At 67.8% G+C, this 113,196-nt stretch carries 96 protein-coding genes and 2 tRNA genes (2 of these 98 cut by a window edge); 45 read left to right on the top strand and 53 right to left on the bottom strand.

Annotation, left to right across the window (positions count from 1 at the left end; translation table 11 throughout):
• Window positions 1–768 carry the 5' portion of an NAD(P)/FAD-dependent oxidoreductase gene (locus ACVCL3_RS05400; RefSeq protein WP_447100648.1) on the bottom strand. Its footprint begins 120 nt before the window's first position, so 768 of the gene's 888 nt are visible here — the first part of the coding sequence; its start codon is at window positions 766–768; its stop codon lies beyond the left edge, outside the window.
• A complete protein-coding gene (locus ACVCL3_RS05395; protein WP_447100647.1) occupies window positions 758–1,210 on the bottom strand; it encodes an Rrf2 family transcriptional regulator in 453 nt (150 codons plus the stop codon). Before ACVCL3_RS05395 ends, ACVCL3_RS05400 begins: the two co-directional genes overlap by 11 nt.
• A 51-nt stretch (window positions 1,211–1,261) precedes the next feature.
• Here ACVCL3_RS05395 and ACVCL3_RS05390 point away from each other — a divergent pair, with 51 nt between their 5' ends.
• Window positions 1,262–1,939 carry a class I SAM-dependent methyltransferase gene (locus tag ACVCL3_RS05390; protein WP_447100646.1) on the top strand — a complete coding sequence of 226 codons (678 nt, stop codon included), beginning with the start codon at window positions 1,262–1,264 and terminating at the stop codon, window positions 1,937–1,939.
• Window positions 1,940–2,083: 144 nt separating this feature from the next.
• Here the strand turns inward: ACVCL3_RS05390 and ACVCL3_RS05385 are convergent, their stop codons facing one another.
• The 3 genes from ACVCL3_RS05385 to ACVCL3_RS05375 all read right to left on the bottom strand — a co-directional run bounded on the left by ACVCL3_RS05385 (window position 2,084) and on the right by ACVCL3_RS05375 (window position 4,461).
• A complete protein-coding gene (locus ACVCL3_RS05385; RefSeq protein WP_447100645.1) occupies window positions 2,084–2,839 on the bottom strand; it encodes an oxidoreductase in 756 nt (251 codons plus the stop codon).
• Between the two features lie 198 nt (window positions 2,840–3,037).
• On the bottom strand, window positions 3,038–3,772 hold the full coding sequence (locus ACVCL3_RS05380) for an SDR family NAD(P)-dependent oxidoreductase (RefSeq protein ID WP_447099295.1): 735 nt from the start codon (window positions 3,770–3,772) through the stop codon (window positions 3,038–3,040).
• 89 nt (window positions 3,773–3,861) lie between these two features.
• Window positions 3,862–4,461: an NADPH-dependent F420 reductase gene (locus ACVCL3_RS05375; RefSeq protein WP_447099294.1), complete on the bottom strand. Its 600-nt coding sequence runs from the start codon at window positions 4,459–4,461 to the stop codon at window positions 3,862–3,864.
• Window positions 4,462–4,589: 128 nt separating this feature from the next.
• Here ACVCL3_RS05375 and ACVCL3_RS05370 point away from each other — a divergent pair, with 128 nt between their 5' ends.
• Window positions 4,590–5,495: a LysR family transcriptional regulator gene (locus ACVCL3_RS05370; protein ID WP_447099293.1), complete on the top strand. Its 906-nt coding sequence runs from the start codon at window positions 4,590–4,592 to the stop codon at window positions 5,493–5,495.
• 474 nt (window positions 5,496–5,969) lie between these two features.
• Here the strand turns inward: ACVCL3_RS05370 and ACVCL3_RS05365 are convergent, their stop codons facing one another.
• Entirely contained in the window at window positions 5,970–6,875 is a 906-nt protein-coding gene (locus ACVCL3_RS05365; protein ID WP_447099292.1) for an AraC family transcriptional regulator, read from the bottom strand.
• Window positions 6,876–7,010: 135 nt separating this feature from the next.
• Here ACVCL3_RS05365 and ACVCL3_RS05360 point away from each other — a divergent pair, with 135 nt between their 5' ends.
• Both ACVCL3_RS05360 and ACVCL3_RS05355 read left to right on the top strand, forming a co-directional pair.
• A complete protein-coding gene (locus tag ACVCL3_RS05360) occupies window positions 7,011–7,799 on the top strand; it encodes a hypothetical protein (protein ID WP_447100644.1) in 789 nt (262 codons plus the stop codon).
• Between the two features lie 227 nt (window positions 7,800–8,026).
• Complete coding sequence (locus ACVCL3_RS05355; RefSeq protein WP_447100643.1) at window positions 8,027–8,533, top strand: methylated-DNA--[protein]-cysteine S-methyltransferase; 507 nt, start codon at window positions 8,027–8,029, stop codon at window positions 8,531–8,533.
• Window positions 8,534–8,691: 158 nt separating this feature from the next.
• Here ACVCL3_RS05355 and ACVCL3_RS05350 read toward each other — a convergent pair whose 3' ends face one another.
• Both ACVCL3_RS05350 and ACVCL3_RS05345 read right to left on the bottom strand, forming a co-directional pair.
• Window positions 8,692–9,282, bottom strand: coding sequence for a hypothetical protein (locus tag ACVCL3_RS05350; protein WP_447100642.1), 591 nt, complete (start codon window positions 9,280–9,282; stop codon window positions 8,692–8,694).
• Window positions 9,283–9,516: 234 nt separating this feature from the next.
• Entirely contained in the window at window positions 9,517–9,948 is a 432-nt protein-coding gene (locus ACVCL3_RS05345) for a hypothetical protein (protein ID WP_447100641.1), read from the bottom strand.
• A 23-nt stretch (window positions 9,949–9,971) separates the two neighbouring features.
• Between ACVCL3_RS05345 and ACVCL3_RS05340 the strand changes: the two genes are divergently transcribed.
• From ACVCL3_RS05340 to ACVCL3_RS05325, 4 genes are all read left to right on the top strand, one after another.
• Window positions 9,972–10,175: a hypothetical protein gene (locus ACVCL3_RS05340; protein WP_447099288.1), complete on the top strand. Its 204-nt coding sequence runs from the start codon at window positions 9,972–9,974 to the stop codon at window positions 10,173–10,175.
• 129 nt (window positions 10,176–10,304) lie between these two features.
• Complete coding sequence (locus tag ACVCL3_RS05335; protein ID WP_395117404.1) at window positions 10,305–10,856, top strand: LemA family protein; 552 nt, start codon at window positions 10,305–10,307, stop codon at window positions 10,854–10,856.
• A gap of 38 nt (window positions 10,857–10,894) precedes the next feature.
• Window positions 10,895–12,601 (top strand): hypothetical protein, encoded by a 1,707-nt coding sequence (locus ACVCL3_RS05330; RefSeq protein WP_447100640.1) that lies wholly within the window; start codon window positions 10,895–10,897, stop codon window positions 12,599–12,601.
• Window positions 12,602–12,869: 268 nt separating this feature from the next.
• The gene (locus ACVCL3_RS05325; protein WP_447100639.1) at window positions 12,870–13,439 is read left to right on the top strand and encodes a peroxiredoxin family protein; all 570 of its coding nucleotides are present in this window, start codon (window positions 12,870–12,872) and stop codon (window positions 13,437–13,439) included.
• Window positions 13,440–13,479: 40 nt separating this feature from the next.
• On the opposite strand, the gene ACVCL3_RS05320 is transcribed toward ACVCL3_RS05325, so the two are convergent.
• Together ACVCL3_RS05320 and ACVCL3_RS05315 are read right to left on the bottom strand one after the other, a co-directional pair.
• Window positions 13,480–14,709: an MFS transporter gene (locus ACVCL3_RS05320; protein WP_447100638.1), complete on the bottom strand. Its 1,230-nt coding sequence runs from the start codon at window positions 14,707–14,709 to the stop codon at window positions 13,480–13,482.
• Between the two features lie 315 nt (window positions 14,710–15,024).
• Complete coding sequence (locus ACVCL3_RS05315) at window positions 15,025–16,695, bottom strand: tetratricopeptide repeat protein (protein WP_447100637.1); 1,671 nt, start codon at window positions 16,693–16,695, stop codon at window positions 15,025–15,027.
• A gap of 452 nt (window positions 16,696–17,147) precedes the next feature.
• Between ACVCL3_RS05315 and ACVCL3_RS05310 the strand changes: the two genes are divergently transcribed.
• Together ACVCL3_RS05310 and ACVCL3_RS05305 are read left to right on the top strand one after the other, a co-directional pair.
• Window positions 17,148–17,951, top strand: coding sequence for a hypothetical protein (locus ACVCL3_RS05310; RefSeq protein WP_447100636.1), 804 nt, complete (start codon window positions 17,148–17,150; stop codon window positions 17,949–17,951).
• A 112-nt stretch (window positions 17,952–18,063) separates the two neighbouring features.
• Window positions 18,064–18,705, top strand: a complete 642-nt coding sequence (locus ACVCL3_RS05305; RefSeq protein ID WP_447099282.1) for an NAD-dependent dehydratase — start codon at window positions 18,064–18,066, stop codon at window positions 18,703–18,705.
• A gap of 16 nt (window positions 18,706–18,721) precedes the next feature.
• Here ACVCL3_RS05305 and ACVCL3_RS05300 read toward each other — a convergent pair whose 3' ends face one another.
• Both ACVCL3_RS05300 and ACVCL3_RS05295 read right to left on the bottom strand, forming a co-directional pair.
• On the bottom strand, window positions 18,722–19,477 hold the full coding sequence (locus ACVCL3_RS05300; protein ID WP_395117418.1) for a M90 family metallopeptidase: 756 nt from the start codon (window positions 19,475–19,477) through the stop codon (window positions 18,722–18,724).
• 94 nt (window positions 19,478–19,571) lie between these two features.
• Complete coding sequence (locus ACVCL3_RS05295; RefSeq protein WP_447100635.1) at window positions 19,572–22,799, bottom strand: EAL domain-containing protein; 3,228 nt, start codon at window positions 22,797–22,799, stop codon at window positions 19,572–19,574.
• A 308-nt stretch (window positions 22,800–23,107) separates the two neighbouring features.
• Here ACVCL3_RS05295 and ACVCL3_RS05290 point away from each other — a divergent pair, with 308 nt between their 5' ends.
• Window positions 23,108–23,326, top strand: coding sequence for a DUF4865 family protein (locus ACVCL3_RS05290; protein ID WP_447100634.1), 219 nt, complete (start codon window positions 23,108–23,110; stop codon window positions 23,324–23,326).
• Window positions 23,323–23,817 (top strand): cupin domain-containing protein, encoded by a 495-nt coding sequence (locus ACVCL3_RS05285; RefSeq protein ID WP_447099280.1) that lies wholly within the window; start codon window positions 23,323–23,325, stop codon window positions 23,815–23,817. Before ACVCL3_RS05290 ends, ACVCL3_RS05285 begins: the two co-directional genes overlap by 4 nt.
• A 19-nt stretch (window positions 23,818–23,836) precedes the next feature.
• Here ACVCL3_RS05285 and ACVCL3_RS05280 read toward each other — a convergent pair whose 3' ends face one another.
• Both ACVCL3_RS05280 and ACVCL3_RS05275 read right to left on the bottom strand, forming a co-directional pair.
• Entirely contained in the window at window positions 23,837–24,385 is a 549-nt protein-coding gene (locus ACVCL3_RS05280) for a hypothetical protein (protein WP_447100633.1), read from the bottom strand.
• An 18-nt stretch (window positions 24,386–24,403) separates the two neighbouring features.
• Entirely contained in the window at window positions 24,404–25,471 is a 1,068-nt protein-coding gene (locus ACVCL3_RS05275) for a DUF5694 domain-containing protein (RefSeq protein ID WP_447100632.1), read from the bottom strand.
• Window positions 25,472–25,943: 472 nt separating this feature from the next.
• Between ACVCL3_RS05275 and ACVCL3_RS05270 the strand changes: the two genes are divergently transcribed.
• From ACVCL3_RS05270 to ACVCL3_RS05255, 4 genes are all read left to right on the top strand, one after another.
• Entirely contained in the window at window positions 25,944–26,276 is a 333-nt protein-coding gene (locus ACVCL3_RS05270) for a hypothetical protein (protein ID WP_447100631.1), read from the top strand.
• 69 nt (window positions 26,277–26,345) lie between these two features.
• Entirely contained in the window at window positions 26,346–27,404 is a 1,059-nt protein-coding gene (locus tag ACVCL3_RS05265) for a radical SAM protein (RefSeq protein ID WP_447100630.1), read from the top strand.
• Between the two features lie 20 nt (window positions 27,405–27,424).
• Window positions 27,425–28,855 carry a hypothetical protein gene (locus ACVCL3_RS05260; protein ID WP_447100629.1) on the top strand — a complete coding sequence of 477 codons (1,431 nt, stop codon included), beginning with the start codon at window positions 27,425–27,427 and terminating at the stop codon, window positions 28,853–28,855.
• A gap of 92 nt (window positions 28,856–28,947) precedes the next feature.
• A complete protein-coding gene (locus ACVCL3_RS05255; RefSeq protein ID WP_447100628.1) occupies window positions 28,948–29,577 on the top strand; it encodes a glutathione S-transferase N-terminal domain-containing protein in 630 nt (209 codons plus the stop codon).
• Window positions 29,578–29,619: 42 nt separating this feature from the next.
• Here ACVCL3_RS05255 and ACVCL3_RS05250 read toward each other — a convergent pair whose 3' ends face one another.
• From ACVCL3_RS05250 to ACVCL3_RS05235, 4 genes are all read right to left on the bottom strand, one after another.
• Complete coding sequence (locus tag ACVCL3_RS05250) at window positions 29,620–30,369, bottom strand: class I SAM-dependent methyltransferase (RefSeq protein WP_447100627.1); 750 nt, start codon at window positions 30,367–30,369, stop codon at window positions 29,620–29,622.
• Between the two features lie 40 nt (window positions 30,370–30,409).
• Window positions 30,410–31,093, bottom strand: coding sequence for an SDR family NAD(P)-dependent oxidoreductase (locus tag ACVCL3_RS05245; protein ID WP_447099273.1), 684 nt, complete (start codon window positions 31,091–31,093; stop codon window positions 30,410–30,412).
• Window positions 31,094–31,165: 72 nt separating this feature from the next.
• Window positions 31,166–32,458, bottom strand: a complete 1,293-nt coding sequence (locus ACVCL3_RS05240; protein WP_447099272.1) for a M24 family metallopeptidase — start codon at window positions 32,456–32,458, stop codon at window positions 31,166–31,168.
• A 48-nt stretch (window positions 32,459–32,506) separates the two neighbouring features.
• Entirely contained in the window at window positions 32,507–33,760 is a 1,254-nt protein-coding gene (locus ACVCL3_RS05235) for an MFS transporter (RefSeq protein ID WP_447100626.1), read from the bottom strand.
• Window positions 33,761–34,139: 379 nt separating this feature from the next.
• Here ACVCL3_RS05235 and ACVCL3_RS05230 point away from each other — a divergent pair, with 379 nt between their 5' ends.
• The 3 genes from ACVCL3_RS05230 (at window position 34,140) to ACVCL3_RS05220 (ending at window position 38,585) form a co-directional block, all read left to right on the top strand.
• Entirely contained in the window at window positions 34,140–36,056 is a 1,917-nt protein-coding gene (locus ACVCL3_RS05230) for a M61 family metallopeptidase (protein ID WP_447101567.1), read from the top strand.
• Between the two features lie 131 nt (window positions 36,057–36,187).
• Window positions 36,188–37,045, top strand: coding sequence for an endonuclease/exonuclease/phosphatase family protein (locus ACVCL3_RS05225; protein ID WP_447100625.1), 858 nt, complete (start codon window positions 36,188–36,190; stop codon window positions 37,043–37,045).
• A 325-nt stretch (window positions 37,046–37,370) separates the two neighbouring features.
• Window positions 37,371–38,585, top strand: coding sequence for a serine hydrolase domain-containing protein (locus tag ACVCL3_RS05220; protein ID WP_447100624.1), 1,215 nt, complete (start codon window positions 37,371–37,373; stop codon window positions 38,583–38,585).
• A 206-nt stretch (window positions 38,586–38,791) separates the two neighbouring features.
• Here ACVCL3_RS05220 and ACVCL3_RS05215 read toward each other — a convergent pair whose 3' ends face one another.
• Entirely contained in the window at window positions 38,792–39,628 is an 837-nt protein-coding gene (locus tag ACVCL3_RS05215; RefSeq protein WP_447100623.1) for a class I SAM-dependent methyltransferase, read from the bottom strand.
• A 166-nt stretch (window positions 39,629–39,794) separates the two neighbouring features.
• Here ACVCL3_RS05215 and ACVCL3_RS05210 point away from each other — a divergent pair, with 166 nt between their 5' ends.
• Together ACVCL3_RS05210 and ACVCL3_RS05205 are read left to right on the top strand one after the other, a co-directional pair.
• Window positions 39,795–40,655: a TrmB family transcriptional regulator gene (locus ACVCL3_RS05210; RefSeq protein WP_447100622.1), complete on the top strand. Its 861-nt coding sequence runs from the start codon at window positions 39,795–39,797 to the stop codon at window positions 40,653–40,655.
• A gap of 29 nt (window positions 40,656–40,684) precedes the next feature.
• Window positions 40,685–41,332, top strand: coding sequence for a hypothetical protein (locus tag ACVCL3_RS05205; protein WP_447100621.1), 648 nt, complete (start codon window positions 40,685–40,687; stop codon window positions 41,330–41,332).
• Between the two features lie 79 nt (window positions 41,333–41,411).
• On the opposite strand, the gene ACVCL3_RS05200 is transcribed toward ACVCL3_RS05205, so the two are convergent.
• The 4 genes from ACVCL3_RS05200 to ACVCL3_RS05185 form a co-directional block, all read right to left on the bottom strand.
• Entirely contained in the window at window positions 41,412–41,690 is a 279-nt protein-coding gene (locus ACVCL3_RS05200; protein ID WP_447100620.1) for a hypothetical protein, read from the bottom strand.
• A gap of 153 nt (window positions 41,691–41,843) precedes the next feature.
• Window positions 41,844–41,972, bottom strand: coding sequence for a hypothetical protein (locus ACVCL3_RS05195; protein WP_447100619.1), 129 nt, complete (start codon window positions 41,970–41,972; stop codon window positions 41,844–41,846).
• A gap of 22 nt (window positions 41,973–41,994) precedes the next feature.
• On the bottom strand, window positions 41,995–42,165 hold the full coding sequence (locus tag ACVCL3_RS05190) for a hypothetical protein (RefSeq protein ID WP_447100618.1): 171 nt from the start codon (window positions 42,163–42,165) through the stop codon (window positions 41,995–41,997).
• A gap of 73 nt (window positions 42,166–42,238) precedes the next feature.
• The gene (locus tag ACVCL3_RS05185) at window positions 42,239–42,706 is read right to left on the bottom strand and encodes a hypothetical protein (protein ID WP_447100617.1); all 468 of its coding nucleotides are present in this window, start codon (window positions 42,704–42,706) and stop codon (window positions 42,239–42,241) included.
• Between the two features lie 466 nt (window positions 42,707–43,172).
• Here ACVCL3_RS05185 and ACVCL3_RS05180 point away from each other — a divergent pair, with 466 nt between their 5' ends.
• A complete protein-coding gene (locus ACVCL3_RS05180; RefSeq protein WP_447099265.1) occupies window positions 43,173–45,116 on the top strand; it encodes a CocE/NonD family hydrolase in 1,944 nt (647 codons plus the stop codon).
• Window positions 45,117–45,161: 45 nt separating this feature from the next.
• On the opposite strand, the gene ACVCL3_RS05175 is transcribed toward ACVCL3_RS05180, so the two are convergent.
• The 12 genes from ACVCL3_RS05175 to ACVCL3_RS05120 all read right to left on the bottom strand — a co-directional run bounded on the left by ACVCL3_RS05175 (window position 45,162) and on the right by ACVCL3_RS05120 (window position 57,894).
• Window positions 45,162–45,638, bottom strand: coding sequence for a GNAT family N-acetyltransferase (locus ACVCL3_RS05175; protein WP_447100616.1), 477 nt, complete (start codon window positions 45,636–45,638; stop codon window positions 45,162–45,164).
• 796 nt (window positions 45,639–46,434) lie between these two features.
• Entirely contained in the window at window positions 46,435–46,734 is a 300-nt protein-coding gene (locus tag ACVCL3_RS05170; protein ID WP_447099262.1) for a hypothetical protein, read from the bottom strand.
• 395 nt (window positions 46,735–47,129) lie between these two features.
• Window positions 47,130–47,438 carry a hypothetical protein gene (locus tag ACVCL3_RS05165; protein ID WP_447100615.1) on the bottom strand — a complete coding sequence of 103 codons (309 nt, stop codon included), beginning with the start codon at window positions 47,436–47,438 and terminating at the stop codon, window positions 47,130–47,132.
• A gap of 70 nt (window positions 47,439–47,508) precedes the next feature.
• Window positions 47,509–47,943 carry a hypothetical protein gene (locus ACVCL3_RS05160; RefSeq protein WP_447099256.1) on the bottom strand — a complete coding sequence of 145 codons (435 nt, stop codon included), beginning with the start codon at window positions 47,941–47,943 and terminating at the stop codon, window positions 47,509–47,511.
• Between the two features lie 546 nt (window positions 47,944–48,489).
• Window positions 48,490–48,837 (bottom strand): hypothetical protein, encoded by a 348-nt coding sequence (locus ACVCL3_RS05155; protein ID WP_447100614.1) that lies wholly within the window; start codon window positions 48,835–48,837, stop codon window positions 48,490–48,492.
• Between the two features lie 499 nt (window positions 48,838–49,336).
• Window positions 49,337–49,717: a hypothetical protein gene (locus ACVCL3_RS05150; RefSeq protein WP_447100613.1), complete on the bottom strand. Its 381-nt coding sequence runs from the start codon at window positions 49,715–49,717 to the stop codon at window positions 49,337–49,339.
• A gap of 1,462 nt (window positions 49,718–51,179) precedes the next feature.
• On the bottom strand, window positions 51,180–52,457 hold the full coding sequence (kynU, locus tag ACVCL3_RS05145; protein ID WP_447100612.1) for a kynureninase: 1,278 nt from the start codon (window positions 52,455–52,457) through the stop codon (window positions 51,180–51,182).
• Window positions 52,458–52,552: 95 nt separating this feature from the next.
• Window positions 52,553–53,068 carry a hypothetical protein gene (locus ACVCL3_RS05140; RefSeq protein ID WP_395117465.1) on the bottom strand — a complete coding sequence of 172 codons (516 nt, stop codon included), beginning with the start codon at window positions 53,066–53,068 and terminating at the stop codon, window positions 52,553–52,555.
• Window positions 53,065–54,099 (bottom strand): amidohydrolase family protein, encoded by a 1,035-nt coding sequence (locus tag ACVCL3_RS05135; protein ID WP_395117467.1) that lies wholly within the window; start codon window positions 54,097–54,099, stop codon window positions 53,065–53,067. Before ACVCL3_RS05135 ends, ACVCL3_RS05140 begins: the two co-directional genes overlap by 4 nt.
• A gap of 113 nt (window positions 54,100–54,212) precedes the next feature.
• Window positions 54,213–56,273 carry an FUSC family protein gene (locus ACVCL3_RS05130; protein WP_447100611.1) on the bottom strand — a complete coding sequence of 687 codons (2,061 nt, stop codon included), beginning with the start codon at window positions 56,271–56,273 and terminating at the stop codon, window positions 54,213–54,215.
• A gap of 162 nt (window positions 56,274–56,435) precedes the next feature.
• Window positions 56,436–56,999, bottom strand: a complete 564-nt coding sequence (gene efpL, locus ACVCL3_RS05125) for an elongation factor P-like protein EfpL (RefSeq protein WP_395117471.1) — start codon at window positions 56,997–56,999, stop codon at window positions 56,436–56,438.
• Window positions 57,000–57,126: 127 nt separating this feature from the next.
• Window positions 57,127–57,894 carry an SDR family NAD(P)-dependent oxidoreductase gene (locus ACVCL3_RS05120; RefSeq protein WP_447100610.1) on the bottom strand — a complete coding sequence of 256 codons (768 nt, stop codon included), beginning with the start codon at window positions 57,892–57,894 and terminating at the stop codon, window positions 57,127–57,129.
• 207 nt (window positions 57,895–58,101) lie between these two features.
• Between ACVCL3_RS05120 and ACVCL3_RS05115 the strand changes: the two genes are divergently transcribed.
• Window positions 58,102–58,536 (top strand): RcnB family protein, encoded by a 435-nt coding sequence (locus tag ACVCL3_RS05115; RefSeq protein WP_395117475.1) that lies wholly within the window; start codon window positions 58,102–58,104, stop codon window positions 58,534–58,536.
• Between the two features lie 100 nt (window positions 58,537–58,636).
• Here the strand turns inward: ACVCL3_RS05115 and ACVCL3_RS05110 are convergent, their stop codons facing one another.
• From ACVCL3_RS05110 to ACVCL3_RS05080, 7 genes are all read right to left on the bottom strand, one after another.
• Window positions 58,637–59,218, bottom strand: coding sequence for an N-acetyltransferase family protein (locus ACVCL3_RS05110; protein ID WP_447100609.1), 582 nt, complete (start codon window positions 59,216–59,218; stop codon window positions 58,637–58,639).
• Between the two features lie 4 nt (window positions 59,219–59,222).
• Window positions 59,223–59,711 (bottom strand): GNAT family N-acetyltransferase, encoded by a 489-nt coding sequence (locus ACVCL3_RS05105; RefSeq protein WP_447100608.1) that lies wholly within the window; start codon window positions 59,709–59,711, stop codon window positions 59,223–59,225.
• Window positions 59,708–61,027 (bottom strand): amidohydrolase family protein, encoded by a 1,320-nt coding sequence (locus ACVCL3_RS05100; RefSeq protein ID WP_447100607.1) that lies wholly within the window; start codon window positions 61,025–61,027, stop codon window positions 59,708–59,710. Before ACVCL3_RS05100 ends, ACVCL3_RS05105 begins: the two co-directional genes overlap by 4 nt.
• A gap of 61 nt (window positions 61,028–61,088) precedes the next feature.
• Complete coding sequence (locus ACVCL3_RS05095; protein ID WP_447100606.1) at window positions 61,089–61,991, bottom strand: hydroxymethylglutaryl-CoA lyase; 903 nt, start codon at window positions 61,989–61,991, stop codon at window positions 61,089–61,091.
• Between the two features lie 186 nt (window positions 61,992–62,177).
• The gene (locus ACVCL3_RS05090; RefSeq protein ID WP_447100605.1) at window positions 62,178–64,166 is read right to left on the bottom strand and encodes an acetyl/propionyl/methylcrotonyl-CoA carboxylase subunit alpha; all 1,989 of its coding nucleotides are present in this window, start codon (window positions 64,164–64,166) and stop codon (window positions 62,178–62,180) included.
• An 88-nt stretch (window positions 64,167–64,254) separates the two neighbouring features.
• Window positions 64,255–64,767, bottom strand: coding sequence for a cupin domain-containing protein (locus ACVCL3_RS05085; protein ID WP_447099247.1), 513 nt, complete (start codon window positions 64,765–64,767; stop codon window positions 64,255–64,257).
• Window positions 64,768–64,783: 16 nt separating this feature from the next.
• Window positions 64,784–65,575, bottom strand: coding sequence for an enoyl-CoA hydratase-related protein (locus ACVCL3_RS05080; protein ID WP_447100604.1), 792 nt, complete (start codon window positions 65,573–65,575; stop codon window positions 64,784–64,786).
• 114 nt (window positions 65,576–65,689) lie between these two features.
• Between ACVCL3_RS05080 and ACVCL3_RS05075 the strand changes: the two genes are divergently transcribed.
• Genes ACVCL3_RS05075 through ACVCL3_RS05065 form a run of 3 tightly spaced genes read left to right on the top strand, consistent with a single transcriptional unit; the run spans window position 65,690 to window position 68,080 of the window.
• Window positions 65,690–65,935 carry a FeoA family protein gene (locus tag ACVCL3_RS05075; protein WP_395117501.1) on the top strand — a complete coding sequence of 82 codons (246 nt, stop codon included), beginning with the start codon at window positions 65,690–65,692 and terminating at the stop codon, window positions 65,933–65,935.
• Window positions 65,932–67,767 carry a ferrous iron transporter B gene (gene feoB / locus ACVCL3_RS05070; RefSeq protein ID WP_447100603.1) on the top strand — a complete coding sequence of 612 codons (1,836 nt, stop codon included), beginning with the start codon at window positions 65,932–65,934 and terminating at the stop codon, window positions 67,765–67,767. The genes ACVCL3_RS05075 and feoB overlap by 4 nt, the downstream gene beginning before the upstream one ends.
• A gap of 10 nt (window positions 67,768–67,777) precedes the next feature.
• Window positions 67,778–68,080, top strand: a complete 303-nt coding sequence (locus ACVCL3_RS05065; protein ID WP_447100602.1) for a DUF6587 family protein — start codon at window positions 67,778–67,780, stop codon at window positions 68,078–68,080.
• 126 nt (window positions 68,081–68,206) lie between these two features.
• On the opposite strand, the gene rpsT is transcribed toward ACVCL3_RS05065, so the two are convergent.
• Complete coding sequence (gene rpsT, locus ACVCL3_RS05060) at window positions 68,207–68,470, bottom strand: 30S ribosomal protein S20 (protein WP_072760571.1); 264 nt, start codon at window positions 68,468–68,470, stop codon at window positions 68,207–68,209.
• A gap of 219 nt (window positions 68,471–68,689) precedes the next feature.
• Between rpsT and murJ the strand changes: the two genes are divergently transcribed.
• From murJ to ACVCL3_RS05030, 6 genes are all read left to right on the top strand, one after another.
• Window positions 68,690–70,300 (top strand): murein biosynthesis integral membrane protein MurJ, encoded by a 1,611-nt coding sequence (gene murJ / locus ACVCL3_RS05055; RefSeq protein WP_447100601.1) that lies wholly within the window; start codon window positions 68,690–68,692, stop codon window positions 70,298–70,300.
• A 34-nt stretch (window positions 70,301–70,334) separates the two neighbouring features.
• Window positions 70,335–71,288, top strand: a complete 954-nt coding sequence (locus ACVCL3_RS05050) for a bifunctional riboflavin kinase/FAD synthetase (RefSeq protein WP_447100600.1) — start codon at window positions 70,335–70,337, stop codon at window positions 71,286–71,288.
• A 100-nt stretch (window positions 71,289–71,388) separates the two neighbouring features.
• A complete protein-coding gene (locus ACVCL3_RS05045) occupies window positions 71,389–74,352 on the top strand; it encodes an isoleucine--tRNA ligase (RefSeq protein ID WP_447100599.1) in 2,964 nt (987 codons plus the stop codon).
• Window positions 74,353–74,534: 182 nt separating this feature from the next.
• Entirely contained in the window at window positions 74,535–75,035 is a 501-nt protein-coding gene (gene lspA, locus ACVCL3_RS05040; RefSeq protein ID WP_447100598.1) for a signal peptidase II, read from the top strand.
• 99 nt (window positions 75,036–75,134) lie between these two features.
• Window positions 75,135–76,097: a 4-hydroxy-3-methylbut-2-enyl diphosphate reductase gene (ispH, locus tag ACVCL3_RS05035; protein ID WP_447100597.1), complete on the top strand. Its 963-nt coding sequence runs from the start codon at window positions 75,135–75,137 to the stop codon at window positions 76,095–76,097.
• Between the two features lie 149 nt (window positions 76,098–76,246).
• A tRNA-Thr gene (locus tag ACVCL3_RS05030) sits at window positions 76,247–76,322 on the top strand.
• A 121-nt stretch (window positions 76,323–76,443) separates the two neighbouring features.
• Here the strand turns inward: ACVCL3_RS05030 and pyrC are convergent.
• Window positions 76,444–77,487 carry a dihydroorotase gene (gene pyrC / locus ACVCL3_RS05025; RefSeq protein ID WP_447100596.1) on the bottom strand — a complete coding sequence of 348 codons (1,044 nt, stop codon included), beginning with the start codon at window positions 77,485–77,487 and terminating at the stop codon, window positions 76,444–76,446.
• Window positions 77,488–77,951: 464 nt separating this feature from the next.
• Between pyrC and pilV the strand changes: the two genes are divergently transcribed.
• The 6 genes from pilV to ACVCL3_RS04995 all read left to right on the top strand — a co-directional run bounded on the left by pilV (window position 77,952) and on the right by ACVCL3_RS04995 (window position 85,432).
• Entirely contained in the window at window positions 77,952–78,500 is a 549-nt protein-coding gene (pilV, locus tag ACVCL3_RS05020; RefSeq protein ID WP_447100595.1) for a type IV pilus modification protein PilV, read from the top strand.
• Complete coding sequence (locus tag ACVCL3_RS05015; protein WP_447100594.1) at window positions 78,497–79,882, top strand: PilW family protein; 1,386 nt, start codon at window positions 78,497–78,499, stop codon at window positions 79,880–79,882. The genes pilV and ACVCL3_RS05015 overlap by 4 nt, the downstream gene beginning before the upstream one ends.
• 82 nt (window positions 79,883–79,964) lie before the next feature.
• Window positions 79,965–80,573: a pilus assembly PilX family protein gene (locus ACVCL3_RS05010; RefSeq protein ID WP_447100593.1), complete on the top strand. Its 609-nt coding sequence runs from the start codon at window positions 79,965–79,967 to the stop codon at window positions 80,571–80,573.
• A gap of 17 nt (window positions 80,574–80,590) precedes the next feature.
• Window positions 80,591–84,409 (top strand): pilus assembly protein, encoded by a 3,819-nt coding sequence (locus ACVCL3_RS05005; protein WP_447100592.1) that lies wholly within the window; start codon window positions 80,591–80,593, stop codon window positions 84,407–84,409.
• Between the two features lie 22 nt (window positions 84,410–84,431).
• Window positions 84,432–84,845 (top strand): type IV pilin protein, encoded by a 414-nt coding sequence (locus ACVCL3_RS05000; RefSeq protein ID WP_395117527.1) that lies wholly within the window; start codon window positions 84,432–84,434, stop codon window positions 84,843–84,845.
• A gap of 5 nt (window positions 84,846–84,850) precedes the next feature.
• Window positions 84,851–85,432, top strand: a complete 582-nt coding sequence (locus ACVCL3_RS04995; RefSeq protein WP_447099233.1) for a GspH/FimT family pseudopilin — start codon at window positions 84,851–84,853, stop codon at window positions 85,430–85,432.
• Window positions 85,433–85,772: 340 nt separating this feature from the next.
• Here ACVCL3_RS04995 and ACVCL3_RS04990 read toward each other — a convergent pair whose 3' ends face one another.
• The 5 genes from ACVCL3_RS04990 to recC form a co-directional block, all read right to left on the bottom strand.
• Window positions 85,773–86,063: a HigA family addiction module antitoxin gene (locus tag ACVCL3_RS04990; protein ID WP_447099232.1), complete on the bottom strand. Its 291-nt coding sequence runs from the start codon at window positions 86,061–86,063 to the stop codon at window positions 85,773–85,775.
• 8 nt (window positions 86,064–86,071) lie between these two features.
• Window positions 86,072–86,350: a type II toxin-antitoxin system RelE/ParE family toxin gene (locus ACVCL3_RS04985; RefSeq protein WP_447099231.1), complete on the bottom strand. Its 279-nt coding sequence runs from the start codon at window positions 86,348–86,350 to the stop codon at window positions 86,072–86,074.
• A gap of 217 nt (window positions 86,351–86,567) precedes the next feature.
• The gene (recD, locus tag ACVCL3_RS04980) at window positions 86,568–88,541 is read right to left on the bottom strand and encodes an exodeoxyribonuclease V subunit alpha (RefSeq protein ID WP_447100591.1); all 1,974 of its coding nucleotides are present in this window, start codon (window positions 88,539–88,541) and stop codon (window positions 86,568–86,570) included.
• Complete coding sequence (gene recB / locus ACVCL3_RS04975; protein WP_447100590.1) at window positions 88,531–92,187, bottom strand: exodeoxyribonuclease V subunit beta; 3,657 nt, start codon at window positions 92,185–92,187, stop codon at window positions 88,531–88,533. Before recB ends, recD begins: the two co-directional genes overlap by 11 nt.
• Window positions 92,184–95,726, bottom strand: a complete 3,543-nt coding sequence (gene recC / locus ACVCL3_RS04970; protein ID WP_447100589.1) for an exodeoxyribonuclease V subunit gamma — start codon at window positions 95,724–95,726, stop codon at window positions 92,184–92,186. The genes recB and recC overlap by 4 nt, the downstream gene beginning before the upstream one ends.
• A 174-nt stretch (window positions 95,727–95,900) precedes the next feature.
• Between recC and ACVCL3_RS04965 the strand changes: the two genes are divergently transcribed.
• The 6 genes from ACVCL3_RS04965 (at window position 95,901) to ACVCL3_RS04940 (ending at window position 106,297) form a co-directional block, all read left to right on the top strand.
• Window positions 95,901–96,323: a YciI family protein gene (locus tag ACVCL3_RS04965; RefSeq protein WP_447100588.1), complete on the top strand. Its 423-nt coding sequence runs from the start codon at window positions 95,901–95,903 to the stop codon at window positions 96,321–96,323.
• An 87-nt stretch (window positions 96,324–96,410) separates the two neighbouring features.
• Entirely contained in the window at window positions 96,411–97,670 is a 1,260-nt protein-coding gene (locus ACVCL3_RS04960; RefSeq protein ID WP_447100587.1) for an RNA polymerase sigma factor, read from the top strand.
• Between the two features lie 254 nt (window positions 97,671–97,924).
• The gene (locus ACVCL3_RS04955; protein ID WP_447101566.1) at window positions 97,925–101,680 is read left to right on the top strand and encodes a diguanylate cyclase domain-containing protein; all 3,756 of its coding nucleotides are present in this window, start codon (window positions 97,925–97,927) and stop codon (window positions 101,678–101,680) included.
• 178 nt (window positions 101,681–101,858) lie between these two features.
• On the top strand, window positions 101,859–105,578 hold the full coding sequence (locus tag ACVCL3_RS04950; protein WP_447100586.1) for an EAL domain-containing protein: 3,720 nt from the start codon (window positions 101,859–101,861) through the stop codon (window positions 105,576–105,578).
• 147 nt (window positions 105,579–105,725) lie between these two features.
• A tRNA-Val gene (locus ACVCL3_RS04945) sits at window positions 105,726–105,800 on the top strand.
• A 155-nt stretch (window positions 105,801–105,955) separates the two neighbouring features.
• Window positions 105,956–106,297, top strand: coding sequence for a lipid-A-disaccharide synthase N-terminal domain-containing protein (locus ACVCL3_RS04940; protein ID WP_447100585.1), 342 nt, complete (start codon window positions 105,956–105,958; stop codon window positions 106,295–106,297).
• Between the two features lie 56 nt (window positions 106,298–106,353).
• Here ACVCL3_RS04940 and metH read toward each other — a convergent pair whose 3' ends face one another.
• The 3 genes from metH to ACVCL3_RS04925 are packed head-to-tail and all read right to left on the bottom strand — an operon-like array spanning window position 106,354 to window position 111,105.
• Window positions 106,354–109,053, bottom strand: a complete 2,700-nt coding sequence (metH, locus tag ACVCL3_RS04935) for a methionine synthase (protein ID WP_447100584.1) — start codon at window positions 109,051–109,053, stop codon at window positions 106,354–106,356.
• Entirely contained in the window at window positions 109,050–110,150 is a 1,101-nt protein-coding gene (locus ACVCL3_RS04930; RefSeq protein WP_447100583.1) for a homocysteine S-methyltransferase family protein, read from the bottom strand. Before ACVCL3_RS04930 ends, metH begins: the two co-directional genes overlap by 4 nt.
• Window positions 110,151–110,175: 25 nt before the next feature.
• A complete protein-coding gene (locus tag ACVCL3_RS04925) occupies window positions 110,176–111,105 on the bottom strand; it encodes an ArsR/SmtB family transcription factor (RefSeq protein ID WP_447099221.1) in 930 nt (309 codons plus the stop codon).
• A gap of 131 nt (window positions 111,106–111,236) precedes the next feature.
• Here ACVCL3_RS04925 and ACVCL3_RS04920 point away from each other — a divergent pair, with 131 nt between their 5' ends.
• The gene (locus ACVCL3_RS04920; RefSeq protein ID WP_447100582.1) at window positions 111,237–112,397 is read left to right on the top strand and encodes an acyl-CoA dehydrogenase family protein; all 1,161 of its coding nucleotides are present in this window, start codon (window positions 111,237–111,239) and stop codon (window positions 112,395–112,397) included.
• 192 nt (window positions 112,398–112,589) lie between these two features.
• On the opposite strand, the gene ACVCL3_RS04915 is transcribed toward ACVCL3_RS04920, so the two are convergent.
• Window positions 112,590–113,196: the 3' portion of a multidrug efflux RND transporter permease subunit gene (locus ACVCL3_RS04915; protein WP_447100581.1), read on the bottom strand. 2,561 nt of this gene lie beyond the right edge of the window; 607 of the gene's 3,168 nt are visible here — the last part of the coding sequence; its start codon lies beyond the right edge, outside the window; it ends in the stop codon at window positions 112,590–112,592.

Here is a 113,196-nt window from a genome sequence, read left to right as displayed (position 1 = left end):
CACGGTGGTCTCCTTGGTTTCTCCGGTCGATATCTGCAGGCCCATCGGCGTCTCGACCAGTTCGCAACCGAGCTGTGCCGCGATCGGCGTCGAGGGTTCGTTCCGCGGCGCGGTGAACAGGCCGGCGAAGCTCATGCGTCGTCCGTCGGTGAGCACGACGTCGGCGTCTGCGTCGATCCGCACGATTCGCGTCGCTTCGACCGTCACGCCGCGGCGCGCCAGTTCCCGCGCGGCAGCCTCGTCGAGTTCGAACGTACCGTTGGGGAAGAACGTGGTGTTTCCCCACTCCGGCAGCAGTTGCGCCTGATGGATCGACATCGGCCCTGTCGCGATGACGCCGATGCGGCCCTGATCCAGTTCATAGCCGTGGCAATACGGGCAGTGGAAGATGCTCCTGCCCCAGCGCTCGGCCAGGCCGGGGATTTCGGGCAGCCGATCCGACACGCCGATCGCCAGCAGCAAACGCCGGGCTGAATGCGGGGTGCCGCCACAGGCCACCTGGAAGTCGTCCCTCGTGCCGGTTGCTTGCTCGACCTCGCCATCCAGCCAGGTCAGCGTGGGATACGCGTGCAGTTGCTCGCGGGCAACGCGGGCCAGTGCGGCGGGATCGACGCCGTCCTGGCCCAGGAATCCGTGGGAATGGCTGGCAGTGCGATTGCGTCGCTTGCCGCCGTCGATGATGAGCACGCTGCGGCGCGCCCGCAGCAGCTGCAGGGCCGCGGCCATGCCCGAGTAGCTGCCGCCGATGATGATCACGTCATGCTTCATGCCGGTGCCTCGACCGACGGGCGCCATGGCGGCGCGCGAAATCCGCGGCCAGCGCGGCCAGGGTGACCGACTCGAACCGCTGCAGCAGCAGTGCCTCGGCGTCGGCGAAGGCGGTATCCAGCGCCGCATTGATCGCCTGCTCGACGAGGCATTCGGGATGTTCATTCCGGTTGCCCACGGCGAACAGTGCAGGCTCGCCCAGCGCTTCGTGCAACTGGCGCAGCGTGACCTTGGAGAGATCCGCCGAAATGCGCCAGCCGCCGGCGTGTCCGCGATCCGCCGTGACCAGGCCGGCCTCGCGCAGCAGGCCCATGGTGCGGCGGACCACCACCGGATGCGTGCCAAGGCACTGCGCCAGCGCATCGGACGTCATCGGCGCATCGCACTCGGCCATGTGCAGCAAGGCATGGAGTACGGCGGAAAGTCGGCTGTCTCGTCTCATGTAACAAACGATGTTACGTTAGTGCCTCCATGTCAAGCGGGCGAGGGCAGCATGTCTTCTTTCAACGATCCCCAGGCGGTGGCGCGATACACGGACGGGCCGCTGCGGCAGGTGCCGGGATTGCATGCGCTCCACCAGATGACCGGCCTGCTCCTGCACGAGCACGTGCCCTCCGATGGGCGCGTGCTGGTGCTCGGCGCCGGTGGAGGTCTTGAGCTCAAGGCCTTCGCCGAGACCTACCCGCACTGGCGTCTGCTCGGCGTCGACCCGTCGGCGCCGATGCTGGAATTGGCCGTCCAGACGCTGGGGTCGCTGGCGCCGCGGGTGGAGTTGCTGGAGGGCACCATCGATGCGGCTCCGGCCATCGAATTCGACGGCGCGGTTTGCCTGCTGACCATGCACTTCCTGTCCATCGAGGAACGCCTGCACACGCTGCGTGAGCTGAGGCGCCGATTGAAGCCCGGCGCCCCGCTGGTGATGGCCCATCACAGCGTTCCCGAGGCACCGGACGAAAAGCTGCGCTGGCTGGGCAGGCACGTGGCTTTCATGACTTCAAACGGCATGCCGGTGGCAAACCCGGCCGCCACGATCGAAGCGATGGCCCGCCGCCTCCCGCTGCTTCCCCCCGAAGCCGAGGTCGGCTTGCTGGAGCAGGCCGGCTTCGAGCGGCATGAGCTGTTCTATGCGGCTTTCACGTTCAAGGGATGGGTGGCGTATGCGGCTTCGTGAAAATCCTCCAACCTCACGCCTCGATCGGCAAAGGCTTGTGCGACAGACAGACCGCGTGGATGCCGGGCGTCATCGTCTTGCCGGCCGGCAGCCATTCGATCGGGTCGCCGCGGGCGCACCGAATCCGGCGGGAAGCCACATGCTTCAGCGCGCGGTCATTCCGCCATCCACGCGGTAATTCGCGCCGGTCAGGAACTTGCCGCGATCCGACACGAGCAGCGCAACGACTTCGGCGATGTCCTCGGTGGCGCCGATGCGGCCAAGCGGCAGAAGCTGCAGCCACGCGTCCGTGGAAAATCCCGGCGTCGTCCTGGCGAATTCATCGGAACCCGGTGTCGCGATGACGCCGGGGGACACGACGTTCACGCGGATTGCCGGCGCGAGCTCCAGTGCGAGCGTGCGCGAGTAGTACTCGAGCGCGGCCTTGGCGGCGCCGTAATGCACGAAGGGGGCGAACGGCATCGCTGCCGCCGCGGAGGAAATGTTCACGACCGCTGCAGCTTTCGACTCCCGCAGCGCCGGGAGCAGGGCGTTGGCAAGGCGGATCGCCGCCTGGAGGTTGAGCGCGAAGCTGTCGGCCCATGCCTCGTCGGGGATTGTCCATGAGCCTTCCAGGAAGGCGTGCGCGCCGCCCGCGTTGTTCACCAGGATGTCGAGGCCGCCGAGTGCTGCGAGGGCCTGCGTCGCGACGGCCGCCACGCCTTCGCTCGTGGCGACGTCGCCGGACACGAACGTGGCGCCCGCGGGCATGTCCTTGTCGGCTTTACGTGCGACGACAACGACCTTGGCGCCGGCATCGAGAAGGCGCTGCGCGATCGCCGCGCCGATGCCGCGTGTGCCTCCGGTGACCAGGGCACGGCGGCCGGCAAGTTCTTTCGGGAAATCGGATGGGTTGGACATGGGATGTTCCTTGGTAGAGGTCGATGTTCATCGCGCCGTGATCCGGCCCGCGGGGTGGTCACGATCGTGTCGTGATCACCCGGCATCGCTCACGGCTCCTTCTTGAATTTCGAATAGGTCGTGGAAAATCAGTGGGGCGGATGACTCGCGTCAGCGCTTCTGAAAAGCTCGTGGTGAATGCCGGCCGGGCCTGGCGCGTCAGATCTGCGCCAGCCCGCCATCGACGGCGAGCTCGCTGGCGGTCATGAAGCCGCTGTCCGACGACGCGAGAAAGGCCGCCGCTGCCCCGATCTCCGCCGGTTCGGCCATGCGCTGCAGCGGGTTCATCGAGGCGAACACCTTCATGCCTTCCTCGCCCACCGCGGCCTTGGCCAGTTCGGTCGCCGTCGGCCCGGGCGACAGCACGTTGACCCGGATGCCGGTGCCCTTCAGGTCCTGCGCGAAGGTCTTGGCGAGGTTGCGCACGGCGGCCTTGCTCGCGCTGTAGACGCCGAACGCCGGGGCGCCGGTGGTGCCGGCGCTCGATCCGGTCAGGATGATCGAGCCGCCCGGGCCCATCAGCGGCAGTGCCTTCTGCACCGTGAAAATCGTGCCCTTCACATTGGTGTCGAAGGTTTCGTCGATGTGTTCGGCGGTGATCTCGCCCAGCGGAAGCAGGCTGCCCGTCCCGGCGTTGGCGAACACGATGTCGAGCGTTCCGCGCTCGGCCTTCACCGTTGCGTAAAGCCGGTCGAGATCGGTCGGGTCCGAGACCGAACCCTGCACTGCGCGGGCGTTGGGGCCGAGTTCGGCCACCGCGGCGTCGAGCGCTTCCTGCCGACGGCCGTAGATGAAGACGAAGGCGCCGTCCTCGATGAAGCGCTTTGCCGCCGCGCGGCCGATGCCGGTGGCGCCGCCGGTGATCACCGCGGTCTTTCCATGCAACTTGCTCATGTCATGAATCCTGGATGGGGTTGCAACTGCCGAAGCAGTGATGGGGATGGCGCGCCGATCGCGATCCTTGTCGCGATGGCCGTACGCGCTCAGGGCTGCTGCTTGAACAGGTCCTGGAAAATCAGCGGGCCCCAGACGCGGCCGCGTGCCTGCACCAGGGTGCCGCCTTCGTCGAACCTGCCGAGGTTGACGGGGGCGAAGCCGAGTCGCTTGGCAAGGTCCGCCACTTGCGCGGTGGCCGCTTCGTCGTCGCCCGACAGGAACACCACCCGGTGGCCGCCCTGGACGTTCGGGTCGGTGGTCAGCGTGCGCGCCAGCAGGTGATTGAAGCCCTTGACGAACCTGGCGCCGGGGAACGACCTGGCGGCGAAGGCAGAGGAGGGGAGGCCGTCGAGCGTTTCGACGGGGGCATTCGTGTTCATCGCGTCGATGATCGTCTTGCCCTTCCAGTCCGGAAGCGCCTTGCCGACGTCCTGGTGCGCCTCGAACAGCACCGCCAGGATGATCACGTCCGCCTTGACCGCTTCCTGCAATGTCCGGGGGATGACCTTGGGGCCGATCGCCTGCGCTTGGGGCAACAGGGCTTCGGGCGGCCGCCGACTGGCGACCGTGACCTCGATGTCGTTGCGAGCGAACGCGCGGGCTAGGGCCTGGCCTATGGAACCGAAACCGATGATGGCGTAGCTCATGGGGATGATCCTTCTTGAGTGGAGTGATCCGGCCTGTTCGAGCCGGTTGCCCCACCTATCTGGGTCGCTTGACGCATCAATCCAATTGACGAAATATCGCTTGATACGATCTATTTTCTGGATAACCGATGCTCGACAACGTCACCATCAACCAGCTGCGTGCGTTCGTTGCGGTGTGCGACCAGGGCAGCTTCTCGGGTGCCGCGCGCAAGCTCGCGCGGGCGCAGTCGGCCATCAGCCACGCGATCAAGGCGCTGGAGAGTGCGTTCGACGTCGAGCTGTTCGAGCGCAACACGCGCAAGGCCCAGCTCACCGCGGCGGGGCGCAGCCTTCTGCCGGACGCCCGGGCGGTGATCTCGCGTACGGAGGAAATGAAGAACCGCGCCGGCGCGATCGCCAAGGCCGGCGTGCCGCAGGTATCGGTGGCGGTCGACGCCTACTTCCCGCGCGCCCACCTGGTCGACGGCTTGCGCACGCTGCAGGAAGAGTTTCCGACCGCCGCGATCAACCTGCGCATCACCACCATGCAGGGCGGCGAAAAGCTGGTGCTCGAAAAAGTGTGCGCGCTGGCCGTCACCATCAACGACGTGCCGGAAGTGAACCCGCAAGCCATCGAACGCCACTGGCTGCGCGAGGAGGAGATGGTGACGGTATGCGCGCCGTCCTATCCGCTCGCTTCGACACCCAAACCCATCCCGGTGGACGAGTTTGGCCGATACATACAGGTCATCGTCACGGACAACCAGCCCGGCGCCGAAGAGAGCCAGCAGGGTGTAGCCGGCAAGCGCCAGTGGCTGGTCAACGACCTGGGCGCCAAACGCGACCTGCTCAAGGCCGGCCTCGGCTGGGGACACTTGCCACGGCACCTGGTCAGCGAGGATCTGGCAAGCGGAGCGCTCGTCGAGCTTGAGCGTCGCGCCTGGCACATGGGCCCGCTGACGTTCGTGATCTCGCAGCGCCGGGGGCACGATTTCTCGCCGTGCGAGTTGCGGCTGATCGAGTTGCTCGGGAAACCTCGGCGTTCGCTCGTTTGAAGAAGTGGGAGAAAAGTGTCGGGGGCAATGCGCGACGGATGATGAGGGGCGGAATGGCAGGTTGAGGCCAATCAAAGGAGACCTGGTGAGCTGGCCCGGGTTTGACTGACCCTCTCGGACCGCACGCAGGGTGCCGAGCGAGAATTGCACGTCGAAGTCATGCATTTTCCTGAAGCCCGCGGAGCTCCCGCTTTCCGCGGCCGATCCCGGTGCCGAGTCGGTGCTGCCAGTTGATGCCGAGGAGGTTTCCGTCTGCCTGGAACAGGCACTGCCTGCCTTGACCTGGTCATCCGCTACGGATGCATCCGGGGAAGTGGGCGAGGGCCGGGTGGAATTTTCCCGACCCGGTGAGCATGCGACCCGGTCACTGGCGCCGCACTGCTCGCGTCGCTCGGACTGCACCCCGCTGGTACGGCGGCTGTGCGATCAGTTCGGTTGGGTCGCCTTTGACGAGTCGCCCCTGCTGTTCAAGCCTCACCGTCCACCCCCGGCACCGGGTTGAGGGAGACGTGGCTCATTGCCTTTTTCAGCTCCCCCATTCCGCAACCACGCGCGCGGCGACATGCCCACAGACTGGGTGAAAACCCGCGACAGTGACGACGCGTTGCGATAGCCGAGCTGCAGGCTCGCCGTTTTCAGCGAAGCGCCTTGGCGAAGCAGGGCCTGCGCGACGGCAACGCGCCATTGCGTGAGGTACTCGACCGGCGTGTGGCCGACGTGCTGCTTGAAGGCGGCGGCAAATGCACTGCGCGACATGCCGGCGGTCTCGGCCATGGCGGCCAGCGACCAGTCTGCGCCGGGCTGCTCGTGGATCGCGGTCAGTGTGCGCGCCAGCTTCGGGTCCGACAGGCCGGTCAGCATGCCCGGCGGCAGTTTCGCCTCTGCGGGATGGTCGAGCAGCCAGCGCAGCAGTTGCAGCACCAACACGTCGAACAGGCGGTCGGCCAGCAGGCGCTGGCCGCAGCGTACCCGCTCGGCTTCCGCGAACAGCAGCGCCAGCGTCTGCTCCAGGCCGTCCACCGCCCGCAGCGGCAGCACCAGCAGCGGCGGCAGGGCGCGCGCCAGCGGATGCCGCGCGCCGCCATCGAAATCAAGCGTGGCGCAGACGAAATCCGAACCCTCGGCCGGCGGGTTGTGGAAGCTGTGCGCCAGCGGGCGCGGGTAGAACAACAGGCTCGGTTCGGCCACCTCGATGCGGCGCGGCACACCGCTGCGCGGGCGATGCGTCACCACCAGTTCGCCCCGTCGCAACACGTGCAGGAAACCCCGTCCCGGCCGGGCGTCGAATTGTGCCAACCCGCACAGCGCCCCGGCATGAAACAGGTGCGCCCGCACGTGGAAGCGCTCCATCAGTGACGACAAGCGGTCGAGGGTAGCCATGGTTTGCTTCCGCATCCTGGACGATCAGTGGTATTTCATGGACAAAATAACACCTGTGGAGAGCGCTCCGGGGCGACGCTGGCCCCACGTCGCCAAGCATCCGCCAAGGCGGCACATCCCCGATGAGGAGTCGCCATGTCCACACACTCGCCGTTGCATCCACGTCAGCCGCTCGGCACCCGCGCGCGTCTTGCCATCGCCGTGGCACTGCTGCTGGGCGGTTCGGCCAGCTTCGCCCATGACGGCACCACGCACGCTGGTGGCATCGCCAGCGCACCGGCCAAAGCCGTGCAGGCACCGTTCGACATCGTGCATACCAGGGTCAGCACCGAGGGAAACATCGCCACGTTTCACATCGCCGTATCCGGCAAGGCCGGCGACAGCAAGCCGGTGAAGACCGGCAAGCTCGCCGGCAGCAGCGTGTTCTCCTACGTGTGGCCGACCACGCTCGATCCCTACCTGGTCGGCTTCGAGCATGGCAGCGGCATTCTCGCGTTCGCGGTCACTGCGCATCCCGACTTCGACGACACCCCGCTGTTCGACGAGAACGGCGATGGCGACCCCGGCAATGATGGCAACCTGTGGCACTCGCACTGGGTGGTGCTGCAGCCCGACGACGCCTGCGGCAAGGGCGCGCTGAAGGTGGTCGACATCGCCGAGGGCAGCAAGCCGCGACTGCCCAGGACCTGGCCAGGCCTGCCGATCCTGATCGACAGCCCCGGCTGGAGCCCCGTCTTCGACGACCACTCGCTGGAGGTGCGGGTGCCGTTCGACGACATCGTCGCCGTCGACGCCGCCGGTTTCGACGGTGTCACCGCCGCCTTGCGCGTCAACGCCAGCGTGCACGATCCGCTGCTGTGCGTTGTCGACGTGTTCAAGGTGGCCTCGGGCGACTTGTCACGACCGGGCAGGGTCAATCGCTGATCGGGGAGGGGCGGCGGCTGGCTGTTCTGTCGTGCGCGGTGCGCCTCGTCTCGCGCATCGGCCAGCCGCCCTGGCCCTCCGCCGACGTATTCCGCCAAGCAGGTGATTCGCGCGACTGCGTGGTGTGGCGGTGAGGGGGTGAGACGGACGCGCTTCGCCTCGACGGCCGCGGGGAGTACCGTGCATCGCATCGGCTGCGTCGCCAGCCATCTGCTTTCCCCTGCTTCATGCCCGACGATCTGGCCTACTTTCCCATCGATACGCCGCTCGGCGTTTTCCTCGTCGCCGAGCGCGACGGAGCCCTGAAAGGCGGCTGGTTCGAGGGGCAGAAGTACTTTCCGGCCATCTCGCCGGAAGCCGGGTGGCGGAAGGCCGCGACGCCCTTGTTGCACGAGGCCGGGCGGCAGCTGGACGCCTATTTCGCCGGCGAGCTGACGCACCTGGAGATGCCGCTGGCGCCGGAAGGCACCGCGTTCCAGCAGCAGGTGTGGCGCGCGCTGTGCGCGGTGCCGTACGGGGAGACGACGACGTACGCGGCGTTGGCGCGGGCGATTGGCCGGCCCGAGGCGTTCCATCCGGTGGGCGCGGCGGTGGGGCGCAACCCGATTTCGCTGTTCGTGCCTTGCCACCGCGCGCTGGGCAGCAACGGCTCGCTGACCGGCTACGCGGGCGGGCTGGCCCGCAAGCGCTGGCTGCTCGATCACGAAGGACGCGAGCGCCGCTTGTTCGATTGAGCCGGGAATGACGGCCCCGACCAGGATGCCTTGTCGGGCGGCTTTGGCATCCAGGTGCAGATCACGGCGGCGCGCGGCCGCCGCTTGAACCCGGCGCCCTCCGCCCCTTTGCTGCCGTTGATTGGCCGGGTCGCGAGGCTCGCGAGCGGTCTCGGGCCTTAGCCCTGCACTGGCTGCGGCTCGCCCATCCCGCCCTGCAGCGCCTGTCGATCGATCTCCGCCCGCAGCAACGCCGTCGCGATATGGATCTCCCTGCTGCCGGCCTGGTTCAGCGTCTGGATGAATCGTTCCAGGCTGCCTGGTGCGACACCTTCACGCAACGCAGGCAGCATGACGAGCCAGTCGCCCTTGATGCCCCGCTGCTCCAGGTAGATGTCCATCAATTTCTCCGCCTCGAACCAGAACGGGGATGTTCCGACCTTGACGGGTATGTCGATGGTATTCACGCTCCAGGCACCCCACTCCGCGACGTGCGTGTCGGCTTTGGGCGCTCCGGCCCTCGCGAGCCCTCCGCACAGCAGCGACAGGGCTGCCTCCCGCGCCTGCGCGCTGATCCCTGCCTGCAGCAGCGCGGTAACCGCGGCGGCTCGTTGAAGGGCCACCGCCATCCACAGGGCGTGCTCGCGCTCCTCGTGCGAGGTGCACCGCGCCACGACTCCGGCGGCGGCCTGGGGCGTGTCGTCGTTCCACAGCAATTCGATGATCGCCTGCTTGAACTCGAACTGCCTGCTCTGTGCTTCCGTTGTCATGGGCGTTCCTGGGGTGCTCGTGATTTCGTGGTACGACGGCGGCAACCGGCAGCGTCCGCGTGGACAGTCGGCGCGAACGTCTGACGGTAGTCGGCAGGTTCAACCGCGTCTTCCGCGCTGGTGGCTGTGGTTGCCGATACCGGCAGGTGCCGCAGTGAAGAAGGACTTTCGCTGGCGCCGCGTGCCGCTGCCAGCTTGCGGGGGCGGCCCGCGCCTGGCCTATTGCTTGGTGCGTCAGCGAGAGGAAGCGATGAAGCTGTTGGGTGCGTAAAGCACCCAGTCGGCTTCCTCGCCGTTCACCGCCACGTGAGCATTGAACGCGACGCAGCTGTGATCCGGGCAGGGACTGGCGTACGCCATGTTGCCCGGGGCGGGAGCGAGCAGCGCATAGTCATGCCTGGCATTGATCTCGCGGCAGAACTCGGGTGCGCCGCCGATGATCTTGATCACCACCGGGTTTGCATAATATCTGTGGTCCAGCACCTGCAGCTTGAATTCTTCGGAGGTACAAGCCCAGGCGCCAGACTTGAAGCTGACCGAAGTGGCCTGGGCGGGCGGCGCAGGCAGCGCTTCCTGCGCGAGGGTCGGCATCAGGCCGTTCCTCCCGAAATGCCAGAGAAGAATGCCGCCAAACACCACCAGCCCCACCAATGCCCGCTTCAACATCTTTGTCTCCCCCTCGATCCTCCATGGATCGTCGTGACGCAGAATTGCACCGCATTTCAGGGGCGTCAAACCAGGCAAGCGAAACCGGGGCGGAGAAAGTCAGTGCCCTCTGCTCGATGTCCGCGTGCTTCGGCGGCCTCGGACGGCGCAAGCTCACCAGGTGGCCGATGGTCTTTTCCTCCATGGCCTCGATTGACTTCCTTCATTCCGCTTTCGGCGGCAGTTGAACCCGGCGCGTGCTGTCGCCAGAATGGCCCGGCGGCGCAGGTGGCGGTCGCACAGGGTATGGGGAATGTACCGGTCGGCTGTGCCGTCGGATTGCAGCGCCCGCGAATCGGGCGCGAGGGGACGCTCATTTGATTTTCTACGCAACGGGCCTGCTGCTCGTCGTCGGCGCGGTCTGGCTGTTCAATCGACTGGTGCGGCTGCGCAATCAGGTTCGCAACGCGTGGAGCGATGTCGACGTGCAGTTGCAGCGTCGCCACGATCTGGTGCCCATGCTGGTCGAAGCGGTCAAGGGTTACGCCAGCCATGAGCGGCAGTTGCTGGAACGTGTCGCCGCCGAGCGCAGCGCGGCGATGCGCGGCGGAACCCCGGCGCAGCGGATCGCGCCCGAGATTGCGTTGGGCCAGCAACTGGTGCGCCTGGTCGCGCTGGGCGAGGTTTACCCGGAGCTCAAGGCCAGCGGGAACTTCAGCCAGCTTTCGGACGAGCTGGTGGAGGTGGAGAACACCTTGCAGCACGCCCGGCGCTTCTACAACGGCTCGGTGCGCGAGTACAACACGGCGCGCGAAACGTTTCCCACCTTGCTGATCGCCGCGCCGCTCGCCTTCAGGCCCGCGGAGTTCTTCGCCGCCGACGCCGATGCCAGGGCCAATGTCCAGGTCAGGCTCGGGGAGCCTGCATGAGGCTTGCCGGCGGTCTCGTGCGGCATCGGATCTCGCGCATGTTGTGCCTCGTTGCCGTGACGCTTGCCGCCGGCAGTGCGATGGCGCAGGACGCCGGTCAGTCCGGTGTCGAACCCACCACGATGACGCGCGATACGTCGATCTGGGTCAACCACGACTACTCGATCGAGGTCAGCGAGACTACGGAGGTCAACGCGGCGACCCCGTGGGAGTTCCATCGCGACCTGGTTCTTCCGGGCCGCAAGCTCGCACTTCGCGACGTGTTCCTGATGGGGGCTGCCGAGAACGGCGACGGGGTGACGACCGAGGTTGCGCCGCTGGGCGATGGCGTGCGTATCACCGTGCATCCGACACGTCGCGTGGGGATGCAGTTGTTCGAACTCGATTACCGCGTCCTGTACAAGGCGGTCGACGATGGCAAGCTCGTTTGGCCGCTCACCTCGGCCACCGATCGACTGTCGCTGCAGCGTGCGAAATTGGTGGTGAAGCTGCCGCAGGAAACGCCTTCCAGTCAGATCCATGCGCAGTTCCAGCTCGACGGTGCGCCTGTCGCGGCAGGGGATCGCCGAGTCACCGGAACCAAGGTCGACCTGGGTTGGCACGATGCCGTCGCGCCGGGGCAGGTGTTGGGCGCGGTGCTCACGTTTCCCGAGGTGGCCGAGGCATCGACCCCCCTTTTGTCGGCGGGGCCGGCCTGGATGTTCAACGGCACCGTGTGGCTGGCCGTGCTGGCGTTGTACTACCTCCTGGCGAAAATTTTCTTCACCGGCGGCGGCGACGGCAAACCCGTGATCGTGGAGTACGAGCCGCCGACCGGCTGGTCCGCCGGCGCCGTGCGGTTGCTGTGGCACGGTGCCTGGGATGAAAAATGCTTTGCCACCGGCGTGCTCGGCATCGCCGCCAAGGGTGGGCTCACGCTGGCCCGGCAGGACGATGGCACATGGGTGGCAACGCGAACCGGCGGTGACCTTGCCCCGGCCTTGACGATGGACGAACACCGGTTGCGTTCGGCGTTGTTCGCGTTTGGCCCCACGGCGGAGTTCTCCGAGGCCCATGCCGACAGCACCGGCCTTGCCGAGCTTGCTTTCCGGCGTGCGCTGGAGAATCGCTGCGCGGGCGAACGTCCAGGCGATCCCGCCTGGCTGTTGATCCCCGGCTGGCTGACCGCGCTGACCGGCGCCACGCTGTTGTTCTTCGGCATCGACAGTCGTTTCGTGATCCTGGGCGAGATTGCGGCTCCCAGCCTCGTTGGTGCGCTCGTCGTGGCGATGCTGATGGACGTGGTCCCGCTTGCGCTCCTGCGCGCCACTCGCGCGCAGGTGTACGTCGTGGCCGCGATCGCCGCGATCGGCCTGCTGGGCGGCGGCGATCGGCTGGACTGGCTGGCGGGCGCCGCGCTGCTCGCCGGCCAGGTCGCCGCGGGCTGGTGGTTGCTGCGCCAACCGCCGCGGGAGACGCCGTTGCGGCGCAAGCTGCACGGCTTCCGCTGGTACCTCGGCACCGCCGAACAGCAGGACATGGATGCGCGCTACAAGCCGTCGCTCCATCCCGAACTCCAGGCGAGCCTGCTGCCGTACGCGATGGCGCTGGATGTGGCGGTGACGTGGAACGCCCGCTTCGCGCATTCGCTCGAAGAGGCGGGAGGGCAAGAGGATTTCATTGCCAGCCTGAATCCCGACCATGACGACGCCGCGCTGGAACTGCTGGCTTTTGCACAGGCGATGGCGCGTCGCATCCCGAAATAAAGGGCGCATGCGATGGAAACGCGGCGGCCGGTCGCTGGACAGGCCCGGGAGGCTAGGGCGAAAGCTTGCGGCAAGTCACGGGCCAGCCTGCGTCCCGTAGCCATCCCGCCGGAAACACGACAGCGCGCCGATTCGCCGATGGCCGTACCCCGGACGACTGTCGAGTCCGGTGCGCCGCCAGTGAAGCAGGGAAGATGTACGCTGCGTGGTTGAAGTGATGCCCGCGGCAGCTGGCGCCGCGGGTCGTGCAGCAGGGATGGAGATTGCGATGACGTCCGCAGCAGCCCCCGAGTGGCGCACCAGCGCCTGGTTGAACACGCCCGAGCCATTGACCCTCGGCCATTTTCGCGGGCGGGTGGTGCTGCTGCACGCGTTCCAGATGCTTTGTCCGGGCTGCGTGGCGCACGGCATTCCGCAGGCGCAGCGTGTGGCCAAGCTGTTCGAGGGCGCGCCGCTGGCGGTGGTCGGCTTGCACACGGTGTTCGAGCACCACGCGGCGATGGGGCCGGAGTCGTTGCGCGCGTTCCTGTACGAATACCGCATCGCGTTTCCGGTCGGCATCGACGCGCCCGGCCCGGCCGGCGATCCGATTCCGTGCACCATGCGCGCGTATGCCATGCAGGGCACGCCGACCACGATCCTGATCGACGCGCAGGGGCGGCTGCGTCGCCAAGTGTTCGGCCAGCACGATGACCTGCTGCTCGGCGCGGAAATCGGCACGTTGCTGGCGGAGCTGGAGCAGTCGCGCCCGCAGGTGGCGGACGCGGCGCCTTCGGCGGAACCTTGCAGCGAAGATCGCTGCGGGATCGCCGCGGGGGCGCGGCCGCCGCCGTCGTAGCGACGCCTCGCACGGCTGAAGGATGATGAGGAAGCGCGGCCTAGGCTGATCGCTCCGGCACATCGGGATGCATGTCCATCGCGCCCGGCGTGGTGTGCACCAGCGGCACGAAGTTGTCGTCCGGCGTCACTTCGCGCTTGCGGCGCATGAAGCGGTACAGCGCGTAGCCGGCCAGCAGGCCGTCGAGCACCGCGAACCAGCCGAACAGGAGCGTCGGCCGCGTCAGGCTCATCAGCGTGCCCGCCAGCAGCGGCCCCACCGCCGAGCCGATGCCGTTGACCAGCAGCACCGTGCTCGATCCGGACAGCAGCTCGTCGCGGCGCAGATAGTCCACCAGGTGCGCCACCGCGATCGGGTACACCGCGAAGCTCATGCCGCCGAAGGCGAACACCAGCAGCATGGCGATGGTGTGGCCGGCGTTCGGCAACACCAGGTTGGCCAGCGCCGCCAATGCCGCGGTGGCGCTGATCAACGCCAGCGCCAGGCGCCGGTCGATGCGGTCGGACAACCGTCCCAGCGGCAGTTGCAGCACCACGCCACCGGCGATCGCCACGCTCATGTAGGTGCCGACTTCGGCCGCGCCGAGACCGCGCGCGGCCGCATACAACGGCAGCAGGCCCCAGAACGCGCCCAGCACCATGCCCGAGATCAGTGCGCTGACCAGCGCGGTCGGCACCAGCCGGAACATGCGCCCGACCTGGACGCGCGGCGCGGCATGGATGGACGGCTGCGGCTGCGGGGTCATCACCACCGGCAGGTTCGCCGCGCAGACCAGGATCGCCACCACGCAGAACAACACGAAGCCCTCGCCGCCGATGTGCAGGAACTGCTGCGCGATCGCGCTGGCACCGAGGTTCAGCATCATGTAGACGGCGAACACCGAACTGCGATGCTTCGGATCGGCGGCGGTGTTCAGCCAGCTCTCGATGATCGCGTACAGGCCCACCAGCAGCAGCCCCTGCAACACGCGCAGCACCAGCCATGCCGCGTAGGCCGAGGTCAGTGCCTGCACCAGCACCACCACCGCCAGCAGCGAGGTGCAGAAGGCGAAGGTGCGGATATGGCCGAAGCGATGCGTCAGCCGGGGCACGGTGTAGGTGCCGACCAGGAAACCGGTGTAATAGGCCGAGGTCAGCACGCCGATCATCGCCACGGAGAAGCCCAGCACCTCGCCCTGCAACGCGATATGCGTGTGCAGCAGGCCGACGCCCATCAACAGGAACACGGTGCTCGACAACAGCGGTGCGGTGGTGCGGATGCTGCTCAACATGCGAAAGACCCGGGGATGGCACGCGCCGCGCGACCGGCGAAGCCGGTGCGGCTTCGGCAGGGTAACCGGACGGGAAAGCGTTTGTCGCCGCCCGGCAGTGTGCGGGCCATGGCGTACGCACGGCGAAGCGTGGCCCGGAACAACCGACACGACGGCGTTGAACGCGTTGCGCCGCCCCGGTCCCGTCGACTTCCCAACCCCAGGAGCGGGCTCCTGCGAGGGCGTGGAATTCCGGGGGCCGTGGCGTCGACGACGACGGCCGCGCACCTTGGCCGGAATGACGGCACGACGAGACGGCGAGGGGTCTCTTCGCTATCAGTATCGTGCCGTCGTCAGCGGCGCATCGGCCCATTGCCATGCGGTCGCCTGCAGCTTCGAGGTTTCGCGCGCGGCGTCGACCTGACCGAGCTTTTGCTGGGCCTGCGCCAGGCCGAACAGCGACCAGCCGTTGAGCGGGTAGGTTTTCAGGTCCTGGTTGAATGCTTCCGCCGCGCCCGCGGCATCGCCGGTTTCGAGCAGCGCGGCGCCGAGGTAGGGGCGGACCGGGAGCGGCCAGTCGGCCGGTTCGTTGTAGGCCAGCGCATCCTCGGCGGCTGCCGCTTCGTGCAGCGCGGCGATGGCCTGCGCGTACTTGCCTTGTGCGCGCAGCAGTTCCCCGCGCAGCAGGGCGTCGGCCACGCGCAGCACGCCATCGGCGTGGTTGATGTCGAAGAAGCTTACTTTCGCCATTGCCGGATCGACGGCGATCGCATGCAGGGCGTCGGCTTCGCGAGCGGCTTCGATCAGGGTGCCCTTGCGCGTGTGTGCCATGCCGCGGGCGAAGTGACGGATCGCCGCGGGGTATGGCAGTTCCGGTGACGCGGCGGTGTCGGCAAGAATCGCGTCCCAGTCGCCGAAGCGGACTTGCGTGAGCAGAGGCGTGACCACGAATTGCTGCATGAACTCCATTGGCGCCGCGCCCATTGCGGCACGGTCGGCGCGCCGGGCAGTCTGCTCGGCCGCCTGCAGCGCCAGGGTGCGCGAGCCGGTCAGGCCTGTCGTCATCGTGGCGAAGTGCCAGTTGTGCGGCACGTAGCCCAGCGGATAGACGCCGTTGCTGCCGCGGCACATCGCCAGGAAATCCTTGTCGGCGGTGGTGGCGGCGAGGTTGGTCAGGGTCGCGTCGTGGTAGCGGCCGACGCGGATGTAGGTGTGCGCGGGCATGTGCACCAGGTGGCCCGAACCGGGCGCCAGCGCGGCCAGCGCGTCGGCGTGGGGTTCGGCGCGCTGTGGCTCGGGCGAGGATTCGGTGGCGTGGATGTAGTAGTGCATCGCACCGATGTGGCGCGGGTTGCGCGCCAGCACGCGTTCCAGTTCGCCGAGCAGGCGCGGGGTGAACCGGGCCGGGGTGCCGTCCTTTTCCCAGTACGCCCAGGGCGAGAGATCCATCAACGCCTCCGCGTACAGGGTGGCGGCATCGTCGTCCTCGGGGAATTGCGCGACCACGCGCGCCATCGCTTCGGCATAGGCGCGGTCCAGCGGTGCGCGATCTTCCGGCGCCGGGTCGGCATAACGCAGTTGCAGTGCCTGGATCAGCGCGCGATCGACCGGACGTGCGGTGGCGGCCAGGCTGGCCGCGCGCGCGGCGAGGGCGGTGGCGTCCTTCGCGTGGTCCGGGTCCATCGGCAGGTTGATGTTCGGCCCCAGCACCAGCGCCTGGCCCCAGACGCACATCGCGCATTGCGGGTCCAGTCGCGCCGCCTCGGCGAAGTTGCGCCCGGCCGCCTCGTGGTTGAAGCCATACGCCATGCGCAGGCCCTGGTCGAAATGGCGTTGCGCCAAGGGCACCGGGGTGGCCACGTCGTGGTGCAGGTCGCCGAAGGTATCGAACAGCGGCGGCGCAGCGGTTTCGCGCGCGGATGCGGCGTCGCCGGCCGCCCTCGGCGCGGGATTGCAGCCCGCCAGCAGGACTGCCAGCAGCGGCAGGAACAAGCATCGACGGATCATCGTGATTCTCCCATGGTCGGTTCGGAAACAGGGGGGAAGCAGCGGACAGAGTAGCCGAGGTTTGCGGAAATGGATGCCCGATTTTCTCAGGCCACGCACAGGCCGGTTCACCGCCCCTGCGGCCGATTGGACGTCCATCCATACCTTCCACGTTCGCATTGTCCCTGGCAGCTTTTGGCTCTCCGGCCGGCTGTTGCGGTCCCATCCGGGAAAGCTCACCATGCGCGACGTGCGCGAGTGCCTTGTCGTACTCGACCGCATGAGTGTGCGATGGGGTAGTGAGGGGAAGTACCAGTTTTGGGGCAGGCACGAACGCCGCCGTTTGCCTGGATGTCCGGCTGGGACACCGGCGCCTGTGCCATTGGACTCACCTGTGCTCTCGGCACCGCGACCCACTCGGTGACCGAGCCCGGTTGAGCCATCCGTTGTGGAAAGAACCAATCGGGGATGCCATGACCACGAATCACGCGCAGGCGCTTGACCTACCCACCAGTCCGAACCTCATGGCGGCCGTCGACCGCTGGATCTGGGTCTTCATGGCGGCGTTCTTCATCGCCATCACGCTGACCGGATTCGTGCCGGACTCGCTGCAGAAAGTCGCCATGGTCCGGGCCGGGGCAAGGCCGCCGTTCCCGCCGGTACTGCATGTGCATGCCGTGTTGATGGGCTCGTTTCTGGTCTTGCTGCTCGTCCAGTCCTGGCTGATGGCGACCGGCCGGCGCCAGCGGCACATGCTGCTGGGGCGCCTGGCTTTCGTGCTGGTCCCGGCCATCATCGTCACCGGTTTCCTCCTGGTCCCGACGATTTACCGACAGGTCTGGAACGGGGCGCACGTCGCGCCGTCGCCGGTGCGTGAACAGCTCCAGCAGACGCTCCTTTTCCTCGACAACATCGCCTTGCTGCAGCTGCAGGCCGGCATCCTGTTTGCCGTTTTCATCTGGCTCGCCTTGCGTGCGCGACGCACCGATCCGGACTTCCACAAGCGGATGATGTTCCTGGCCATAGCCTTGCCGCTGCAGGCGGCGATCGATCGCATCGGCTGGTTGCCGTCGATCCATCCCGGTCCGTTCTCGACCGACCTCTACACGCTGCTTGCGGTGTCGCCGCTGTTCCTGTGGGACGTGGTCAGGCAGCGCCCGGTGCAGCGGGTCTATCTGATCTGGCTGGGCCTGTTCCTGCCGGTGGCTGTTGCCGTCAACCTGTTGTGGGACATGCCGGGCTGGCACGCGCTGGCGCCGAAGGTGCTGGCGCCCTGACGGAGGCCGGCGCGGTCGCGACGCATCGCGCGGGTAACATCTGAAGCGCGGGACGCTCGACGCGTGGTCCGCCGAGTCGTCCATTGCGTTTTCCTGTCCTCCGGAGGCATGCATGTCGCGAGTGTTGCTGTGCGGTGCCACCGGCTTGGTCGGGCGCGAGGTGCTGCGGATGGCGCTGGATGATGCCGCCGTCACCCGGGTGGTGGCGCCGACGCGGCGGCCGCTGCCGGCGCATCCCAAACTGGTGAACCCCGTGGTCGACTTCGAGCAGCTGCCGGCCGATGCCGCGTGGTGGCAGGCCGATGCGGCGATCTGCACGTTGGGTACCACGCTGCGCGATGCCGGCTCGCCCGCGGCGTTCCGGCGGGTGGATTTCGATTACGTGCTGACGTTTGCGCGACTGGCGCGGGCCGGTGGCGCGCAGGCCTTCGCACTGACCTCGTCATGGGGTGCCGACGTGGCATCGCGCTACTTCTACCTGCGCATCAAGGGCGAGGTGGAGCAGGCGGTGCAGGCACTGGGTTATCCCTCGCTGACCGTGCTGCGGCCCTCGCTGATCGGCGGCGAGCGCGAGCGGCGGCGGCTGCGCGAGCAGCTCGGCATGCGTGTGCTGCAGGCGCTGGCGCCGATCGTGCCGCGACACTGGCGCATCGTCCCGGCGCCGCGAATCGCGCAGGCATTGCTGCAGTCGGCGCTGGCGATGACCCCCGGCTGCGCGGTGATTTCCCCGGAGCAGTTGCTGTCGCCGGCATGAAGCGGCGGGCGCCGGCCTACAGCGGATGCTGGCGATAGAACAGCTCGAGTTGCCGGTAGACCTCCGGCAAGTGCTCGCGCAGGTTGGCCGGAGCCTCGAAAAACTGCTCGCTGCACACGGCGAAGAACTCGGCCGGGTTTTCCAGCGCGTACGCGTCGATCGGCAGCTCGTCGCCGTTGTTGCGTGCCTGCTTGAGGCGATGCCATGCGTCGGAGAACACCTGCGACCACCGCCTGGCATCCATGCGCCGGTGCAGTGGCGGGAAGCCGTTCGCCTCGCCGTTGAGCATGTCGAGCTTGTGCGCCATCTCGTGGATGACCACGTTGTGGCCGGGCTTCTTTCCGCTGTCCAGCACTTCCGCCCACGACAGGATGACCGGACCGCGGCCCCACGCCTCGCCGGCCAGCAGGCTGTGGCCCTGGTGGACCACGCCGGCGGCGTCCACGTGCTGGCGCTGCGGCATGAATGCATCCGGGTAGACGATGATGCTGTGCCAGCCGTCGTACCAGTCCATGCCCAGTTTCAGGATGGGCATGCAGGCATGCGCCGCCAGCAACACGCGGTCGACGTCGCCCAGCGGCAAGCCTTCCACCGGCTCCAGCGATTTGCGTTCGAGGAACAGCGTGGCCAGCACGCGCAGCGCAGCCTGGTCCGACGCGCCCAGCCGGCGCGCGGCGGTGCAGCGTTGCAGCGCCTCGCGCCAGAGCGCTTCGGCGATCGGGCGCCGGGTGACGGTGCGCCGTGCGCGCCAGTTGCGGAAGATGTCGAACATGGCCACATGCTGGAGGGGGAGCTCCGGAACATCTGGGCCGTCGCGCCGTTACTCAAGCGGGCGGGCGATGCATAAGCACGGGCGGTGCGGCGATTCAGACCGGCGCGGGGTGCGCTTCCAGCGTGGCCTCGAACTCCGCCGGCGGCAGCGGGTGGCCGATCAGGTAACCCTGGAACACGTCGCAGCCCTGGGTCAGCAGGAACTGCCGTTGCGCGATGGTTTCCACGCCTTCGGCGATCACTTCCAGGCCCAGGCCGCGGCCCATGCCGATGATGGTCTGCGCCACCATCGCGCCGTTGGCGTCCTCCGGCAGGCAGGCAACGAAGGACTGGTCGATCTTCAGCTGGTCCAGCGGCAGGCGCGAGAGATAGGTCAGCGAGGAATAGCCGGTGCCGAAGTCGTCCAGCGAGATGCGGATGCCTTGCGCACGCAGCGCGGTGAGCTTGACCGCCGCCTCGGCGAGGTCGTCCATGATCGTGGTTTCGGTGATTTCCAGTTTCAGCCGCGACGGATCGGCACCGGTGGCCGCCAGCGCCTGGCACACGCCGTCCACGAAGTGCGGCTGGGCGAACTGCCGCGCGCTGACGTTGATCGCCAGGGTCAGCGACTGCGTGGCCGGCCGGCTCGACCAGGCCACCAGCAACTCGCAGGCGCGCTGCAGCACCCAGTCGCCCAGCGGCAGGATCAGCCCGCTCTCCTCGGCCACCGGGATGAACACGGTGGGCGATATCGCCACGCCGCGGCGCGTCCAGCGCAGCAGCGCTTCGGCGCCGAGCACGCGGCCGTAGCGGTCGACCTGCGCCTGGAGGTTCAGTGCCATCGCGCCTTGGGCGATCGCGTCGCGCAGGTCGTGCACGAGGCCGTCGCGCTGCGCCAGTTCGGCCAGCATCTCCGGCTCGAAGCGGCATACCTGGTCGCGGCCGGCCGCCTTGGCGCTGTACATCGCCAGCTCCGCCTCGCGCAGCGCCGATTCGGGCGTGTCGTGGCCGGCCGCCAACTCGGACCAGCCGATGCTGGCGGTGATCGTCACCGGCGCGTCGCTGGCCAGCCGGAACGGCTCGTGCAGCGCCTCGCGCACGCACTCGGCGCACTCGCGGGCGCGCTGCGCGCGTTCGCTGCGGTTGCTCCGCTCGCACGGCAGGGCGAGCGCGAACGTGCCGCCGCCCAATCGCGCCAGTACGCAGCCGTCTTCCAGCAGCCGGCGCAGGCGCTGCGCGATCAGGGTCAGCAGGTGATCGCCGGCGGCGTGGCCGCGCAGATCGTTGACGCGCTTGAAGTGGTCCAGGTCGACCAGCAGCAGCAGCGCGCGAAAACCTTCGGCCTGACCCAGCAGGTGCTTGAGGTGGTTGCGCAGGAAATGCCGGTTCGGCAGATCGGTGAGCGGGTCGAAGAAGGTCATGTGGTCGACGCTGGCGTGGGCCTCGCGCTCGCTGGTCAGGTCGACCATGGTGCAGACGCGGTGGGTGACCTGGCCTTGCGCGTCGGCGACTGCCGAAGTGGCCGCGCGCACCACCCGCGGCTGGCCGTGCTTGACCTGGATCCAGCGCTCCTCCTGCCAGAAGCCGTCGGGGCCGAGCTGCTCGTGGTGCTCGTGCGCCGGCGCCTTGTCGTCGCGGCGCGCCCAGACCTGCGACGAGGGCTGCCCCCGCACCTCGTCCATGCGATAGCCGGTGAGCCGGGTGAACGCCTGGTTGACGCGCTGGATGGTGCCGTGGGCGTCGGTCACCATCAGCGCCTCCTGGGCCTGGAAGGCCACCGCGGCCAGGCGCAGTTCGCTGTCGGCGCGTTTGCGCTCGGTGATGTCCTGCGCGTAGAGGATCGCGTAGAGCGCCGCGCCGTCCTCGTCGTGGATCACCGAGCAGTCCAGTTTCGCGGGAAAGCGACGCCCGTCGCGGGTGATCTGTTCGGTTTCCCAGACCAGGTGCGCGAGGCGGTCGGCCTGCGCCCATTGTTCGTGCTGGCGGGCAAGGACGTCGGGCGGGAACAGTGCGTCGACAGGCGTGCCGACCATTTCCTCGGGCGCGTAGCCGCGCTCGCTGGCGAACACCGGGTTGACCGCGGTCAGCAACCGCGTGCGCGAGTCGCAGATGGCCACGCCGAAGGCGGCGTTCTGGAACGCGTGCGCCCACAATCGCAGTTGCGCCTCGCTGTGCAGGCGCCGGGTGACGTCGCGCGCCACGGTGAGCACGCCGTGGATCGCGCCGGTGGGATCGTGCAGCGGCACCTTGCTCAGTTCCAGTTGCCGGCTGTCGCCGTCCGGTGCCTCGTACGGCACGATCGCATTGCTCGGCTGTCCGTTCGACAGCACGCCCTGGCTCATCGAGCGCGATGCGGCGGCGAAGCGCGTGTTGCGCTCGTCGAAGGCGTCGAACGTCGTGCGGCCGAGCAGCGATTCGCTCGTGCGCCCGAACAGGCCGCAGGCGCGGTCGTTGCAATCGGTGAGCACGCCCTTGCCGTCGCTGACCCACATCGCGTCCGGGCTGGCGTCGAACAGGGCGCGCAGGTTGCGCTTCTGCGCGCGCAGCTCGCGGGTACGCACGGCCACCGTGCGGCGCAGCGACCATACCCACAAGGCCAGCAACACGGCCAGCGCCAGTCCCACGATCAGCGCGATGCGCGCCGTCCGCGCGAAAGGTTGCGACATGGCGGGACGATCCAGCCAGCGCTCACGCAGGGCGGCGCGTTCGGCCGGCGTGATCATCGCCATGCCGCGCTCCACCGTCTGCAGCATCGCGCCGTTGCCCGCGCGCACGGCGCGGCGGGGCTGGCCGGTATAGAGGATGTAGGCGAGGTAGAACTTGTCCAGCGCGGCGTAGCGGTAGAGGTAGTAGTTGGCCGGGTTGGTGTCCATGCAGAACACGCCGATGTTGCCGCCGACCGCAGCCTGGATGATCTCCTTGTAATTGGTGTATTCGTGCAGGTCGGTGATGCCTTGCCTTCGCATGTGTTCGGCGCAGGCGTCGCCGCGCTCCACCGCCACGGGAAAGCCGCGCAGGCCGGTGCTGTCGGCGATGCCGCGGATGCTGCGCGCCACGTAGATGCCCACGGCCTGCTTCGCGTACGGTGCGGAGAACTCGTACAGGGGCACGCGCTCCGGCGTGAGGTAGATCATGTCGATCACGTCGGCCTTGCCGGCCAGCAACTCCTTCTGCGCCTCGCTCCAGGCCATCGGCTCCAGCTCCACCTGGATGCCGGTGCGCTGCTGGAACAGCCGCCACATGTCGACTTCGTAGCCCTGCGGCTTGCCATTGCCGTCGAGGAACAGGAAGGGCGGGTAGTTGTTGTCGGTGACCACGCGGATGCGCGCGGGGGTGGGCGACATGGCGGCGGACGTCGAGGCGCTCGGCGGCGGCGACGCGGCCACTGCCGCAAATGCCGCTGCCAGGCCACAGAACGCTCCTCCGATGCATGCCGTGCGCCATCGCTTCATGCAGATGCCTCTTGCGGTCGCGGCCCCCCTTGCGAAGTTCAACCATACCCCAATCGGCGCGGTCCGGCGCAGGCCGGCCCGGTTCGCCGCGGGGCATCTCTGCCTTGTAGCGGCGTCGCCGGGAATCTCTTGAACATGGCGCGCATGCCGTGCGCGTGAGTCGGCGGCTGTTCCGGCCTGGCGCCGAGGCCAGCTAGCCGGTGCCGAACCCGGCGGTGCGCCGCCTGGCCGCGGTCATCCGCCGCCGCATCGCCGGCAAGGGCCATCTGCTCGACGTCTCCCCGCAGCTTTGTTTCAAGGCGTACCTGCATGCCGAGAGTGCGGCGACGGTGCCACGCCACGAAACGCTGTCGCAATTTGCGGCGCGACGGTGTTCTTCCGTGAGGACAGCTTCTGTCGAACGGAGGATGCACCCATGAACACGACATGCGCGATCGCCTTGCTGGCGCTTTCACTGGAACTGGCCCCGACCCCCGCCGCGGCCGCGCCGCCTGCTGTTGCTGCCGTGCAGCTCGCGCCCGGCGACCTGAAATGGATGCCGGCGCCGCCGGTGCTGCCCAAGGGTGTGCAACTGGCGGTGCTGAGCGGCAATCCGTTCGCGGAAGGGTTCACCACCTTGCGCCTGAAGATCCCGCCGCACACCGTACTCGCGCCGCACTGGCACCCGACCGCGGAGGGTTTCACCGTGCTGCAGGGAACCTTCCACATCGGCATGGGCGACCAGGTGGACAAGGCCGCGGCCAAGGCGCTGCCGGCGATGAGCTACGCGTCGCTGCCGGCGATGCACCACCACTACGCCTATACCGCGGACGAGGGCGTGGTCATCGACCTGAGTTTCTACGGGCCGTTCCAGATCCACTACGTGCATCCGGCCGACGATCCGTCGCGGGTGGCCGCGACGAAGCCCTGACGGCGGATCGCGCGGCGTCCTAGATGCCTGCGTGGTACGGTCGGCCGGCCACGCAGTTGTCTACTTCCCGCTGGCTGATGTGCGCGTAGGGCCGCAGGTTCACCACCGCTTGCACCATCCGGTCCTGGCGCTGCACCACGTCAGCCAACGCAGCGCAGAATTCGGGCGAGTGGGACAGAGCGAGGCCTTGCTGCTCCAGTTTGTTCTCCATCTTGTCCAGGCGGCCGGTCATCATCGCGAACACGGTCCTGGCCATGACGTGCCGGGTCATGTGCGCGGCCTTGTCCAGCGAGAGATCCACCAGCGCGATCACCGCCTCGCGGTAGCGCAGCGCCTCGGCCTTCTGCGCAGCGGAGAGCGCCAGCGGATCGTTGCCGATCTTCACCGCGCCGGAGGCGTCGATGCTGGCGTCGGGATGGCCCTTGGCGTTCATGCCCAGCGGCTCGCGATGCACCTCGGCACGCGCCGATTCGATCTCGCGCGTGGCCACGCCCGAGCAGCCCGTGCCAAGCATGGCCACGAGGATGAGGAGGGCGCCAGCCAGGCGCGGTCGATTTGCCTGAAACATGCGGGATTCCCGGGGCGGTTACTGCAGCACTTTTTCCGCGTCGACGATGGCCACGCCCTGCATCTGGCCCAGCAGGCTGTCGAACCACGGCTTGTGGGTGGCGCCGACGATGCACAGCACGCGGGCACCGGGACGTTCGCGAAATGCCGCGCGCACGTTGGCCACCATGCGCAGGTTGCGCGTCTCCCAGCCGGCGACGTAGATGCGCGCCAGGTGGCCGGGCGACTCATCGCGCATCGCCGCGCCCATGTCGGCGTCGATCTGCCTGCGCAGGACCTCGGGCCGGTTGATGAAGCGGTACAGCGCGAGCATGTCGCCGCGACCGGTGAGCGTTTCCTGTTGTCTGCGATCGGCCGCCACTTCGCCCGCGCTGGCGGCCCAGGCATGGCGGATCGCGTTGGCGTAGGCGGGGACGTCAGGCACGTCCACGTTGTCGCCGGAGTGGTCGTCGACCGGGTACACGCGTTGCAGGCCCAGCCGTGCGGCGAGGCGCGCGGCGATCTGCAGGTCCTCGCCGTTTCGCGTCTGCAGTTCGCGCAGGCGGGTGGCCAGCGCATCGTCCAGGCCATCGCCGGCGTGTCGTTCGGCCTGTGGCAACTGCAGCCACTGGGTCAGCGCCGAGGCATCGTCGCCGCTGGCGAGAAACAGCGCGGCCAGGTGCCGGCGCTGCGCCGCGTGCGGCCGTGCCGGCCAGTGTGCGAGCGACTCCTTCACCGCGGCCACCGCAGCGGGAACGTCCAGGCCGGTGGCTTTCTTCGCCGCCGTGGTGTCGCTGCAGTAAGTCGCGACGTCTTGCGCCGCGTAGAGCGCCGGGTTGCGCTTCATCATCGCGCAGCTTTCGCCGGGGATCGCCTCGACGGTGATGATGTCGGGCCTGAACTTGGCCAGCTTCGCCAGCACCGGCTGCAAGGTATCGGCCTTGAACCCGTCGGGCATCTGCGACAGGTGCACGCTGCCCAGCACCAGCACCTGCGACGACGGACCGGCCATGCCCTGGTCCAGCCCGGACAGGTCGACCTGCGCCAGCGCCGTGCCCGACCACAGCAGCGCCGCCAGCAGGCCACAGCTCGTCCATCGATTGGTCATGCGTCGCTCCGTGGCAGCAGGTGTGGGGAAGTATTGGCGCCGGGCCCGACCTCGCCGGCCATTGCATCGGCGCGACCGCGCGCCGCCGTCACGCCATGGTGCGGGCATGCACCGACACGGGCACGTGCGAAAAGTCACGAGGGATGTCGGGAGCGCCGCAGGAAAAAAAAGCGAGGTGCGCGGCGTGGGTTCATTCCGCACGGCAGTGTGCAAATAGGAATGACGCCTGGTGGGTATCACCTGACCCGGGGGAACGCGGTAGCGGGTCATTCGCGCCCCGGTTCGCGGCGCGTGGACGTGCGGCGGCCGCGCTGCGGCGCGGTCGCGGTGCCGTTGCGTGCTGGCATGTCGCTTGCTGGACATGGCGTCGGGGGCGGGCGATCGGACTCCGGCGGCGGGCAGGCCGCCGGGTTCCAGTTGTCGCAGCCGCCTTCGCCCGGGCAACCGGCAATCCAGCGCAGGAGGCTTCTTCATGGCCACGACTCGCAAGATCACAAGCAACGCCAACAGGGGCTCGGCCAAACTGTTCGCCCTCAAACCGCACGATCACGCCGGCATCGCCAAGGCGCTCGGCGTGGCACGCGGCGATTACGAAGTGAAGTGGTGGTGGAAATACGGACAGCCGGCGATCGACCTGATCCAGGCACAACTGGAGGTCAACGCCAAGCAACTCGGCCCGGTGGTCAGCCAGCTGATGCGGCTGAACGGTCCGACGCTGCAGGTCAGCGCATCGTGCTTCCCCTACGGCATCCCGGTGCCGGAGTGGTTCCGGCTCGAAGTGAATATCCGCAACGCCGGTCGCTAGAGGCCGACTGATGCATCCAAGCGGCCGGGAGCCATCGCCCGGCCGCCGTTGCCTTGCCGCGAGAACGTCATGGGCCCGACCGGCGACGTCGTCAACGTCATCCAGATCCACCCCACGCTGCGCTGCAACCTGCGTTGCCGGCATTGCTACTCGACCTCCGGTCCGGAGCAGCGCGGCGAGCTGGACGTGGAGCTGCTCGAGCGATTCCTCGCCGACGCAGCGGGGGAGGGTTACAACGCGATCGGCATGTCCGGCGGCGAACCGCTGACCTGGAAGCCGCTGCCGCGCCTGCTGGCCTGCGCGCGGTCGCTGGGTTTCGCCACCTCGGTCACCAGCAACGGTTTGCTGCTCGATGCGCGGCGGCTGGCGCAATTGGCGCCGCATCTCGGGCTGCTGGCGATCAGCCTCGATGGCGTGCCGGAGAGCCACAACCGCATGCGCAACCGCGCGCATGCGTTCGAGCAGATGCGCGCCAAACTCGACCTGCTGCGCGCGGCCGGCGTGCCGTTCGGTTTCATCTTCACGCTGACCATGGACAACCTGCCCGAGCTGGATTGGGTCGCCGGCCTTGCCGCGACCGAGGGTGCGCGGTTGCTGCAGATCCATCCGCTGGAAAAGGTCGGCCGCGCCCGCGAGTACGAGCTGCGTCCGCCGGACGACCTGGAGCTCGCGTACGGGTTTCTCGAAGTGGCGCGGCTGCAGCGGCAGTACCACGGGCAGCTGACCTTGCAGTACGACGTGGCCGATCGCCAGCTGATCGCGCGCGAACCTTGCCGTGCCTTTGCCGGCCCGGCGGTGACCGCGGACGTTGCCGTCGATGCGCGGCTGGCCGCGCTGGTCTCGCCGCTGGTGGTGCAGGAGGATGGCTGGGTGGTGCCGATCCAGCACGGCTTCGCCACCACCCATGCGATCGCGCGACTCGATCGCGGCCCGTTCCGCACGCAGGCTGCGCGCTGGAAGCGCGAACGCTATCCGCGCTTCCGCCATCTCGCCGAGCAGGTCTGGGCCGGCATGCGCGACGCGCCGGAGCACCTGCCGTTCACCAACTGGTATGCCGCGATCACCACGGCCAGCGCGCATCGACCGGCGCGGCGGCCGCTGACGACGCCGGTGCGGTTGACGGCCTAGGCGAACCTTCGGGGGACGACATGCGCAGATGCATCACCATGGGGTTGATCGCGGGCCTTGCCTGCCTCGGCAGTGTCGATGCACTGGCGCAGCCGCCAGCGCAATCGCTGCAGCAGTTGCACAAGCACGAGGCATTGGTGCCGGTGGCGAAGGCGGCGAGCAGCGTCACGCATGTGTCTGCCCCGAGTGCGGAGCAACACGTGGCGTTGAGTGATGCGATGCTGCACGTAGTGGCGGGGCAGCCGCCGCTGCCGGCGTCGGCAACCACCACCAGGCCGGCCGCCGTACTCAGCCCGGCTGCCGCACGGGCGGCGCAGAAGTTCCGTCTCGACCCGCTGGCCCTGAGCAGCGGCGAGGTGAAGGCGGTGTCCGGCAGCCATGTCGAAGTGGTCAATCCCGATACGGTTGCCGAACAGGCACGGCCGGGTTCGGTCTTCGTCACCCGCACCGGTACCGGCGCGACCCGGGTGGCGCTGTCGGCGCCGCTGCGCGCGGCGCTGCCGGCCGGGGCGCAGACATCCGCCGTGCGGCTGGGTTATGTGGTGAGCGCCACCACCGGGGCGGAGGCCAGCCCGGTGCGGCTGGCTGCGCTCATCGCCGACAACACCGGGCTGGTGCTGGACGCTGCGCATTCCGCCTGGCGCGGCGGCTTCTCGGTGGCGCTGTCCAATCTCGACGATCCCGCCGATCGGCGCCCGCTGAACACGCCGGTAACCGTGGCGATCACCGCGGCCGGTGCCTCCGACGTGACGCCCGCGCCGCTCAGCATCGCCGACGTCGGGCGCTGGCATGCGGTGCGCGTGACCGTGCCGGATTTCCCCGGCGATCGCTACCACGTGTCGGTCAGCGCCGACCCGCAGGATCGCGGCAACGCGATCGACCTGCCGGTGGTGAAACCCACCATCGAGGTGATCGCCGCCAACCCGCAGATCGCCGGCTGGGGCATCGGCCAGACCGCGATCACGCTGCGCGCCCGCGGCCTGGTCACGCCCGACGGCTATCCGGTGACGCTGCGCAACGAGCACGGCTCGCTCGACCCCACCTACGTGAAGCTCGACGCGCAGGGCGTGGCCACCGCGCGGCTGCGCTCTGATTCGGCCAGCTCCACCAGCGTGAGTGTCGCCGACGCCGGCGTGGTTTCCCAACCGGCCACCGTGGTGTTCACCGCGCCGTGGCTGTTCCTGGCCGCGGCTGTTGCCGGCGGTCTCCTCGGTGCGTTCATCCGCGGCAAGGGGCGCCGCCGAGCCTGGTACGCGTTGGCGATCGGCGTGGCGTCGGCGATCCTGATGACGCTGGCCTACGCAGTCGGCATCGACTGGGTCAGCCGCGCGCTGCCGTCGGCGCACCTGGCCACCTCCGGCGAGGCGGTGATCTTCGTGCTGGGCGCGATCGCCGCGCTGCTCGGCGTGGGCGTGCTGCTGCCGGCGGGTGGGGGAGGGAAGGACGCTTGATCGGGGGGCGCAGACGGCGGCGATAATGACGGGACTCTCCTGTGCGAGGCGCCGCGATGTCCGTTCGATCCGACGAGGCCGCTGCGAGCCCGTTGCCGCGCATCACCGGGCGCAGCAGCTCCCACTACACCCGTCTGGCGCGCATGTTCGCGCTCGAGCTGGACGTGGCCTGCGAGTTTGCGCCGGTGTACGACCTGGCCTCGCTGGACGAGCGCAGCTACACGGGCAACCCCGCCCTCAAGTTGCCGGTGCTCAGTCATGGCGGGACAGTGGTTTTCGGGACCGAGAACATCTGCCGCACGCTGGCGGAGCTCGCCCCGCGCTCCGCCGTGATTCTCTGGCCCGAGAATCTGCGTGACGCGCCGGCGCGCAACGCGCAGGAGCTGGTCTGGCACGCGATGCAGGCCCAGGTGCAGCTCGGTTTCGGCACGCAGATCGCGGGGCTTCCGCCGGACAGCATCTACTTCGTCAAGGCGGCCACGGGCCTGCGCAACGCACTGGCGTGGCTCGACGAGCGGGCGCCCTCGATCATTGCCACCCTGCCGCCGCACGATCTGGGCATGCTGGAAGTGTCGCTGTTCTGCCTGCTCGAACACCTGGCCTTCCGCACCACCGTGCCACTCGCGCCGTATGTGCGACTCGGCGATTTCGCCCGCGTCTTCGGGCAGCGGGCTTCGGCGCGAAGCACGGCTTATCGGTTTGACACGCCCGCTCGGGATTGAAGCGGTCGGCCCCGGCGAAGCGCTGCACCGAGCCTGGCGACGTCAGCTCGCCTCCGCGCGCACCAGCCACACCTCGCCGCGGCGTGCGCGCGGCAGGCCGTTGAACAAGGCGAACCATGGTGCGAGCAGGCGCACGGTCCAGCCCAGCCGGCGGATGCGGCGGAACGGGCTGGAGACGGCGCGTTCGGCGCGGATGGTGAAGCCGGCTTCCTGCAGCGCCTTTTCCAGCACCCACGGGCTGAGCGGGGTGATGTGGCCCTGTTCGCGGTAGTCGATGTCGCGAAACCACTGGAACTGGCCCGTGCGCAGGAACAGCGCCTGCGAGACCGGGTTGGCGATGTTCGGCGTGGACAGCACCAGTTGCCCGCCGACCGGCAGCAGGGCGCGGATCTGCCGCAGCACCTCGCGGGGGTTTTCCAGGTGCTCGACGATTTCCAGCGCCATCACCGCGTCGAAGCCCTGCGGCCATTGCGCGGCGAATGCGCCGTTGAGGTCGGCCGCGACGAAGGGCACGTCGGTCGGCTTGAAGCTTTCGGGAAACAGGTCGCTGGCGGTGACCTGGAAACCCAGGTCGGTCAGCCGCAACGACATCGCGCCGCTGCCGGCCCCGAACTCCAGCACGCGCGCGCCCGCGCTCGCCGCGCCGACCAGCAGTTCGGTGGCCGCCTCATGCAATCCGGGGGCGGCGTAGATCGGCAGGCCCTTGTACTCGCGCATCGGCTGGCCCGCGAAGCCGGTGCGGAAGTTCTCGGCGCGCGCGCTGGCCTGGTCGGCCACGGAGGGATTGGGCATGGGCGTCGTGGTGGGCGGCTGGAGGGTTGAGGGGCGGCGGTCACACGCGCCCGGTCACCGGGATCAGGGCGCCGGTGATGGCGGCGGACTGTTTCGACAGCAGGAACACGATCACGTCGGCCAGTTGCTCCGGTTTGACCCAGCGCGTGAAGTCGGCCTTCGGCATGTCGGCGCGGTTGGGCGGCGTGTCGAGGATGCTGGGCAGCAGCGCGTTGACGGTGATGTCGCGCTCCTTGAGCTCCTCGGCGAGCGATTCGGTGAAGCGCATCACGCCGGACTTGGAGGCGGTATAGGCCGCCACGCCGGCGCCGGCCTTGAGCGCGGACGCGGCGCCGATGTTGATGATGCGTCCGCCGGCATGCAGGTGTTTCAGCGCGGCCTGGCTCGCCGCGACGGCGGTGCGCAGGTTGACCCGGTAGAGCAGGTCCCAGGTGTCCGCGTTGCCGTCGGCCACGCTCTCGTAGCGAAACATGCCGGCGATGTTGACCAGCGCGTCGAGCCCGCCCATGGCCTCGGCGGCAGTGTCCAGCGCGTTCGCCGCGGCGGCGGGATCGGCCAGGTCGACGCCGCCGATGCAGCTGGCCGCGCCGATGCCTGCGCTCGGTGCGGGGGCACGATCGATGGCGGCGACGCGGGCGCCGGCGGCCAGCGCCGCCTGCACCGTGGCGAGGCCCAGGGTGCCGAAACCGCCGGTGACGGCGACGCGCAGGTGGTCCAATTGCATGGTGTTCTCCCGAGGCTGTCCGCCGGACAGGATAGCCTGCCGCGCAGGCCGTACAAAGAAAACGCCAGCCGATCAGCCGAACGGCAGTTCGATCGATGGGCTCTGCGGGGTGAACCAGCGTGCGCCGTCGTCGGTGATGTGCATGTCGTCCTCCAGCCGCACGCCGAACTCGCCGGGGAGGTAGATGCCCGGCTCGTCGCTGAAGGTCATGCCCGTTTCGAGCGCGCGCTTGTTGCCCTGCACGAGGTAGTACCACTCGTGCATGTCCATGCCGATGCCATGGCCGAGGCGGTGGCTGAAGTACTTGTAGCCGGGGCCGTAGCCGGCGTCGACGATGACCTTGCGCGCGGCGGCGTCCACCGATTCCATGGTGGCGCCGGGGTGAGCGGCCTTCAGCGCCGCCTGCTGCGCGCGGTGCACGATGTCGAACACGCGCTTCATCTTGTCGCTGGCCTTGCCCAGCACGAAGGTACGGGTGAGATCGCTCTGGTAGCCGCCGACCTTGCAGCCGTCGTCGAGCATGATCACGGTGCCCTCGCTGATGTGCTGCGGCAGCGGCGAGCCGTGCGGCGAGGCGGTGAACGCGCCGACGTTGACGCTGGCGTCGCCGCGCAGGCCCTGGCGTGCGTAGGCCGCATCCACCAGGGCGGAAATCTGCTGCTGGGTCATGCCCGGCTGCAACGCCTTCCACACCGCGTGGTACACCGCCAGGGTGGCGTCGTTGGCCAGTTGCATCAGCGCCAGCTCGGCCGGGCTCTTGATCGCGCGGCAACCGGCGGTGACCGGCGTGGCGCTGACCAGCTTCACGTGCGGCGCCGCGGCGGCGATGCCGAACTGCGTGGCCGAGCGCAGTTGCTCCTCGATGCCCAGCGTGCCGGTGGCCATGCGCCATTCGGCGAGCACGCCGGCGATCAGCGCGTACGGGCTCTCGAACTCCTGCCAGGTGCGCACGTCCTTCCTGCCGAAGGCGATCTGCTCCAGCGTGCGTTCGCGCTCGAACGCCGGCGTGATGTAGACCGGGTCCCCCGATTTCGGCAGCAGCATGCCGGTGGTGCGTTCGCTGACCCACCAGTGCATGCCGGTGAAGTATTCGAGCGAACTGCCGCCGCCCATGAACACCGCGTCCATCCCGTGCTCGGCCATCAGCCGCTGTGCCTTGCGCAGGCGTCCTTCGCGCTCGGCATCGGTGATCGGCACGGCGCGCGGCGCCACCGGTTCCAGCGCCAGGATCGAGGGCGGCAGTGCACTGCCCGTGTCGCCCGCACTGGCGGTACCGGCGCCCAGCAGCGGCAGCGCAGCGGCGCCCAGCGCGGAGTGTTTCAGGAAGCGGCGTCGCGATGGCTGGAGGGTTTCATCGTGGCTCATGGGTGTTCGCCTGGCATGGAGAATGAAAGGTTCGCACACCCGGCGCGGTCACGCGCGCGCAGGCGGTCGCACGTCGGGCAGGAACACCGCCAGCAATCCCAGTAGCGGCAGGAACGCGCAGACCTGGTACACGAACACGATGCCGTAGTGGTCCGCCACCACGCCGAGCACGGCCGCGCCGATGCCGCCGAGGCCGAACGAAAGCCCGTAGAACATGCCTGACACCATGCCGACGCGGTGGGGCATCATGTCCTGCGCGTAGACGATGATCGCCGGGAAGGCCGATGCCAGCACCACGCCGATCACCACGCTCAAGCCCACCGTCCATGCCAGCCCCACGTGCGGCAGCAGCAGGGTGAACGGCGCGATGCCGAGTATCGACACCCAGATCACCTGCTTGCGCCCGATGCGGTCGCCGAGCGGGCCGCCGAACAGGGTGCCGGCGGCCACGGCCATCAGGAACACCGCCAGCAGATGCGTGGCGGTGGTCATCGACAGGCCGAAATGGTGGATCAGGTAGAACTCGTAGTAGCTGCTGATGCTGGCCAGGTAGAAGAACTTGGAGAACATCAGCACCATCAGCACGCCCAGCGTGCGGCGCACCACCGGCGCGGGGAACGGCGGCTGGTCCGAGGCCAGGCGCTTGCGCACGCGCTCCTCGATGTGTCGGCTGTACCAGCGGCTGACCTGCAGCAGCACCACGATGCCCAGCAGCGCCGCCAGCCCGAACCAGCCCACGTGCGCGCGGCCCAGCGTGAGCACCACGCCCGCCGCCATCAGCGGCCCCAGCGCCTGGCCCAGGTTGCCGCCGATCTGGAACACCGACTGCGCCAGGCCATAGCGCCCGCCCGAGGCCATCCGCGCCACCCGCGAGGATTCCGGATGGAACGCCGAAGAGCCGCAGCCGATCAGCGCCACCGCCAGCAACAGCACCGGGTAGCTCGGCGCCACCGACATCAGCAACAGGCCGGCCAGGGTGAAGCACATGCCGACCGGCAGGGTGTACGGCAGTGGATGCCGGTCGGTGACCATGCCCACCACCGGCTGCAGCAGCGAGGCGGTCAGCTGGAAGGTCAGCGTGATCGCGCCGATCTGGAAAAAGCTCAGCGCAAACTCGCCCTTGAGCAGCGGGTAGATCGCCAGGATCACCGACTGCATCATGTCGTTGAGCACGTGCACGAAACTCACCGCGCCCAGCACGCTGTAGCGCGTGGTCGACAGCGGCGTGGTGGTCGCCGCCGCGATCACCGGCGGCGCGCCGCCCGCTTCGCTGGCGGTGGCGAGGGGGGAAGTGTTCGACACGGTGTCTTTCATGCGGGGAAGCATCACGGGTGGAGGGGTGCCTGCCGTGCCCACGCCGCACGCCGGATCGGGCCGCCGGCCGCACCGGGCAGCGCAGTCACGCGGTCGGCCATCAGCGCCGCTCAGGATACGCCGCGGGTCGCCGTCGTCCAAGCAAATGCCTGCGTCGTGCGCATTCGCATTCCGGCAACCCGTGCCGCGTCACGCGGAAGCCTTGTCGTGGAAAGCAGGTCGCGTGCTACCTGCCGGTACATGGCCGCAGGTTCCTGCGGGCAGGGGTACGCTGCCATGCGCCAGGGCAGTGGTGCTAGTTTGATGCACTTCCCGCCGCATCACGGAGTCGCCCATGCCCGCTCGTCCTTCCGCCCGCTCGTCGGCCATGCGCCGGCTGGCCTGCACTTGCATGCTGGCGACTTCGCTGGCGCTGTTTGCCGGCACCGCACTGGCGCAGCAACAGCGCAGCCTGCAGGTGCCGGACCCGCAGGACACGCCGTACGCCGGCACGATCGCGCTGCATGTCGATGCCAGCGACACGGCGCAGGGCATCTTCCGCGTGCAGGAGACGATTCCGGTCACGGCCGGTGCGCTGACCCTGCTGTATCCGCAGTGGATTCCCGGCGACCACTCGCCCACCGGCCCGATCGACATGCTGGCCGGACTGAAGCTCAGCGCCGACGGCAAGCCGGTGGCGTGGAAGCGCGACAAGTACAACGTCTACGCGTTCCACCTCGACGTGCCCGCAGGCGTGTCCAGCCTGGACGTGCAGTTCCAGTACCTGTCGCCGCGCCGCGGCGGCTTCGAGATCACCGACCGCATGATGGACATGGCGTGGAGCAAGGTCGCGCTGTATCCGGCCGGGCACTACACCCGCGGCATCACGGTCGCGCCCAGCCTCACGCTGGCGCCGGGCTGGCAGTTCGGCACCGCGCTGGAAACCTCGGCGCGCAAGGGCGACACCGTCACGTTCAAGCCGGTGACCTTCAACACGCTGGTGGATTCGCCGGTCTACGCGGGGCGTTATTTCAAGCGCGTGGACCTTGCCCCGGACGGCAAGGTGCCGGTGCACCTGGACATCGTCGCGGATGCGCCGAAGTACCTGGAGATCACCCCGCAGCAGCTGAAGGCGCACCGCGCGCTGGTGACCCAGGCGGTGAAGCTGTTCGGCTCGCAGCACTACGACCACTACGACTTCCTGTTCTCGCTGTCGGACGTGCTGGCCGGCAACGGCACCGAGCACCACCAGTCCAGCGAGAACGGCCTGGACGCGGACTACTTCACCGCCTGGTCCGACACCGCGCCCAACCGCGACCTGCTGGCGCACGAGTACACCCATTCGTGGAACGGCAAGTTCCGCCGTCCGGCGGATCTGTGGACACCGAACTTCAACGTGCCGATGGGCGATTCGCTGCTGTGGGTGTACGAGGGCCAGACCCAGTACTGGGGCTTCGTGCTGACCGCGCGCTCCGGCCTGTGGACGGCGCAGCAGTTCCGCGATGCGCTGGCGATGGTCGCGGCCAATTACGACCGCAACCGGGTCGGCTTCGGCTGGCGCACGCTGGAGGACACTACCAACGATCCCACCGCTGCGCTGCGCGCGGCGCTGCCGTACCGCAGCTGGCAGATGAGCGAGGAGTACTACAGCGGCGGCCAGATGATGTGGCTGGCGGTGGATGCAAAAATTCGCAGCCTCACGCACGGGCGCAAATCGCTGGATGATTTCGCCCGTGCTTTCTTCGGCGTCGACGACGGCAGCTTCGTCACCAGGACCTATACCTTCGACGACGTGGTGGCGGCACTGAACGGCGTGGCGAAGAACGACTGGGCGAGCTTCCTGCACGCGCGCGTGGACACGCTGGATCCCCCGCTGGCCAGCGGCCTGGCAGCTACCGGCTGGAAGCTGGTCTACACCGAGCAGCCCAGCGCCTATGAAAAGCAGTACGAGAGCCGCCCGGAATCGCCGCGGCACATCTTCAACTTCGCCTGGTCGATCGGGTTGACGCTCACCAAGGGCGGCGAGATCAACGACGTGCGCTGGGACGGCCCGGCGTTCAGGGCCGGCGTGAGCACCGGCGCCACCGTGGTCGCGGTGAACGGGCAGGCGTACGGCACCGACGTGCTCAAGGACGCGATCACCGCGGCCAAGGGCAACCAGGCGCCGATCAAGCTGCTGCTGAAATACCAGGGCAGCCTCCGCACCGTGGCGGTGGACTACCACGGCGGGCTGCAGTATCCGCACCTGCAGCGCATCGAGGGCACGCCGGATTACCTCGGCGACATCATCGCGGCACGGAAGTAGAGCCGCGAGCGCGGGTGTAAAGCCCCTCTCCCTCTGGGAGATGGGTTGGGGTGAGGGTTCGGCTGGAGCGAGGAATCCAACCCCAATCGAACCTCATCCGATTTGCTTCAAGAGATCTGGAGGACAGAACCATGAGCCCACGTCACTGGATTGCGATGTTCGCCTGCGCGCTGGCAGTGGGGGTGTCGGTCACGGCATCGGCAGGCACCACACCGCTGCGCGTGATGACCTTCAACGTGCGCGTGCCGGTGGACCAGGGTGCCAACGCGTGGGAGAACCGGCGCGAGCTGATGGTGCAGGTGATCCGCGCGCAGCACCCGGACGTGCTCGGCACGCAGGAGCTGACCGAGGAGCAGGGCGAATACCTCGCCGCGCATCTGCCCGGCTACGCCTGGTTCGGCCAGGGTCGCGAGGGTGGCAGCAAGGGCGAGCACATGGGCGTGTTCTACCGCACCGATCGGCTGGAGGTGCTGCGCTCCGGCGATTTCTGGCTGTCCGACACGCCGGACGTACCCGGCAGCATCACCTGGGGCCAGCCGTATCCGCGCATGGTCACCTGGGCGCGGTTCCGCCTGCGCGATGGCGGCGGCACGTTCGACTACCTCAACACGCACTTCCCCTACCGCGACCAGGACGTGCGCCCGCGCATGCTCAGCGCCGCCGAAATCCTGCGCTGGATCGACCAGCTGCCGGCCGATGCGCGGGTCATCCTCACCGGCGATTTCAACTGTGCGCCGGACACGCCGGTGCACGCGAAGCTGACCGCCGGCTTGCATGACGCCTGGATCGAAGCCGCCACGCGCTCGGGCCCGGCAAGGACGTTCCACAACTTCACCGGCACGCCCGACCGGCGCATCGACTGGATTCTCAGCCGCGGCTTCAAGGCGCGCACGGTGAGCACGGTGACCACGCATGAAGGTGCGCGCTATCCCTCCGATCACTTTCCGGTAGTGGCCGAGCTGGTGGCGACGCCGGCCGCGGTCCAATGAGCGACGCCCGGCCTGCACGAGCCTGCTGGCGGGTGATGCTGTTGGGGCGGGGGTCAGGGATTCGGGATTCGGGATTCGCAAGGTGAAGAGCATCGCCCGCGAGCGGGCTCCCGCGGGGCCCCGGCGGGTTTGAGTCGTCCTGCATTCGACCTGGCGGTGCATTCTTCACGACCGCCATGCCAGCGACGCGAGTCATGTCGCTGACCTGAGGCATGACGACCCGTGAGGCTGACGACTAGAATCGAGCGGCTGTCGCACCGGCGAATGCAGCCTTTGCCCATTCTCCGGCTGACGCAATCGCGTTCGCCCCACCATCGGAACCATCATGCGTTCGACCCTCGGCTTGCGTCTGCTTTCCCTCGTGCTGTGCCTGGCTGTGCCGCTGCCGCTGTTGGCCAAAGATGCGCCCAGCGTGGGCCAGCAACGCGAGGACGTGCTGTTCTGGACGCAGGCGCAGCGCACGGCGCAGTTTCCGCGCATGTACGAGCTGTTTCCCGCTGACCGCGTGGCGCACGGCAGCCACGTGCACGCCTTGCCCGAGGGTGAGCCGCTGGTTCCGCGCTGGGACGCCGCCGGCGTCACGCTGGCCGGCTACATGAGCGAGCACCACCTGGCTGGCGTGATGGTGCTGCAGCATGGCCGCATCCGTATTCAGCGCTACGCACCCGGCTTCGGACCCGCGCAGCGCTGGACGTCGTTCTCGGTGGCCAAGTCGGTCACCTCGACCCTGCTCGGCATCGCGCTGCGTCGCGGCGACATCCACGGCATGGACGACACGCTGGAGACCTACATCCCGCAATTGCGCGGCACCGCCTACGCCAAGGTCACCGTGCAGCAGTTGCTGACGATGACCTCCGGCGTGCGCTGGAACGAGGATTACGACGACCCGCGTTCCGACGTGGCGCAGATGTACCGCAGCGCCTGCGAGAACGGCCAGCCGCACGTGATCTCGTACCTGGCCAAGCTGCCGCGAGCCTGGCCCGCCGGCACGCACTGGAACTACAACACCGCCGAAACCGACCTGCTCGGCATCCTGGTCCAGCGCGCCACCGGCCAGTCGCTGGCGGGCTATCTGTCGCAGACGATCTGGAAGCCGTACGGCATGGCCTCGGACGCGTACTGGCTGAAGGACGAATGCGACGGCAGCGACACCGGCGGCAGCGGGCTCTCCGCCACCCTGGCCGACTACGCGCGCATCGGCCAGTTCATGCTCGACGGCGGCCGCATCGACGGCCAGCCGGTGATCGCCGACGCGTGGCTGCACGGTGCCATGCGCAAGCAGCAGGAGGTGGCCAGCCCCGGCCACGGCTACGGCTACCTGTGGTGGACCGATGCCGACGGCAGCTACGCCGCGATCGGCATCTTCGGCCAGATGGTCTACGTCGATCCGGCGCGGCAACTCGTGATCGTGCAGGTGGGTGCGTGGCCGCAGGCGACCTCGAAGGCGCTGGTAGCCTCGCGTCGTGCCTTCATCAAGGCGGTGCAGCGCGGCGCGGATGCATCCTCCGACGCGCCCCCGTCCCTCAACCGTTCCCGCTGAGGGCAGCCCGTGCAGCGGGCGCCGTCGAAACGCCGCCGCATCCTCATCGCGCATCGCGAGCAACGCGTAGGGCGGGCACCGCCCGCCGGCCTTTCGTGGCACGACCACGGCGGGCGGTGCCCGCCCTACCGCCCGCTTCACCCCTCCACCGTTCGCGCTGAGCGTAGCCCGTGCAGCGGGCGGAGTCGAAGCGCCGCCGTACCCGCTCACCGCCGTATGGCAAGCACCCCGTCCAGCGCCAGCTCCGCCCGGAACCCCGCCTGCTCCAGCCGGCGCGCCACCTCGCGCGGCACGTCGCGTCCGCTGGTCAGCTTGTTCGGGCTGCCGGTGTAGTGGAACAGCCGCCCGCCGCGACGCAACACCCGCGCCAGCTCCCCGTAGAACACCTGCGAGTACAGCTCGCCGGCGATGCCGAAGCGCGGCGGATCATGCAGCAGCGCATCGAACGAGGCATCGGCGAGTTGCCCGATGGCCTGCGACACGTCGGCGTGCTCCATCTGCAGACGACCGTCGCTGGCGGCCGGGTCAGGCGACCACGGGTTGAGCGTGCGCAGCCACAGCACGTCGGCGTTCTTCTCGAACGACTGGACGCGCGCCACGCCGGACTCCAGGCAGCACGCCGCGAAATAGCCAAGGCCGCCGCAGGTATCGAGCACCGCCTTGCCGCGCGGTTCGACCAGCGCCACCTTGCGCTGCGCATCGGCGAGCGGCGAGGCCTTGGCCGTGGGCAGCATCTTGATGCCGTCGATTTCGAACGTGGGCACGCCCCACTCGGTGGGCACCAGCTTGATCAGCGAACCGGCGAAGCGCGCCACCGGCGCGAAGTCATCGCCATCGAAAAAGTAGACCGTGCGCTCCTTCAGCTTGCCGGGGTAGGGATGGAGCGTGTCGCGCCAGCGCCAGCCGTCGGCCAGCAACGCAATCGTGTCGTGGCTGAGGCCCAGGTCGAGCGAACCGGTCCAGGTGGCGGCGCCGGCATCGCGCGCGGCGAGCAGGTCGTCGGCGATCGGGCGGGTCAGCAGCGGACCGTGATAACGGGACAAATGGCGATTCCTGCGCCGGCAAATCGGGCCGGCTGGCCGGGCGGGCAGGTCATCCCGTCACGGTGATGGTACAGGCCCGCGCCGGTTGCCTTGCGGCAGGCAGACGGCCCGGCGGAGGCCGGAAAGGCTTGATCCTTGCCGGCCGCGGCGTATAGTAGCTATACACATGACTACTAATAAGCCAGGCAGCGACATCCTGCACGCGCTGCAGCAGCTCGGCTTCACCGAGTACGAGGCGCGCGCCTATGCAGCGCTGGTCGCCGGCGGCGAGCTCAACGGCTATGCGCTGGCCAAGGCCAGCGGCATTCCACGCGCCAACGTCTACGCGGTGGCGGGCAAGCTGGTCGCGCGCGGCGCGGCCGTGCGGGTCGAACGCACGGCCGGCGCGGCCTATGTCGCCACGGCGCCGAAACAGCTCCTGCGCGATATCGATGCCGAGCGGCGCAAGGCGGTGGGCGATGCCCGCGAGGCGCTGTCGCGGCTGTCGCGCGAGCGTCATCCGCCGATGGCACTGAACCTGCGCGACGACGAAGTGCTGGAGCGCGCCGGACAGCTGATCGAAGCCAGCGCGACCAGCCTGCGCATCGCGCTGCAGCCCACCGAGGCCGCGCACCTGGCCGCGCCGTTGCGTGCCGCACGAGAGCGCGGCGTGGCCATCACCACCTTGTGCCTGGAAGGTTGCGAGGTGGAATGCGGCGGCTGCGTAGGTGACGTCCATCGCTGCGCCATGGTTTCCGGCGGCGCGCGCTGGCTGCTGGTGGTCAGCGACGATCACGCGGCACTGCTGGGCTATTTCACCGGCAGCGGCATCACGGCGATATTCACCGAGCAACCGCTGGTGGTTTCGCTAACGGCGGCCTACATCCAGCAAAGCGCCACGCTGGCGATCCTGGGCAGCGAGCTGGCCGGACGGTTCGAGGGCCTGCTGTCGGCCGAGAGTCGCCGCCTGCTCGACGGCCTGTACCCGGCCGGAGATTTCCTCGCGCACATGCGCGAACTGAGTGACGCCACGCCACGAACGGCGTGACGCGTTTCCATGCAAGAGGAGTGATGACCATGAACATGCGCAAAAACGTATTGGCAGCAGCGTTGGCCCTGGGCGGCATCGCCTTTGCCAGCGTGGCGATTTCCGCCGAAGCCCCGGCCGCGGCACCGCAGGCGCAGATGAACGCGTCGGCGATGAACTGGTTCGGCGGCGAGACTTACCTCGGCGCTCCGGCACTTGATGTAACCGCCGCGCTGGTCAAGGCCGGTGGCGGCGCCGACAACTTCAGCTTCTCCACGGCACTGGTCTCGATGCTGGGCGAAAAGACCGTCAACGCGGAGGTGGCCAAGCTCACCAAGCAGTACGGCCATGAGAACGTGACCAACTTCATCAACGGCATGACCTTCGCCGTCAACGACGGCCTCAAGCGCGCCACCGAAGCCGGCGTGACGTTGCCTGCGGCGCCGGCCGACCTCAAGGGCGCCAAGCTCGCCGGCACCCTGGTCAGCGCCGGCACGGCTGCCGACGGCAGCTGGTGGTCCGGCCTGCTGTTCGACAAGGCACTCTCGCACGACATCCACGTCAAGGTGATGCAGGACATCGACGCCAAGTACGGCCACGGGGCCGACGAGAACACCCACAAGATCCTCAACCAGGCGATGTACGACGTTGCCCAGGCGCTGAAGGCGAAGAACGTGAAGCTGGCCTCATTGCACTGAAGGCTTTCCACGGAATCGATGCAGAAACGGAGGCACAGGCCTCCGTTTCCCTTTTCAACCCGGCGCGTCGCCGGTGGCTTCAGCGCTCACCGGAACCGGCAGCCGCAGCCGGGTCGCTGCCGCGAAACGGAATCGGCGCAGCGGCATCCACCGGCAGCGTCGGGTGCGTGCGGCCCAGCGTGATGTTCTTGCTGGCGCGGACCTGGTGGTTCGCGTAAGTCCAGATCTCGCCAGTCTGGGTAATGAACACCGTCCAGTAGAGATCGGATTCCGGGCCGTAATCGATCAGCACATGGGCAAAACCATCGCCCTTGGGCGTGGTCATGGGGATCGGCGGATCGAGTTGCAGCATGGCCATGGGCACGGGTTTCGCGAGTCGTGGGTGGAGCGGCGCGCTGCCGGACCGGGGAGGTCGGGGCAGGCGGCTGGACCGGCGCCACAGGCATGTACCGCTGCAGCGGTCGTCGACACCATGCGCGCGCCATCGTCGACACGCCGTGAGCGGCGGCGTTCAGCCTTCCAGATGCTCCCGTTTGCCGAGGTCGGCGAGCAGGCCTCGGGCGAAGTCGAATGCGCGCGCCGCCAGGCTGCCGGCGGCCTCCCGATACACCGCATCGCCCACGCCGATGCGCAACACCATCAGGTTCGGATCGTCGCGCCGGTCAGGAAAAGCACCTTCTGCGAGAGCTTCCACGGCTCGTCGATGGTGCCCGCATCCCGATCCATGCGCGCGCTCGCGCACCGGCGCGCGTGGTGCGCATGGCGACCTCGATGCCGCCGATCAGCTCGCCCAGCTCATGCAGGTCGGGGGCGCGTGGCGCGACGTTCTTCATGGGAAGCTCGGCACCGGGAAAACCGCAGCATCGCGCCGCGGCCTTCAAGGGTGCACGGTGCCTCGGCATGGGGTCACTCCGCGGCCGACATCACCGCCTTGAGCTTGTCCTGGTCCATGTACTGTTCGAGGTCGGCCATGCCCTTGGCAACCTCAGGGTTCGAGAACAACTCCCTGCCGGCCACCTGTCCGAGCATGTTGAAGGCCGCGCCCACGGCGCCGCTCCCCTCGTACTTGACGGCGGCCTGCATCTCCTTCTTGCAAGTCACCGTCAGCAGCGTCTCGAACAGCTGCGCCATGTCGATGTTGAACTGCTTGCGTTGCGCCGCGGGGATGGACACGTAGCGCGAGACCGCCGGGTTGAGTGACATGGCGGAGAACATCCAGTTGACCAGCACGGCCTTCTGCTCGGACGTCGTGCGCGATACCAGGCACTTCGAAAGATCGTCGGTGTACACGCCGGCCGAGGCCGGTCGAGGTGCAACGGCCATGAGCGTGAACAGCGCCGGCGCCAGCAGGGTGGCAGTACGTCGATCCCTCATCCTTGTGATCTCGCTTGAAGTCGGTAATGGGTCGGTGGCGCGAGGCCTCGCACGCAACCGTCGGAAAGGAGAGCGCAGCCCTGCCGCGACGCCGCCGGCCGTGCGCCCGCGGCGCGCTGGAGAGCAACAGGGGAGGTCCCCGCGAGCACTATAGCCGCGGGCACGGGCCAGGCGAAGCACACGTACTTGACCCGATAGCCCGTACCATTCGTGGGGGGCGAGGTGCCGGCGAAAACACGAACGTGATCCGTCAGTGCTTGCCCAAAGGCTGCAACCGGGCCACCTTCGACGACGCCTTCATCCAGCACATCGAAGACAAACCCGGCAACCGCCCGCGGAAGCGGCTAGGCTTTCGCACGCCGCAAGAAGTGTTCGAGCGGTCGTTCAAGCGCGCTGCACTTCGGAGTTGAATCCGCCGTCCGCGGCAGATTTTCGGACACGACCATCATCACGGGGGACCCTGGACATGAAGAAGACCACGCTGGGCGCGGCACTCGTTTCGCTTGTCTGCCTCTTGTCAGCCGCCGCGTTCGCGATGCCTCCGGCGGGCCAGGCTTCGGCGAAGGTCACGCCCGACATGATCCAGACCGGGTCCGACATCCCGCCCGACTGGAAGCAGCCGCACGGCAACTTCGACTACATCAAGCGCGACATGATGATCCCGATGCGCGACGGCGTGAGGCTGCACACCGTGATCCTGATCCCGAAGGGCGCGCACGACCTGCCGATCCTGCTTGAGCGCACGCCGTACAACACCGACAGCTTCGTGACCGGCAACAGCCCGCACATGGCCGACGCGGTGTGGTCGGGCGACAAGGACTGGGCCGACGGCAGCACCATCCTGGTCTGGCAGGACGTGCGCGGCAAGTACGGATCGGAAGGCAACTATGTCATGACGCGCCCGCCGATGGGGCCGCTGAACCCGACCACCACCGACGACACCACCGATGCCTGGGACACGATCGACTGGCTGGTGAAGAACACGAAGGAATCGAACGGCAAGGTCGGCATGATCGGCTCGTCCTACGACGGCTGGACGGTCGCGATGGCGCTGCTCCACCCGCATCCCGCGCTGAAGGTCGCGGCGCCGGAAAGCCCGATGATCGATGGCTGGATGGGTGACGACTGGTACCACTACGGCGCCCTGCGCCAGGTGAACCTCGACTACTTCAGCGGCCAGATGAGCAAGCGGGGCGAGGGGAAAAACATCCCGCGAGAAAGCTACGACGACTACACCAATTTCCTCGATGCGGGCTCGGCCGGTGCCTACGCCGAGGCCAACGGCTTCAGGCAATTGCCCTGGTGGAATCGCTTCTCCGCCCACCCGGCCTATGACGCCTTCTGGCAGTTGCAGGCACTCGACAGGCTGCTCGTCGCGCATCCTTCCAGCGTGCCCACGATGTGGCTGCAGGGCCTGTGGGACCAGGAGGACATCTACGGCGCCGTGCATGCCTGGGAGGCGCTCAAGAGGGCCGGGCACGGCGCCAACAACCACCTTGTCATTGGGCCGTGGTGGCACAGCCAGATCAACCGCGCCGGCTGGAACATGGGGCCGCTCAAATGGCCGGGCGACACCACCGCGCAGTTCCGCCAGAACGTGATGATCCCCTGGTTCAACCACTACCTGCGTGGCACCCCGCTGCCCAAGCCGCTGCCAGAAGCCATGATCTACAACGCGGTCGGGCAACACTGGGACAGTTTCGCGAACTGGAAGCCGGCCAGCGAGCAGTCGCTCACCCCGCTCTATCTGCAGGCAGACATGGGCCTCGGCTTCCAGCAGCCGACCGGCGGCAGCGACAGCTACGTCTCCGACCCGGCCAAGCCCGTGCCTTACCTGCCGCGCCCGATCCCGCAGAAAAACGACCGCTGGCGCACCTGGCTGGTCCACGACCAGCGCTTCGCCGAAACCCGGCCCGACGTGCTCACCTACGTCACGCCGGTGCTGACCCGCACCGTGAAGGTCCAGGGCGCGCCGGTCGCCGACATCTTCGCCAGCACCACCGGCACCGACGGCGACTTCGTGGTCAAGCTGATCGACGTCTACCCCGGCACCGATCCGACCGATCCCGCGATGGGCGGCTACGAGCTGCCGGTCTCGCTGGACATCTTCCGCGGCCGCTATCGCAGGAGCTTTGCCGACCCGTCGCCGATCCCGCCGAACCAGGTGCAGGAATACAAGTTCCGCCTGCCGACCGTGAACTACGAGTTCAAGCCCGGCCACCGGATCATGGTGCAGATCCAGTCCAGCCTGTTCCCGCTCTACGACCGCAACCCGCAGAGCTACGTGCCCAACATCCTCTTCGCCAAGCCATCCGACTACCGCAAGGCCACGGTGACGATCGAGCACGGGGGCGATGGGCGCAGCGCCGTGCTGTTGCCGGTGATAGCGGGGGTGGCCAACGGCGATTGACCCGAACCTCGATCCGCTCTCGGCGCATCTGCCTGACGAGGAAACTTACGCGGCGTCGATCGGCTTGAACATGGTGATGTCCGTTTCCACGAAGCCGAGCTTGACATACAGCGAATGGGCCGCCTGGTTATGGCCGAAGACGTGAAGGGCGATTCCCTCCAGGCCAAGATGGGCGACTTTCTGCTCGAGCGCGGCGAATGCACGTGCCGCGTGGCCTTGGCGACGATATTGCGGAGCGATGACGACATCGTAGATGTAGGCTACCCGACGTCCGCCTCGCTCCTTCACCGCGAACCAGAGGGTCCCCACCGGCTCGTCGACGGGTCCGGTTATGGTGAAAAGGCAGTTGTCGCGCGTCGCCGCTCCCTGGGGCAAAAGCTCGTCAAGCTGCGTGCGCGCGCGGTCAACCGCGTTCTCCGGAGGCCAGTCGCCCGACCTCACTTTCTCTTGCGCATAGCCAGGAATCGCGGCGTCACGCCAGGCTGCGAACTCGGCTTCGGTGATTGGACGCAAAACCGGCATGTCGCCCCCCTTGCGCGGCGGATTCTACCTCACGGACAGTGGGATCAACGCCAGGAATTTCCGCTCCCGCGCCTCGGTGAACTGTCCGTCTGACGAGGTGGCGCTTCTTCCGCTTGGACGAATTGTTAGGCATTACGCCAATGGCGATATTACGATCCTGCGCTGTTCACGCGTCGCTTCAACACCAATTGAACGGTAACGTTCGAAAAAATAGTCTTAATCTTTTCAGACATTTCTGGATAGTCAGACGTACTTATTGGTGTGCCACGAAGATTAAGCTCCGTATAGGCATCAATCTCAGAAGTGCAGCTCCCGACAGCTGCGTGCCGAACTGTCTCAGCACTAGATACCCCGTCGTCAAATTGTGGAATAGCTGCTTTGATGCAGTTCATAGCATTCGAGAGCGCGTAATCAATGTCTTGGCTGCTCGGCTTGTTGATCGCTTGCTTTGGCTCAGTTGCGCACGAGGCCAGAATAAGCACCACGCTCGTTACGAAGACTACGCGGCAAGTGGCCGAGATGAACGTGCTTATAAATTTATGATTCATGGAATCCCGCCCTGAATTGGTGCCTAACGAGGTTGTAGAAAAAGTCCTTGGTCAAGAAATTTGCCGATTTCCGGGGGTACTTCGACCCCTCCCAAGGTGCTGCGCGTCGATTCTAGCGCCTCCTGTGAGGGCGATTTTCGGCACCGCCGCGATCAACTTGGCAAACCGACTTTTTCTACAACCTCAACGCTTGAGTTAAGCGGCGGCGAAGCCGTCCGCCTTGAACGAACTGTTAGGCAGCCTGTAGCTCACCTGAGCTGCCCTGTGATTGCTGCAAGCAGCAGCGTACCGCCAACGCACACTACGAAGATGCCCAGTGATATAAAACATTTGCGACGATACCGCAGCCCCTCCTCAGTGAGCATGTCGGAGCTAAGTAGTACGTTGGCAGGATTCCATAGCGTGTCGCGACCCCAGAGCTTGATGCCCGGACGAGCGCAGCGAACGGTCTTGATGGCGTAGACGACACACGCGAGCAAGGTGATGAGAGCTGTGAGCCAAACGGCGACAAAAACTGCAAGCGCCGCACCCACAAAAATCTGGGACATTCCTGTCTCCCTGCCTAACGCTGGAGTTAAGCGGCGGCGAAGCCGTCCGCCTTGAACGATTGGTTAGGCCGGGTGTTGCAACTGGAAGTACAAAACGTAGGCCCACAGGAACAGTACTGGAACAGCAAGCCAGCGAACAACCGAAACAGCTTTGAGAATTGAAGGATCATCGATGAGGCTCGGCCGGGCTTTGCAAATAAATTTGAGCAACGCCCATGATGAAGTCCAATCAGTAACTGGTTGAAGCCGGCTATGAAGGGCAGGCAGCAGGCCAGAAAAGCGTGAATCCACTTTTTGGTAGAGCGCGACTGCCAGCCATAGCCATAGTAGCCAAAGGGCTACGAGAGCAATTGACGCAAGTACGAATCTATCGTGCATGAGGCCTAACGCTTGAGTTAAGCGGCGCGCGACTTTTCGCGCGTCCGCTTGGACGATGGGTTAGACGCCTTGCGGGAAAGCCTGGTCAGCGCGTACGAAATAGCTGATGGCAGGAGGCCGAACGCGACTACGATGCCAACTGTAACCCAGAAGAAAGTGCCGATGGCGTGGAACGTGTTTGCCAACGCGTCGTGCGGCGCACCCGCAATGCGCGGACCGTACTCGGAGTAGAACGCGAAGCTTCCGAGAGCGCAGAGAACGCCAAAGAACGCACCAACTACCATGGTGCCGATCAGTGTTTGGCGAAGCTGCGTCGAAATGCGCATTCCTGTCCTTGGCGTCTAACGCTGGAGTTAAGCGGCGCGCGGCTTTTCGCGCGTCCGCTTGGACGCATAGTTAGGTTGCGCCACCCACGCTTTGCAAAAGAAGTTGCTCTACATCCGGCATTCTGTAAAGACGAGAAAGCTCAAGAGCACTCTGATCTGGGCCGCCGAACTTGGGATTTGCGCCTGAGCGTCGAAGCAAGCCTATTGCGTCGTGAAGTTGCCGCTGGCGTTCAATGCTTGGGTTCTCGCCAAGCTCGTGAACGGCATATGAGAGTGCTGTGCCGCCAAGGACCGTAGGCGCGTCTGGATTGAGTGTGCGCTGTAGAAGTGCTGGGAGAAATACTGTGTTGTACAGAACCGAAGCGTGCAATGCGCTCCAGCCGGAAGACTTGTCGATACGATCGGGTGGAACACCGAGTGTAAGTAGCTGATGCACGCGCTCCTCCTCGCCATCCTTGATAGCGAGCACAAGGTCCATGAGCAATGATTGATCGAGTGGATCCATTCGACGCCTAGCAGTGTTGGACAAGCAACCTAACGCCTGAGTTAAGCGGCGGCCCGAATGGGCCGTCCGCTTGGACGAATAGTTAGACACCAACCCAAGTGACATGGCCAGTACGGTCCACGAGGACAGTGACCCAGTTATTCCCTGTGCCCACGGGCGCTTTCTGGTCGGAGACTTCCAAAAGCACAGTGGTCCTTTCACCGTCGCAGCCACCACGCGCTTGACTGATGCTCTTGCCCTGCAGCGCCGCTACCACCCTCTGTTGTGACTGAATGTATTGACCGTTGACCCACATGGTGAGACCAGAATGTCCCGCATGGCCGGAGTCTTCAGCGTAGCTAACCTGACCGCTAGCGCCAGATGGGCAGGTAAAGGAGTAGCTGTGTTGCGCGTGGCTGGGCGGCTGCGGGCCTGAGGCTTGCGCGGTGGCACTTGCGGCGATGATTGCGGCGAAGACAGTTCTATTCAACAAGTTCATTGCAACTCCCCCTTGGTGGCTAACGCTTGAGTTAAGCGGCGGCGAAGCCGTCCGCCTTGAACGAGTAGTTAGGGCGTATCGCCGATGACCCTGAGTGCAAGAGCGGATGAGTAGACGTTGCTAGAGAGCTCGCTGAAGCTATCCATGCCTGCGATGATGCCGAAGGTGCCATCAGCATTTGCGAGGATTGGAGCGTAGTCGTTGAAGCTGCCAGCACCGCCGTAGACGTGGTTAACCGAGCCAGAGAGCACGTTTAGCTCGCTTTGAGTGAAGTCGCGGCTGAGTAGCGATGCAGCTTGCTGCTGGCATGCGACGAAATGTTTACGCCATTGGCAGAGCGGATCTTGCGCGAGCACTGCTACTAGCTCACTGAGGCGAGCATGCAATATTTCCAGTTGTTCGCGACGACTGTTCATGCGGCCTAACGCTTGAGTTGAGCGGCGGCGAAGCCGTCCGCCTCGAACGAGTGGTTAGGCGCGCCCCTCACTGCAGCCAGCCCGAGTCGTAGACATGGCCGGCGAGTGAAGTGACAACAGCCCGTGTGTGCAAAGAATACCCATCTTTGTCCCACGGTGCCGGCGTGGCGCGCAAGACGATGGACGCTACGTCAGTGTCGGAGAAGCCGTGCTTGAGCAGAATGGACTTGCTCTTTGCCTGGAGGGTGAGGAGTGCCAAACGTAGCGGCTTGAGCTCAGCAGCTTCGGGCGGGTACGGAGAAAAAGCCAGCAAGTCGATGTCGGTTGTACTTGCGCCGACGGCCCTGAGAGCCTCGGCAAGATGGGGCGAAATGCAACTAAGTCCGCTACCCGCGTGGTGAGCGATGCTGTGAGCTACTCCTGCGAGTTTTGCCGTTTTTCTCATGAAGCCTAACGCTGGAATTGAGCGGCGGCGAAGCCGTCCGCCTCGAATGAAATGTTAGATGGCTGCTGCACGACGCAGCACGCGCTTGGCAAGAGCCTGACCAACCAACGCGCCGATTGCTACCGCCAGTGCGGACAACACAATGCTGAGCAAGTTGACCTGAGCAATAGCCAAGAAGGACGCCTGACCCGTCGGTGCAGCGATGAAGTAGAGGAGACAGCCGACGAGAAGCCAACCCACGAACCACAGGCCGAGCGCGGGAAAGACAAAACCCCGGCGCGCTATGAGGGCGCCGATTGTGGTTGCGAGGAAACCCAGAGCAACCGATTGCAGCACGGGGTTAGAGGTGAAGTTAGCCAGCGATATCAGCTCCCCAGCTACGAGGCCGAATGCAGCAGCCGCGGCGAGGCCAAGAAGGATTCTTTTCGTGTCCATTACGAGCTCTCCTTTTCGATCTAACGCCTGAGTTAAGCGGCGGCGTAGCCGTCCGCCTTGAACGACTGGTTAGGTGTGATGGCGAGTGACTGAATACGCCAGACAAACCACCAGCCCGATGAGTACAGCTGCCAAGAGTACGGCAATTTTGTTACCTGCTGGACTCCCCTCTACGTATGACTCCGGGCTCTGATATAGCTGCTTCCACTTTGCGTAGAGCTCGATGCCGACAGCGATGAGCAAGGGCAGTGAAGCCAAGACAAGCAAAACTTTGGATGCACGAGAATCTGGATCTGGGGCCAGCCACAAGGCAATAGGCCACGTAACCAGGGTAAGCGACGCTACTTTCCATTTCAGCGCAACATTCACGTGACACCTAACGCTTGAGTTAAGCGGCGGCGAAGCCGTCCGCCTTGAACGAGATGTTAGGCCCCGGCCCGGTTTGCACCATGCCATGGAACCTCTTGGAATATGCCGCTGCCAACAAGCAACGCGCCGAGCTCAGAAATTAGTTGCCTGTTGCGAACGGCATTGCTTGACCATTGGTCGGCTTCGCCGAAGGTACACCAAGAATCGCTATCGACATGGACAGCACCCAGCGAACTCTCTGGGTCTGGATGGGAGGCCCACACACCGTGCTCCGTGATAGTGATCGAGAAGCCCGCGGGCGTCAGAGCCACGCGAAGCGCTTCTTGAAATCCACGATCCGAGGGCTCCGGATAAAACTCGATTAGCAATTTGTCACTGCCGTATGCCTGTCTAATCGCAAAGGTGTACATGCGGGGCCTAACGCTGGAATTAAGCGGCGGCGGAGCCGTCCGCTTGGATGACTGGTTAGGCGGGGCTACTGGCCCGAACCAGAACCGGGTGGCTCACCTTTGAGCCAACATATTGCTATAAGCGCGATGGTGCATACGCCGACACCAGCGAGCCACAAGGCGTGCTCGCTCGCCAGCGACAAGAAATGGTGGAGCAGTAACAAGGATGCGGCATACGCAGCAAAAACCGCCCAACCCTGCCAACAAGTTGGAAAACTCCACCCCCAGCCGAATTTCTTAGCGGGAAACCAGTATTTTTTCTGAGCGTCCATCGCGATCCCTATGACGACTTTGCGCTAAGCCTAACGCTAAGTAGACCCCAAAAATGGGGTGTTGCTCGGAGTATGCGGCTCCACTTCCCATCGTTCAAGCGGGGGATTTCTGCGACGGATCATCCGGTTGCGCCGCGGTGTGGGGGCGGGTACGGGGTTTGCGGCTCGGTGTTATCAGGCACTTTTGAGGGTGTATGAGTTACACCCTCGGGAGTGGGGGTGTAACGGGGACGAAAGTGCCGGGTTTTCGTGTGGTGGGGCGCCGGATTTTCGGGCGCGGTCTGGCCAGCGGGCCAATGGGGGCTTGCGGTGCGACATGCGCCTGGGTCGCCGGATCGCGTCGGGACCGGCAATCATCCGGTAGCGGTCGGGTCAGCCGCCGCGACTCCACTCGCGTGCCGCCTCCGCAAACGCCACGCAATCCGCGAAGCGGTTGTACAGCGGCGCGGGCGAGATGCGGATCACGTCGGGTTCGCGCCAGTCGCCGATGACGCCGTGGGCCATCAGATAATCGAACAGTGCGCGGCCGCGTTCGCGGCCTTCGATCACGCGGATGGAGAGCTGGGCGCCGCGGCGTTCGGGGTCGGCGGGGGTGACGACCTGCAGTACGTCGGCCAGTTGCGTCTGCACCAGCCATTCGAGGTAGCCGGTGAGCGCCAACGATTTTTGGCGCAGGACATCCATGCCGGCGCGGCGGAAAATTTCCAGCGACACGCGCAGGGGGGCCAGCGCGAGGATCGGCGGGTTGGAAAGCTGCCAGCCGTCGGCGCCGGGCGTGGGCACGAACCGGGGGCCCATCTGGAAGCGCGTGGTCTTGTCGTGGCCCCACCAGCCGGCGAAACGCGGCAACACGGCCTTGGCGTGGCGCTCGTGCACGAAGGCGCCGCCGACGGCACCGGGTCCGCTGTTCAGGTATTTGTAGCTGCACCAGATCGCGAAGTCGGCGCCGCTGTCGTGCAGTTGCAGCGGCAGGTTGCCGACGGCGTGGGCGAGGTCGAAGCCCACGGTGCAGCCGTGCCGATGCGCCAGCGCGGTGATGGCCTTGAGGTCGAACGCCTGGCCGGTGCGGTACTGCACGCCGGGCAGCATCACCAGGGCGATGCGCGAGCCGTGTTCGGCCAGCACGCGCTCGATGGCGGCGATGGAAACAATGCCGTTCGGCTCGTCGGCTTCCAGTTCGATCAATGCCGTGGAGGGATCAAAACCGTGGAAGCGGATCTGCGATTCCACCGCGTAGCGGTCGGTGGGGAAGGCGCCGGCCTCGATCAGGATCGCCGGGCGCTCGGCGGTGGGGCGGTAGAAGCTCACCATCATCAGGTGCAGGTTCACGCCCAGGGTATTCATGGCCACTACTTCGGTGGGCAGCGCACCGACCACGGCGGCGAGGTCGTCGCGCACGAACTCGTGGTAGTCCATCCACGGCAGGCGACCCTTGAAGTGGCCTTCCACGGCCAGCTCGCCCCAGTAGTCCAGCTCCGCGTTGACCGCCTCGCGCACGGCGCGCGGCTGCAGGCCGAGCGAGTTGCCGCAGAAATAGGCGCTGTCGCGGCCTTCGTGCGGCGGGATCAGGAACTCGTCTCGGAACGCGCGCAGCGGATCGGCGGCATCGCGGGCGGCGGCCCACGCAGCGGTGGGCTGGTAGTCGGGCATGGTGGTGTCCTGTTTCGGTGGGAGCGGCTGGCGCGCTTTTCGTCGGCGTGACGGAGAGCATCGCGCGCGAGCGCGCTCCTGCAGGGGTTGCGGATCTATTTCAGTTGGACGGCCAGCGCATCGCAGCCCTTGTCGAAATCGGCCTGCCATGCGCTGCCGGCCTGGGTGCGGGTCGGGCGCACGCAGCGCAGCTGGATCGCGTAGCCGTGCTTGAACCAGTAGTGCTCGGTGTAGCTGAAGGCGGTGCCGTTTTCCTGCGCGGTGTAGAGGTTGCTGTTCGGTACCGGCGGCACCTTGTCCTGCTGGTAGCCGGGCAGGGCCAGCGCCTTGGCCGTGGCCTGGGCCATGAACTGGTGGAAGCTGCTGATGTCCGGCACCCGGGTCACGGTGACGGTGACGCGGGCCAGGCTGCTCTTGCCGGTGGGCGAGGGGTCGGGTACCTGGAACACCTGCGCCTCGGGGTCGCCTTCGGTCTGCATGATCGGGAGCCAGTTGGCGGGCGTGTCGAAGGTGATGTTGCCGCCGGCCATGCTGACTTCCGCGGCGTGCGCCGTGCCGGCCAGCAGCAGGGTGGCGACGAGCGCCAGTGTGGTCGTGCGAAGCAGGTTCATGCGGACTCCGGTCGAGAAGGGTCGGGGGCAAAACGATGCCTGGGCAGGCCCAGCCACTCCAGCGCGGTGCCATGGAACAGTCGCTCGCGCCCGGCCTCGTCCAGGCCGAGCGCCTCGATGCCGCTGCCCGGCACCTGTTCGCCCAGCGGGAAAGGATAGTCGGTGCCGAGCATGACCTGTTCGACGCCGGTCACATCCAGCAGGTAACGCAGGGCATCGTCGTCGTGCACGCAGGAGTCGAAATAGAAGCGCTTGAGGTATTCGCGCGGGTTGCGCGGGTTGTCGGTGGCCACCAGATCCGGGCGCATGCGAAAACCGTGCTCGATGCGGCCGATGGTGTACGGAAAACTGCCGCCGCCGTGGGCCAGCATCACGCGCAGCTTCGGCAGCCGCTCCAGCACCCCGCCGAAGGCGAGGCAGCAGGCGGCGCGGGACTGCTCCGCGGGCATGCCGACCAGCCACGGCATCCAATACTTGGGCATGCTGGCCATGCCCATCATGTCCCATGGATGCACCAGGATCGCGGCGCCGAGATCGGCGGCCGCCTCGAAGAACGGGAACAGCTCAGGCGCATCCAGGTTCCAGTCGCCGCAGTGCGAGCCGATCTGCACGCCTTGCAGGCCCAGCTCGTCGATGCAGCGCTCGAGTTCGCGCACCGCCAGCTCCGGCGCCTGCAGCGGCACCGTGCCGATGCCCGCGTAGTGGCGCGGGTAGTCGCGGCAGATGCCGGCCATGTGATCGTTCAAGTGGCGATGCAGTTCCAGCGCCTGGTATCCCGGTGCCCAGTAGGAGAACAACACCGGCACGGTGGAAATCACCTGCACGTCGACGCCGAAGCGCGCGTAGTCGTCGATGCGCGTCTGCGGATCGAACGCCGAATCCCACACTTCGCGGAAAAACCTGCTGTCCTTGTAGATGCGGTGGCGGCCGTCGGTATGGGTCATCACCGGGAAGCGGTCGTCGCCGTACTTGGCTGCCAGGTTCGGCCAGTCGCGGGGCAGGATGTGCGCGTGGGTGTCGATCTTGAGCATCCGTGCAGTGTAAAACCTCCGGGCGCCGCCGTCGCCTCACCGTTTTTGCGGGAGCGCACCTTGTGCGCGAGCTCTTTCGCCACGGGAGGATCCAGCGCGCGCAGGGTGCGCTTCTACCGGTCGGGCAGGGCCGGCTCGGGCCGGTGGCGGTTGATGACGTGGGCAAGCGTATCGATGTTGTCCACCAGGCGATCGCTGATGCGGCCCAGCAGGTCGACACTGGCAGCGTCCGCGCCCGCAGTGCGGCGAACCAGCGCGCGTTGCGCGGCACGCAGGTCGGGCAGCCCGGTGAGCGGTGCCTGCTGGCGCAACGCGCCGGAGATGGCATGCAGTGCGCGGATGCATTCCCCGATAAAGTCGGCCAGCCCGGTCGACGGCGGCAACCTGGCGAGGTCGCCCAGCATCGCTTCCAGCGTCATCGCGGTGCGCGCCAGCCGGTTGCCGTTGGCTAGCAGCTGGCGTGCCAGCGCCAGCAACGCAGGAGGCGTCGCCGGCTCACTGCGCATGCGCTCGATCGACGCCTGCGCATTGATCCGGGCCGTGCGTGCGGCGGAGCGAATTTCGCCGCGCACCACGCCGCCGCATCCGGCCAGGTGGCTCAGGTAATCAGCATAGGCGTCGAGCATGCTGGCCAGGGCCTCGCGCGCGCGACTGCGCTCCCAGGTCGGCCACGCCACGTAGGCGAACAGCGCAATGCCGCAGCCCAGCGCGGTGTCGATCACGCGATCGAGCACCGCGGCATCGGGCGCCACGCCCTCGAACGAAAGCAGGATCACCACGGTGCCGGTCAGTGCGGCCACCGCGATGCCGTAATGCGCGCCGGCCAGGTAGCGGAACGCCATGCACAGCACGGCCATCAGGGCGAGATGCGCCCATGGCTGGTCGGGCGTGATCGACAGCAACATCGTGGTAAGCACCAGGCCGAGCACGGTGCCGAGCACGCGCAACAGGCCGAAGTTGAAGGTGGCGGCGAAATCCGCGCGCAGCACGATCGCCGCCGTCATCGGCACCCAGTAGCCGTGCGGGAGATCCAGCCAGCGCGACAGCGCCAGCGTTGCGGTGAGGCACACTGCCATGCGTACGGCGTGGCGGAACGCCACCGAGCGCGGCGTGAGGCTGGCGCGCAGGGTGGCCCGGATCGCCGTGCTGCGCAGGGTCGCCGGCAGGCGCGTTTCCGCTGCGCTGGCGCGCAGCTCGCCGCGGCTGCCGGCCCAGTCGGCGTTGCGCACGGCTGCCGCAAGCTGACCGATCAGCGCATCCCGATGCGGCGCCAACCCGTCACCCTCGTCGTGCCGCGCGCGCAAGGCCTGCAGCAGCGTGTCGGCGCGTGCGGGCGAATCGCCGTGCTCCAGCGCGTCGGCAATCGCCGCGAGCACCTCGGCCGCGCCATCCCGGAAGCCGGCCTGCAAGGCAGGGCCGGCATGCAGCTCGGCGATGGCGGTGAGTTCCAGGCGGATTCGCTCGGCCAGTTCCAGCAACACGCCAAAGGCTTCCATCGCGCGGCCGTGGGCGCGGTGGCGCCCCAGCAGGGTCTGCTGAAGGGTGGTCATCGCCTCGGTCAGCGCCGGCACGTCGGTGGCGTCGTGGCGTGTTTCGCGCGCCAGCGTGGCCAGCCCGCGGTACACCTCGACCAGCGCATGGCGCTCGGGCCAGTAGCGCTGCAGCGGCCACGCCGCCAGCGAGAACGCGGCCAGCAGCAGGCCGCCGGCGAAGATCAGCGCCGCGCCGCCCAGTGCGCCGGGCAGCGGCTGCGGGGTGGCGGCGGTGATCACCAGCAGGATCATGCTGGTCATGCCGGCGCGTGCCGTGTCCGGGCCGAACACCACCAGCAGGCCGCCGAAGAAACCGAGCGCCGCCGTAATCGCCAGCAGTGGCAGCAACTGGTCGCCGAGCAGGAAACCCGCCAGCGAGGCCAGGCCCGCGGCCAGCGCGTTCAGCAGCAACTGCCGCAGGCGCTGGCGATACGGCCCGGGCTGGTCGGAGAACATCGCATTCAACGCGCCGCTGGCCACCGCCAGGCCGATCGTCTGGTGGCCCGTCGCCATGCCGGCAGCCAGCGGCAGCACCACGGCAGCGGTGTTGCGCACGACCACCCGCCACGGCACGTTCGGCCGCTTGACCTGGGTCAGGCTTTCGATCGCGTGGGCGCGCAGCGAATAGCTGTTGGAAGACATGGAGAGGGCGCCGCGGGGAGCGGAAAACGAGTATCGCAAAAAGCCGTGCTGCCCGTGCCCGCGAATCGCCGGGGTAGGGCGGACACTGTCCGCCGGCTCTTCGTCCCGCCACGCACGGTGGCGGGAGCGGCGGGCGGTGCCCGCCCTACGGTTTGAGGTTGCTCAAGCCCGGCCGGCGAACTCGCCGGTGAGCGTGTTAACCCACACCTTTTCGTCGACGCTGATGTACTCGGGCACCTGCACTTCGATGCCGGTGTTGAGCTTGGCAGGCTTGTTGCGCTTGGTGGCGCTGGAGCCTTTCATTTCCGGCGCGGTATCGACCACGGTCAGCACCACGCTGGTCGGCACCTGCAGGCCGACCGGGGCGTCGTCGATCAACTGCACGTAATAGCCTTCCAGATCCTCGACGATGTAGCCGGCGTTGTCGCCGACCAGTTCCGGCGAAAGCAGGTACTGGGTGTAATCCTCCGCGTCCATGAACACGAACGCGTCGCCGTCCATGTAGGAGAAGTTCGCCGCGCGGCGGACCAGGTCCATTTCCTTCAGGTCGTCGTCGGCGCGCAGGCTGAGGTCGTACTTGCGCGCACCGGGAATCGAATACATGGTGAAGCGGAAGGTGACGTTGCCGCCCCGCGCGGTGGGCGCGCTGCGCTCGATGTCGCGCACCTGGTAGACGGTGCCGTCGTGCTCGACCACGTTGCCTTTCTTTACGTCGGAAGCTTTCATGGGTTTGGGGCCGGGAATAGGGAATGGGGAATAGGGAATGGCAAGAGCGGTACTGGGCGACAGTGGGGCAGGGTGGCGGGAACCGGCTTTTCCTATTCCCTATTCTCCATTCCCTATTCCCTGGCGGCTACTTCGCCGCCAGCCGCACCGCGCCGTCCAGCCGGATCGTCTCGCCGTTGATGTAGCGATTGCCCAGGATGAAAGCGACGGTGCTGGCGTATTCGTCCGGCCGGCCCAGTCGCGAGGGGAAGGGGATCGAGGCGGACAGCGATTGCTGCACGGCCTCGGGCATGCCGTCGACCATCGGGGTCCAGAAGATGCCCGGCGCGATGGTGGCCACGCGAATGCCGAAACGCGCCAGCTCGCGCGCCATCGGCAGGGTCATGCCGACCACGCCGCCCTTCGATGCCGAATAGGCGGCCTGGCCGATCTGGCCTTCGTAGGCGGCGACGCTGGCGGTGTTGATGATCACGCCGCGCTCGCCGTCCTCGCCGGCTTGGTTGTTCTGCATCAGCGCCGCGCCGGCCTTGGCCACGTTGAAGCTGCCGACCAGGTTCACCATCACGGTGCCGGAGAAGTTGGCCAACGGCATCGGGCCTTCCTTGCCCAGCACGCGGCCCGCGCCGAGGATGCCGGCGCAGTTGATGACCACGTTGAGTCCGCCCAGCGCGTGATGTGCAGCGGCCACGTTGGTGGCCACGCCCTCTTCGGAGGTGACGTCGGTGCGGAAGAAGCGGGCGGCGTCGCCCAGTTCCTTCGCGGCGGCGTGGCCCTTGTCATCGTTGACGTCGAACAGCGCGACCTTGCCACCGTGGGCGACGAAATGCTGCGCCACCGCGTGGCCGAGACCGGAGGCGCCGCCGGTGATGATGGCCTTGACCTGATCGAGCTGCATGGGTGATCCCCCGAAACGGATGCGGAAAGCCGCCAATGGTAGCCGAGCCGCCGCGTATGCTGCAGGCTGAACGCAAAACACGCCCGGCTGGCCGATTCATGCCCGGTTGGGGGTGTCGCCACCAGCGTGTCGTCTGACCGCACAGCATCGTCAGGCAGTTGTCGGTACGATGCACGCGGTTCCTGGCCCACCAAGTGGAGATCCATCATGAAAAAGTTGCTTGCTCTGTCTGTTGCATGCGGCACGATGCTGATGCTGGCCGGCAGCCCCGTATTGGCGCAGGAACACGGTCGGGGCCACGACCGCGATCGCCACGGGCAGAACGACCGTGACCGCAGCTACGACCATGATGGCGACCGTTACGTGCGCTACGATCGCGACAACGACCAGGGGCGTGGCCACGGTCGCGGCCATGGCCGCTACAAGAACTGGCACGACCGCGGTCGCCACGAGGGCTGGTACAAGCGCGGCGGCTACCTGCCGGTGGAATACCGCAGCACCCGCTACGTGGTGTACGACTGGCGCGACGCCCGCCTGCGGGAACCGCCGCGTGGCTACCACTGGGTGCGCAGCGACAACGGCGACTTCCTGCTGGTGGCGATCGCCACCGGCGTGATCGTCGACCTGCTGCTCAACCAGTAAGCCGGCTTGACCGTGAAGGCGTGCCCGCATCCGCGGGCACGCTTTTTTTTCAGGCAAACCGGTGCAGATATGCAGGAGCGCAAGGCGGGCAGTGCCCGCTCTACGCGTTCGGGTGGTCTTCCAGCAACTCTTGCAGCGTGGCCTGTGGCAACTGCGGGAAAGGGGTGACGGGCGCGGGCGGATTCGCCGCCGCCTGCAGCTCCTTCTGCCATACGCCCACGTCCCACCACCGGCCGAGCTTGTAACCGCACTGTCGCCACACGCCGGTCGACGTGAAGCCCATCGCCTCGTGCATCGCCACGCTGGCCACCCCGGGCAGGGTGATCACGCCGACGGCCTGGGTGATGCCCTGCAGCCGCATCACGTCCAGCAGCACGCCATACAGCTGGCGCGCGATGCCGCGGCGCTGTGCGTCGGCGCGCACGTAGATCGAGGTCTCGGCGATCCAGTCATAGGCGGCGCGTTCGCGGAAGCGGCCGGCGTAGGCGTAGGCCAGCACCTCGCCGGCTTCTTCCCACACCAGCCACGGGTAGTGTTCGAGGCGCGCGCGCAGGCGTTCGCGCATGGCTTCCACGCCGGGCAGTCCGGTTTCGAAGGTGGCCACGCCGTCGCTGACCGATGGTGCGTAGATCGCGTGAATGGCGGCGGCGTCTTCGTCGCGGGCAGTGCGAATGGGTGTCATGGGCTCACAGCTCGCGGATGAAGAAGCGGTCGCAGCTGAAATGCCCGGTGCCGCCCATCGGCGCGCACAGCGCGGTGAAGCCGCTGCGCTTGTACAGCGCCTGCGCCGCGTCCATGCCGGTCAGCGTCTCCAGGTAGCAGCGCCGGAAGCCGTGCGCGCGGGCCGCGTCGAGGCAGCGCTGCATCATCGCCGTGCCGGCACCGATGCCGCGCGCGGCGGGCAGGAAATACATCTTGCGCAACTCGCACACGTCCGGCTCCGCGTTTTGCAAGGGCGCGACGCCGCCACCGCCGATCACCGTGCCGTCGCGCTCGAGCACGAAATAGCTGCTGCGCGGTTGTGCGTAGGACTCGTACATCGTGTCGACTTCGGCGTCATGGATCGCGAAGCCGGGGCCGTCGGCGCCGAACTCGGGCATCACGGCGCGGATGATCGCGGCCATCGCCGCGTTGTCGCCCGGTGCGATCGGGCGGATCAGGAAGTTTTCGCTCATGGGGTGTGGTGGGGAGTGAGATAGGGGAGGCCGGCCTTCATCACGAAGACCGGATGCTGGAGTGCGTCGATCTGTGTGCTCGGATCGCCGCTGAACGCGGCGAGGTCGGCCGCCAGGCCGGGTGCGATGCGGCCGAAGCGCTGCGACTGGCGCAGGATTCTTGCCGCCACGTCGGTGGCCGCGTGCAATGCCTGCGCGGGCGTCATGCCGCCGGCCACCATTGCTGCCGGCTCGCGCCAGTTCTCGCCGTGCGCGAACACGCCGACGTCGCTGCCGTTGCCGATCGTGACGCCCAGTTTCAGCGCGGTGCGGAAGGCGTGGTCGGCTTCGCGCATGCGCTCGGTCGGTTCGCTCTTGCCGGGCACGTAATGCTGGAAATATTCCGCGGTGGCCTCGACCGCGGTGAGCGTGGGCTCGTAGGCGATGCCGTGCTGCTTCATCAGCCTGAAAGTGGCCTCGCTGGCGCCGTAGCCGTGTTCCACGCTGTCCACGCCGGCCTCCACCGCCATGCGCACGCCGGCGTCGCTGGCGGCGTGCACGGCCACCGGGCGACCGATCTGGTGCGCGGTGTCGACCAGCGCCTTCAGTTCGGCGGCGGTGAAGGTGGGCGCGGTAGCGCCGTCCGGGCCGACCCGGTAGTCGCCGTAGATCTTGATCCAGTCGGCACCGCGCGCGGCCTGTTCGCGTACCGCGGCCATCGCTGCATCGACGCCGCTGACTTCCTGCGCGCCGCCGGGCAGGGTGATGTCCGGACGGAAGCCGCGCGGGCCGGGGCCGTAACTGGCGGTGGCGACGATCGCGCGGGTGGCCACGAACAGCCGCGGGCCGGGGATCAGGCCTTCGTCGATGGCGCGCTTGACCGACACGTCGGCGTAGCCGGCGCCTTCGGTACCGAGATCGCGCAGCGTGGTGAAGCCGGCAAGCAAGGTGTCGCGCGCATGCTTCGCCGCCAGCAGCGTGCGGTAATCCTGCGGCTCGGTCAGCACCTGGTCGTTCCACAGCGTCTCGTTGTACGGATGCAGGAACAGGTGCGAGTGCAGGTCGATCAGGCCCGGCGTGAGCGTGGCGCCGGGCAAGGTGACGCGGGGTGCGTCCGCAGGCGCGTCGATCGAGCCGGCCGGGCCGACCGCCGAGATCATGCCGTCGCGCACCAGCACGGCCCAGCCTGCATGTGCGACGTCACCGTCGGCGGTCCACACGCGATCGGGCAGCAGCAACCAATCACCCTTCGGCGTGGCGGCGCTGGCGGACAGGCTGCAGAGCAGGATCAGCAGTGCCGCTGCCGCCCGCCACCAGGTCATCAGGCTCGTGCGCATCGCTTCGTCTCGTCAACCGAAAGCCGATGATAGTGATCGCCGTCGGGATTTCGCGAGTGGCTCAGGCCGCGGCGGTGCGTGCCCGGGTGACCCGGCTGGCGGTTTCCTTGTGCAGTTGCGCGGCCAGCCAGGCGCCGGTGGCGATCAGCAGGTCGAGGTCGATGCCGGTCTCGATGCCCATGCCGTGCAGCATGTAGACCACGTCCTCGCTGGCCACGTTGCCGGTGGCGCCCTTCGCGTAGGGGCAGCCGCCGGTGCCCGAGACCGCGCTGTCGATCACGCGCACGCCTTCCTCCAGGCAGGCCAGGATGTTCGCCAGCGCCTGGCCATAGGTATCGTGGAAGTGCACGGCCAGCGCGGCGATCGGCACTTCCTGCGCCACCGCGTGCAGCATCGCGCGCGCCTTCGCCGGCGTGCCGACGCCGATGGTGTCGCCCAGCGAGATTTCGTGGCAGCCCAGCTCGTGCATGCGTTGCGCCACGCGCACCACGTCGCTTGCCGGCACCTCGCCCTGGTACGGGCAGCCGAGCACGGTGGAGACGTAGCCGCGCACTTGCACGCCGTCGGCCCGGGCCTGTTCCATCACCGGGATGAAGCGCTCGATGGATTCGTCGATCGAGGCGTTGATGTTCTTGCGGTTGAACGCTTCGGATGCCGCAGTGAACACGGCGATTTCGGTGGCGCCGACTGCGCGCGCGCGCTGGTAGCCCTGCAGGTTCGGCACCAGCACCGGGTAGCTCACGCCCGGCACCTTGCGGATGCCGGTGAACACCTCGGCGGCGTCGGCCAGTTGCGGCACCCACTTGGGGCTGACGAAGCTGGTCGCCTCGATGGTCTTGAGGCCGGTGGCGGAGAGCCGGTCGATCAGTGCGATCTTCACCTCGGCCGGCAGCAACGTCTTCTCGTTTTGCAGGCCGTCGCGGGCGCCGACTTCGACGATGCGGACGTGGTTGGACGGGGACATCAGATGCTCCGGTAATGGCGTGTAGAAGCGCACCCTGTGCGCGAAGCTTTTGCGTGATGTGAAGAAGAGCATCGCGCACAGGGTGCGCTCCTACAAATGCGGTCCGGTAGGGCGGGCACTGCCCGCCGGCTCTTGTGCGTGATAGGCGGGCGGCGGGCAGTGCCCGCCCTACAAGGGTCGGGTGATTTATTCGGCGAAGCGGACCAGCACCGCGTCGGCCTCGACAAACTCGCCCTGCGCGGCATTCACGCTCTCGATGGTGCCGGCGCGCGGCGCCTTCAAGGCCAGTTCCATCTTCATCGCTTCCATCACCAGCAGTTCCTGGCCCTGCTCGACTGCGTCGCCGGCTTGCGCCTTCACCAGCACGATGCGGCCAGGCATCGGCGCGATCACCTGGTTGCCGCCGGCAGTGTCCTTGGCTTCCCACGCGAACGCGGCCGCGCGACCGAGGCTGTAGCGCTGGCCGTGGGCGTCGTGCAGCAGCACGTGCGCGGCGTCGACGTGCAACGGCACGCGGCGCGCTTCGCCATCGAAGCGGGCGCCGAGGTTGTCGTCCGACAGGCGCGCGCCTTGCACCTCGCAGTTCGTTTCGGCGCGGCGCAATTGATAATTGCCGGCGTGCCCGCGCGCCTCGATCTCGAAGCGCTGGTCGCGCCAGGCCAGCGCCACGATGCGCTTGCCGGCGTGGCCGACGCGCCAGGCGTCGGCGCGGGCCCAGGGCGAATGCGGGTCGGTCGCGTTGCCGGCCACGTGCGATTCGTCGTGCAGCAGCACGGCGGTCGCGGCGGCAAACAGCGTACCCTCGGCAGGAGCCGTGTCGCCGACCAGGAATTCGTCCAGGTGGCGATCCAGGTAACCGGTGTCGATGCGGGCCTCGACCACGGCCGGATGGCGCACCAGTCGTTCGAGAAAGGCGATGTTGGATTTCGGGCCGATGATCTCGCATGCCGCGAGTGCCTCGCGCATGCGCTGCAGCGCCTTCGGGCGATCCCCGTCCCACACGATCAGCTTGGCGATCATCGGGTCGTAGAAGATCGTCACCGTGTCGCCTTCGACCACGCCACCGTCGAGGCGCACGTGTTGCGAGGGAGTCGGCAAGCGCAGCGACTGCAGCTTGCCGGAGCCGGGCAGGAAGTTCTGGTCGGGGTCTTCGGCGTACAGGCGTACCTCGATCGCGTGGCCGTGCGAGACCACGTCCTGCTGGGCCAGCGGCAGCGGTTCGCCATCGGCGATGCGCAGCTGCCATTCCACCAGGTCCACGCCGTGGGTCAGCTCGGTGACCGGATGCTCGACCTGCAGGCGGGTGTTCATTTCCATGAAGTGGAAGTCGCCCGCGGGACCGACGATGAACTCCACCGTGCCGGCGCCCACGTAGTTCACGGCGCGCGCGGCGGCCACGGCGGCGGCGCCCATGGCGGCACGCTTTTCCGGGGTGAGGAAGGGCGAGGGGGTTTCCTCCAGCACCTTCTGGTAACGGCGCTGCGCGGAGCACTCGCGCTCGCCCAGGTGGATGATGTTGCCGTGGCGGTCGCCGAAGATCTGGAACTCGATGTGGCGCGGGTGCTCCACGTAGCGTTCCAGCAGCATCGAAGCGTCGCCGAAGGCGGCCTGCGCCACGCGCTGCGCGGTGGCCAGCGCCTCGGGGAACTCGGCGTCCGAGCGCACGATCTGCATGCCCTTGCCGCCGCCACCGGCCGAGGGCTTGATGATCAGCGGATAGCCGATGGCATGCGCCTGTTCGGCGAGGCAGGCGTTGTCCTGCTCGTCGCCGTCGTAGCCGGGCACCAGCGGCACGGCGTGCTTGGCCATCAGCTGCTTGGCGGCGGCCTTGGAGCCCATCGCCTCGATGCTCTCCGGATCGGGGCCGATGAACACGATGCCGGCGTCCTTGCAGGCGCGCGAAAAGGCCGTGTTCTCGGAGAGGAAGCCGTAGCCGGGATGGATCGCCTGCGCGCCGCTCTTTTTCGCAGCGTCGAGGATGGCGTCGATGCGCAGATAGGACTCGGCCGGCAGCGGGCCGCCAATCGGCAAGGCCTCGTCGGCCTGCCGCACGTGCTGTGCGTCGCGGTCGGCTTCCGAGTACACCGCGATGGTGCGGATACCGAGGCGACGGCAGGTGCGGATCACGCGGCAGGCGATTTCACCGCGGTTGGCGATCAGTACACGTTCGAACATGCGATTTCCCTGGCCAGACGGTCGGTGCAAAGCCTTCAAAAGTTAGCAGATGCGCGATGTTTCTCCGCTGCGCGGCGCAGCAAAGGCGTTATTCGCCTTCCCAGTAATCGCGCGCATCCGCGAGGCGTCCGAGGTGGCGGAAGCGGCCCGGCGTGCCGTCGGCGAAGGCGCCGAACTTGGCCGAGTCGGGGTATTCACATACTTCGGCCGGCGACTGCGTGCTGATCGCGAGATAGCGCATCTCCGCCGCGCCGGTGTTGATGATCTGGTGCGCGGTTTCCGGACCGCCGGTGGGGCAGGCGATGATGTCGCCGGCGCGGACCGGGTGGCGCTCGGCGCCATAGCGCAACTCGCCGCTGCCTTCGAGGATGATGAACATCTCCTCTTCGGCGCGGTGACTGTGGAACGGGCAGGCGCGCTTGCCCGGCGCCACCACGGTGAGGTTGCAGCCCAGCTGGCGCGCGCCGATACGGCTGGCGACCTCACCCCAGCGCAGGTCGTAGCGTTCGGCGGTGGCGCCTTGTGGCAGGCCGGCGGGGATCGGCGTGTCGGCGGCGGATTGCACCACCACGTCGGCAAGGTTGAGGATCGGTCTGGTCATGCTCGTGGCTCCGTGGTCAACCGGTGACCCATGACGGCGCGCGCTTGTCGAGGAACGCGCCCAGGCCGTGCTGGCCTTCCGGCGAGACGCGCAGGCGGGCGATCAGCTCGGCGTTTTGGGTGTCGATGCGCTCGGCCGTGGCCGGATCGGCACCGGCAATGCGCAGCGCCAGCTGCTTGGCTTCGCGCTGGGCCAGCGGACCGGCCTTGGCGAGGAAATGCAGCTGGCGCTCGATCGCCTCATCCAGTTCCGCGCCCGCCACCACGGCGTGCAGCAGGCCGATGCGCTGCGCCTCCGCGGCGTCGAACACCTCGCCGCTGACGAACCACCGGCGCGCCTCGCGCAGGCCGATTGCCGCGACCACGTAGGGCGAGATCACCGCCGGCACCAGGCCCAGCTTCACCTCCGACAGGGCGAACTTGGCGCCGTCCACGCCGATCGCGATGTCGCAGCAGGCGACCAGGCCCACGCCGCCGCCATAGGCCGCGCCGTTGACGCGCGCGATGGTCGGCTTGGAGAGGAATTGCAGGTTGCGCATCAGCCGCGCCAGGCGCAGCGAGTCCTCGCGATTCTCCTGCTCGCTGGCGGCGGCCATGCCGCGCATCCAGTGGAGGTCCGCGCCGGCGGAAAACGTGCTGCCGCTGCCGCTGAGCACGACGCAGCGGACCGCCGGATCGGCGTCGGCCCGGGCCAGCGCCTCGGTGAGCGCGGCGATCAGGTTGTCGTCGAACGCGTTGTGTACCTGAGGCCGGTTCAGGGTGAGCCAGGCCACGGCGCCGCGGCGCTCGTTGAGGATGGAGTCGGTCATCGGTCGTCCCGGCAAATAACCCGATGATAAACGCAGCGCGCCGCGACCACCGGCGTGATGCAGGCGCAGGGGCAAAGGAATACAATGCGAACCATTCTTGTTTGGATTCCGCCCGTGCGTCTGTCCGAATTGCCCAAGGGTGCCCTTGCCGTGGTCGAACGCGTGCTCGATGTGCATGCGGCCGATCCGATCGCCCAGCGCCTGCGCGACCTCGGCTTTGTCGACGGCGAACCGGTGCGGGTGGTGGCGGTCGGCCCGATGGGCGGCGACCCGGTGCTGATCCAGATCGGCTTCACGCGCTTTGCGCTGCGGCTTGCCGAGGCGGCGCGGGTCAGCGTGCGCACTGGGGTGGCTGCGTGAGCGCATCGACCCTGCGCATTGCCCTGGTCGGCAATCCGAATTGCGGCAAGACGGCGCTGTTCAACCTGCTTACCGGCGGGCGCCAGAAAGTGGCCAATTACGCCGGCGTCACGGTGGAACGCAAGGAAGGGCGGTTCATGGCGCCGTCCGGCCGACTGCTGCAGATCCTCGACCTGCCGGGCACCTACAGCCTGGAGGCGAACAGCCCGGACGAGCAGATCACCCGCGACATCTGCGCCGGCACCTATCCGGGCGAGGCGGTGCCCGACCTGATCGTCTGCGTGGCCGATGCCACCAACCTGCGCCTGCACCTTCGTTTCGTGCTGGAGGTCCAGCGCCTCGGCCGGCCGGTGGTGCTGGCGCTGAACATGATGGACACGGCGCGCTCGCGCGGCATCGTCATCGACGTGTCGGAACTGCAGCGCCGGCTGGGCCTGCCGGTGGTGGAAACCGTGGCAGTGAAGCGCGGCGGCGCGCAGGCGCTGATCGAACAGGTCGACGGCGAAGTTCCCGCCGCCGCACCGCGGCGACCCAGCGATGCCGCCAGCCGCGCCGACCTGCATGCCCAGGTACGCGAACTGCTGGCGGCCACGGTGACGATGCCGCGCGTCACCGCCGAGATCGACGACGCACTGGACCGCTGGACCCTGCACCCGGTGTTCGGTCTGGCGATCCTGGCGGTGGTGATGTTCCTGGTGTTCCAGGCGGTGTATTCGCTGGGCAAGCCGATGACCGACGCGATCGGCGACGGCTTCGGCTGGCTGGGCGGGCATGTCGCCGCGTGGATGCCGGCCGGGCCGCTGCAAAGCCTGGTCAACGACGGGCTGTTCGGTGGCCTGGGCACGGTGCTTGGCTTCCTGCCGGAAATCCTGGTGCTGTTCCTTTTCATCATCGTGCTGGAGGAATCGGGCTACCTGCCGCGCGCGGCGTTCCTGCTGGATCGGCTGATGCTGTCGGTGGGGCTGACCGGGCGCTCGTTCATCCCGCTGCTGTCGAGCTTCGCCTGCGCCATCCCCGGCATCATGGGCACGCGCAGCATCACCGACCCGCGCGACCGGCTCGCCACCATCCTGATCGCGCCATTGATGACGTGCTCGGCGCGGCTGCCGGTGTACGCGCTGCTGATCGGCGCGTTCATCCCGACCCATTACGTGTTCGGCGTGTTCAACCTGCAGGGCATCGTGCTGTTCGCGCTGTACCTGGCGGGCATCCTCGGCGCGATGCTGGTGGGCTGGGTGATGAAGCACATCCGCCGCGACAAGAGCGAGCATGCGCTGATGATGGAGCTGCCGTCGTATCGCGTGCCCAAGCTGCGCGACGTGGCGATCGGCCTGTACGAGCGCGGCATGATCTTCCTCCGGCGGCTGACCGGCGTGATCCTCGGCCTGACCGTGCTGATGTGGTTCCTCTCCACCTTCCCCGGCGCGCCCGAGGGCGCGACGCTGCCGGCGATCGACTACAGCTTCGCCGGCTACATCGGGCGCGGCCTGCAGTACGTGTTCGCGCCGATCGGCTTCAACTGGGAGATCAGCCTGGCGCTGATCCCGGCGTTTGCCGCACGCGAGACCGCGGTGGCGGCGCTGGCCACGGTCTACCTGGTGGGCGGCGAATCCGGCGGGCTCGGCCAGGCGCTGGCCGGGCAGATCCCGCTGGCCAGCGCGCTGTCGCTGCTGGTGTGGTTCGCCTATGCGCCGCAGTGCATGTCCACGCTGGCGATCATCAAGCGCGAGACCGACTCCTGGCGCAACGTGGCGATCTCGTTCGGCTACATGTTCGTGATGGCCTACACCGCGTCGTTCATCGTCTACCAGGTGACGAGGGCGCTGACGTGAGGAGCCGCCCATGAGTGCCGGCCTGTTGCTGCAGTACGTGGTGATCGCGCTGGCCGTGCTGGCCAGCGTGTGGATCGTGCTGCGCAAGCTGGCCCGGAAAACGACCAACCGCTGGCTGGCCGCCGGCTCCATCCATTTCAACCAGCCCGGCCGCGGCGCCCTGGCGCGGGCGTTGGGCCGGCGCCTGCAGCCGATCGAAGCCACCGGCGACTGCAGCGACGGCTGCAGCACCTGCGGCGCCTGCGGTCCGAAACCGCCGGCCGCCGCACACCCCGGTGAGCCCATGCCGCTCGAATTCCGCCCGCGGCAGTAGGGCGGGCAATGCCCGCCGGCTCTTGTGGCGTGTGGGCGAAGCGGCGGGCGGTGCCCGCCCTACGTGCAGACACGAAAAAGCCGGCTTGCGCCGGCTGTTTCATGCAACCCGAATCGCGTGGCCGGCTTACGCCAGTTCGCGGATCTTCGCGTTGAGGCGGCTCTTGTGGCGGGCGGCCTTGTTCTTGTGGATCAGGCCGCGTGCGGCGTAGCGATCCATCACCGGCTGGGCGACGGTGAATGCGGCAATGGCACCGGCCTTGTCCTTGGCCTCGATGGCCTTGACGACCTTCTTCAGGGCGGTGCGGACCATGGAACGTGCGCTGATGTTGCGCAGGCGGCGCTGTTCGGACTGGCGCGCGCGCTTCTTCGCGGACTTGATGTTGGCCAAGGTAGAACTCCGGGATGCAGTGTGTTGGGTGGAAAAAGACGCCAATTATGCGGTCGATTCATCGACGCGTCAATCACTTGGCCGGCTTTATCCGCAGCCGGCGTGGCGCGCGGCTGCAGGGGTGCCGGCATTTTGCCATAACCGGGCCGTGATCCTGCCGGCGCGGGCTGTCAAACTGTGCGCCCCGTGCGAACGACGCCGAAGGTAGAACTGCCGCCCATGAAGTCTCCCAGCATGCTCCGCGGGCTGCTCTCCTTCAGCAGCATGACGATGATTTCGCGGGTGCTCGGCCTGGTGCGCGACATGTCGATCAACGCCGCGTTCGGCGCCAACGGCGCCACCGACGCGTTCTGGGTGGCGTTCCGCATCCCCAACTTCATGCGCCGGCTGTTTGCCGAGGGCTCGTTCTCCACCGCCTTCGTGCCGGTATTCACCGAAGTGAAGGAGAAGGGCACGCATGCGCAGCTGAGGGAGCTGATGGCGCGGGTGTCGGGCACGCTGGGCGGGGTGCTGCTGCTGATCACGGCGCTGGGCATCATCTTCGCGCCGCAGGTGACCGTGCTGTTCTCGCCCGGCGCGATCGACGAGCCGCGCAAGTTCGAGCTGACCGTCGAGCTGTTGCGGCTGACTTTCCCGTTCCTGCTGTTTGTGTCGCTGACCGCGCTCTCCGGCGGGGCGCTGAACAGTTTCCACCGCTTCGGGCTGCCGGCGCTGACGCCGGTAATCCTCAACCTGTGCATGATCGCCGGCGCGCTGTGGCTGTCGAAGAAGCTGCAGACGCCGATCCTGGCGATGGGCTGGGCGATCCTGGCCGCGGGCATCCTGCAGTTGCTGTTCCAGTTGCCGGCGCTGCGGCAGCTCAACCTGCTGACCCTGCCACGCTGGGGCTGGCGCCACCCGGAAGTGCGGAAGATCATGCGGCTGATGGTGCCGACCCTGTTCGGCTCCTCCGTGGCGCAGATCAACCTGCTGTTCGACACGGTGATCGCCTCGCTGCTGGTGGTCGGCTCGCAGAGCTGGCTGTCGCAGGCGGATCGTTTCCTGGAACTGCCGCTGGGCGTGTTCGGCGTGGCGCTGGGCACGGTGATCCTGCCGTCACTGGCGCGCCATCACGTCACCACCGACACCGCCGGCTTCTCGCGGGCGCTGGACTGGGGGCTGCGGATCACCCTGCTGATCGCGGTGCCGGCGATGTTCGCGCTGATGCTGCTTGCCGGGCCGCTGGTGGCCACGCTGTTCCAGCATGGCCACTGGACCGCGCACGACACGCACATGGCGACCTTGTCGATCACCGCGCTGAGCTTCGGCCTGCCCGCTTTCGCGCTGGTGAAGGTGCTGCTGCCGGCGTTCTATGCGCGCCAGGACACGCGCACGCCGGTGCGCGCGGCGGTGGCTTCGCTGCTGACCAACATGCTGTTGAACGTGGTCTTCCTGGCGCTGCTGTTCGAACTGTGGGCGCCGGCCGGCTTGAAGCAGCTGTCGTGGCTGGATGGCATCGCCCGCGTGCCCGGCCTGCACATGGCGCTGGGCTTGGCCAGCGCGGTAGCCGCCTACGTCAACCTGTGGCTGCTGTGGCACTGGCTGAAAAGGACGGGCGTGTACCAGCGCCAGCCGGGCTGGTCGCGCCACTTGCTGCGGCTGGCCGCGGCCTGCGCGGTGATGGTGGCGGTGCTGTTGCTGGGCCGCTGGCTGTGGCCGGACTGGGTCCACGGGGTGCCGGTGCTGACCCGGCTGTGGCATCTGGCCGTGCTGGTGCTGGCCGGCGGGGCCAGTTATGTCGCCGTCCTGTTTGCCGGCGGCTTCCGCCTGCGCGATCTGCGCGCGGCGTGAGGCCGCGACACCGACCGTTCTATATACTCGCGCGATGATGAGACTCTCCAGGGATGTCGCCGGCCCTTGCCTGGCGCCCGGTGGCAGTGTGGTCGCGGTGGGTGCGTTCGACGGCTTGCATCGCGGCCACCAGGCGCTGCTGGCGCAGGTGGCCGCGCGCGCGCGCGAGCTGGATGGCAGCCCGCTGGTAGTGAGCTTCGAGCCGCTGCCGCGCGCGTTCTTCTCGCCGCGGCCGGTGCCGCGGATTTCCAGCGTGCGCGACAAGTTGCGCGGCTTCGCCGCTGCCGGCATGCAGCAGGCCCTGCTGCTGCGCTTCAACCGGGCGCTCACCGCGATGTCGGCCGAGGATTTCGTCCGCCGCGTGCTGGTCGAGCGGCTGGCTGCGCGCGAGGTCTGGGTGGGCGCGGATTTCCGCTTCGGCCACAAGCGCGCCGGCGACGTGGCGCTGCTGCAGGCGATGGGCCCCGAATGCGGCTTTCTCGCCTGCACGATGCCGGAAGTGCAGTGGCACGATGCGCGGGTGTCGGCCAGTCGCGTGCGCGAATTGCTCGCGGCGGGCGAGTTCGCCGCGGCCGAGCCGCTGCTTGGCCGCCCTTTCGTGATCGACGGCAAGGTGCAGCGCGGCAACCAGCTCGGCCGCACCCTGGGTTATCCCACCGCCAACATCCATCTGCGCGATCGGGTCAGCCCGGTGCTGGGCATCTTCGCGGTGCGCGTGGGCCTGGGCGAGGGCGAATGCAGCTGGCCCGGCGTGGCCAGCCTGGGCGTGCGCCCTACCGTGAACCAGGTCAGCGAGCCGCTGCTGGAAGTCCACCTGTTCGATTTCGAGGGCGACCTGTATGGCCAGCGCATGGCGGTGGAGTTCGTCGGCAAGCTGCGCGACGAGCAGAAGTTCGACGGGCTGGAGCCGCTCAAGGCGCAGATGGCGCTCGACGCGCGCCGGGCACGAGAGCTGCTGGGCATGAATCCGCGGCTGGTCGGGGCGTGAACGCAGTCCCGGGTATTTCCCGTGTGCCCGCGCATCCATTAACTTAGAAGCCTTTGCCCGCCCATGGGCGGGCCGCAACACCTTCAACGGCACCTACGCGATGACCCACGATTACAAGAGCACCATCAACCTGCCGCATACGGATTTCCCGATGCGCGGCGATTTGCCGAAACGCGAGCCGGGCTGGCTGGCGCAGTGGGAGCAGGTGGGCCGCTATGCGCAGATCCAGCAGAAGACTGCCCATCGCGAGCGCGCGTTCGTGCTGCACGACGGCCCGCCGTATGCCAACGGTGCGATCCACATCGGCCATGCGGTCAACAAGATCCTCAAGGACATGGTGGTCAAGTCCAAGCTGCTGGCCGGTTACCGCGCGCCGTACGTGCCGGGCTGGGATTGCCACGGCCTGCCGATCGAGATCGCGGTGGAGAAGAAGTTCGGCAAGCCGGGCGACAAGCTCGACGCCGCCGCGTTCCGGCAGAAGTGCCGCGAGTACGCCACCGAGCAGGTCGACACGCAGCGCGCCGGCTTCAAGCGGCTTGGCGTGCTCGGCGACTGGGAGCACCCCTATCGCACCATGGATTTCAAGTACGAGGCCGACATGCTGCGCGCGCTGGCGCGCATCGTGGCGAACGGCCACGTGCTGCGCGGCGCCAAGCCGGTGTACTGGTGCTTCGATTGCGCCTCCGCGCTGGCCGAGGCGGAGATCGAGTACGGCGACAAGGTTTCGCCTGCGGTCGACGTGGCCTACGACGCGGTCGATGCGAAGGCGCTGGCCGCGAAATTCGGCGTCGACGCAGGCGATGCCATCGTCGCCATCCCGATCTGGACCACCACGCCGTGGACGCTGCCGGAAAGCCAGGCGGTGTCGCTGGGCGCGGATCTCGAATATGCGTTGATCGAAGGGCCGGCGCGCGACGGCAGGCGCGTGCTGCTGGCGGTCGCCAGCGCGCTGGTCGACAAGGTGCGCGCCCGCTATTCCCTTCTCCCCTTGGGAGAAGGTGCCCGAAGGGCGGATGAGGGTACGGTCGGAGCGCAGTCTCCCCGCACGCCCGAACCCTCACCCCCAACCCCTCTCCCGAAGGGAGAGGGGAGCCAAGTGTTGGGCCACGTCGACGGCAAGGCGCTCGAACGACAGATGCTGCGCCATCCGTTCTACCCGCGCGAAGTGCCGGTGATCCTCGGCGACCACGTCAGTGCCGAGGACGGCACCGGCGCGGTGCATACCTCGCCCGATCACGGCGTGGAGGATTTCGTGGTGGCGCGCGAGTACGGCATCGGCCTGCTCAACTATGTCGGTTCGCGCGGCGCGTATCACGCCGACACGCCGGCCGCCGACGGCGTCGAGCTGGCCAACATGCACATCTGGAAGGCCAACGACGCCATCATCGACGTGCTGCGCCAACGCGGCGTGCTGCTGGCCTTCGCCAGGATCGAGCACAGCTACCCGAACTGCTGGCGGCACAAGACGCCGGTGATCTACCGCACCACGCCGCAGTGGTTCATCTCGATGGAGCAGGCCGGGCTGCGCAAGACCGCGCTGGCCTCGATCAAGGACGTGCGCTGGGTGCCGGGCTGGGGCGAGGAGCGCATCGCCGGCATGGTGGCCGGACGTCCCGACTGGTGCATCTCGCGCCAGCGCACCTGGGGCGTGCCGATCGCGCTGTTCGTGCACAAGGTCACCCAGGAGCCGCACCCCGATTCCGTCGCGCTGCTCGAACAGGTGGCCAGGATCGTGGAGCAGGGCGGTGTCGATGCGTGGTTCGCGCTCGATCCGGCCACGCTGCTGGGCGATCAGGCGGGGGACTACGAGAAGGTCACCGACGTGCTCGACGTGTGGTTCGATTCCGGCGTCACGCATTTCGCCGTGATCGGCCAGCGAGCGGAACTGCAGCGCGGCAGCGCGGACGAGTACAAGGTGATGTATCTGGAAGGCTCCGACCAGCACCGCGGCTGGTTCCAGTCGTCGCTGCTGACCTCCTCGGCGATCCACGGCCGCGCGCCGTATGACGAGGTGCTCACCCACGGCTTCACGGTGGACGCCAACGGCCGCAAGATGTCCAAGTCGCTGGGCAACGTGGTGGCGCCGCAGAAGGTGATGGATACGCTGGGCGCCGACGTGCTGCGCCTGTGGGTGGCCTCCGCCGACTATCGCAACGAGATGTCGGTTTCCGACGAGATCCTCAAGCGCGTCTCCGACAGCTACCGGCGCATCCGCAACACCGCGCGCTTCCTGCTCGGCAATCTGGACGGCTTCGATCCGGCGCAGCATCTGCTGAAGGTGGAAGACAGCCTGCTGCTCGACCAGTGGGCCGTGCAGCAGGCGTTCGACGTGCAGCAGGCCGTGGTGGCGGCCTACGAGCGTTACGACTTCCCGGAGGTGGTGGCGCGCGTCCAGAACTTCTGCACCAACGAGCTGGGCGCGCTGTACCTGGACATCACCAAGGACCGGCTCTACACCATGCCGACCGACAGCCGCGGCCGGCGCAGCGCGCAGAGCGCGATGTACCGCATCGCCGAGGCAATGGTGCGCTGGCTGGCGCCGATCCTGGGCTTCACCGCCGAGGAAATCTGGCAGCAGTTGCCGGGCGAGCGCGGCGACAGCGTGCTGTTCGAAACCTGGTACGACGGACTGGCGGCGACCCAGGCCTCGCCGGAGCAGCGCCGCTACTGGGCCGACCTGCTGGCGATCCGCGACGGCGCCTCGCGCGTGCTCGAGGGCATGCGCAAGGCCGAGCAGATCGGCGCGGCGCTGGAGGCAAGGCTCGTCGTGCATGTCGACGCTGCACTCGCGGTGCGCTACGCCGAGGTGGCCGACGAGCTGCGCTTCTTCTTCATCACCTCCGACTTCACCCTGGCACCCCTGGCGCCACGGACGGGCGAGGCGATGAAGGTGGAGCTGGAAGGCGCCGAGGCCCGGGTTTCCGCGTTGGTCAGCGATGCCGCCAAATGCATTCGTTGCTGGCACCGTCGTGACGACGTCGGTAGCCACGCCGGGCATCCGGAGCTGTGCGGCCGCTGCGTCGGCAACGTCGAAGGTCCGGGCGAGGATCGCCGCTGGTTCTAGGCTTCGAAAAAATACCCGTTCGCCCTGAGCGTAGGCCCGCAGGGCCGAAGTCGAAGGGGCTGCCACGCGCAAGGCCCTTCGACTTCCTCGCTCATCAACCCGCGACCGGCCATGGTCGCTCCCCGCGTACGCTGCGCTACGCTCAGGGTGAACGATCCGGATATTGCGCTCAGGATAGCCCCATGCCCCCCAAACCCAACGCACTCTCCTGGCTGTGGCTCTCCGTCGCCGTCATCGCGCTCGATCAGCTGGCCAAATGGTGGGCGATCCATGCGCTGCAGCCGATGGGCGTGCCGCATCCGGTCATCCCCGGCTTCCTGAACTGGACGCTGGCGTTCAACACGGGTGCCGCCTTCAGTTTCCTTGCCGATGGCGCAGGCTGGCAGCGCTGGTTTTTCGTGGTGCTGGCGGTGGCGATCAGCGTGGTGCTGGTGGTCTGGCTGGCGCGCACGCCGCGCCGCGACTGGCGCACCGCCTTGCCGCTGGCCTTCATCATCGGCGGCGCGATCGGCAACCTGGTCGACCGCCTGCACGCGTCGCAAGTCACCGACTTCATCCACGTGTACTTTCGCCAGTGGAACTATCCGGTGTTCAACCTGGCCGACTGCGCCATCACGGTCGGCGCGGTGATGCTGGTGGTATTCGGTCTGTTCGCCGACAAGCCCGCAGACAGCGTGCGATAATCCAGACCCGTGCGCAGGAGCCCGCTTGCGGGCGATGCCCTTCGAGTGGAAAGCATCGTCCGCAAGCGGGCTCCTGCGGAATTCCATATCGAGGTCGTCTTGGACATCCTGCTCGCCAACCCCCGCGGCTTCTGTGCCGGCGTGGATCGCGCCATCGCCATCGTCGAACGCGCACTGGAATCCTACGGCGCGCCGATCTACGTGCGGCACGAAGTGGTGCACAACCGTTACGTGGTCGACAAGCTGCGCGCCGACGGTGCGGTGTTCGTGGAGGAGCTGCACGAGGTGCCTGACGGCGCCACCGTGATCTTCAGCGCGCATGGCGTGTCGCAGGCGGTGCGCGAGGAGGCTGCACAGCGGCAGCTGAAGGTGTTCGACGCCACCTGTCCGCTGGTGACCAAGGTGCACATGGAGGTGGCGCGACTGGGCCGGATCGGCCGCAGCGTGGTGCTGATCGGCCATGCCGGCCACCCGGAGGTCGAGGGCACGATGGGGCAGTGGAACCCGGCCAACCACGGGCAGATCCTGCTGGTGGAGTCGCTGGAGGATGTCGCCACGCTGGTGCCGAAATTCCCGCACGCGCTGTCCTACGTCACCCAGACCACACTGTCGGTGGACGACACCAAGGCGATCATCGAGGCCCTGCGCGCGAAATTCCCGAGCATCGAGGGGCCGCGCAAGGACGACATCTGCTACGCCACGCAGAACCGCCAGGACGCCGTGCGCAGGCTCGCCGACTCGGTGGACCTGATGCTGGTGGTCGGCTCGGTCAACAGCTCCAACTCCAACCGCCTGCGCGAGCTGGCCGCGAAGCAGGGTGTGCCCTCCTACCTGATCGACGGCGCCGAACACATCGAGCGCCACTGGCTCGACGGCGTGCAGCGCATCGGCCTGACCGCCGGCGCCTCCGCGCCGGAAAAACTGGTACGCGACGTGATCGCCCGCCTGCAGTCGTGGGGTGCGGGTGCGGTGCGCGAACTGGACGGTGAGCCGGAGAGCATCACCTTCGCCCTGCCCAAGGAGCTGCGCGTGGTCGGCACCAGCGGCTCGGCCAGCTTCTGACGACCTTGTTACGGTGAGCTCGCAGGGCGGCACCGCCCGCCAGCTCCCGCATCGTCGCGAGAAGCGGCGGTACCGTTCGTCGACGCCGGCATCGCCGACCCTGCGCGGTTGCGCGGGGACGGCGGGCACCGTAAAATCCACGGCTCTTTGCCGGAATAGCTCAGTTGGTAGAGCGGCGCATTCGTAATGCGTAGGTCGTAGGTTCGATTCCTATTTCCGGCACCAGACACGGCACACGCAAGCGGCTCGATCTCCGGATCGGGCCGCTTGCTTTTGCGGCCGTGAAACCCGGCGCAGGCACGGTCGCGGATGTCCGTCCGTGGGGCGGCGCCGGGCCCCTCGACGGTCAACTCTCGACCAGCGACCACGCCACCGTGCTCCCCGCGCGCATCGGCACGCAGGTGGCGTCGCCCAGAGCGAGCTCGGCCGGTACGGTCCAGGGTTTGCGTTCCAGCAGCAGGCGCTCCTGGTTGCGCGGGAGGCGATAGAAATCCGGGCCGTGGAAGCTGGCGAAGGCTTCCAGTCGGTCGAGTTTGCCGGCCTGGTCGAAGGCTTCGGCGTACAGCTCGATCGCGGCGTGCGCGCTGTACACGCCGGCGCAGCCGCAGCCTGATTCCTTGGCGTGGCGCGGGTGCGGCGCGCTGTCGGTGCCGAGGAAGAATCGTGGATCGCCGCTGGTCGCCGCCTTCACCAGGGCGGCGCGGTGGGTTTCGCGTTTCAGGATCGGCAGGCAATAGTGGTGCGGGTTGAGGCCGCCGGCGAACAGCGCGTTGCGGTTGAGCAGCAGGTGGTGCGCGGTGATCGTGGCCGCCAGGTTGGCCGGGGCGGCGGCGACGTACTCGGCCGCGTCGCGCGTGGTGATGTGTTCCAGCACCATGCGCAGGGCAGGGAAGCGTGCGCGCAGCGGCATCAGGTGGCGTTCGATGAACACGCGCTCGCGGTCGAAGATGTCGATCGCGGGGTCGGTCACCTCGCCATGCAGCAACAGCGGAAGCTCGTGGCGCTCCATCGCCTCCAGCACGTGGGCGACGCGCTCCAGGTCGCGCACCCCGTCCTGTGAATTGGTGGTGGCTCCGGCGGGGTAGTACTTCACCGCGAACACCGTGCCGCTGGCCTTGGCCCGCTCGATCTCCTGCGCCGGCGTGGCCTCGGTGAGGTACAGCGTCATCAACGGCTGGAAGTTGGTGCCGGGCGCCAGGCTGGCGAGGATGCGGCGTCGGTAGTCCTCCGCCTGCGCCACCGTGGTCACCGGCGGCTTCAGGTTGGGCATCACGATGGCGCGGCCGAACCGGCGTGCCGTATCGTCGACCACCGAGGCCATCGCGGCGCCGTCGCGCAGATGCACGTGCCAGTCGTCGGGGCGGCAGATGTCGAGGCGGTCAGCGGTCATTGGCAGGAATCCGTGTCGCGGCGTGCGGGCGGAGTGGCGGGGCGGGTGTGGCGAAGAGGCATGCGGATTGTCCAGAAGATTTGCGGCAGTGAGTTGAACCGCTGGCTATTATCGCCCGCCAGCGCATTGAAGCCTCCCCCTTTGGTCGCTGGCGAGAGAAGGCGAGGAAAGCCCCTCTCCCTGCGGGAGAGGGGTTGGGGTGAGGGTTCGGGGCCGAGGCGTGGCTGCAGGTTTCTCCCCGCACCCTCATCCGGCCCTTCGGGCCACCTTCTCACCCGCAAGGGGACTCCCTGCGGTCGCCGGAGGGAGAAGGGCTTTAAAGGCTTCCCCGCCGCGTGATCGGGTTCACCCTTTCCGACAACGACCGCGCCGCTCATCGGCCAATTCCTACCGCCGGTCGGCTGGGGGCTGGCCGCGCGCGGCGCGATGGCTACAGTGGATGCAGGGGTATCAGGGAGAATTCCATGCAAGTCCTGTCGCGTCAGCGAGGCATCTCGTTGATCGAGGTGATGATGGCCGTGCTGATCTTCAGCATCGGCCTGATCGGCCTGGCCAGCCTGATGGTGATGGCCACGCGCTCCAACCATGCCGCTTACGTGCGCACCCAGGTGGTGTTCCTGGCCAACAGCATGGCCGCGCGGATGAGCGCCAACCCGATCGGCGTGTGGAACGGCAACTACAACAGCACCAGCTATCCGGTCTCGTCCAGCTCGATCGGTTGCGGCTCCGGCGCGGCCTGCGACTCGGCCGAGCTGGCCACCCACGACCAGCGCCTGTGGAGCAGCCAGTTGAAGACCTTCCTGCCCAATCCCACGGCCAAGATCACTTGCGGCGGCGTGGGCACCGCCGGCTATGACCCCACGTCGCAACTGGCCATGCGTCCACCTTACGGTGGCACTTGCGCGATGGAGATCTCGTGGAACGAGCAGGGTGCCGGCGACAACAAGGGGACTGGCAACGACGCGAGCAAGGCCAACGCGACACAGAGCTTTACCTGGGAGTTCCAGCCGTGATCGCCTTCTGCATGCTTCCGCGTGGTTCGCGCGGCTTCACCCTGATCGAACTGATGGTGGCGATGGTGCTGGGCCTGCTGGTGGCCGCAGGCATCGTCACCGTGTTCGCCTCTACTTCCAGCAGCAACAAGGCGCAGAACCAGCTGGCGCAACTGCAGGAAGCCGGACGTTTCGCGGTGACCCGCATGGGCACCGACCTGCGCATGGCCAACGGGCAGTACTGCACGAACACCGGCGGCGTGGCCAAGGTCGGTTCGGGCGGCAACGCGCTGGACCACATCCGCGCGCCCAAGGTCTACGCCAAGAAGCTGATCGGCGCCGCCGGCGCGGTCAGCGGCGCGTTCGGCGACGTCACCACGGCATGGGGCACCGGTTCGTACCCGGCCGCGCCCACGGCGCCGTATTCGATGCCGTCGTTCCTGTTCATGCGCGGCTACGACTGCACGCTCACCGCCTGCAACCCGGTCGATCCGCACACCACCATCGGCACCATCCCTGCGATGGGCACCGCGATCGACAGCCGGGTGAAGGGTGCCGACGTGCTCACCGTGCGCTACGTCAACCCATCCGCCGGCTGGGCCATTACCCCCACGGGCGTCGCCGGCAGTCAGCTGGCCACCAGCAGCAGCGCGGCCACCATCACCTCGATCACCCTCGTGCAGCAGACCGCGCTGGGCGAGCCGCCGGTGAGCAATGCCGCCAACGGCGACCTGTTCATGCTGGCAGACTGCTCCAACGCGCAGATCTTCCCGGCTACCGCCAGCAGCGTCGGCGTGATCACCCCCTTGGCCAACACCACCGATGGCTTCGGCACCGGCGCAGCCAACCTTCCGACTGCGCAGGAGCCGGAGTCGGCACCCAAGGTGTTCGACGTCAACCGTGATTTCCAGACCGTCACCTATTACCTCAAGCTGGTCAGCGTGAACAACGACGGCAAGGCACCGCTGACCGGCGCGCTGATGCGGCGGGTCAACGGCGGCACGGCCGGCCGCGGCGGCTCGGAGGATGAACTGGTGCGCGGCGTCGAGCGACTGGATTTCCGCTACGGCGTGCAGGACAACAACGGCAAGATCAGCTTCCTCAGCGCCAAGGATGTCGATGCAGCCACCAGTTGTCCGCCGAGCGAGCTGAATGCGGTCACCAACACCGGCTGCCTATGGCGCGGCATCGTGAGCATCGAGGTCAGCCTGCTGATGGACGGCCAGACGCCGCTGTACACGCTGACCGGCAACCAGCTCAATTACCGCTACAGCGCCGACGCCAACACCGCACTGCTGCCGCCGTCCGGCCATGCCATCAAACCCAGCGACCAGGGCTTCCCCGATCAGTTGCTGCGGCGCGAGTTCAGCGTGCTGGTACCGGTGCGCAACTACAACCCTTGATGTAAAGCGGCGGCACTCGCGGGTGCCGCCGCACGATGAATTCTGGAGCCAAGCCATGGCGATGCCGAACAAGCCACGATCAATGCGAACCGGCCCACGCGCCCAGCGCGGCGCGGTGCTGGTGGTGGCGCTGATCTTCCTGATCCTGCTGACCATCCTGGCGATCAGTGCCTCCGGCCGCTCGCTGTTGCAGGAGCGCATGGCCGGTGGTCTGCACAACGCGCAGCAGGCGGACATGAGCGCGCTCACCGCGCTGCGCGGGGCCGAGTGGAAGCTGTGGACCAGCACCACCAACGTCACCTCCCATCTCAATTGCGGCACCGGCATCTTTACCGACTGCTACGTCTACGATCCGGCCAACCCGATCGCCAACGTGGTCGACTTCCGTACCAAGCAGGGCTGGGTCACCGCCGGCTCCACCGAGTACAAGGGCTACGGCGGCTCGATCGACTACACCAGTGCCACCAAGGGCGATCTGGCGCAAAACCCGCGCTACATCATCGAGGACCTCGGCGTGGAACTGCCGCCGGGGGTCAGCGGCGGACTGCATGAGTCGGGGGCTACCGGCAGTACCGGCACCGGCACGTCCAGCGTCAGCCGGCATATCTACCGCATCACCGCACGTGCCACGGGTGGCAGTGCCAACACCGTACGCGTAGTGGAAAGCACCTTCGCGGCCAAGAGCAATTGAGTCGGAGTATCCAAGTCATGCTTATCCGTCATGTTTTTGCGAAGCGCATGCCGCCGGCCCTGATGGGCGGACTGCTGACTCTGACTGGGGGCTTTTCCGCGCCAGTACCGGTGCAGACGTCACTTTCGGTCGCCGCGGTCATCGTCGCCAGCAGCACCTTCGTTCCGGCCTCGGCCGCCACGGTGGCAACCCCTGTGGGTACGGTGGAGCTGAGCCCCGCTCCGCCCAACGTGACGCAATCGGTGGCGCCGAATATTCTGTTGACCTTCGACGATTCGGGTTCGATGGCCCAAACGAATATTCCCGATGGTCTGAGTCGCAGCAGGACGTATTACTATTCGGCGAACAGCAATCCTGTCTATTACAACCCAGCGACGACTTATAACCCACCGCTGAAAGCGGATGGAGTTGCGCGTTTCCCTGCGTCCACATATACGAGCGCGTGGAAAGACGGCATGTGTGCAAATGCCGATATCGGGAAAGGTCTGGGCAAGGACAATACCGGCACCGACTGCACCGGAACCACGGACCTGTCAAAGAATTTCAGGACTGACGCCGTCTTTGACAGCTCCAGTTCAAGCCCCCCACGGCCCTATGGGTCAGGCATGAATAATATCGCCAACACGATTGGTAGCGCCGGCGGGTTTTACTACATCTGCCCTACCGTAAATAGCACCTCAGGCTGCACGCTGGTGACGGTAGGCAGTACTGACGACATCACCCCGGGCACGGTGGCCCAGCAGAAGCAAAATTTCGCAAACTGGTATTCCTATTACCGCACGCGCATGGAGCTGACACGTAGCGCCATGGCGGAGACGTTCGCGCAGTTGGGCAAGAATGCTCGCGTAGTGGGCCAGTTCATCAACGCCGGTAGCCTGTTTGCGGGCGGGACTACGGCGTTTGAGAAATTCGCAGACACCAGCACCGGCGTGGGCCCGCGCACGGATTTCTTCAATTGGCTCTACGGTGCATACGCCAACAATTCGACGCCCACGCCTGCAGCCATCAACGCGGCGGGCAAGGTCCTGACCTATGGCAAGGGGGTCAAGAGCAACAAGAACCCCTATTGGGAAGAGGGCGCTGGAGTCGATGGCAAGGGCATGGAATTGACTTGCCGACAGAACTTCAATGTGCTGGTGACGGACGGTTATTGGAATGCAGGGGTTAATCCCACCGTAAAGAATCCAAGAACCAGCTACACCTTGCCCGATGGTGTCGCTTATGTCGCTACGAACGACGATGAAAAAATATACTCGAATGTTCCGGCCACCTCTGGTTACGTCTCGCTAGCCGACTTGGCTTTCCACTATTGGGCAACCAATCTTCGGCCGGACTTCACCAACCCAGCCGATCCATCGAAACCCAAGCTGGATGTACCGACCTCCATCACTGATTTCACCGACGTGAACAACAAGCCGGTGGTCTGGGATGGCAAGGGTACGCCGCCCGCGTCCATCTATTTCAACCCGAAGAACGATCCGGCGACGTGGCCGCATCTGGTTCAGTACATGGTGACCCTCGGTGTCAACGGCACCCTGAGTTATCCAGGCGATTACGACGCCTTGCGCCAAGGAACGAAAGCGTGGCCGAAGCCATCGTCCGGCGGCGATCAGACCGACATTGACGACACTTGGCATGCGGCGATCAGCAGCCGTGGCTCATATCTCGAAGCCAATGACCCGCCCTCCCTAGTGGCGAAACTGAGGGCCATCCTCTCCGGCATCATTGCGAAAAGCTCCGCTCCGGATACCGGCGCACTCAACACCAGCGTACTGGTTCAGGGCGCACTTGGTTTCCAGACCAGTTACAACTCCTCTGACTGGAGCGGTACGCTCAAGGCGGTTACGGTCAACGCCGACGGCACGGTTGACCCGGCTGGTGTCTGGAGCAAGGAAGCGGGTGCGAAGCTCACGGATCGGACGACTTCACGCAATATCCTGACCTCAACCGAGAAAGCCGACGGCAGTTTCGACGACGGCGTCACTTTCGCCTGGGCGAATCTCGATGCTGCCGCAAAGACCCTGATAAGTACCAAGCCAGCCAGTACCGATATTGCGGATACCGGCTCGGCACGCGTGGACTGGATCAGCGGTGTGGTGACCAACGACGGCACGCTTTATCGCAAGCGGTCGACCTTACTCGGCGCCATCATCGGATCGCAGGCTGTGTACGTGAGCTATCCGTCGAGCGGCTATCGCAACAGCTGGCCCTCGGGGTCACCCGAGGCGACGGCGATGGCTGCCGATACCTCCTGTGTGCCAACGGCACCCACACTGGCCACCTGCCACAGCTACGAGGCGTTTGCGAGCATCTACAAGGATCGCAAGCCCGTCGTTTATGTCGGGGCCAATGACGGCATGCTGCATGCGTTCGATGCGTCGATGACGCAAGACACTTCGACGCCGCCGAAAACCGTGCCGACCACGAACGCAGGGAGCGAATTGTTCGCTTACGTGCCGCGATCGGCCTACGGCAACCTGGGCAACCTGCCCAGCAAGGGTGCAGCGAAGTTTGCACCGACGGTGGACGCTACGCCGGTAACCCGTGACGCGTTCTTTGGAGGGGCTTGGCATACGCTGCTCGTGGGTGGGCTGCGACTGGGTGGGCGAGGCGTGTATGCGCTGGACATCACCGATCCCACCGCGATGACCGCAAGCCAGGTGTTGTGGGAGTTCAACGCCGACGCACCAGCCTCGGCTTCCCCGGGTTGCGTATCCAATTACGGAAGCTGCAATCCCGCTGACCTGGGCTTCACCTACGGCCAGCCGAACATCGGTCGGCTGGCGAACGGCAAGTGGGTGGTGCTGGTGCCGGGCGGCTATTTCCCCGACTGCACGGTGGCACCGTACAACTCGGCAAACTGCCCGACGCCTGCAGGCGCACCCACGACCGGGACGCCCGCGGTTGCCTTCAGTTCGCTGTTCGTCCTGAACGCGGAAACCGGTCAGATGATCGCGGAGCTGAAGACCCCGACCGGCACCGTCGCCAGTTCGGGCCTCTCGTCGCCGGTATTGGGCGACTACAACAACGACCAGATCGACGATGTGGCTTTTGCGGGCGACGTGAACGGCAATTTGTGGCGCTTCGACCTGTCGAACTCGAGCCCGTCGAGTTGGTCGGTCACGTTGGCTTACAAGCCGACCACTCCCGGAGCTCAGCCGATCACCTCGATGCCGCGGCTGTTCCCCGACCCGGCGACCAACCGTTTCATCGTGGTATTCGGCACGGGCAAGTACCTGGGCGCTTCGGATGCTACCGACGGCACGATGCAGTCGCTTTACGGCATCCGCGACAAGCTCGACACCAGCACGCCTGTCACCAAGGCGAATCTGCAGAAGCAGACCTTGTATGAAGCGGCATCGGCGAACGCAACCAATATCGTGCGCGGCCTCACCGACAACTCGCTGACCGCAACTCAAGGCGGATGGTATGTTGATCTTGACCTGACCAGTTCGCCGGGCGAACGCGTGGTGGTCACGCCGGGAGCGTTGTTCGATACCAATCGCGTGATCTTCACCACCTTGATTCCCGGAACCCAGGATCCCTGCAGCACGACCATCAACGGCGCCTTGATGGTGCTGAACGCCGCGACGGGTGGCTCTGGCGGTGGCCTGTCCGGGCCGGCAGCCCCCACGGGCGGCTGGACGACGGGAGTCAGCACGGTAGGTGGCCGCGTCACCAACCCACCCACCGGTGGCTCGGTGCCGGTGGCGTCGGTGATCGGCGGCGGCAAGCTGCTGATCCCTGGCCTGGAGCTGCAGGGCGGCGGCAACCTCAATATCGATGACGCGATCTGGCGTCGACGCTCATGGCGGGAGTTGAACAATGACCTGTGACGGCAAGCCAAGGGGAATGGCGATGGGGCGCATGCGCGGCTTCACCCTGCTCGAACTGATGATCGTGGTGGTGATCATCGCGGTGCTCGCCGCGGTGGCGATCCCGACCTACGGGCGCTACGCGTTCCGCGCGCATCGGGCGGACGGGCAGGAGCTGCTGCTGCGCGTGGCCACGGCGCAGGAGCGCTACTACTCCACGGCCAATGCCTATGGCGGCCTCACGGACATCGGCTTCGACAATCCGGCGATCTCCGAGAAGGGCTTTTACTCGGTGACGGTGGTAGCCAGCTCCTCGTCGCAAGCCTTCGTGGCCACCGCCACGCCGGTCGGGGGGCAGGCCAACGACGTGTGCGGGCCGCTGACGATCGACAACGCGGGCGTGAAGACGCCCGGCCCGGCGTCGGCCTCCTCCAACAGCAACGGCAGCTGCTGGTGATCGCCATGAATGCCATGCCCAACCGCGCGCGCGGCTTCAGCCTGCTGGAGCTGATGATCACGATTACCGTGATGGCGATCCTGCTGGCGATCGCCGTGCCCAGTTTCCGTGACGTGATCCATCGCAACCAGGTCAGCTCGGCCAGCAACGCCTTGCTGGCCAGCGTGAACTACGCGCGCAGCGAAGCGATCACCCGCGGCCAACTGGTGTCGATGTGCCCGGGCGACAAGACCTCGGGCTGCACCTCGGGCGGCACGGTGTACGACCAGGGCTGGATCGTCTACACCTACCCGGCCGGCGCGGCCTCGGCCAACAAGGCCTACGCAGCAGCCAGCTCGATCCTGCTGCGCGCCACCGATCCGCAGACCAACGTGTCGATCCAGGCCAAGAGCGGCACCATCGTCACCTTCGGCCAGCAGGGCCAGCTCAAGCCGAGCACGCCGCTGGTGTTCGCCACCTGCTACCGCAGCGGCAGCAGCGGCGCCGGCACCATCACCGCCAAGGTGCCCGGCGTCCAGCTCGATGTGAACGGCTCGGGCAGCGTCACCACGAAATCGCTGACGACCGGGAGTTGCACGCCCAGCTGAGCCGGCCCAGGCATTGAACATGGCGCCGTCGCGGATTCCGCGGCGGCGCTTTTTTTACACGAGTGTCATCGAAGTCCCTGCGGCCGAGGCTCATCTCCAACAGTCCTGCGGTTCACGCTCAAGGCGATTGGCAGCGAGCGGTGTCGAGTTGCGAGGCGGCGAGGCGCTCACGTAGATCGCCTGGCGCGCGAGATGGCGGTGTAAACCAATTCGCGCGTGAGGATGCGGTTGTCTTCGTCGGGCGGCAATTCAGGCGGATGGGAACGCCCTCGATTCTGCATTTTGCGCGGGAAAACGCCCCTTCTCCGGGCCGTGTTCGGTCCCTGCGCCCTCCCGGGCTTTATGCCACGGCTTGCAGGCGCTGCACGGTCGGCTGCTTCCGTTGCTCGGCCAGCGACAGCTCGTAGTTGGCCTGCAGCGTCATCCAGAACCGGGCGGTACTCACGCCGGCGCGCTCCAGCCTGATCGCCAGATCCGGGCTGATCCCGGCACGGCCGTTGATGACGCGCGACAACGTGGTGCGGGACATCCCGAGCCGGTGTGCGGCATCAGTGACTTCGATGCCGAGCGGCAGCAGCACGTCTTCGCGCAGAAGCTCTCCGGGGTGCGGGTGATTCTTCATCATGGCCATGACCTCTTTCAGTGGTAGTCCTGATAGTCGACCAGCTCCACGTCGGTGCCGACAAACCGGAACGTGACACGCCAGTTGCCATTGACCCACACGGACCAGTGGCCTTTCAGTGCCCCTTTGAGTGGATGGAGTTTGTAACCAGGCTGGTTCAGTTCAGCCTGTGACGTGGCTGCGTCGAGCGCCGCCAGAATGCGACCGAGCTTGGGAACGTGCGCAGCCTGCACTCCACGAGCAGAACCTGTCCGGTACAGGGTTTCAAGTCCCTTGTGGCGGAAGCCGATTATCATGGCTCAAGTGTAGCGTGTGGCGATACACGCTGCAATGAAGGTCACATTCTTTACGGCGAACGGATGGCAGCATGCTCCGCCCTCCAGGTGCGTTTCCTGCCTTCGCGGGAATGACGGTGGGGAAAGATTGATGGTCGGGGCGACAACGGGATGACGAAGGGGCGGCAAGGAGGCTGCAAAGGGGGAGTGGCGGCAGGGAAGGGCCGCCGTGTGGCGGTCAGCCGGCGAGGTGCGCGGGGTCGTCGCGATCGCCGCCATCCTGCGCCAACCGCTCGGCCAAGCCGGAGTGGCGGCGGGTACGGCGCGCCACCGCGTCAGCGATGATCGCTTCGCTGCCGAGCAGGCTGAACCAGCGGCGGGCGCGAGTGATGCCGGTGTAGAGCAGTTCGCGGGTCAGCACCGGGTTCATGGTTGCAGGCAGCACCAGGGCGGCATGCTCGAACTCGGAGCCTTGCGATTTGTGCACGGTGAGCGCGTAGGCCGTTTCCACTTCGGGCAGGCGCGAGGGAGCGACCAGGCGCAGGCGCGTGCCGCCGCCTGCTGCCGCGGCGAGGAAGGCCACCGCCAGCCGGCTGCCGCCGCCGGCGACAGGCAGCCGCAGGCACAGCCCGATGTCGCCGTTCATCAGGCCCAGCGCGTAGTCGTTGCGGGTGACCATCACCGGGCGACCTTCGTACCAGCCGCTGCTGGCGTCGATCAATCCCTGCGCGTGCAGCGCTTCGGCGACGAGCTGGTTGAGCTTGTCCACACCATGCGGTCCGTGGCGCAGCGCGCACAGCAACTGAAATCGATTGAACGCCTGCAGGGCGCTGGTGGCCCAGTCTGCGTGGGCGTCGTCACCGGCGTCGGTGGCCGGGCGGCAGGAGTGCAAGGTATCGAGGTAGTGGCGGTAGCCGCAGGCGCCGCCGGGCGCCGCGGTGCCATGGATGACGAGCGCTTGCAGCGTGCCGACGTCGGCAGCGGGCAGCCAGGCGAGGTCGTCGCAAGGTGCGCCCAGCAGCGCCAATGTGGCGGCCGCATCACCCGTGTTCACGTCCTGTGCCAGCCGGCCGATGCCGCTGGCGGCGCTGAAGCGATGGCTCACGCGCAGCATGGCGATGTGTTGATCCAGCGGCTGCGCATCGGCCTGCACGAAGTCGCCGATGTCGTCGCCGCTGGTGGCCGCGATCCACCGTGCGGTGGTGGCATCGTAATGACCACCGTCGGCACGCCGGCACAGGTCGCCCAGTACCGCGCCGGCCTCCACCGAGGCGAGCTGGTCCTTGTCGCCCAGCAGGATCAGCCGCGCCGACGCGGGCAGCGCGTCGAGCACGGCGGCCATCATGTCCAGGTCGATCATCGACGCCTCGTCGATCACCAGCACGTCCAGCGGCAGCGGGTTGGCGCGGTCGTGGCGGAAGCGCCGGGTATCGGGGCGGGCGCCCAGCAGGCGATGCAAGGTGGCCACCTCGGCGGGCACGGTGGCGCGCACGGCGTCGTCCACATCCAGTCGGGCGAGCTGAGCGCTGATCGATGCATTGAGCCGCGCCGCCGCCTTGCCGGTGGGTGCGGCGAGGCGGATGCGCAGCGCCGGCGCCTGTGCGCGCCATTGCAGGGTCTGCAGCAGCCCGAGCAGGCGTACCACGGTGGTGGTCTTGCCGGTACCGGGGCCACCGGTGATCACGCCGAAGCCGCTGCGCGCGGCCAGCGCACAGGCGATGCGCGGCCAGTCGAGTGTGTCGCCGGCAGCGGTCGGGAACAGTCGCGCCAGTTCCTCGGCCAGATACGGCGAGGGTGGTTCCTCACGCGCCACGCGGTCCAGGATGCCTTTCGCCACCTCGCGCTCGTGGTTCCAGTAACGGCGCAGGTAGAGTCGCCCGCCGTCGAGGACCAGCGGCGCACTGGCCGGTTCGCCACCGTCGCCGGCGGCGAGCAGCGAAGACGCGGGCAGGTCGTCGCGCAGCGTGTCGGCCAGTGCACGCCAGTCATCGGGCCAGTCCTGTTCGTCGGCCAGCGCGTCGAGTCCGGCGAGGTCGAGGCAAAGATGACCGTCGGCCAGTTGCCGGCTGAGCACCGCGGCCAGCCAGGCGAGTGCGGGTGCGATGTTCGGTTCCCGTTCGATCAGGAAGCGCGCGAAGGCCACGTCCAGCGGGCGCAGGCGCTGCTGTTGCAATGCGTGGTCGAGCAACGAGGAGAGCATGTCATGCCGCATGCGCGGTGCTCCCCGAGGCGAAGAGCTGGTCGAGGGCGTCGACCAGGGCCAACGGCAGCCGTTCGCGATGCACGCCGCGACCGCTGCCATCCACCCCGCGCAGGTAGAGGTAGAGCACGCCGCCCATGTGGGTGTCGTAGTCGTAGTCGGGCAGGCGCGCCCTGAGCTGGCGATGCAGCGCCAGTGTGTAGATGGCGTACTGCAGTTCATAGCGGCTCTGCAGCACCGAGGTGCGCATGGCCTGATCGGTGTACGCGGCGGCGTCCTTGCCGAGGTAGTTGGATTTGTAGTCGGCCACGTACCAGCGGCCCTCATGCTCGAACACCAGGTCGATGAAGCCCTTGAGCATGCCGTTGACGAGGTTGGGCGCCAGTGCGGGACGTGGTGCGCCATCCAGCGTGTGCGCGGTGACGAGGCGATCCAGCGCCTGCGCCTGCACGAGATTGGCCTCGAACCAGAACTCCAGTTCGGCTCGGTAATGCAGCGGATCGGCAAGCGCGGTCAGCGCCATGTGGGTGCCGCCAGGCAGCGGCAATGGCGTGCGCAGCAGCGCGGGCAGCCAGGCGGTGAGCGGTTCGATCCAGTGCTTCCAGCCGCGTGCCTGGCAGCGGCGGGCGAGGGTGTCGCGCAGCAGCGGCGACGGTGCGGCGGCGCGCGCGAAACCTTCCTCGGCGCAGTGCTCCAGCAGCTCGTGCAGGAACGTGCCGGGCGCGGCGCCACGCTCGAAGCCGTGAATGCCCGGCGCGGATGCGGAGGCCTCGGTGTCGGCTTCCGTCTGCACGGCTTCGGCCAGCGTGGCCTGGCTCGCGGTTTCCGGTGCGGCGTGCGGTGCGGTTTCGTCGTGCCGGGCCAGTGCGCTGTAGCTGGCGATCCACCACGGCGTGTGCGCGGGCAGCGTGCACTGGCGCGCGGGACGTGGTTGGCTGGTGTTGTCCTCGGGCTGGTAGCGCCGGGTTCCCGCGGCTTCGGGAAGGGTGACGAGCTGGATGGCGGACTGGCCCCGGGTCAGCGTTTGCAGCGTGGGCATCAGCTCGCCGGCCTCGATGATGTTGCCGCCGGCCAGCACGTAGCCGAAGGCGGATTTGTGCAGGCCGGAATCCTTCTTTGCGCCGTCCTTGAGGCAGCCCACGCCCAGCCAGCACAGATAGCGGCCGCGGGTGAGTGCGACGTAGAGCAGGCGCAGGTCTTCCTGCAGGCGCGCGATCTCGGCGGCTTGCCAGGCGTCATTGCCGGGGCGCAGGTCGAAGTGCGCCACGGCGTGTTCGTCGTGCCAGAGCAGTGGTTTCTTGCCGTCGGTTTCCCTGTAACCGCAGACAAAGGGCAGCAGCACCACCGGGTACTCCAGGCCCTTGGATTTGTGGATGGTCACCACCTTGATCAGGGCGGCTTCGCTTTCCAGTCGCACGATCTGTTCTTCGGGTGCCTCGCCACCGGCGGGGTTGGCAATCTGCGCGGCGAGGTGGCGGATCAGCGCGTGTTCGCCGTCCAACCCGGTAGCGGCTTGTTGCAGCAGCTCGGCCAGGTGCAGCAGGTTGGTGAGCGCACGCTCGCCGCCATCGCGTGCGAGCAGGCGCGCGGGCACGCCGAAGCGGTGCAGCAGTTCGTGCAGCATGGCCAGCACGCCATGGCGTCGCCACAACGCATGCAACTGGCGGAAGTGCTCGCCGCAGGCTTCCCAATGGGCCTCGTCGGTGTTCAGGCGATCCAGCTCGGCCAGGCTCTGGCCCATCATCGGCGTGGCCAGCGCGGTGCGCATGGCGCGGTCGTTGCCGGGGTTGGCACAGGCGGCGAGCCAGGTTTGCAGCTCCTTGGCCTCGCCGCTGGCGTAGACCGATTGCTTGTCCGAGAGGTACACGTGGGCGAGGCCGCGCGCGTGCAGCGCCGCGCGCATCGCGGCGGCATCGTTCCTGTCGCGCACCAGAATGGCGATGTCGCCGGGTCGCAACGGCGTGAGCCGGCCCTCCTCGCCGACGAAGCCGCAGCGGCCTTGCCGCGCGGCGGTGAGCCATTCCACCAGCTGCGCGGCGGCCTGGGCGGCAAGCGTCTCGCGATAGTCGCCGGCGCCGATGGTGGTGGCGGACGTCTGGACGGCCATTTGCATGGCCGGCAGGTCGGCGCCGTCGAGTTGAAGCCGATCCTTGCGGCCCCTGGCGTTCACCGCGACGAAGGGAAGCTTTGCGCCGAAGCCGAAGGCGCCCGTGACGCGCCCGCTCGTGGCGTGCTGGTCGGCGAACTCGAAAACGTGGTTGACCGCCTTCACCAGCGCATCGGTGGAGCGGTAGTTGGTGTCCAGCGTCCAGTGGGGGCTGGCGGCCTTGTCGCGCGCGGCGAGGTAGGTGTGGATGTCGGCGCCGCGAAAGCCGTAGATCGCCTGCTTGGGGTCGCCGATCAGCAGCAGCGCCTTGCCTTCGGCGCCGTGGAAGACGCGCTGCAAGATGCGCCACTGCAGCGGGTCGGTGTCCTGGAACTCGTCCACCAGCGCCACCGGGTATTGCGTGGCGATCAGGCGCGCGAGGGTATCGCCGGTAGCTCCGCGCAGGGCGGCATCCAGGCGCTTGAGCATGTCGTCGTAGCCGAGCAAGGCCTGCTTGCGGCGGGCCTGGTCCGTACGCTGCGCCACCCAGGGCGCCGCATGGGCGAGCAGCAGCGGCGGCAGCGACGCGGCCTGCCGGCGCGCGGCCAGCAGATGCTCGACCGCCGCAAAGGCGTCATGCGTGGGCGGCTGCTTGCCGGCCATCGTGCGCTCGGCGAAATAGGCCGGCGTGAAGCGCTCCAGCGTGGCGTCGTCGAGCGCGTTGCCCTGTGCCCAATCGAACATGCTGGCGAGATGGCCGGACAAGCCACGGGCTTGCAGTCGGCGGCCGTCGAACACTTTGGTTTGCGAGGCCGCGAGAAGCAGCGCTTCAATGGCATCGGCGTGCTGCAGCCACAGGCTTCGCGCCTGCATCTCGGCGGTGTGCAGGGCCTTGGCCTGCGCGGTCAGCAGGTCGCCGGGATCGCGCAAGGCAGTCAGCGGCTGGCCGTCCAATTGCAGACGCTCGACGTGGGGCAGCAGCGGCTTCAGCGCGGCCTGCAGCGCGTCGGGCGTATCCCACGACTGCGCGTACAGCGCGGCAGCTTCGATGCCCAGCGTCAGCACATGGCCGCGCCAGTAGTCGCGCACGGCTTCGGCGAGCAGGTCCGCCTCGTCGGCCACGGCATCCGCGCTGGCCGTCTCGCCGCTGGCGAAAGCGTGCTGGGTGAGCATGCGCTGGCACCAGCCGTGAATGGTGAACACGGCGGCCTCGTCCATCCACTGCGCGGCGAGTTCCAGCTGGCGCGCGGCGCGGGCGCGCGGTTCGGCGCCGGGGTATCCGGCGATCAGCTCGCGCAGGAAATCATCCGGCGCGGCCTGGTCGCGGAAGGCGGCGGCAGCTTCGGCCAGGCGCGTGCGGATGCGCTCGCGCAGCTCGGCGGTGGCGGCCTTGGTGAATGTCATCACCAGGATCTGCGCGGGCAGTAGCGGCGCGCCCCCGCCGTGGCCAAGCACCAGGCGCAGGTACAACGCGGCGATGGTCCAGGTCTTGCCGGTGCCGGCGCTGGCTTCGATCAGCTGGGTGCCGGTCAGCGGCAGGCGCAACGGGTTCAGGGCTTGCGCGGCGCTCATGCGGATTCTTCCATGACACGTGCGCCGTCCAGCAGGGGGCGGTACAGGTGCAGCCAGCGTTCGAAGCCGGCGTCGTGCAGGGTGGCGAAGTCGGGCCAGCGGCGGGCGAGGTCGGGTTCCTCGTCGACCTCGCCGTGGCCGTGCGGGCCATCGCTGTGGTCGTAGACCCTGCTGGCATGGACGAAGGGATCTTTCTGCTTGTCGGGGCCGGCCCCCTGGTTCGCGGCCTCGACCTGCAGCCACGCGAAGGCGCTCTTGCGCACGATCGGCAGTGGCGTGGTCATGCCGGTGGCAAAGGCGGCGAGCAGGTCGTCGAGGTGGTGCTTTGCGGTGGCGACGTCCAGCGGGAGCAACTGCACCAGTGCGTCCGGTGCCACGATGCAGGTGGTGGCGGGCAGTGCGTTGGCGTTCGCCAGCAGGTGCGCGACCCAGTGGGCGAGCAGCTTGTCGTGGCGCAGCGCCTTCTTGTCCACGAGCTTGCTGGCCGTGGCGATGAGGCGGGTGAGATTGCCGTGCTCATCCTCGCGCAGGTCGTCCAGGCCGTCTTCCACGATCAGGCCGTGCGCGGTGGCGCGCAGCAGGCAGGTGTTGCCGGTGCGCGGGTAGTGCGCGTCCAGTGCCTGCCAGCGCGTGGCGACGCGCTCGACGGCGGCTTCCATCGGCTCCAGCGTCAGCGCGCCGAAGCTGCCCGGCGGCAGCGCACCTTGCTCGTGCAGGCGTTGCATGGCTGGCGCCACCGCGTCGTGGCCGTCATGGATGGCGGTGCGCAGCAGTGCGTCGGTGAACTGGTGGTTCTCCAGATGATCCAGCGCAAAGGGCTCGTTGTCCGTGTCGACCTCATCGTCGCCGGCAAAGTGCACCCCGAGGCGTTCGGCATAGAACACCTTGGCGGGCGACTTGAGGAAGCGCTGCAGCAGGGCGAGGTTCAACGGCGTTTCCCGCTGCCAGGGCTGGAGCGGGGCGTCGCCGCCGGCCGGTGCGACCTGGCGTGCGCGCTGCCATTCGCCGGCATAGGTGAACAGTCGCGCATCGCTGGCGGTATCGAAATAGCTGGGACTGAAGGCTTGCAGCGGGTACTCGGTGGTGAGGGACAAAAGGGGGTCGGAGTCACTTTTCGTGGCGGCCGACGCTGGCGAGCGGTCATCGGAAAAGTCACTCTGCCCCCCTTTTTTCCACCCCGCGGCGAGGTAGTCGCGCAATTGCCCCACCAGCACCGACGGCGGCAGCTCGCTGTTGTCGCGAGCGCTCTTGCCCACCCAGCTCACGTACAGTGCGTCGCGGGCGGCGAGCAGGGCTTCGAGGAAAAGGTAGCGATCGTCTTCGCGGCGGGAGCGGTCACCGGGGCGTGACTGGCCGGGCGTGGCCATCAGGTCGAAATCCGGCGCGTTGGCGCGGCGCGGGTAGGCATCGTCGTTCATGCCGAGCAGGCACACCACGCGGAAGGGAATGGCGCGCATCGGCATCAGGGTGGCAAAGCTCACCGCGCCGCCGAGGAAGCGTTGCGAAAGATGGCTTTCGTCCACCGCGCCCAGCCAGTATTCACGCACGACGGCAAGTGGCAGGGCGTGGCCGAAGCCCGCCTCAAGGCAGGTTTGCTCCCATGTTTCCAGCGCATCGGCCAGACGTTGCAGCAGGATGGCGTCGCCGTCGTCGCGGCCGGCATCGAAGAACGCCGCGAGCAGGCCGCGCAGGCGATCGCCCCACGCCGCGGGCGTGGCCGGGGTGGCGAGCAGGCGGCCGTAGTGGTCGAGCTGATCCAGCAGTTGCGCCAGCGGGCCGACCAGGGCGGCGTCCAGTCCGGCCACTTCGCCGTAGGGGGCAATGCCGTCCAGTGATTCGCCATCGCCCACCGCGTAGCCCAGCAGCATGCGGCGCAGACCGAAGCGCCAGCTGTTCTGTTCCTCCGGCGGCAGGCCCAGGTTTTGCTTTTGCGCGCCGTCCAGGCCCCAGCGGATGCCGGTGCCTTCGATCCAGCGGCGCAACACGGGCAGGCTGGCCTCATCCAGCTGAAAACGGCAGCGCAGTGCGGGCGTGTCCAGCAGGTCGAAAATGTCGCCCGCGGCGTAGCGTGATTCGGGCAGGCGCAGCAGTTGTTCCAGCGCCACCAGCAGGGGCGCGGTGCCGCGCGCGGGGCGGTCGGCGATGCTGCAGGGCATGTGGCGCGGGTCGTTCGGCGGCAGGCGGCCGAACACGGCCTGGATGTGCGGTGCGTAGGCGGCGATGTCGGGCACCATCACCATCACGTCGCGCGGCGCCAGCGGCTTGCCATCGCGCACGGCCTGCTCGAACCGGGCGAGCAGGTTGTCGTGCAGGATCTCCACTTCGCGCTGCGGGTTGTGCGCAACGTGGAAGCGCAGCGAGTCGTCGCCGGCGATCAGCTGCCGGCGTTGCGCGGGGTGGGCGGGCAGCGGCTCCAGGTCGAGGATCGCCCGCTGCACCTGGTGCAGCAGGGTGTCCGTGCCCGGATCGTCGAACAGGTCGATGTCGCGGCCCAGTGCGGCGAAGCGTGCGCGGTACGCGGCCGGCGCATCGAAGCTGTCCAGCAGGCGGATGTAGTCACGGCCCTGTTTGCCCCAGGCGGCCAGCAGCGGGTTGGCGTGCTGGTGCAGGTCTTCGAAGCGCGGTTCGGGCGGCAGGCCGGGCTTGCCGGCGTGGCGGCGCTGCGCCGCCTTGAGCAGCTCGCGATCCTCGATGATGTCGGCCCAGTAGTGGCGACACGGGTTGGCCACCACCAGCAGCACCTGGCTGAAACGGGCCAGTGCGGTGAGCGCCTCCAGGGTCTGCTGCGGCAGGGAGGAGATGCCGAACACCACGATGCGCCGCGGCAGCGCCGCTGGCCGTTCGGCTGCGGTGGCGAGGCGCTCGACGAAGCTGCGATGCACGGCGGCGCGATGCTGCCGGCGTTCGGCGGGACCGACGTCGTCCAGCAGCAGGCGCCACAATCGCGGTTGCCAGTGCTGGCTGGCCTCGATGGATGTGCGCCGGCCACGCAGGTCGTCGCGCAGCACGTCGTCGCCGTGTTCCCAGTCGTCCAGCCAGTCCGCGCGATAGACCTGGTACTGGTCGAACAGGTCGGCAACCTGCGCGGCGAGCTGGTACTGGCGCAAGCCGTCGGCTTCGGCGTGCCCGGCCAGCAGGTAATCGCGCAACGGGCCGAAGTCGGGGTCGTCCACGTGCTGCGGAATCAGCCGCAGCAGCCGCCAGGTCAGCCGCGACTTGTCGAACGGCGAGGTGGTGGCCACCGCCTCGCGGCCCAGCACCGCGCGATAGGCGGTCCACAGGAACCGCCCGGGCAACTGCATGTCGATCGCCGCGCTGATGCCCAGCCCGCCATCCGCCGGTGCGCGGGCCAGCGCCAGCTTCAGCCACTGCGCGATGCCGTTGCTCTGCACCAGCATCAGCTCGTCTTCCAGCGGCCGCAGCGGCGTGCCTGCCAGCCAGGCGGCGAGCAGATCGCGCAGGTCTTCCAGGCGGTTGCCGTGCAGCACCATCAGGCCCGCTTCGATCGAACTCCCGGCAGAGATCGTGGCGGTGCTCACCGGGGGCGTGGCTCGTGTGCGCTCATGCGGCGATTGTCTCCAAGTGGAGCGGCATTGTCGCCCGTCCGGGTCTCGACGCCTGCGACGGGTGGGCCGTGTCGATCCGCGGCGCGCTGGTTCGTCGGTGAAGTGAAGCCGGCGCACGGTGATCCGGCCCCACGGGAGACACTTGCGATGCGATGCATGGTGATAGTCAAGGCCACCGCCGAATCGGAAGCCGGCGTGATGCCGAGCCAGGAGTTGCTGGCTGCGATGGGCAAGTTCAACGAGGAGCTGGTCAAGGCCGGCGTGATGCTTGCCGGCGAAGGGTTGGCGCCCAGCGCGCGCGGTGCGCGGGTGACGTTCTCGGGCAGGCAGCGCCATGTCGTCGACGGGCCGTTCGCCGAGACCAAGGAGCTGGTCGCCGGCTTCTGGCTGTGGCAGGTGAAATCGCTCGACGAGGCGATCGCCTGGGTGCGGCGTTGCCCCAATCCGATGGAGGGCGAGTCGGTGATCGAGATCCGCCCGGTGTTCGAGGCGGAGGATTTCGGCGAGGCGTTCACGCCCGAGCTGCGCGAGCAGGAAGCCCGCCTGCGCGCGCAACTGGGCCACGAGTAGGGCGGGTACCGCCCGCCAGCGCGACGGGCGGCAGCCCCCACCAACGGCGCTTGCGCCCGCCGCGGACCGGTGCTGTGATCGGCGGTCATGAGCATGACCGACACCCATCGCGCCATCGACGCGGTCTGGCGCATCGAATCGGCCCGGCTGATCGCCGGCCTCGCGCGGATGCTGCGCGATGTCGGGCTGGCCGAGGAACTGGCGCAGGACGCGCTGGTGACGGCGCTGGAACAGTGGCCGCAAACCGGCGTGCCGGACAACCCCGGCGCCTGGCTGATGACCACCGCCAAGCGCCGTGCCATCGATCGCCTGCGCCGGCACAAGCTGGTCGAACGCAAGCACGAGCAACTTGTGCACGAATGGGATCGCGAGCACGAATCCGCCGAGGCCGTCGCCGAACGCACGCTGGACGACCCGTTCGGCGACGATCTGCTGCGGCTGATCTTCACCGCCTGCCACCCGTTGCTCTCGATGGAGGCACGGGTGGCGCTGACCCTGCGCCTGCTCGGCGGGCTGGGCACGGACGAGATCGCGCGCGCCTTCCTGGTGCCGGAGGCAACGATTGCCCAGCGCATCGTGCGGGCCAAGCGCAGCCTGGCCAAGTCGGACGTGGCCTACGAGGTGCCGCGCGGCGACGAGCTGGCTGAGCGGCTGGCCGCCGTGCTCGGGGTGATCTACCTGATCTTCAACGAGGGCTATGCGGCCACCACCGGCGACGACTGGATGCGCCCGGGCCTGTGCGAGGACGCGCTGCGCCTGGGCCGCGTGCTGGCCGGGTTGATGCCGCGCGAGCCGGAGGTGCATGGGCTGGTGGCGTTGATGGAGATCCAGGCCTCGCGCGCCCGCGCGCGCACCGATGCGCGCGGCGAGCCGATCCTGCTGCTCGACCAGGACCGCGCGCTGTGGGATCGCCTGCTGATCGGCCGTGGGCTCGCCGCGCTGGAACAGGCGCGCCGGTTGGGTGGCGAGCTGGGCCCGTACGCCTTGCAGGCGGCGGTGGCGGCCTGCCACGCGCGCGCCGCCACGGCTGCGGAAACCGACTGGCCGAGGATCGCCGCGCTGTACGCCGTGCTGGCCCGGGTCGCGCCCTCGCCGGTGGTGGAGCTCAACCGCGCGGTGGCGGTGGGCATGGCCAGCGGTGCGGCCGAGGGCCTGGCCCTGGTCGATGCGCTGGGCGACGAGCCGAGCCTGCGCCATTACCACCTGCTGCCCGCCGTGCGCGGCGATCTGCTGGCGCGGCTGGGGCGCGGCGAGGAGGCGAGCCGGGAGTTCGAGCGCGCCGCCACGCTGACCCGCAACCGTCGCGAGCAGGCCATGATGCGCGAGCGGGCGCGTGCCTGCCGGTAGCGGCGCTGATCGGCCCGTTCTGACCCAAACGGCATGGATTTCCCCGGCCGCTGTCCGGCGGCATGGCGCGGGAATGCGGGCGATGCCTGCAGGCAAGGGGTTTCCGTGGTGCGGTTGCGGTGGCGTGGAACTTGCTTCTACTGCGCCGTGAACCGGTTTCCGGCGGGCTCTCGGTGGGGCGCAGCGTCTGGCTGCCGCCCGTCTTTCGGCCATCGGCCGGCTGAGCGGGGCGTCGGAGAGGATATTTGGGGGGAATGATCGGCATGGCGGTGCAGGGGCAGGATCGGCAGGATGGCGAACTTCGCGAGCGCTTCTACCAGAGCGTGGCGGAGACGCTTACCCTGCTGCACCCGGCCGCCGGCTACGATCGCCGCCGCGCCCTGCTCGAAGTGGCCACCACCGTGGTCAGCACGATGGATCTGCCGCTGGTGTGGATCGGCCGGCGCGAACTGGGCCAATCCACGCTCGAGCTGATCGCCGCCGGCCCCGCCGCGGAGTACGCCAGCGTGTGGCCGGTCAGCGACGATCCGCGCGAACCGGGCGGCCGCGGCCCGGCCGGAGCCGCCTTGCGCGACGGCCGTCCGCAGCTGGCCTCGATCGACTCGCCCGGGGACGCGGACTGGCAGGGCTCGGCCCATGCCTACGGCCTGGACTCGGTCATCGTGGCCGCCGCCGGCACCGCCGACGGTGGCCAGTTGGCGCTGGCCGCGTACTCGCGCCGCGGCGGCCCCGCGCTCACCGACGAACTGCTCGACTGGGCGCAGCGCCTGGCCGACGAGCTGGCCCGGTTCTGGGACGACCAGGCGCAACTGGAACGCAACCTGCGGCTGGGCCGTTTCCGCGATGCGCATCGCACGATCCAGCGCGCGCTGCTGGCGCACCCCGAGCCGGCGGCGATCTACATGACGCTGGCCAATGCACTGGTCAAGGACGCCGCGGCCAGTGCGGTGATGGTTTATGTGCCCGAGGGCGAGGTGTTGCGCCGGGAAGTGGGTGCCGGGCCGCTGGTCGAGCGGCTGGCGACGCTGCCCGAACCGCCGCGACAGGTCGACGAACCGCCGATGCCGGTAGCCACCCAGGCGTGGATGGAGGGTGAACCGGTGGTGCGGCTGCGCCCGTCGGCGTGGCCCGACGTGTCGCTCGTGTGGCACGGCGAGTCGCTGGGCGAGGTGGCAGCGATCGGTTGCTGGCCGATCTTCCAGACCCTGCCCCGCGACAGCGGTGTCGAGTACCACGCCGCCGCCGTGTTGTTGCTGGCGGCGGCCGAGATCGACGCGTTCGATGCCGACCTGTGGCGCCTGCTCGACGAGATTTCCGACACCGTCGGCCTGGCGCTGCGCCAGTACTCGCAGCGCCAGGCCCTGTTCCGCGAACAGGAGCGGCAGACCTACCTGGCGCTGCACGACGCACTGACCGACCTGCCCAACCGGCGCGCACTCGATTACCACCTCGAACGCGCGCTGGCGCGGGCGGCCCGGCACCACCATCTGGTGGCGGTGGGCATGCTCGACCTGGACGACCTCAAGCCGATCAACGACCGCCACGGCCACGCCGCCGGCGACCGCGTGCTGGTCGAGGTGGCACATCGCCTGCACGACGCACTGCGCTCGGAGGATTCGGTGGCGCGCGTGGGCGGTGACGAATTCGTGCTGGTGCTGGAGGACCTCGCCAGCGAAGACGACCTGGCCATGCTGCTGGAACGGCTGTGGCAATCGCTGCAGCAGCCGATCGCGCTGGGCGGACAGAACAACATCGACATCACCGTCAGCCTGGGCGTGGCCTTGTATCCGACCCACGCGCAGGACAGCGGCGAGCAACTGCTGCGACTGGCCGACCAGGCGATGTACCAGGTCAAGGCACACAAACAGCAGCGCGCCAACTGGTGGGCGCTGGCGCGCAGCGAAGGCGCCCCCGTTGCGGCGGCGGGCGATGAGGCCGGCATCGCCGAGGCGCATGGCCCGCAGGCGGCCGCGGTGCTGCGCGCGTGTGCCGAGGTCTGGCAAGCGCAACTGCCGGTGGTGGCGCAGCGCTTCCATGCCGCCCTCGGCGCCCATGAAGGCATCGCCGGCCTGCTGGCGAGTTTTCCCGCGTCGGCGCGGGAGGCGTTCGAGGAACGCCTGGCGCGCCATCTGCAAACCCTGTGTTATCCCGAGCTGGAAGAAGCCGGCCAGCGCGCAGGCGCGATCCGCGCCGGTATCTGCCAGGCCGCGTGCGGGCTGGAAGAAGCGTGGCTGGCCGAGGCGATCGAGCAATTGCGCGGGATCCTCGCCGGCGCCCTGGGACGCGGTCCGCGCGCCCAGCGCGATGCGCTGGCGATCGTGCTGCAGCGACTGGCGATGGACCAGCAATGGCAGCTGGAAAGCATGCGCGACCTGCAGCGGCGGCGTGACGCGGCGCTGGCGAAGATCCACGCCGCGGCGTGGTCGGCGCACGACAGCCTGGACCTGCTCGAAGACGCCGTGCAGGTGCTGGCGGCGCACGAGGAACTGGTCGTCTGCGCCGCCGGTCGCCCGGATGCCTCCGGCGACATGGTCAGCGAGCTGGTGGCCGGCGCGGTGCCGGCCGAATACCTGCGCATTACCAACCACGGCGTGGCGCCGCCGCTGCAGGTCGATCGCGCCGCGGCACGGGCGGAAGAACCGCTGCGCCGCGCCTGGCAAAGCGGTGCCGTCGAACGCAGCGCGCACTACGGCAGCGATCCGGTGATGGCCTTGTGGCGCGACACCGCCGAACGTCACGGCATCGTCTCGCAGGTCGCGGTGCCGCTGTGCCTGGCCCCGGGCCGGCCGGTGGCGCTGCTGGCGCTGTACAGCGGTTATGCCGGCGGCTTTCGCAGCGAGCACCAGCGCGCGTTCATCGCGCAGATCAAGCAGGTACTGGAACTGGCGCTGCTGCGCATGGCGCCGCAACGCCAGTTGGCGACCCTGCTGCCGGCCTTCGTGCGCCAGCGCTGGCGCAGTCTGCTGGCCGGCGGTGCGCTGCGCATGCACTATCAGCCGATGGTGCGCCTGGCCGACAACCAGATCGCCGGCTTCGAGGCGCTGGCGCGGCTGCGCGACGCCGCTGGCGGCCTGCAGCTGCCGGCCAGTTTCATGCCGGCGCTGGGTGCGGCAGGGCTGATGCGGCTGTTCCGCGACGGCATCATCCAGGCGGTGGCGCGGCAGCAGTCGCTGGCACGCAGCGGGCTGGCGCTGGGCATGTCGGTCAACGTGCCGGTGGCGGCGCTGCGCGATGCCCGCTACGCGCGCACGGTCGAGACCATCCTGCAGGCCAGCGGCTGCCCGCCCGACGCGCTGCGTTTCGAGGCTTTCGAGAACGCCAGCGGCATCGGCTGCTGGGCGTTGCTGGCCGAAACCGGCGTGCAGTCGCTGAAGTCGATCGAGCACCACGCGCCGGGCGACGACCGCGCGCTCAGCCGCAACCTGGTGGCGCGGCTGAGCCAGTCGCCGTTCGACCGCATCAAGGTCGACCACGCCATCATCGGCCAGGTCCGGTTCGACCCGCTGGGCACCCTGCGCGCGCTGCGCCAGTTGATCCGGGTCAGCCACGACCTGGGTCTGGAGGTGGTCGTCGAAGGCCTGGAATCGGCCGGCATGCTGGAGGCCGCCGCGATCCTCGGCGCGGATTTCGGCCAGGGCTTTGCGCTGGCCCACCCGATGCCGGCGGAGGCGTTGCCCGGGTGGCTGGGGACCGTCCGTCCTCCGCGGCCGGGCGCATCGCCGCGCCATGCGCTCGGCGCGCTAGCCAGCGCGCTGCGTTGGGAGGAGCGTTTCGCCGCGTTGTTCGACGTGCCCGATGCGCTGCGCCGCCACGTCCATGCCGGCGGCGGCGTCGGGGACTGGCTGCGCACCGCCGAGGGCGTCGGCGCGCCGTTGCGGCTGGCCTGGCGCGAGATGCTCGACGGCGCCGCCGCGGGGCCGTTCGACCCCGGCCACGGCCGGCGCCGCGACCGGCTGTTCGCGCTGCTGGTCGAGCACGCGCTGGCCGAGGAGCAGGCCCCCGCTCGCTGACCAGCGCGGGCCGATCTGCACAAGCGCAAGTTGATGCGGCGACGGACCGATTTCCGGTAGGCTGATGATCGTTGCACCGAATCACCCACGACTGCCGCTTTGCCGGTGACTCCCGGCTTGTGCGGCAGGCAAACGCGCCGACACGATCCACGACGACGGGGAGCCGCCGAGGGAGTCCATGCCGAACCGAGCTGCCGTGCCCGGCGAACTGCGCGAGCGCTTCTATCGAAGCGTGGCGGAAACCTTGAGCCTGTTGCATGCCGCTCCCGGTCACGATCGCCGCCGGGCACTGCTGGAAGTCAGCCGCATCCTTGCTGCCACCATGAAGCTGCCGTTGGTGTGGATCGGCAGGCGCGAGAGCAACATGCACGCGGTCGAGGTGCTGGCCGCCGCGGGGCCGGCGCAGGCCTATGCCGAGACCCTGCGCTTGAGCGACGCGATGGACGAGCCCGGCGGCCGCGGCCCGGTCGGCATCGTGCTGCGCGAGGAGCGCGCCCGCGTCACCCCGGTGGCCTCCGCCGAGTTTGCGTACTGGCGCGCCGCCGCCCGCCAGCACGGCTTCGGTGCCTGCATCGTGGCCGCCTCGCGTACCCGCGACGGCGGCCAGCTGGTGCTGGCCTCGTACTCGCGCGAGGGCGGCCCGGCGCTGGGCGAGGAGCTGCTGGACTGGGCCCAGCGCCTGGTCGACGAGCTGAGCCGGTTCTGGGACCACCAGATGCTGCTCGAACGCAGCATCCGCATGAGCCGTTACCGCGATGCGCAACGCACGATCCAGCGCGCGTTGCTGGAGCAACCCGACCCGGACGCGATCTATCCCACGCTGGCGCGTGCGCTGGCGGACATCGCCGGCGCTGCGGCGGTCGACGTGTTCGCCGCCGTGGAGGGCCAGGACACCTTGCGCCGGGTGGCCCTGGTCGGGCCGATCGCCGAGGTGATGCTGACCCTGCCGATGCCGCCGCGGCACCAGGACGGCCCGCGCACCATCGCGCCTACCCAGGCGTTCATGCAGGGCACGCCGGTCATCCGGCGCAAGCCCACGGCAGGCACGCCGAGCGACAACCCCTGGCGCCCCGAGCTGAGCGAGCACGCCAGTGCGGTCGGCTGCTGGCCATTGTTTGCCGGGCCCGTCGATGGCACCGACCCGAATGCGCGCACGCCGACCGGCGTATTCGTGGTGGTGACCGCCGAACCCGATGCGTTCGACGAGGAAATGTGCCGGTTGCTCGACGAGATCGCCGACGCCGCCGGGCTCGCCCTGCGCCAGCATGCGCAGCGCCACGCCCTGCGCCAGGAGCAGGAGCGGCAGACCTACCTCGCCTCGCACGACGATCTCACCGACCTGCCCAACCGGCGCGCGCTGGATCGCCATCTGGACGCGGTGCTGGCCAGCGCGCGGCGGCAGGGGCGGCGGGTCGCGGTCGGTCTGCTCGACCTGGACGATCTCAAACCGATCAACGATCGCCACGGCCACGCGGTGGGCGACCGCGTGCTGGCCGAGGTGGCCGAGCGGCTGCGCCTGCTGCTGCGCGGCGGCGACTACGTGGCGCGCTTCGGCGGCGACGAGTTCGTGCTGGTGTTCGACGACCTGCAGCACGAGAGCGACCTGGACGACCTGCTGGAACGGATCGGTGCCGCGTTGCTGCAACCGGTGCCCATCGACGGCCGGCTGCTGCCGATCGGCGCCAGCCTGGGCATCGCCACCTATGCCAGCGACGGCCATGCCAGTGGCGAGCAGTTGCTGCGCCTGGCCGACCAGGCGATGTACCAGGTCAAGGCGCGCAAGCGCCATCGCACGCGCTGGTGGGCGATGGCGCGCTCCGACGGCGCGCTGGCCACGGTGGAACCGGAAGGGCCGGTCGCACCCTACGGCGAGCAGGCCACCATGTTGCTGCGGGCCTGCCGCGACAGCTGGCAGCCGCGGCTGCAGGCGGTGGTGGAGAGTTTCTGCGCGGCGCTGCTCCAGCACGAAGGCATCGGCACGCTGCTGCGCGCGTTGCCGGACGGCGAGTACCGCGCGCTCAAGCTGCACATGCTGGCGCATCTGCAGGTGCTGGCCCGCGCGGACCTGGACCTGGCCGCCCACCGCAAGCGCGCCACGCGCACCGGCCTGTTCCACGCCGCCTGCGGGCTGGAGGAAGTGTGGCTGCTGGAGGCGATCGAGCAACTGCGCGACGACCTGGTCACGGTGCTGGCCTCGGCCGACCGCCGCGCGCTGGACGTGGTGCTGCAACGGCTGGATGCCGAGCGGCATTGGCAGCTTGAAAGCATGCGCGCGCTGCAACGCCGGCGCATGGCGCTGCTGGCCCGGCTCAATGCGCTGGCGTGGTCGGCCGAGGGCTATCTTGGCCTGATCCAGGGCGTGGTCGACATCCTCGCCTCGCACCAGGAATTTGCCGCCTGCGCGGTGGGGCGCCCGGACGATTCCGGCCGGCTGACCTACGAGGCGGTGGCGGGCAATGCGTTTGCGGCCTACCTGCGCGCGCTGAGCGCGGGCGAGGCATTGCCGATCCGCGTCGATCCCGGTCACCCGGAGGGCGGCGGGCCGAGCGGGCGCGCCTGGCGCACGGTCAGCATCCAGCGCTGCGTGCATTTCGGCAGCGATCCGGCCATGGCCAGCTGGCGCGACATGGCGCTCGGGCTCGGGGTGGTCTCCAGCGTTTCGATCCCGCTGTGTCCGTCGCGCGACAACCCGGTGGTGGTGCTGTCGCTGTACAGCCCGTATGCCGGCGGCTTGCAGAGCGAGGATCAACGTGCCTTCGTGGAGCAGGTCAAGTCGGTGCTGGACCTTGCGCTGGCGCGGCTGTCGCCACCGCGGCAGGGCGCCGAATTGCTGCCGTTCTTCGTGCGCGAGCGCTGGCGCGCGCGGATCGCCACCGATGCCTTGCAGATGCACTACCAGCCGCTGATCCGGCTGGCCGACGGCGCGGTCACCGAATTCGAGGCGCTGGCGCGCTTGCGCGACGTGGACGACCAGCTGCTGGCGCCTGGCCGCTTCCTGCCCGCGCTGGATGCCGATGACCTGATCGTGCTGTTCCGGCATGGCCTGGCGCTGGCCACCGCCTGCCGGCAATCGCTGTGCGGTGCGGGCCACCCGCTGGACATGTCGGTGAACGTGCCGGCGGCGGCGCTGGAAGATCCCCGCTACGGCGCGGCTGCCGCCGCGGTCCTCGCCGACAGCGGTTGCCCGCCCGCGGCGCTGCTGCTGGAGATCCTCGAATCCCCGCTGGCCAGCGAACACCCCGGCTCGCTGGACGAGCCGGGCATGCAATCGCTGAAGGCGCTGGGCGTTCGGCTGGTCGAGGACGACCTCGGTGCCGGCTACAGCTCGCTGATCCGGCTGCGCCAATGGCCGTTCGACCGCATCAAGATCGACCAGGCGATCGTGCTGCAGGCCCGGCGCGACCCCTTGAACACGCTGCGTTTCATCCGCCAGCTGATCCGCATCGGCAACGACCTGCGGCTGGAGGTCGTGGTGGAAGGGCTGGAAACGCCCGACCTGATCGAGGCGGCCTCGCTGCTGGGTGCCGATTTCGGCCAGGGCTACGCACTGGCCCGGCCGATGCCGGCCGAGGCGCTGCAAGGCTGGCTGCGCGCGCATCGCCCCGCTCCGCGGGCGCAAGTCCCGCTCACCAGTCTCGGCGCGCTGGCCAGCGAGTTGCTGTGGGAGGAGCAATTCGTCGCGCTGCCGGCCGAGTCCGCGTTCTGGGCCACCCACAGCGGACGCACCTGCGGCCCCGGCGAATACTTCCACCTGGCCGATCTCGACGACAGCCTGGGCGCCAGCCACCACGCCATGCACGTAGCCGCGCTGAAAGGCCCGCAAGACCCGCACTACCGCCGCCTGCGCGAAACGTTTCTGGCCGCACTGGTCGCCCACGTGCTCGAATCGTCGGGCTGATCGTGCCGGGGCAGGCGAGATCCGTGTCGCTTGCCCGGCCCAGCCATTGATCACCGGGCGCCGGCCATCCCAGCGTCGGCGCCGCGCCGGAGTTCGCGCGATGGTTGACCGGCTCGGCATGTATCCCTAAAATTGCGCGTTCTCGGCGGGCGATTAGCTCAGCGGTAGAGCACTGCCTTCACACGGCAGGTGTCGCAAGTTCGATCCTTGCATCGCCCACCATACAGAATCGCGAAAAGGCCACCCAGCGGGTGGCCTTTTTCGTGTTCGCGGCGAAGGAGGCGGCCTTGCCGATCGCCGCCGGCTGCGGCGGCGTGCAAGGAGCGATGGTGGCGAATTGCTAGACTTGGCGCCTTTCCCGACGCAAGCGCACGCTCATGGCATTCCTCGACACCGAACTGGTTCGCATCCTTCACGCGCTGCAGCAGTTCGAGCTGACGCCGTGGAAGATCGTCGGCTTCGCCGGCACGCTGATGTTCACCAGCCGCTGGTTCGTCCAGCTCTACTACACGCGCAAGTACAAGCGCGTGGTGATGCCGCTGTCGTTCTGGTGGCTGTCGGTGTGCGGCAGCGTGTTGCTGCTGGCGTACTTCGTGTTCGGCAAGAACGACTCGGTGGGCATCCTCTCCAACTTCTTCCCGGTGTTCGTGTCGGTCTACAACCTGGTCGTTCACCTCCGCCATCGAAAGAACGGCATGACCGGCGACGCCACCGCTTGAGTTGACGCAGGGCGGGCCCTGCCCGCCGCCAGTGCCCGCCCTGCCCGGGCGATCGGTCAGTCGGGGTCGTAGTCGAGGTTGGCGGCGAGCCAGCGTTCGGCCTCGGCCTGGCTCCAGCCTTTGCGTTTGGCGTAGTCCTGCACCTGTTCCAGGCCCAGGCGGCCGACCACGAAGTACTGGCTGCCGGGGTGCGAGAAGTACCAGCCGGAGACGGCGGCTGCCGGGTACATCGAGAAACCTTCGGTGAGTATGATGCCGGCGTTGTTCGTGGCGTCGAGGAGCTTGAAGAGCGTCGCCTTCTCGGTGTGATCGGGACAGGCCGGATAGCCGGGGGCGGGGCGGATGCCCTGGTATTTCTCGGCGATCAACGCCTCGTTGTCGAGGCTTTCGTCGGGCACGAAACCCCAGAACTCCTTGCGCACGCGCAGGTGCATGCGTTCGGCGAAGGCTTCGGCGAGGCGGTCGGCCAGCGCTTTCAGGATGATCGCGGAGTAGTCGTCATGGTCGGCGTGGAAGCGCTCGAGGTGCGGCTCGATGCCGAGGCCCGCGGTGACGGCAAAGCCACCGATCCAGTCGGGCTTGCCGAACGACTTCGGCGCGATGAAATCGGCCAGGCACAGGTTGGGGCGTTCCACCGGCTTGTCGGCCTGCTGGCGCAGGTGGTGCAGCGTGGCCAGCGGCTGGGTGCGGGTGTCGTCGGTGTAGATCTCCACGTCGTCCATGAGGTTGGCGGCCGGCCAGAAGCCGATCACCGCGCGGGCCGTGAGCCACTTCTCGTTGACGATCTTGTCCAGCATCGCCTGCGCGTCGGCGAACAGTTCGCTGGCCTGCGTGCCGACCACGGCGTCGGTGAGGATGGCGGGATAGTGGCCGGCCAGTTCCCAGGCCTGGAAGAACGGTGTCCAGTCGATGGTTTCGCGCAGCTCGGCCAGCGGGTAGTCGTCGAACACGGTGAGGCCGGGCTGCACCGGCTGCGGCGGGTCGTAGTTGGCCCAGTCGCAGCTGAAGCGGTTGCCGCGTGCGTGCGCCAGCGTCACCAGCTTCTTGCCGGGGCCGCGGTGCTTGTGGCGCTCGCGCACCTCCGCGTACTCGCTGCGCACCTTGGCCAGGAAGCCGTCGACCAGCTCCTTGCTGACCAGCGATTGCGCCACGCCGACCGCGCGCGAGGCGTCCTTCACCCACACGCAGGCGGTTTCGTAGTGCGGCTCGATCTTGATCGCGGTGTGCGCGCGCGAGGTGGTGGCGCCGCCGATCAGCAGCGGGATGCTGAAGCCGCGCCGCTTCATTTCGCGGGCGACGTTGGCCATCTCCTCCAGCGAAGGGGTGATCAGGCCGGAGACGCCGATCATGTCGGCCTTCTCCTCGATCGCGGTGTCGAGGATCTTCTGCGCCGGCACCATCACGCCGAGGTCGATCACCTCGAAGTTGTTGCAGGCGAGCACCACGCCCACGATGTTCTTGCCGATATCGTGCACGTCGCCCTTGACCGTGGCCATCACGATCTTGCCGTTGCTCTTGCTGGTGTTGCCGCTGAGTTTTTTCTCCTCTTCCATGAAGGGCAGCAGCCACGCCACCGCCTTCTTCATCACGCGGGCGGATTTCACCACCTGCGGCAGGAACATCTTGCCGGCGCCGAACAGGTCGCCGACCACGTTCATGCCGTCCATCAGCGGACCTTCGATCACGTCCAGCGTGCGGGTGACGGTCTGGCGCACTTCCTCGGTGTCTTCCACCACGAACTGGTCGATGCCGTGCACCAGTGCGTGTTCCAGCCGCTTGCGCACCGGCAGTTCGCGCCAGGCCATGGCGTTGCTATTGTCCTGCTCGCGCGCGCCTTTCTTGTGCTTCTCGGCGATCTCCATCAGCCGCTCGGTGGCGTCGGCGCGGCGGTTCAGCACCACGTCTTCCACGCGCTCGCGCAGCTCGGGTTCCAGCTCGTCGTAGATCGCCAGCTGGCCGGCGTTGACGATGCCCATGTCCATGCCGGCCTGGATGGCGTGGTAGAGGAACACGCTGTGGATCGCCTCGCGCACGGCGTCGTTGCCGCGGAACGAGAACGAGACGTTGGAGACGCCGCCGGAGAGGTGCGAGTACGGGAAGCGTTTCTTCAGTTCCTTCGCCGCCTCGATGAAGTTCACCGCGTTGTCGGCGTGCTCCTCGATGCCGGTGCCGATCGGGAAGATGTTGGAGTCGAAGATGATGTCTTCGGGCGGAAAACCCACTTCTTCGGTGAGCAGCTTGTACGAGCGCTCGCAGATTTCCAGGCGGCGCGGCACGCTGTCGGCCTGGCCGTTCTCGTCGAAGGCCATCACCACGGTGGCGGCGCCGTAGCGCAGGATTTTCCGCGCCTGCTCCAGGAATGGTTCTTCGCCTTCCTTCAGCGAGATGGAGTTGACCACGCCCTTGCCCTGCAGGCACTTCAGGCCGGCCTCGATCACGCTCCACTTGGAGGAGTCCACCATCACCGGGATCTTGGCGATGTCCGGCTCGGCGGCGATCAGGTTGAGGAACTTCACCATTGCCGCTTCGGAATCGAGCAGGCCTTCGTCCATGTTCACGTCGAGGATCTGCGCGCCGCTCTCCACCTGCTGGCGGGCCACTTCCACCGCTTCGTCGTAGCGGTCTTCCTTGATCAGCTTCTTGAACTTGGCCGAGCCGGTGACGTTGGTGCGCTCGCCGATGTTGATGAACAGCAGGTCGGGCGTGATGACCAGCGGTTCGAGGCCGGACAGGCGGGTGTGGCGCGTCATGGTCATGCGGCCTCCGCTTGATCGACGCAAGGCAGCGCACGCGGCGCGCAATCACGCACCGCCTCGGCGATCGCCTTGATGTGAGCCGGCGTGGTGCCGCAGCAGCCGCCGACCAGGTTGAGCAGGCCGTCGCGGGCGAAGTCGGCGATCACGCCGGCCATGTGTTCGGGCGTCTCGTCGTATTCGGCGAAGGCATTCGGCAGGCCGGCGTTCGGGTGGGTGCTGACATGGCTTTCGGCGATGCTCGCCAGGGTCTGGATGTGCGGGCGCAGGTCCTCGGCGCCGAGCGCGCAGTTGAAGCCGACCGACAGCGGCTGTGCGTGGCGTACCGAGTAGTAGAACGCCTCGGCGGTCTGGCCGGAGAGCGTGCGGCCGGAGCGGTCGGTGATGGTGCCGGAGATCATCACCGGCACGCGCGCGCCGCGCTGGTGGAACAGTTCGGACAGCGCGAACAGCGCGGCTTTCGCGTTCAGCGTGTCGAAGATCGTCTCGACCATGATCACGTCGGCGCCGCCGTCGATCAGGCCGCTGGCCGCTTCGGTGTAATTCGCCGCCAGCTCCTCGAAGGTCACGTTGCGGAAACCCGGGTCGTTGACGTCGGGCGACAGCGAGGCGGTGCGGCTGGTCGGGCCGAGCACGCCGATCACGAAGCGTGGCTGCTGCGGCGTCTTCGCCGTCATCGCGTCGCAGGCGGCGCGGGCCAGCTTTGCGCCTTCCAGATTCAGCTCGTGGGCCAGGTGCTGCAGCTTGTAGTCGGACTGGCTGATGCGGGTGGAGTTGAAGGTGTTGGTCTCGACCAGGTCGGCGCCGGCTTCGAGGTAGGCGTCGTGCACGCCGCGGATGATTTCCGGGCGGGTCAGGGTGAGCAGGTCGTTGTTGCCCTTGAGGTCGCAGCCCCCTGGATGGTCATGGGCATGACCGTCGTGCGCGTGCGCGTGGCCGTCGTGGCCGTGCTCGAAGCGCTCGCCGCGAAAGCCCTCTTCGTCGAGGTGGTGCGCCTGCAGCATGGTGCCCATGGCGCCGTCGATGATCAGGATGCGTTGGCGCAGCGCCTGTTCCAGGGCGGCGACGCGATCGGGGTGGAGCCAGGGCAGGGTGTTCATTGCAACGTCCTTGCAGACAAGAGGGTCAGGCGCGCTTTCGCGCCAGCAGGCTGATGACTTCGAAATGCGGCGCCTTGCGTTCGCGGCTGAGCCGGTTGCCGCTGAGCACGTCGAGCCCGGCGCTGCGCGCGTAGCCTTCGAGTTGCTCGATGCGGAAACCGAGATTGCGGTGGTCGAACGGCTCGACCGCAGCGCGGTGGTCGTGCTGGCCCAGCGTCACGGCCAGCAAGCGGCCGCCGGGGCGCAGCAGGCGGGCGGCCTCGGCCACCGCCTTGGCGGGGTGTTCGGCGTAGGTCAGCGCGTGCAGCATCAGCACCAGGTCGAAGCGCTGCTCGCCCAGCTCCAGCGCGTGCATGTCGCCCTGGATCACGCGCACGTTGGCGAACGACTTCAGTCGTTTCGCGGCGGCCTCGACCACGCGCTCGCTGGAATCGACGCAGACGATCGAGTGCGCATGCGGCGCCAGCAGCTCGGCGGTGATGCCGTCGCCGGAGGCGATGTCGAGCACGTCGCCGGTGCCCAGCAGCTGCAGCAGCGAGCGCGCCAGCGTTTCCCAGGTGCGGCCGGGCGAGTAATGGCGCTCCATGTCGCCGGCGACGGTGTCGGCCCAGCCTTCCTCGCGGGCGCGGTTGGCCAGCACGCCGGGCAGTCGTGCGGTGTCCTCGCGCAACAGGGCGTCGTCGATGCTGGCGCGCAGCGAAACCACCAACGCGTGCTGCGCCTCGTCGCCCTCGTTGTTGGCGCGGTAATAAGCCGAGACGCCGGCGCGGCGGTCGCGCACCAGGCCGGCTTCCTTGAGCTTGGCCAGATGCGTGGATACCCGTGGCTGCGCCAGATGCAGCACCGCGGCCAGTTCGGCCACGGTCAGCTCCTCGTTCTCCAGCAGGGCCAGCAGGCGCACGCGGGTGGGGTCGGCGAGCAGGCGCAACACGCTGGACGCGGTGGCCAAGTCCATGATTATCCCTGTATCGCGATATAAAGATGTATAGGCTAGGCCGGGCTTTGCCATGCGTCAAGCGGGCTGCGCCGGGCCGATCGGCCATTTGCCGCTAAAATCGGCGGCTCGATTGCCTCAAGGAGCCCCCCGTGGATTTCCGTTTTACCGAAGACCAGTTGTCGATCCAGTCGATCGCCCGTGATTTCGCGCACAAGCGCATCGCGCCGGTGGCGGCCGAGCTGGACGCGAAGGGCGAGTTTCCGCTGGAGAACATCCGCGAGATGGGCCGGCTCGGACTGATGGGCATCGAGGTGCCTGAGGCGTACGGCGGTGCCGGCATGGACCCGATCGCCTACGTGCTGGCGATGATCGAGATCGCTGCCGCCGACGCGGCCACTTCGACGGTCATGTCGGTGAACAATTCGCTGTTCTGCAACGGCATCCTCAAGCATGGCACCGAGGAGCAGAAACAGCAGTACGTGCGCGCCATCGCCACCGGCGAGGCGATCGGTGCCTATGCGCTGACCGAGCCGCAATCGGGCTCCGATGCCTCGGCCATGCATACCCGCGCCACCAGGAACGCCAACGGCGACTGGGTGATCAACGGCAAGAAGAGCTGGATCACCTCCGGCCCGGTGGCGCGCTACATCGTGCTGTTCGCGATCACCACGCCGGGCATCGGCGCCAAGGGGGTGTCGGCCTTCATCGTCGATACCCGGCTGCCCGGCTTCCACGCCGGCAAGACCGAGCCCAAGCTCGGCATCCGCGCCTCGGCCACCTGCGAGATCGAGTTCACCGATTACGTGTTGCCAAAAGCCAATTTGCTGGGCGAGGAGGGCAAGGGCTTCTCGATCGCGATGGGCGTGCTCGATGCCGGACGCATCGGCATCGCCTCGCAGGCGGTCGGCATTGCCCGCGCCGCGTACGAAGCCACGCTGCAGTGGTCGCGCGACCGCAAGGCGTTCGGCCAGCCGATCGGCACCTTCCAGATGACCCAGTCCAAGATCGCCGACATGAAGTGCAAGCTCGATGCGGCCACGCTGCTCACCCTGCGCGCCGCGTGGACCAAGGGCGAGGCCGAAAAGCACGGCGGCCGCTTCGGCACCGAGGCGGCCGTGGCCAAGCTCACCGCCTCCGAAGCGGCGATGTGGATCGCCCACCAGGCCGTGCAGATCCACGGCGGCATGGGCTATTCGAAGGAAATGTCGCTGGAACGCTACTTCCGCGACGCCAAGATCACCGAGATCTACGAAGGCACCAGCGAGATCCAGCGGCTGGTGATTGCACGGGCGGAGACGGGATTGCGGTGAGGCAGGGAATCGGGAATAGGGAATAGGGAATGGGGAATCGGACGAGCATGCGGCAGGCGCAATCCGGTTGATTGAGGCTCCGCCGCTCTCAAGGGAAACAAAAAACGCCCCGGCTGATACCGGGGCGTTTTTGTCAGGGGCTTGCGGGGCGTGCTTTTCCGATTCCCTATTCTCGATTCCCTATTCCCGGCTTCAAAGCCCCCGCTGCGGATCGGAGTCGAAGGTGTGTGGCCCCTGGATGCCCGGGTGGTCGTGGCCATCGAGCTTGTCGCCGAGCAGGCGACGCACCACCACGTAGAACACCGGGATCAGCAGCACGCCGAGGAAGGTGGCGAACAGCATGCCGCCGATCACGCCGGTGCCGATGGCGTGGCGTGCGTTGGCGCCGGCGCCGGAGGAGACGAGCAGCGGGAACACGCCGAGGATGAAGGCCAGCGAGGTCATCAGGATCGGGCGCAGGCGCAGGCGGGCTGCGTCGACCGTGGCCTCGCGCAGGCTGCGTCCGGCCTGCTGCTCGGCCACCGCGAATTCCACGATCAGGATCGCGTTTTTCGCGGCCAGGCCGATCACCGTGATCAGGCCGATCTTGAAGTAGATGTCGTTGGGAAGGCCGCGCAGCAGGGTGAACACCACCGCGCCCAGGAACGCCAGCGGCACGATCAGCAGCACCGAGACGGGGATCGACCAGCTTTCGTACAGCGCGGCCAGCGCCAGGAACACGATGAAGATCGACAGCACCATCAGCAGGGTAGCCGCGTTGCCGGAGAGGATCTCCTGGTACGACTGCCCGGTCCAGTCG

Source organism: Rhodanobacter sp. UC4437_H4 (genome assembly GCF_052978425.1).
Note: the sequence above shows the minus strand (reverse complement) of the source record. Positions and strands in the feature narration are given on the sequence as shown.

What these genes read in the sequence shown, in the direction of transcription:
- ACVCL3_RS05395 (WP_447100647.1), bottom strand. Translation starts at nt 1,210, where the DNA reads ATGAGACGAGACAGCCGACTTTCCGCCGTACTCCATGCCTTGCTGCAC.
- ACVCL3_RS05390 (WP_447100646.1), top strand. Translation starts at nt 1,262, where the DNA reads ATGTCTTCTTTCAACGATCCCCAGGCGGTGGCGCGATACACGGACGGG.
- ACVCL3_RS05385 (WP_447100645.1), bottom strand. Translation starts at nt 2,839, where the DNA reads ATGTCCAACCCATCCGATTTCCCGAAAGAACTTGCCGGCCGCCGTGCC.
- ACVCL3_RS05380 (WP_447099295.1), bottom strand. Translation starts at nt 3,772, where the DNA reads ATGAGCAAGTTGCATGGAAAGACCGCGGTGATCACCGGCGGCGCCACC.
- ACVCL3_RS05375 (WP_447099294.1), bottom strand. Translation starts at nt 4,461, where the DNA reads ATGAGCTACGCCATCATCGGTTTCGGTTCCATAGGCCAGGCCCTAGCC.
- ACVCL3_RS05370 (WP_447099293.1), top strand. Translation starts at nt 4,590, where the DNA reads ATGCTCGACAACGTCACCATCAACCAGCTGCGTGCGTTCGTTGCGGTG.
- ACVCL3_RS05365 (WP_447099292.1), bottom strand. Translation starts at nt 6,875, where the DNA reads ATGGCTACCCTCGACCGCTTGTCGTCACTGATGGAGCGCTTCCACGTG.
- ACVCL3_RS05360 (WP_447100644.1), top strand. Translation starts at nt 7,011, where the DNA reads ATGTCCACACACTCGCCGTTGCATCCACGTCAGCCGCTCGGCACCCGC.
- ACVCL3_RS05355 (WP_447100643.1), top strand. Translation starts at nt 8,027, where the DNA reads ATGCCCGACGATCTGGCCTACTTTCCCATCGATACGCCGCTCGGCGTT.
- ACVCL3_RS05350 (WP_447100642.1), bottom strand. Translation starts at nt 9,282, where the DNA reads ATGACAACGGAAGCACAGAGCAGGCAGTTCGAGTTCAAGCAGGCGATC.
- ACVCL3_RS05345 (WP_447100641.1), bottom strand. Translation starts at nt 9,948, where the DNA reads ATGTTGAAGCGGGCATTGGTGGGGCTGGTGGTGTTTGGCGGCATTCTT.
- ACVCL3_RS05340 (WP_447099288.1), top strand. Translation starts at nt 9,972, where the DNA reads ATGGATCGTCGTGACGCAGAATTGCACCGCATTTCAGGGGCGTCAAAC.
- ACVCL3_RS05330 (WP_447100640.1), top strand. Translation starts at nt 10,895, where the DNA reads ATGTTGTGCCTCGTTGCCGTGACGCTTGCCGCCGGCAGTGCGATGGCG.
- ACVCL3_RS05325 (WP_447100639.1), top strand. Translation starts at nt 12,870, where the DNA reads ATGACGTCCGCAGCAGCCCCCGAGTGGCGCACCAGCGCCTGGTTGAAC.
- ACVCL3_RS05320 (WP_447100638.1), bottom strand. Translation starts at nt 14,709, where the DNA reads ATGTTGAGCAGCATCCGCACCACCGCACCGCTGTTGTCGAGCACCGTG.
- ACVCL3_RS05315 (WP_447100637.1), bottom strand. Translation starts at nt 16,695, where the DNA reads ATGATCCGTCGATGCTTGTTCCTGCCGCTGCTGGCAGTCCTGCTGGCG.
- ACVCL3_RS05310 (WP_447100636.1), top strand. Translation starts at nt 17,148, where the DNA reads ATGACCACGAATCACGCGCAGGCGCTTGACCTACCCACCAGTCCGAAC.
- ACVCL3_RS05305 (WP_447099282.1), top strand. Translation starts at nt 18,064, where the DNA reads ATGTCGCGAGTGTTGCTGTGCGGTGCCACCGGCTTGGTCGGGCGCGAG.
- ACVCL3_RS05300 (WP_395117418.1), bottom strand. Translation starts at nt 19,477, where the DNA reads ATGTTCGACATCTTCCGCAACTGGCGCGCACGGCGCACCGTCACCCGG.
- ACVCL3_RS05295 (WP_447100635.1), bottom strand. Translation starts at nt 22,799, where the DNA reads ATGTCGCCCACCCCCGCGCGCATCCGCGTGGTCACCGACAACAACTAC.
- ACVCL3_RS05285 (WP_447099280.1), top strand. Translation starts at nt 23,323, where the DNA reads ATGAACACGACATGCGCGATCGCCTTGCTGGCGCTTTCACTGGAACTG.
- ACVCL3_RS05280 (WP_447100633.1), bottom strand. Translation starts at nt 24,385, where the DNA reads ATGTTTCAGGCAAATCGACCGCGCCTGGCTGGCGCCCTCCTCATCCTC.
- ACVCL3_RS05275 (WP_447100632.1), bottom strand. Translation starts at nt 25,471, where the DNA reads ATGACCAATCGATGGACGAGCTGTGGCCTGCTGGCGGCGCTGCTGTGG.
- ACVCL3_RS05270 (WP_447100631.1), top strand. Translation starts at nt 25,944, where the DNA reads ATGGCCACGACTCGCAAGATCACAAGCAACGCCAACAGGGGCTCGGCC.
- ACVCL3_RS05265 (WP_447100630.1), top strand. Translation starts at nt 26,346, where the DNA reads ATGGGCCCGACCGGCGACGTCGTCAACGTCATCCAGATCCACCCCACG.
- ACVCL3_RS05260 (WP_447100629.1), top strand. Translation starts at nt 27,425, where the DNA reads ATGCGCAGATGCATCACCATGGGGTTGATCGCGGGCCTTGCCTGCCTC.
- ACVCL3_RS05250 (WP_447100627.1), bottom strand. Translation starts at nt 30,369, where the DNA reads ATGCCCAATCCCTCCGTGGCCGACCAGGCCAGCGCGCGCGCCGAGAAC.
- ACVCL3_RS05245 (WP_447099273.1), bottom strand. Translation starts at nt 31,093, where the DNA reads ATGCAATTGGACCACCTGCGCGTCGCCGTCACCGGCGGTTTCGGCACC.
- ACVCL3_RS05240 (WP_447099272.1), bottom strand. Translation starts at nt 32,458, where the DNA reads ATGAGCCACGATGAAACCCTCCAGCCATCGCGACGCCGCTTCCTGAAA.
- ACVCL3_RS05230 (WP_447101567.1), top strand. Translation starts at nt 34,140, where the DNA reads ATGCGCCGGCTGGCCTGCACTTGCATGCTGGCGACTTCGCTGGCGCTG.
- ACVCL3_RS05225 (WP_447100625.1), top strand. Translation starts at nt 36,188, where the DNA reads ATGAGCCCACGTCACTGGATTGCGATGTTCGCCTGCGCGCTGGCAGTG.
- ACVCL3_RS05220 (WP_447100624.1), top strand. Translation starts at nt 37,371, where the DNA reads ATGCGTTCGACCCTCGGCTTGCGTCTGCTTTCCCTCGTGCTGTGCCTG.
- ACVCL3_RS05210 (WP_447100622.1), top strand. Translation starts at nt 39,795, where the DNA reads ATGACTACTAATAAGCCAGGCAGCGACATCCTGCACGCGCTGCAGCAG.
- ACVCL3_RS05205 (WP_447100621.1), top strand. Translation starts at nt 40,685, where the DNA reads ATGAACATGCGCAAAAACGTATTGGCAGCAGCGTTGGCCCTGGGCGGC.
- ACVCL3_RS05200 (WP_447100620.1), bottom strand. Translation starts at nt 41,690, where the DNA reads ATGGCCATGCTGCAACTCGATCCGCCGATCCCCATGACCACGCCCAAG.
- ACVCL3_RS05195 (WP_447100619.1), bottom strand. Translation starts at nt 41,972, where the DNA reads ATGGTGTTGCGCATCGGCGTGGGCGATGCGGTGTATCGGGAGGCCGCC.
- ACVCL3_RS05190 (WP_447100618.1), bottom strand. Translation starts at nt 42,165, where the DNA reads ATGAAGAACGTCGCGCCACGCGCCCCCGACCTGCATGAGCTGGGCGAG.
- ACVCL3_RS05185 (WP_447100617.1), bottom strand. Translation starts at nt 42,706, where the DNA reads ATGAGGGATCGACGTACTGCCACCCTGCTGGCGCCGGCGCTGTTCACG.
- ACVCL3_RS05180 (WP_447099265.1), top strand. Translation starts at nt 43,173, where the DNA reads ATGAAGAAGACCACGCTGGGCGCGGCACTCGTTTCGCTTGTCTGCCTC.
- ACVCL3_RS05175 (WP_447100616.1), bottom strand. Translation starts at nt 45,638, where the DNA reads ATGCCGGTTTTGCGTCCAATCACCGAAGCCGAGTTCGCAGCCTGGCGT.
- ACVCL3_RS05170 (WP_447099262.1), bottom strand. Translation starts at nt 46,734, where the DNA reads ATGTCCCAGATTTTTGTGGGTGCGGCGCTTGCAGTTTTTGTCGCCGTT.
- ACVCL3_RS05165 (WP_447100615.1), bottom strand. Translation starts at nt 47,438, where the DNA reads ATGCGCATTTCGACGCAGCTTCGCCAAACACTGATCGGCACCATGGTA.
- ACVCL3_RS05160 (WP_447099256.1), bottom strand. Translation starts at nt 47,943, where the DNA reads ATGGATCCACTCGATCAATCATTGCTCATGGACCTTGTGCTCGCTATC.
- ACVCL3_RS05155 (WP_447100614.1), bottom strand. Translation starts at nt 48,837, where the DNA reads ATGAACAGTCGTCGCGAACAACTGGAAATATTGCATGCTCGCCTCAGT.
- ACVCL3_RS05150 (WP_447100613.1), bottom strand. Translation starts at nt 49,717, where the DNA reads ATGGACACGAAAAGAATCCTTCTTGGCCTCGCCGCGGCTGCTGCATTC.
- kynU (WP_447100612.1), bottom strand. Translation starts at nt 52,457, where the DNA reads ATGCCCGACTACCAGCCCACCGCTGCGTGGGCCGCCGCCCGCGATGCC.
- ACVCL3_RS05140 (WP_395117465.1), bottom strand. Translation starts at nt 53,068, where the DNA reads ATGAACCTGCTTCGCACGACCACACTGGCGCTCGTCGCCACCCTGCTG.
- ACVCL3_RS05135 (WP_395117467.1), bottom strand. Translation starts at nt 54,099, where the DNA reads ATGCTCAAGATCGACACCCACGCGCACATCCTGCCCCGCGACTGGCCG.
- ACVCL3_RS05130 (WP_447100611.1), bottom strand. Translation starts at nt 56,273, where the DNA reads ATGTCTTCCAACAGCTATTCGCTGCGCGCCCACGCGATCGAAAGCCTG.
- efpL (WP_395117471.1), bottom strand. Translation starts at nt 56,999, where the DNA reads ATGAAAGCTTCCGACGTAAAGAAAGGCAACGTGGTCGAGCACGACGGC.
- ACVCL3_RS05120 (WP_447100610.1), bottom strand. Translation starts at nt 57,894, where the DNA reads ATGCAGCTCGATCAGGTCAAGGCCATCATCACCGGCGGCGCCTCCGGT.
- ACVCL3_RS05115 (WP_395117475.1), top strand. Translation starts at nt 58,102, where the DNA reads ATGAAAAAGTTGCTTGCTCTGTCTGTTGCATGCGGCACGATGCTGATG.
- ACVCL3_RS05110 (WP_447100609.1), bottom strand. Translation starts at nt 59,218, where the DNA reads ATGACACCCATTCGCACTGCCCGCGACGAAGACGCCGCCGCCATTCAC.
- ACVCL3_RS05105 (WP_447100608.1), bottom strand. Translation starts at nt 59,711, where the DNA reads ATGAGCGAAAACTTCCTGATCCGCCCGATCGCACCGGGCGACAACGCG.
- ACVCL3_RS05100 (WP_447100607.1), bottom strand. Translation starts at nt 61,027, where the DNA reads ATGCGCACGAGCCTGATGACCTGGTGGCGGGCGGCAGCGGCACTGCTG.
- ACVCL3_RS05095 (WP_447100606.1), bottom strand. Translation starts at nt 61,991, where the DNA reads ATGTCCCCGTCCAACCACGTCCGCATCGTCGAAGTCGGCGCCCGCGAC.
- ACVCL3_RS05090 (WP_447100605.1), bottom strand. Translation starts at nt 64,166, where the DNA reads ATGTTCGAACGTGTACTGATCGCCAACCGCGGTGAAATCGCCTGCCGC.
- ACVCL3_RS05085 (WP_447099247.1), bottom strand. Translation starts at nt 64,767, where the DNA reads ATGACCAGACCGATCCTCAACCTTGCCGACGTGGTGGTGCAATCCGCC.
- ACVCL3_RS05080 (WP_447100604.1), bottom strand. Translation starts at nt 65,575, where the DNA reads ATGACCGACTCCATCCTCAACGAGCGCCGCGGCGCCGTGGCCTGGCTC.
- ACVCL3_RS05065 (WP_447100602.1), top strand. Translation starts at nt 67,778, where the DNA reads ATGAGTGCCGGCCTGTTGCTGCAGTACGTGGTGATCGCGCTGGCCGTG.
- murJ (WP_447100601.1), top strand. Translation starts at nt 68,690, where the DNA reads ATGAAGTCTCCCAGCATGCTCCGCGGGCTGCTCTCCTTCAGCAGCATG.
- ACVCL3_RS05050 (WP_447100600.1), top strand. Translation starts at nt 70,335, where the DNA reads ATGATGAGACTCTCCAGGGATGTCGCCGGCCCTTGCCTGGCGCCCGGT.
- ACVCL3_RS05045 (WP_447100599.1), top strand. Translation starts at nt 71,389, where the DNA reads ATGACCCACGATTACAAGAGCACCATCAACCTGCCGCATACGGATTTC.
- lspA (WP_447100598.1), top strand. Translation starts at nt 74,535, where the DNA reads ATGCCCCCCAAACCCAACGCACTCTCCTGGCTGTGGCTCTCCGTCGCC.
- pyrC (WP_447100596.1), bottom strand. Translation starts at nt 77,487, where the DNA reads ATGACCGCTGACCGCCTCGACATCTGCCGCCCCGACGACTGGCACGTG.
- pilV (WP_447100595.1), top strand. Translation starts at nt 77,952, where the DNA reads ATGCAAGTCCTGTCGCGTCAGCGAGGCATCTCGTTGATCGAGGTGATG.
- ACVCL3_RS05010 (WP_447100593.1), top strand. Translation starts at nt 79,965, where the DNA reads ATGCGAACCGGCCCACGCGCCCAGCGCGGCGCGGTGCTGGTGGTGGCG.
- ACVCL3_RS05005 (WP_447100592.1), top strand. Translation starts at nt 80,591, where the DNA reads ATGCTTATCCGTCATGTTTTTGCGAAGCGCATGCCGCCGGCCCTGATG.
- ACVCL3_RS05000 (WP_395117527.1), top strand. Translation starts at nt 84,432, where the DNA reads ATGGGGCGCATGCGCGGCTTCACCCTGCTCGAACTGATGATCGTGGTG.
- ACVCL3_RS04995 (WP_447099233.1), top strand. Translation starts at nt 84,851, where the DNA reads ATGAATGCCATGCCCAACCGCGCGCGCGGCTTCAGCCTGCTGGAGCTG.
- ACVCL3_RS04990 (WP_447099232.1), bottom strand. Translation starts at nt 86,063, where the DNA reads ATGGCCATGATGAAGAATCACCCGCACCCCGGAGAGCTTCTGCGCGAA.
- ACVCL3_RS04985 (WP_447099231.1), bottom strand. Translation starts at nt 86,350, where the DNA reads ATGATAATCGGCTTCCGCCACAAGGGACTTGAAACCCTGTACCGGACA.
- recD (WP_447100591.1), bottom strand. Translation starts at nt 88,541, where the DNA reads ATGCGGCATGACATGCTCTCCTCGTTGCTCGACCACGCATTGCAACAG.
- recB (WP_447100590.1), bottom strand. Translation starts at nt 92,187, where the DNA reads ATGAGCGCCGCGCAAGCCCTGAACCCGTTGCGCCTGCCGCTGACCGGC.
- ACVCL3_RS04965 (WP_447100588.1), top strand. Translation starts at nt 95,901, where the DNA reads ATGCGATGCATGGTGATAGTCAAGGCCACCGCCGAATCGGAAGCCGGC.
- ACVCL3_RS04960 (WP_447100587.1), top strand. Translation starts at nt 96,411, where the DNA reads ATGAGCATGACCGACACCCATCGCGCCATCGACGCGGTCTGGCGCATC.
- ACVCL3_RS04955 (WP_447101566.1), top strand. Translation starts at nt 97,925, where the DNA reads ATGATCGGCATGGCGGTGCAGGGGCAGGATCGGCAGGATGGCGAACTT.
- ACVCL3_RS04950 (WP_447100586.1), top strand. Translation starts at nt 101,859, where the DNA reads ATGCCGAACCGAGCTGCCGTGCCCGGCGAACTGCGCGAGCGCTTCTAT.
- ACVCL3_RS04940 (WP_447100585.1), top strand. Translation starts at nt 105,956, where the DNA reads ATGGCATTCCTCGACACCGAACTGGTTCGCATCCTTCACGCGCTGCAG.
- metH (WP_447100584.1), bottom strand. Translation starts at nt 109,053, where the DNA reads ATGACCATGACGCGCCACACCCGCCTGTCCGGCCTCGAACCGCTGGTC.
- ACVCL3_RS04930 (WP_447100583.1), bottom strand. Translation starts at nt 110,150, where the DNA reads ATGAACACCCTGCCCTGGCTCCACCCCGATCGCGTCGCCGCCCTGGAA.
- ACVCL3_RS04925 (WP_447099221.1), bottom strand. Translation starts at nt 111,105, where the DNA reads ATGGACTTGGCCACCGCGTCCAGCGTGTTGCGCCTGCTCGCCGACCCC.